84 protein-coding genes and 1 tRNA gene (1 of these 85 running past the window's edge) are annotated in these 115,343 nt (G+C 41.1%); 38 read left to right on the top strand and 47 right to left on the bottom strand.

What is annotated here, in order from left to right; genetic code table 11:
- Positions 1-521 precede the first annotated feature (521 nt).
- A complete protein-coding gene (queD, locus tag K7X70_RS00005) occupies positions 522-875 on the top strand; it encodes a 6-carboxytetrahydropterin synthase QueD (protein WP_222535168.1) in 354 nt (117 codons plus the stop codon).
- The gene (locus K7X70_RS00010; protein ID WP_222535169.1) at positions 865-1,899 is read left to right on the top strand and encodes a COX15/CtaA family protein; all 1,035 of its coding nucleotides are present in this window, start codon (positions 865-867) and stop codon (positions 1,897-1,899) included. Before queD ends, K7X70_RS00010 begins: the two co-directional genes overlap by 11 nt.
- A 270-nt stretch (positions 1,900-2,169) precedes the next feature.
- Here the strand turns inward: K7X70_RS00010 and tsf are convergent, their stop codons facing one another.
- The 5 genes from tsf to K7X70_RS00035 form a co-directional block, all read right to left on the bottom strand.
- Complete coding sequence (tsf, locus tag K7X70_RS00015; protein WP_062550775.1) at positions 2,170-3,009, bottom strand: translation elongation factor Ts; 840 nt, start codon at positions 3,007-3,009, stop codon at positions 2,170-2,172.
- 101 nt (positions 3,010-3,110) lie between these two features.
- Positions 3,111-3,938 (bottom strand): 30S ribosomal protein S2, encoded by an 828-nt coding sequence (gene rpsB / locus K7X70_RS00020; RefSeq protein WP_062550776.1) that lies wholly within the window; start codon positions 3,936-3,938, stop codon positions 3,111-3,113.
- Between the two features lie 19 nt (positions 3,939-3,957).
- Positions 3,958-4,344, bottom strand: a complete 387-nt coding sequence (gene rpsI / locus K7X70_RS00025; protein WP_062550777.1) for a 30S ribosomal protein S9 — start codon at positions 4,342-4,344, stop codon at positions 3,958-3,960.
- A gap of 16 nt (positions 4,345-4,360) precedes the next feature.
- Complete coding sequence (gene rplM, locus K7X70_RS00030) at positions 4,361-4,804, bottom strand: 50S ribosomal protein L13 (protein WP_062550778.1); 444 nt, start codon at positions 4,802-4,804, stop codon at positions 4,361-4,363.
- A 460-nt stretch (positions 4,805-5,264) separates the two neighbouring features.
- The gene (locus K7X70_RS00035; RefSeq protein WP_222535170.1) at positions 5,265-5,636 is read right to left on the bottom strand and encodes a hypothetical protein; all 372 of its coding nucleotides are present in this window, start codon (positions 5,634-5,636) and stop codon (positions 5,265-5,267) included.
- A 188-nt stretch (positions 5,637-5,824) separates the two neighbouring features.
- Here K7X70_RS00035 and K7X70_RS00040 point away from each other — a divergent pair, with 188 nt between their 5' ends.
- From K7X70_RS00040 to K7X70_RS00050, 3 genes are read left to right on the top strand one after another with little or no spacing between them, the layout of a single operon-like run.
- Positions 5,825-6,031 carry a YtxH domain-containing protein gene (locus K7X70_RS00040; RefSeq protein ID WP_062550780.1) on the top strand — a complete coding sequence of 69 codons (207 nt, stop codon included), beginning with the start codon at positions 5,825-5,827 and terminating at the stop codon, positions 6,029-6,031.
- Positions 6,032-6,039: 8 nt separating this feature from the next.
- The gene (locus K7X70_RS00045; RefSeq protein WP_222535171.1) at positions 6,040-7,437 is read left to right on the top strand and encodes an MBL fold metallo-hydrolase RNA specificity domain-containing protein; all 1,398 of its coding nucleotides are present in this window, start codon (positions 6,040-6,042) and stop codon (positions 7,435-7,437) included.
- A 27-nt stretch (positions 7,438-7,464) separates the two neighbouring features.
- A complete protein-coding gene (locus tag K7X70_RS00050) occupies positions 7,465-8,154 on the top strand; it encodes a class I SAM-dependent methyltransferase (RefSeq protein ID WP_222535172.1) in 690 nt (229 codons plus the stop codon).
- A 160-nt stretch (positions 8,155-8,314) separates the two neighbouring features.
- Here K7X70_RS00050 and pepT read toward each other — a convergent pair whose 3' ends face one another.
- A complete protein-coding gene (gene pepT / locus K7X70_RS00055; protein WP_222535173.1) occupies positions 8,315-9,568 on the bottom strand; it encodes a peptidase T in 1,254 nt (417 codons plus the stop codon).
- 28 nt (positions 9,569-9,596) lie between these two features.
- Between pepT and K7X70_RS00060 the strand changes: the two genes are divergently transcribed.
- Positions 9,597-10,301 carry a hypothetical protein gene (locus K7X70_RS00060; protein ID WP_255606838.1) on the top strand — a complete coding sequence of 235 codons (705 nt, stop codon included), beginning with the start codon at positions 9,597-9,599 and terminating at the stop codon, positions 10,299-10,301.
- A 38-nt stretch (positions 10,302-10,339) separates the two neighbouring features.
- Positions 10,340-10,948 (top strand): rhomboid family intramembrane serine protease, encoded by a 609-nt coding sequence (locus tag K7X70_RS00065; protein WP_222535174.1) that lies wholly within the window; start codon positions 10,340-10,342, stop codon positions 10,946-10,948.
- Here K7X70_RS00065 and K7X70_RS00070 read toward each other — a convergent pair.
- On the bottom strand, positions 10,938-11,906 hold the full coding sequence (locus K7X70_RS00070; protein ID WP_222535175.1) for a hypothetical protein: 969 nt from the start codon (positions 11,904-11,906) through the stop codon (positions 10,938-10,940). The two genes, K7X70_RS00065 and K7X70_RS00070, sit on opposite strands and share 11 nt — an antisense overlap.
- A gap of 83 nt (positions 11,907-11,989) precedes the next feature.
- On the opposite strand from K7X70_RS00070, the gene K7X70_RS00075 reads away from it, so the two are divergent.
- Positions 11,990-13,036: a dipeptide epimerase gene (locus K7X70_RS00075; RefSeq protein WP_368387934.1), complete on the top strand. Its 1,047-nt coding sequence runs from the start codon at positions 11,990-11,992 to the stop codon at positions 13,034-13,036.
- Here the strand turns inward: K7X70_RS00075 and K7X70_RS00080 are convergent.
- Both K7X70_RS00080 and K7X70_RS00085 read right to left on the bottom strand, forming a co-directional pair.
- The gene (locus K7X70_RS00080; protein ID WP_222535176.1) at positions 13,005-13,211 is read right to left on the bottom strand and encodes a DUF6358 family protein; all 207 of its coding nucleotides are present in this window, start codon (positions 13,209-13,211) and stop codon (positions 13,005-13,007) included. The genes K7X70_RS00075 and K7X70_RS00080 overlap by 32 nt on opposite strands.
- A 2-nt stretch (positions 13,212-13,213) precedes the next feature.
- Positions 13,214-13,531 carry a rhodanese-like domain-containing protein gene (locus K7X70_RS00085; RefSeq protein ID WP_062551225.1) on the bottom strand — a complete coding sequence of 106 codons (318 nt, stop codon included), beginning with the start codon at positions 13,529-13,531 and terminating at the stop codon, positions 13,214-13,216.
- A 170-nt stretch (positions 13,532-13,701) separates the two neighbouring features.
- Between K7X70_RS00085 and K7X70_RS00090 the strand changes: the two genes are divergently transcribed.
- The 3 genes from K7X70_RS00090 to K7X70_RS00100 all read left to right on the top strand — a co-directional run bounded on the left by K7X70_RS00090 (position 13,702) and on the right by K7X70_RS00100 (position 19,616).
- Positions 13,702-14,799 (top strand): DUF4407 domain-containing protein, encoded by a 1,098-nt coding sequence (locus tag K7X70_RS00090; RefSeq protein WP_222535177.1) that lies wholly within the window; start codon positions 13,702-13,704, stop codon positions 14,797-14,799.
- 175 nt (positions 14,800-14,974) lie between these two features.
- A complete protein-coding gene (locus K7X70_RS00095; protein WP_222535178.1) occupies positions 14,975-16,276 on the top strand; it encodes a M20/M25/M40 family metallo-hydrolase in 1,302 nt (433 codons plus the stop codon).
- A 16-nt stretch (positions 16,277-16,292) separates the two neighbouring features.
- Positions 16,293-19,616 (top strand): S41 family peptidase, encoded by a 3,324-nt coding sequence (locus K7X70_RS00100; RefSeq protein ID WP_222535179.1) that lies wholly within the window; start codon positions 16,293-16,295, stop codon positions 19,614-19,616.
- A gap of 26 nt (positions 19,617-19,642) precedes the next feature.
- Here K7X70_RS00100 and K7X70_RS00105 read toward each other — a convergent pair whose 3' ends face one another.
- Positions 19,643-20,137 carry a GNAT family N-acetyltransferase gene (locus K7X70_RS00105; RefSeq protein WP_222535180.1) on the bottom strand — a complete coding sequence of 165 codons (495 nt, stop codon included), beginning with the start codon at positions 20,135-20,137 and terminating at the stop codon, positions 19,643-19,645.
- Complete coding sequence (locus K7X70_RS00110) at positions 20,134-20,697, bottom strand: thiamine pyrophosphokinase (RefSeq protein WP_222535181.1); 564 nt, start codon at positions 20,695-20,697, stop codon at positions 20,134-20,136. The genes K7X70_RS00105 and K7X70_RS00110 overlap by 4 nt, the downstream gene beginning before the upstream one ends.
- 79 nt (positions 20,698-20,776) lie before the next feature.
- Here K7X70_RS00110 and K7X70_RS00115 point away from each other — a divergent pair, with 79 nt between their 5' ends.
- Positions 20,777-21,373 carry an RNA polymerase sigma factor gene (locus K7X70_RS00115; protein ID WP_222535182.1) on the top strand — a complete coding sequence of 199 codons (597 nt, stop codon included), beginning with the start codon at positions 20,777-20,779 and terminating at the stop codon, positions 21,371-21,373.
- Between the two features lie 154 nt (positions 21,374-21,527).
- Here the strand turns inward: K7X70_RS00115 and K7X70_RS00120 are convergent, their stop codons facing one another.
- The 12 genes from K7X70_RS00120 to K7X70_RS00175 all read right to left on the bottom strand — a co-directional run bounded on the left by K7X70_RS00120 (position 21,528) and on the right by K7X70_RS00175 (position 39,511).
- Positions 21,528-22,850 carry a glycosyl hydrolase family 18 protein gene (locus tag K7X70_RS00120; RefSeq protein WP_222535183.1) on the bottom strand — a complete coding sequence of 441 codons (1,323 nt, stop codon included), beginning with the start codon at positions 22,848-22,850 and terminating at the stop codon, positions 21,528-21,530.
- Between the two features lie 24 nt (positions 22,851-22,874).
- Positions 22,875-24,461, bottom strand: a complete 1,587-nt coding sequence (locus tag K7X70_RS00125) for a SusD/RagB family nutrient-binding outer membrane lipoprotein (RefSeq protein WP_222535184.1) — start codon at positions 24,459-24,461, stop codon at positions 22,875-22,877.
- Between the two features lie 16 nt (positions 24,462-24,477).
- On the bottom strand, positions 24,478-27,972 hold the full coding sequence (locus K7X70_RS00130) for a SusC/RagA family TonB-linked outer membrane protein (protein ID WP_222535185.1): 3,495 nt from the start codon (positions 27,970-27,972) through the stop codon (positions 24,478-24,480).
- A 39-nt stretch (positions 27,973-28,011) separates the two neighbouring features.
- The gene (locus tag K7X70_RS00135) at positions 28,012-29,097 is read right to left on the bottom strand and encodes a FecR family protein (protein WP_222535186.1); all 1,086 of its coding nucleotides are present in this window, start codon (positions 29,095-29,097) and stop codon (positions 28,012-28,014) included.
- Between the two features lie 207 nt (positions 29,098-29,304).
- Positions 29,305-30,621 (bottom strand): sensor histidine kinase, encoded by a 1,317-nt coding sequence (locus K7X70_RS00140; protein WP_255606839.1) that lies wholly within the window; start codon positions 30,619-30,621, stop codon positions 29,305-29,307.
- On the bottom strand, positions 30,587-31,993 hold the full coding sequence (locus K7X70_RS00145; RefSeq protein ID WP_222535187.1) for a sigma-54-dependent transcriptional regulator: 1,407 nt from the start codon (positions 31,991-31,993) through the stop codon (positions 30,587-30,589). Before K7X70_RS00145 ends, K7X70_RS00140 begins: the two co-directional genes overlap by 35 nt.
- 41 nt (positions 31,994-32,034) lie before the next feature.
- Complete coding sequence (locus K7X70_RS00150; protein ID WP_222535188.1) at positions 32,035-33,210, bottom strand: ABC transporter permease; 1,176 nt, start codon at positions 33,208-33,210, stop codon at positions 32,035-32,037.
- Between the two features lie 12 nt (positions 33,211-33,222).
- Positions 33,223-34,464: an ABC transporter permease gene (locus K7X70_RS00155; protein ID WP_222535189.1), complete on the bottom strand. Its 1,242-nt coding sequence runs from the start codon at positions 34,462-34,464 to the stop codon at positions 33,223-33,225.
- Between the two features lie 11 nt (positions 34,465-34,475).
- Positions 34,476-35,141, bottom strand: a complete 666-nt coding sequence (locus K7X70_RS00160; protein ID WP_222535190.1) for an ABC transporter ATP-binding protein — start codon at positions 35,139-35,141, stop codon at positions 34,476-34,478.
- Between the two features lie 12 nt (positions 35,142-35,153).
- Complete coding sequence (locus K7X70_RS00165; protein ID WP_222535191.1) at positions 35,154-36,629, bottom strand: TolC family protein; 1,476 nt, start codon at positions 36,627-36,629, stop codon at positions 35,154-35,156.
- 5 nt (positions 36,630-36,634) lie between these two features.
- Positions 36,635-37,882 carry an efflux RND transporter periplasmic adaptor subunit gene (locus K7X70_RS00170; protein WP_222535192.1) on the bottom strand — a complete coding sequence of 416 codons (1,248 nt, stop codon included), beginning with the start codon at positions 37,880-37,882 and terminating at the stop codon, positions 36,635-36,637.
- 150 nt (positions 37,883-38,032) lie between these two features.
- On the bottom strand, positions 38,033-39,511 hold the full coding sequence (locus K7X70_RS00175; RefSeq protein ID WP_222535193.1) for a gluconokinase: 1,479 nt from the start codon (positions 39,509-39,511) through the stop codon (positions 38,033-38,035).
- Between the two features lie 117 nt (positions 39,512-39,628).
- Here K7X70_RS00175 and K7X70_RS00180 point away from each other — a divergent pair, with 117 nt between their 5' ends.
- The 11 genes from K7X70_RS00180 to K7X70_RS00230 all read left to right on the top strand — a co-directional run bounded on the left by K7X70_RS00180 (position 39,629) and on the right by K7X70_RS00230 (position 54,096).
- Positions 39,629-40,180: an RNA polymerase sigma-70 factor gene (locus K7X70_RS00180; protein ID WP_255606841.1), complete on the top strand. Its 552-nt coding sequence runs from the start codon at positions 39,629-39,631 to the stop codon at positions 40,178-40,180.
- Between the two features lie 50 nt (positions 40,181-40,230).
- Positions 40,231-40,878 carry a hypothetical protein gene (locus tag K7X70_RS00185; protein WP_222535195.1) on the top strand — a complete coding sequence of 216 codons (648 nt, stop codon included), beginning with the start codon at positions 40,231-40,233 and terminating at the stop codon, positions 40,876-40,878.
- A 32-nt stretch (positions 40,879-40,910) separates the two neighbouring features.
- The gene (locus K7X70_RS00190; protein WP_222535196.1) at positions 40,911-42,185 is read left to right on the top strand and encodes a DUF4374 domain-containing protein; all 1,275 of its coding nucleotides are present in this window, start codon (positions 40,911-40,913) and stop codon (positions 42,183-42,185) included.
- Between the two features lie 149 nt (positions 42,186-42,334).
- Entirely contained in the window at positions 42,335-44,743 is a 2,409-nt protein-coding gene (locus tag K7X70_RS00195; RefSeq protein WP_255606842.1) for a TonB-dependent receptor, read from the top strand.
- 20 nt (positions 44,744-44,763) lie between these two features.
- The gene (locus K7X70_RS00200; RefSeq protein ID WP_222535197.1) at positions 44,764-45,987 is read left to right on the top strand and encodes a DUF4374 domain-containing protein; all 1,224 of its coding nucleotides are present in this window, start codon (positions 44,764-44,766) and stop codon (positions 45,985-45,987) included.
- An 87-nt stretch (positions 45,988-46,074) separates the two neighbouring features.
- Entirely contained in the window at positions 46,075-47,217 is a 1,143-nt protein-coding gene (locus K7X70_RS00205) for a PepSY-associated TM helix domain-containing protein (protein WP_222535198.1), read from the top strand.
- 1 nt (position 47,218) lies between these two features.
- Positions 47,219-49,648 (top strand): TonB-dependent receptor domain-containing protein, encoded by a 2,430-nt coding sequence (locus tag K7X70_RS00210; RefSeq protein WP_222535199.1) that lies wholly within the window; start codon positions 47,219-47,221, stop codon positions 49,646-49,648.
- A gap of 5 nt (positions 49,649-49,653) precedes the next feature.
- The gene (locus K7X70_RS00215; protein WP_062550813.1) at positions 49,654-49,881 is read left to right on the top strand and encodes a transcriptional repressor; all 228 of its coding nucleotides are present in this window, start codon (positions 49,654-49,656) and stop codon (positions 49,879-49,881) included.
- A 182-nt stretch (positions 49,882-50,063) separates the two neighbouring features.
- Entirely contained in the window at positions 50,064-51,806 is a 1,743-nt protein-coding gene (locus tag K7X70_RS00220; protein WP_222535200.1) for a sensor histidine kinase, read from the top strand.
- Positions 51,803-52,561: a LytR/AlgR family response regulator transcription factor gene (locus tag K7X70_RS00225; RefSeq protein WP_255606843.1), complete on the top strand. Its 759-nt coding sequence runs from the start codon at positions 51,803-51,805 to the stop codon at positions 52,559-52,561. The genes K7X70_RS00220 and K7X70_RS00225 overlap by 4 nt, the downstream gene beginning before the upstream one ends.
- An 11-nt stretch (positions 52,562-52,572) precedes the next feature.
- On the top strand, positions 52,573-54,096 hold the full coding sequence (locus tag K7X70_RS00230; RefSeq protein WP_222535201.1) for a TlpA family protein disulfide reductase: 1,524 nt from the start codon (positions 52,573-52,575) through the stop codon (positions 54,094-54,096).
- A 122-nt stretch (positions 54,097-54,218) separates the two neighbouring features.
- Here the strand turns inward: K7X70_RS00230 and K7X70_RS00235 are convergent, their stop codons facing one another.
- Positions 54,219-54,770 carry a hypothetical protein gene (locus tag K7X70_RS00235; protein ID WP_222535202.1) on the bottom strand — a complete coding sequence of 184 codons (552 nt, stop codon included), beginning with the start codon at positions 54,768-54,770 and terminating at the stop codon, positions 54,219-54,221.
- 211 nt (positions 54,771-54,981) lie between these two features.
- Here K7X70_RS00235 and K7X70_RS00240 point away from each other — a divergent pair, with 211 nt between their 5' ends.
- Positions 54,982-55,944, top strand: a complete 963-nt coding sequence (locus K7X70_RS00240; protein WP_222535203.1) for a cytochrome P450 — start codon at positions 54,982-54,984, stop codon at positions 55,942-55,944.
- On the opposite strand, the gene K7X70_RS00245 is transcribed toward K7X70_RS00240, so the two are convergent.
- On the bottom strand, positions 55,945-56,337 hold the full coding sequence (locus K7X70_RS00245; RefSeq protein ID WP_222535204.1) for a helix-turn-helix domain-containing protein: 393 nt from the start codon (positions 56,335-56,337) through the stop codon (positions 55,945-55,947).
- A 154-nt stretch (positions 56,338-56,491) separates the two neighbouring features.
- Here K7X70_RS00245 and K7X70_RS00250 point away from each other — a divergent pair, with 154 nt between their 5' ends.
- Positions 56,492-56,680, top strand: a complete 189-nt coding sequence (locus tag K7X70_RS00250) for an NAD(P)H-dependent oxidoreductase (RefSeq protein WP_222535205.1) — start codon at positions 56,492-56,494, stop codon at positions 56,678-56,680.
- 193 nt (positions 56,681-56,873) lie between these two features.
- On the opposite strand, the gene K7X70_RS00255 is transcribed toward K7X70_RS00250, so the two are convergent.
- A tRNA-Arg gene (locus tag K7X70_RS00255) sits at positions 56,874-56,945 on the bottom strand.
- Positions 56,946-56,950: 5 nt separating this feature from the next.
- Positions 56,951-59,059, bottom strand: a complete 2,109-nt coding sequence (metG, locus tag K7X70_RS00260; protein WP_222535206.1) for a methionine--tRNA ligase — start codon at positions 59,057-59,059, stop codon at positions 56,951-56,953.
- Between the two features lie 40 nt (positions 59,060-59,099).
- Between metG and K7X70_RS00265 the strand changes: the two genes are divergently transcribed.
- Positions 59,100-60,011: a S66 peptidase family protein gene (locus tag K7X70_RS00265; RefSeq protein ID WP_222535207.1), complete on the top strand. Its 912-nt coding sequence runs from the start codon at positions 59,100-59,102 to the stop codon at positions 60,009-60,011.
- Positions 60,012-60,135: 124 nt separating this feature from the next.
- Here K7X70_RS00265 and K7X70_RS00270 read toward each other — a convergent pair whose 3' ends face one another.
- The 9 genes from K7X70_RS00270 to K7X70_RS00310 all read right to left on the bottom strand — a co-directional run bounded on the left by K7X70_RS00270 (position 60,136) and on the right by K7X70_RS00310 (position 83,086).
- Complete coding sequence (locus K7X70_RS00270; protein WP_222535208.1) at positions 60,136-61,599, bottom strand: RagB/SusD family nutrient uptake outer membrane protein; 1,464 nt, start codon at positions 61,597-61,599, stop codon at positions 60,136-60,138.
- 19 nt (positions 61,600-61,618) lie between these two features.
- On the bottom strand, positions 61,619-64,801 hold the full coding sequence (locus K7X70_RS00275; RefSeq protein WP_222535209.1) for a SusC/RagA family TonB-linked outer membrane protein: 3,183 nt from the start codon (positions 64,799-64,801) through the stop codon (positions 61,619-61,621).
- A gap of 337 nt (positions 64,802-65,138) precedes the next feature.
- Positions 65,139-66,593, bottom strand: coding sequence for a RagB/SusD family nutrient uptake outer membrane protein (locus K7X70_RS00280; protein WP_222535210.1), 1,455 nt, complete (start codon positions 66,591-66,593; stop codon positions 65,139-65,141).
- 10 nt (positions 66,594-66,603) lie between these two features.
- The gene (locus K7X70_RS00285) at positions 66,604-69,651 is read right to left on the bottom strand and encodes a SusC/RagA family TonB-linked outer membrane protein (protein WP_222535211.1); all 3,048 of its coding nucleotides are present in this window, start codon (positions 69,649-69,651) and stop codon (positions 66,604-66,606) included.
- Between the two features lie 319 nt (positions 69,652-69,970).
- Positions 69,971-71,431: a SusD/RagB family nutrient-binding outer membrane lipoprotein gene (locus K7X70_RS00290; protein WP_222535212.1), complete on the bottom strand. Its 1,461-nt coding sequence runs from the start codon at positions 71,429-71,431 to the stop codon at positions 69,971-69,973.
- 17 nt (positions 71,432-71,448) lie between these two features.
- A complete protein-coding gene (locus K7X70_RS00295) occupies positions 71,449-74,604 on the bottom strand; it encodes a SusC/RagA family TonB-linked outer membrane protein (protein ID WP_222535213.1) in 3,156 nt (1,051 codons plus the stop codon).
- Positions 74,605-75,508: 904 nt separating this feature from the next.
- Positions 75,509-76,957 (bottom strand): SusD/RagB family nutrient-binding outer membrane lipoprotein, encoded by a 1,449-nt coding sequence (locus K7X70_RS00300; RefSeq protein ID WP_222535214.1) that lies wholly within the window; start codon positions 76,955-76,957, stop codon positions 75,509-75,511.
- 13 nt (positions 76,958-76,970) lie between these two features.
- On the bottom strand, positions 76,971-80,165 hold the full coding sequence (locus tag K7X70_RS00305; RefSeq protein ID WP_222535215.1) for a SusC/RagA family TonB-linked outer membrane protein: 3,195 nt from the start codon (positions 80,163-80,165) through the stop codon (positions 76,971-76,973).
- A gap of 419 nt (positions 80,166-80,584) precedes the next feature.
- On the bottom strand, positions 80,585-83,086 hold the full coding sequence (locus tag K7X70_RS00310; RefSeq protein WP_222535216.1) for a M14 metallopeptidase family protein: 2,502 nt from the start codon (positions 83,084-83,086) through the stop codon (positions 80,585-80,587).
- 89 nt (positions 83,087-83,175) lie between these two features.
- On the opposite strand from K7X70_RS00310, the gene K7X70_RS00315 reads away from it, so the two are divergent.
- Positions 83,176-84,477, top strand: coding sequence for a UDP-N-acetylmuramoyl-tripeptide--D-alanyl-D-alanine ligase (locus tag K7X70_RS00315; RefSeq protein ID WP_222535217.1), 1,302 nt, complete (start codon positions 83,176-83,178; stop codon positions 84,475-84,477).
- A gap of 296 nt (positions 84,478-84,773) precedes the next feature.
- Positions 84,774-85,424, top strand: coding sequence for a DUF6266 family protein (locus K7X70_RS00320; protein ID WP_222535218.1), 651 nt, complete (start codon positions 84,774-84,776; stop codon positions 85,422-85,424).
- On the opposite strand, the gene K7X70_RS00325 is transcribed toward K7X70_RS00320, so the two are convergent.
- The 3 genes from K7X70_RS00325 to K7X70_RS00335 are packed head-to-tail and all read right to left on the bottom strand — an operon-like array spanning position 85,411 to position 88,725.
- Complete coding sequence (locus K7X70_RS00325; protein ID WP_222535219.1) at positions 85,411-85,890, bottom strand: gliding motility lipoprotein GldH; 480 nt, start codon at positions 85,888-85,890, stop codon at positions 85,411-85,413. The two genes, K7X70_RS00320 and K7X70_RS00325, sit on opposite strands and share 14 nt — an antisense overlap.
- A complete protein-coding gene (locus tag K7X70_RS00330) occupies positions 85,883-87,574 on the bottom strand; it encodes a PSP1 domain-containing protein (RefSeq protein WP_432443864.1) in 1,692 nt (563 codons plus the stop codon). Before K7X70_RS00330 ends, K7X70_RS00325 begins: the two co-directional genes overlap by 8 nt.
- A gap of 2 nt (positions 87,575-87,576) precedes the next feature.
- Positions 87,577-88,725 carry a DNA polymerase III subunit gene (locus tag K7X70_RS00335; protein ID WP_222535220.1) on the bottom strand — a complete coding sequence of 383 codons (1,149 nt, stop codon included), beginning with the start codon at positions 88,723-88,725 and terminating at the stop codon, positions 87,577-87,579.
- 50 nt (positions 88,726-88,775) lie between these two features.
- Between K7X70_RS00335 and ruvX the strand changes: the two genes are divergently transcribed.
- The 9 genes from ruvX to K7X70_RS00380 all read left to right on the top strand — a co-directional run bounded on the left by ruvX (position 88,776) and on the right by K7X70_RS00380 (position 96,924).
- Complete coding sequence (ruvX, locus tag K7X70_RS00340) at positions 88,776-89,189, top strand: Holliday junction resolvase RuvX (protein WP_222535221.1); 414 nt, start codon at positions 88,776-88,778, stop codon at positions 89,187-89,189.
- 130 nt (positions 89,190-89,319) lie between these two features.
- Positions 89,320-89,955 carry an O-methyltransferase gene (locus K7X70_RS00345; protein WP_222535222.1) on the top strand — a complete coding sequence of 212 codons (636 nt, stop codon included), beginning with the start codon at positions 89,320-89,322 and terminating at the stop codon, positions 89,953-89,955.
- 3 nt (positions 89,956-89,958) lie between these two features.
- Positions 89,959-90,642 (top strand): glucosaminidase domain-containing protein, encoded by a 684-nt coding sequence (locus tag K7X70_RS00350; RefSeq protein WP_222535223.1) that lies wholly within the window; start codon positions 89,959-89,961, stop codon positions 90,640-90,642.
- Between the two features lie 17 nt (positions 90,643-90,659).
- Positions 90,660-91,553 carry a glucosaminidase domain-containing protein gene (locus tag K7X70_RS00355; protein WP_222535224.1) on the top strand — a complete coding sequence of 298 codons (894 nt, stop codon included), beginning with the start codon at positions 90,660-90,662 and terminating at the stop codon, positions 91,551-91,553.
- A gap of 67 nt (positions 91,554-91,620) precedes the next feature.
- Complete coding sequence (locus K7X70_RS00360) at positions 91,621-92,373, top strand: hypothetical protein (RefSeq protein WP_222535225.1); 753 nt, start codon at positions 91,621-91,623, stop codon at positions 92,371-92,373.
- Positions 92,374-92,399: 26 nt separating this feature from the next.
- Entirely contained in the window at positions 92,400-92,705 is a 306-nt protein-coding gene (locus tag K7X70_RS00365; RefSeq protein WP_255606845.1) for a hypothetical protein, read from the top strand.
- A 71-nt stretch (positions 92,706-92,776) separates the two neighbouring features.
- Positions 92,777-93,799, top strand: coding sequence for a DUF3078 domain-containing protein (locus tag K7X70_RS00370; RefSeq protein ID WP_222535226.1), 1,023 nt, complete (start codon positions 92,777-92,779; stop codon positions 93,797-93,799).
- 84 nt (positions 93,800-93,883) lie between these two features.
- Positions 93,884-95,224, top strand: coding sequence for a signal recognition particle protein (gene ffh / locus K7X70_RS00375; protein WP_062546296.1), 1,341 nt, complete (start codon positions 93,884-93,886; stop codon positions 95,222-95,224).
- 158 nt (positions 95,225-95,382) lie between these two features.
- On the top strand, positions 95,383-96,924 hold the full coding sequence (locus K7X70_RS00380) for a YifB family Mg chelatase-like AAA ATPase (protein WP_222535227.1): 1,542 nt from the start codon (positions 95,383-95,385) through the stop codon (positions 96,922-96,924).
- Between the two features lie 63 nt (positions 96,925-96,987).
- Here K7X70_RS00380 and K7X70_RS00385 read toward each other — a convergent pair whose 3' ends face one another.
- From K7X70_RS00385 to K7X70_RS00405, 5 genes are all read right to left on the bottom strand, one after another.
- Positions 96,988-97,266, bottom strand: coding sequence for a hypothetical protein (locus K7X70_RS00385; protein WP_222535228.1), 279 nt, complete (start codon positions 97,264-97,266; stop codon positions 96,988-96,990).
- Positions 97,267-97,304: 38 nt separating this feature from the next.
- Entirely contained in the window at positions 97,305-98,735 is a 1,431-nt protein-coding gene (locus K7X70_RS00390) for a COG3014 family protein (RefSeq protein WP_222535229.1), read from the bottom strand.
- 25 nt (positions 98,736-98,760) lie between these two features.
- Positions 98,761-99,354, bottom strand: a complete 594-nt coding sequence (locus tag K7X70_RS00395; protein ID WP_062546300.1) for a penicillin-binding protein activator LpoB — start codon at positions 99,352-99,354, stop codon at positions 98,761-98,763.
- Positions 99,355-99,391: 37 nt separating this feature from the next.
- Positions 99,392-99,802: a hypothetical protein gene (locus K7X70_RS00400; protein ID WP_222535230.1), complete on the bottom strand. Its 411-nt coding sequence runs from the start codon at positions 99,800-99,802 to the stop codon at positions 99,392-99,394.
- Between the two features lie 195 nt (positions 99,803-99,997).
- The gene (locus tag K7X70_RS00405; protein ID WP_222535231.1) at positions 99,998-100,591 is read right to left on the bottom strand and encodes a TlpA family protein disulfide reductase; all 594 of its coding nucleotides are present in this window, start codon (positions 100,589-100,591) and stop codon (positions 99,998-100,000) included.
- A gap of 84 nt (positions 100,592-100,675) precedes the next feature.
- Between K7X70_RS00405 and K7X70_RS00410 the strand changes: the two genes are divergently transcribed.
- Positions 100,676-102,826, top strand: coding sequence for a S9 family peptidase (locus tag K7X70_RS00410; protein WP_222535232.1), 2,151 nt, complete (start codon positions 100,676-100,678; stop codon positions 102,824-102,826).
- Between the two features lie 107 nt (positions 102,827-102,933).
- Here K7X70_RS00410 and K7X70_RS00415 read toward each other — a convergent pair whose 3' ends face one another.
- The 3 genes in view from K7X70_RS00415 to K7X70_RS00425 are tightly spaced (at most 26 nt apart) and all read right to left on the bottom strand, a layout consistent with a single transcriptional unit that may run on beyond the window.
- Positions 102,934-103,932: a tail fiber domain-containing protein gene (locus K7X70_RS00415; RefSeq protein ID WP_222535233.1), complete on the bottom strand. Its 999-nt coding sequence runs from the start codon at positions 103,930-103,932 to the stop codon at positions 102,934-102,936.
- 26 nt (positions 103,933-103,958) lie between these two features.
- The gene (locus K7X70_RS00420; protein ID WP_222535234.1) at positions 103,959-105,371 is read right to left on the bottom strand and encodes a hypothetical protein; all 1,413 of its coding nucleotides are present in this window, start codon (positions 105,369-105,371) and stop codon (positions 103,959-103,961) included.
- Positions 105,372-105,376: 5 nt separating this feature from the next.
- Positions 105,377-115,343: the 3' end of a choice-of-anchor Q domain-containing protein gene (locus tag K7X70_RS00425; protein WP_222535235.1), read on the bottom strand. Its footprint extends 15,290 nt past the window's final position; 9,967 of the gene's 25,257 nt are visible here — the last part of the coding sequence; the start codon falls outside the window, past its right edge; its stop codon occupies positions 105,377-105,379.

Genomic DNA, 115,343 nt, shown 5'->3' on the forward strand with positions numbered 1-115,343 from the left:
TGTTGGGACTGCAAAGGTAGAAATCTTTTTGTTATTGTCAAGCTTTATTTGAAAATAAATCTTTTTGTTTTTCTGGTAGTTAAACCGGTAAAACCTACTTTAAACAACTCCTACTGCAATCTTTCAAATCCTTCTCTCTGTATCTTTCGCACAAACCCTTCCTCCGAAGCGGGATGCAAAAGTAAGAAAATTTAACGGCTCTGCAAACAATATCAACCTTATAATTGTATCCCACCTCTAACTACATGACCCATAGCCTTAAAATCGACAAAACAACACGAAGAAAAATGTTTCAAAAGGGATCATTAATATATGGTACTATAAATAACCGCGCAAACACCCCAATTGCCAGCTGCAATTGACAGCTTAACCAGAAAAGTAATGATGCTATTCAGCCCCAATTATTGTTTTCAGTGATAAGTAATATAAACTACTGATGAATCCCAAATTTCCATCAAATATGATCGCCATCATTTCTTAACCGAACAGCAAAGTAGAAATTTGGACATTATTCATTTGACATGATCATATACAAGACCTTCAGTTTTGACTCAGCGCATTACTTGCCTAATGTGCCTGCAGGCCATAAATGCGGTGGTATGCATGGCCACACCTATACACTTAAAGTATTTCTTTCTGGAGAGCCAGGTCCAGAAACTGGCTGGATCCTCGATTATACCGACCTAAAAAATGGCATTCGTCCAATTGTCAGTTTACTCGATCATAAACTTCTGAATGAAATCCCCGGATTGGAAAATCCCACCGCCGAAAGTCTCAGCATCTGGCTGTGGCATAAGATCAAACTTATATTTCCAGAGTTGTGCAGAATAGAGCTGAATGAAACACCAGGAACAGGAGTGATTTATGAGGGCTAAGCACAACCGGGCCATTGCCATCTGGTTATATTTTGGTGCTTTTTGTATTGTGGTTCAGATATTACTAGGAGGAATCACCAGACTGAGCGGATCCGGCCTCTCTATTACAGAATGGAAACCATTAATGGGTTTTCTTCCTCCATTAAATGAGCTGGAATGGCAGCACAGCTTTGATCAATACAAAAAGATTGCGCAATTTCAGCTGCTGAACGCCCACTTTTCACTGGAGGATTATAAATCTATATTTTTCTGGGAGTGGTTTCACCGAAATTGGGCACGATTTATTGGTATTGCCTACCTGTTGCCCTTTATCTATTTTATCATCAAAGGCAAAATAGAGCGCAAACTCATTTTACCTATTTTCGTTCTCTTTTTACTGGGCTTACTTCAGGCGGTGATTGGCTGGCTGATGGTGAAAAGTGGATTAAACGATACCGATATTAGTGTCAGCCATATCAGGTTGGCCATCCACTTCATTTCTGCAATCATTTTATTGGGCTATACCTTATGGCTGGCTTTTAAATTAAGTCTCGATCATTTGAAAATGCGGCATCGTTTACAGTTTTCAAGATTAAACAGTCTGATTCTGGCCTTACTTTTCATTCAGCTAATTTACGGAGCACTAATGGCGGGAAGTCATGCGGCACTTGCAGCGCCTACCTGGCCTGACATAAATGGAGCTATTGTTCCGGAAAATATATTATCGCAAATTTTTTCTATACATCAGCTGGCAGAAAACTTATTGATCATTCAGTTTGTACATCGTTTTCTGGCTTATACGATCTTTTTATTGATTATTCTGCTTTATGTTCGCAGCTCTTCCTGGAAAATCAATAAGCATTTATCCTATATCAGGACCATTCCAATGCTATTGGTAGCGATACAAGTCATCTCAGGAATTACAGCATTACTTCATAGCGTTAATGGGGATTACAAAACCTACGCACTTTTTCATCAGTTCATAGGAATACTTTTAACGATTTCGCTATTGCTGCTGCTTTTCCTGAATCAAAAGAAAACATAATTTATCACAAAACAACAGACCTTACAAAACAAGCACCGTAGAAACAGGAACTATCTCATATAAAAGATAAATCTAAAAAAGGTTCAGAAAAAAACGACCGTAAATGGAGGAGAGAAAAGATCAGGGACAAAAGATAGCAGACCTTACCGGCTTTGCGAACAAAACAACCTGAATAGAAAGCTGCATTTAAAAACGCAAACCATTTAAAAAACCGCATAAAAAAATAGGGTGCCTTTTGGACACCCTATTTTTTTTATGATTAAAGAAGGATTAAGCTCCTAATTGTACACGTTTGAATGCGATAACGGTTAGACCGGCAGCAGTATCATTTAAGAATTTACGAACGTCTTTAGAAGAATCTTTAACGAATTCCTGGTTTAACAAAGTACTGTCTTTGTAGAATTTATTCAATTTACCAGCAGCAATTTTTTCTACCATTTCTTCAGGTTTACCTTCAGCACGGATTTGTTCTTTAGCGATTTCAGTTTCACGCTCGATAGTAGTCGCGTCAACATCAGCTTTATCTAAAGCAACTGGGTTCATTGCAGCGATTTGCATAGCTACATCTTTACCAGCTTCATCAGCGCCGTCAAATGCTTGGTTTAAAGCAACCAATACACCTAAACGGTAGTTACCGTGGATGTAAGGAATCACTTTTTCACCTGAAACAGTTTCGAATTTAGAGATACCGATTTTTTCACCGATTTTACCAGTGTTTTCGATAATGATCTCAGAAACTTTCTGACCATCAATTTCTAAAGATAAAAGTTCTTCTAAAGAAGCAGGGTTTTTCTCGATAGCAAGGTCAGTGAATTTGTTAGCTAAAGCTACGAAATCAGCATTTTTAGCAACGAAGTCAGTTTCGCAGTTTAATTCAACAACAACACCACGTTTACCGTCTGCTGTAGCTTTTGCGATAACCACACCTTCATTAGAATCACGGTCCTGACGAGAAGCTGCTACTTTAGCACCTTTTTTACGTAAGTAATCAACCGCTGCTTCGAAATCACCGTTAGTTTCGATCAATGCTTTTTTGCAATCCATCATACCAGAACCGGTTTGTTGGCGTAATTTATTTACGTCTGCTGCAGAAATTTGTACTGTAGACATCTTATTTCTTTTTAAGTTTTTATTTAAAAAATTATGGGTTGTACGATGTATGTTGTAAGGAAAAACCCGCAACGTACAACATACAACCCATATTATATTATTTAAGCTTCTTCGCTAGTACCTTCTTCTTCAGTATCAGCATTTACTTTTTTTCTTCTTGCGCCAGGAGCAGCAGCTTCTGGAGCATCAGCAGCAGCTTTAGCAGCTACAGCTTCTTTTTCAGTTTCTTCGTCTTTTTCGCGTTTGCGCTCGTCTAAACCTTCTTCAATTGCTTTGATGATTACATCAGTAATTAAAGAGATAGATTTAGTAGCATCATCATTCGCTGGGATTGGGAAATCGATGTTAGAAGGATCAGAGTTAGTATCTACCATTGCGAAAGTTGGAATGTTTAATTTCAACGCTTCGCTAACTGCGATATGCTCTTTTTTAACGTCAATTAAGAAGATAGCAGCTGGTAAACGGTTTAGATCCGCGATACCACCTAATAAGCTTTCCAATTTAATACGCTCACGTTGGATCATTAAACGCTCTTTCTTAGAAAGGATCGAGTAAGTTCCGTCTTTAGTCATCTTGTCGATGTTAGACATCTTTTTGATCGACTTGCGAACAGTAGCAAAGTTGGTTAACATACCACCTAACCAACGCTCAGTCACGAAAGGCATGTTTACTTTTTTTGCTTGATCAGCAACGATTTCTTTAGCCTGTTTCTTAGTAGCTACGAAAAGAATCTTACGACCAGATTTAACGATCTGTTTGATTGCTGAAGCAGCTTCTTCAGTTTTGGTTAAAGTTTTATTTAAATCTATAATGTGGATTCCATTGCGCTCCATGAAAATGTAAGGCGCCATTTTTGGGTTCCATTTACGGGTAAGGTGACCGAAGTGTACACCTGCATCCAATAAGTCTTGATATGTAGTTCTTGCCATTGTGTTTGTCTCCTTAAGATTAACGTTTACTGAATTGGAATTTCTTACGTGCTTTCTTACGTCCTGGTTTCTTACGTTCAACCATACGCATATCACGGGTCATTAACCCTTTAGCGCGTAATGCTGGTTTTTTCTCAGCATCCAATTCCACAATAGCTTTAGCGATAGCTAAACGAACTGCTTCTGCCTGACCTTTGATACCACCACCTGCTACATTCACTTTAACATCATATTGACCAGTCAATTCAGAAACTTCGAATGATTGGTTAACAATGTATTGTAAAGGTAATGTTGGGAAATATTCTTTATGGTCTTTACCGTTTACGGTAATTGTGCCGTTGCCTTCTTTTAAATAGATGCGCGCAACAGCAGTTTTTCTTCTTCCTGAAGTGTTAGTAACTGACATTTCTTTCTTCCTTTAATTAAAGTGTAATGGTTTTTGGTGATTGTGCTGCATGAGGATGTTCTGTACCTGCATAAACAAAAAGGTTGGTGTATAATTTAGCACCAAGTTTTGTTTTAGGTAACATACCACGTACCGCTTTCTCGATAACACGCTTAGGGTGTTTCGCCATTAACTCTTTTGGAGAAATGAAACGCTGACCACCTGGGTAACCAGTGTAAGAAATATAGCGTTTGTCGCTGAATTTATTTCCTGTCAATTTAACCTTATCCGCATTGATAACGATAACGTTATCTCCGCAGTCTACGTGTGGGGTATACTCAGGCTTGTTTTTACCACGGATGATCATAGCGATCTTCGATGACAAGCGCCCCAAAATCTCGCCTTGTGCGTCAACAACAACCCACTGTTTGTTAACAGTTTTTGCATTGGCAGAGACAGTTTTGTAACTTAACGTATTCACTTGCTTGTATTTAATTTGTTAAACAATTATTTATTCACCCTAAGATTTAGGGACTGCAAAGATAGACAGAATTATTTAAATACCAAACAGTTGGAGAAAGATAGTTTGTTAATATTATTAAAGCCGGAAAAAAGCGGCCGCAGCAGTAGGAAAAAATAAGTCAAGATAACCTAAAAAATGAGGGAGTAAATGACTAGATACTGGTCGGGAAGTGTTCGGACACTGGTCGGCCTTGGTATAGTGTCCCCGTAGGGTCCGATAGGAGTTGCCGTAGGGTTGCCATAGTGTTAACTAGCCCAACCCTACGGCAACCCCATCCAAACGCTATAGGAACGCAGAACTCTTCCCAACCAGTGCCAATGCGCTTGTTGCTTCTTTTTTTATTTAAAAATTCAGCCTATTTTATTCCTCAGACCGCGCAATTGCTAAAAATTATATGACGAGATAGAGGTCAGCTTCCTCAGTTTTCAGAGGTCTGATAATTTTTAAAATACTGCAGACTGCACAACAGCTGCAGCAAAATACTGAGCAGAAAGAAAGCAGTAGGCAGTAAATAGCTCCAGATATTATCAAAATAATGATGTTCGATTGCAGATTGTACAATATATGTACAGCCCATAGCCAAATATGCCCAAAAACAAAGACAGCAAATTCCTAAAATCCCCTGAACCAAGCCCAGATTTTTTTCCTCTTGTATCTTTTTAATCACAAGCGCATTAAAAGCCACCATGATAAAAACCCCTGCAATGATCAGCAGATTATCGCCTGTCACGAACAGCAGCAGGTAAGCCATGGCCAGGAAGACATTCAGATAAGACAGACGTTTCAACATTTTCACTAATTTACAACATCACCTCGGATAATTTATGAATTCTGCCTTGATTTAGAACTCTGAGCAAATTATTCGGCACCGTCTTTGTTAACTATTTGACGAAAATTAACAATTATTAGCACAGCTCAGTTTTGCTTTGTTTAACCGCAGCAATGCTGAGAATGGATTACAAATTAAAAACTACATTTATGAAAAAGGAAACTAAAATAATTGCAGGAATACTAGCTGGAGCAGCACTTGGTGCAGCAATTGCATTAATTATTTCATCAGATAAGGATGGAGAAATGAAAGACAAAGTATCAGATTGGTTTTGTGATCTATTAGATTCATCAAAAGAAAAACTGGTGGATGCTGCAAGTCAGGTAAAAGACACCATTGCTAAAGTTAGAGCCTAAGTAGATTAATGAAAATTGCATTTCATGGGGCGGCACGTACCGTTACTGGTAGTAAACATCTGGTTACTTTAAAAAATAATACTCAAATTTTATTAGACTGCGGGCTATTTCAGGGCCTGGGTAATCTGACAGAGGGACTCAATGAGTCTTTTGGTTTTAACCCGGCCCAAGTCAGCTATCTCGTTTTGTCACATGCACACATAGACCATTGCGGTTTATTGCCAAGATTTGTTGCAGAAGGATTTCGAGGAAAAATTTACTGTACCCCTGCTACCAAAGACCTCTGTCGGATTCTATTGCTGGATTCTGCAAAGATTCAGACCCAGGATGCCGAATACGCAAATAAGAAATTGCGACAGGGTGAACCTGAGGAAATGCCATTATATACGGAGAAAGACGTCATGCAAACCCTGGAACAGTTTAAAGTAGTTCCCTACAACCAGGATTTTCAAATTAATACTGATGTGACCTTAAGCTTTACGGATGCTGGTCATATCGTGGGCAGTGCCGCGGTACATTTGAAAATTAAGGAAGAGGGGAAAACGACCAACCTGACTTTCAGTGGTGATGTTGGCAGGTATGGAGATTTGCTTTTGAAAAGTCCTCAATCCTTCCCTCAGGCAGATTATGTGATCATAGAATCTACTTACGGCGACTCGCTTCATCAGGATACTGATCCCATAGAAGATACTTTAAGAGAAATTATTGAGCAAACCTGTATCGTTAAAAAAGGAAAAGTTATTATTCCGGCATTTAGCGTCGGCCGTACTCAGGAATTACTTTACGCTTTGAATGCGATGGAGCTGAAAGGTCAATTGCCGGATGTACAATATTACGTAGACAGTCCATTGTCTTTACAGGCTACGGAAGTACTCAGAAATCACCCGGAAGTATACAACAACGGTGTAAAAGAAGTGATGAATGTAGACCATGACATCTTCGGATTTAAGGGTTTAAAATTTATTGAAAGTGTAGAGGAATCTAAGGCTTTAAATGGTGATTCACGACCATGTGTGATCATTTCTTCTTCCGGCATGGCCGAAGGTGGCAGGGTAAAACACCATATCCGCAACAATATCAGTGATCAGAAAAACACCATCCTCATGGTGGGTTATGCAGAACCGAGATCTTTGGCCGGCAAATTATTAGCGGGACAGAAACAGGTTTGGCTTTTCGGTCAGGATTACGAGGTAGTTGCCGACATACGTTCGATTAAATCGATGAGTGCGCATGGCGATTACGAAGATCTGCTGCAATTCTTATCCGGACAAAACCCTGCACTTGTAAAACAGGTGTTTTTAGTTCATGGAGAATATAAAGTTCAACAGGTGTTTGCACAGCATTTACAGGATAAGGGCTTCCAGCATATACTCATTCCAGAACAACATCAGGAATTTGAGGTCTAACAACAAAGGTTTTTTTATCTTTGCGGGATGGACGTTTTTGGTGAAGCCTTAAAAGATCAATTTAGAAAACCACCTGCAGAAACCCTGTGGGTACACAATTCTTATGATGAACCGGAAGAGATGCCGGTCGACATTTATTTTAGGGATGAAGCAGAAATGCCTGAGCTTGAACTCAGAGCTATGGAACTTTGCAAAGGAAAAGTGCTGGATGTGGGTGCAGGTGTAGGCAGTCATGCCCTGGTGCTTCAAAATCGCGGATTTGATGTAACTGGCATGGATATTTCCGTTCCTGCCGTAGAGATCATGAAGGAACGTGGATTAAAGCAAGCCATCGCAGGAAATATCCTGACTTATAAAGATGAAAAATACGACACGCTTCTTTTTATGATGAATGGAATCGGTCTTACAGGCTCTATTTCCGGACTAAAATCATTTTTGAAACAAGTTAAAAACTTATTGCATCCAGGTGGTCAATTGATATTCGACAGTTCAGACCTCTCCTACCTTTACCAGGAAATTCCTTTCCCTAGTCATGGTTACTTTGGAGAAGTTAGTTTCAGGTACGAATATAAAGGGCTCAAAGGAGATTGGTTCAAATGGGTATATGTAGACCAAAACACATTGATTGAAATTGCGAAGGCTAATGGCTGGGAGCCAGAAATCATTTTTGAAGACGGGCAGGATCAGTACCTGGCCAGACTAAGCATTAAAGCTTAACTCCTACCAATACCAAAATGGTTCTACCTGATTAAGGTATAGAAAAATAAAATTGATTGAAAATATAAAAAGCGCCGTACCATGTTGATCATGATACGGCGCTTTCATTTTCTATAGTGCTGTAATTCCACAAATGTCAATTAGCAGCACTAAAATATAACTAGGCTTTTTCTTCCCAGATTGCTGCAATGTTAATGATGGTTTCCACTGCTTTTTCCATATCCTGAACCGAAGCCCATTCTTGTTTACCATGGAAAGCGTGTTCGCCAGCAAAAATATTAGGACAAGGCAAGCCCATAAAAGAAAGACGTGAACCGTCGGTTCCTCCTCTGATACTTTGTCTTTTTGGTGTGATACCCGCTCTTTCTATCGCTTCGATACCATAAGCAATCACTTGTGGGTACTCATCCAACACCTTTTTCATATTGCGGTATTGTTCTGTGATTTTCAGCTCGTAGGTAGAGTTTGGAAAATCTTCAATGATGTTTCTTACGGTTGCGTCCAGCATTTCGCCATTGGCTTCCAGCTGTTCATCATCAAAAGCGCGCAAGATAAAACGTGCTTCTGCCTGTTCTACGCTTCCACTAATCGTAACCGGGTGGATAAACCCTTCTTTTCCTTCAGTAGATTCCGGAGAAAGACAGTCTGAAGGCAAAGAGCTAATCACATCTGATAAGATTTTGATCGCACTTTCCATTTTATCTTTTGCAAATCCAGGGTGGGTACTTACACCTTTAATAGTCAATACTGCGCCATCTGCAGAAAAAGTTTCATCTTCGATAGAACCTAAAGTCTCTCCGTCTACGGTATACGCAAAATCAGCACCTAATTTTTTCAGGTCTGCTTTATCTACACCTCTGCCAATTTCTTCATCCGGAGTAAATAAAATCTTTATTGTTCCATGTTTGTAGGTTGGATTTTGCATTAAGAAAGCTGCTGCTTCCATAATTTCCGCCAAACCGGCTTTATTATCAGCACCAAGCAATGTTGTTCCGCTGGCGGTGAAGATGTCATTACCAATCTGGTGTTTTAGATCCGGGTGTTCCGACATTTTCAGCACGATGCTATGGTCGTCAGGAAGGATAAGGTCTTCTCCCTGGTAGTTGGCATGAATAATTGGTTTCACATTTGTGCCGCTGCAGTCTGGAGAAGTATCCATGTGTGAGCAGAAACAAATTACAGGCACCTTTTTTTCTGTATTAGAAGGAATGGTTGCATATACATACCCGAAATCATCAAGATGGGCATCAGTGATTCCCAATTCTAATAATTCCTCCACAAGAACCTTCCCTAAGTTCTTTTGCTTCTCTGTAGAAGGCACGGTGGTTGACATTGGGTCTGACTGCGTATCAATCTGCACGTATTTAGCAAATCGGTTTTGAAGGGAATTGTTTTTATTTTGATAATTTAGCATAGTCTTAAAAAAAACAAAGCTAAATAATTTGAAAGCAATTATCACTGGATGCCTGTTACTTCTATCTTTTATTCCTGTTAAAGCTCAAACCAATTTCTATAAAATCAGTGCTGGTGGTGGTTTTGGAGTTACTCAATCTTTTACTGACCTAAAAAAACATGACTTTGGTCTGGCAGGCTATGGCGTCATCGATTATTATTTCAGTCCTTTTATCAGTGCTGGCTTGGAGGGACAAATGGGCGAAATCAATAGTGGAGATGTAGAAACTGACGCTGACGGCCGTCAATCTATCAATACCTACAAAGCGATTAACTTCAATACCAAATTTGGATTGGGCACCTTGATCGACTATCGCCGTGGTGGTTTTGCGAATACAATTAAGGGACTTTACCTGGGCACCGGGCTTGGAATGGTGATGAACTCGGTTAACAATGTGCGCAAAGTAAGTTATGAACAAGAAATCCCCTATCCCGGTAAAAGTAAATCAACAGACCTACTGGTTCCGATCAATCTAGGCATTAACTTTTATTTCCCTGATCGATCCGGCTATTGCCGCTATATTTTAAACTTCAATTACCAGGGCACATTTACTTTAGGAGAGGGCTTAGATGGTTACGACAATTCTTCTGTTAATTTTAAAGCTGGCAGGTCCGATATTTATACCTACTTCTCCGTGGGAATGAGGTACCAGTTTGGCAGTATCGGCCTTGCCGATAAAACATTATTTTATTAATCTATAAAAAATCCGTTTCTTACGGAAAACACCTTATCATGGACTACCTTACCCAGACTCCCGTTGCCTCGATCATCTTTCTTTTCACGATAGTGACTAGTATTTATGCCTTTAATGATCATGGGTTATTTGGGAAATTTATGTTACACCCTTATAGTGTATCGAGAAAACACAAGTTATACACGTTAATTACCAGTGGCCTGATCCATGCGGATTGGATGCACCTGATTTTTAACATGATGACCTTTTACTTCTTTGCTTTCCGACTGGAAGCCATGATTGGTTCCTGGCAGTTCGGTCTATTGTACGTTTTAGCTTTGATTTTGAGTGACATCCCTTCGGTGATTAAACACAAAGACGACATGTGGTACAATAGCCTTGGTGCTTCTGGTGCGATTAGTGCGGTGCTGTTTAGCTTTATCTTATTTGATCCGATGTCTAAAATGATCATCTTCCCACTGCCAATCCCAATCTGGGCCTGGTTATTTGGATTATTATATTTAGCATATTGCTGGCAGATGGCAAAAAGGGCGCAGGATAATATCAATCATGACGCCCATTTCTTCGGTGCATTAACAGGGTTGATCTTCACCGTAATTTTTGTTCCGGGAATCATTCCTCATTTTATTAGCCGCCTTATTGGGTAGCAGGCAAACAAGCCGGTTCAAAATAACTGATCGGGTTTGTTGGGTCTTTAATAATCTCAAACAACGTATGTCCCCAAGGTTTCCAGAAATCCTGTAATACCTGGGCATACGTTTTATGCTGCCAATGGTCGAACAGGGCTTTATTCATCGTCCCTCTCAATGGCATGGCATCTATATAAACCGTTCCCTCTACTGTCATTACCGTATATTCCGGCAATCTGTTGAACAGGTAAGCAGAATAATAGAAACGTGCACAAAGTTCTTCAAATTGCTGTGCGGAAAGCGGTTTGGTACCGATTTGCTCCAGGAGTTCTCTATGAAAGAGCTTATTCGTTCCATTGTCTTGTAAACAGGCAATGATTCCGAAATCTTTCAGTTTCAAAGAGAAGGTCAGGGTATTGATCTCATCTCTAAAGCTAAAACTCGTGTTTTGCTCTTCCAGAGGTACTACGACAATAGACCATGGGGTAAAATCTTCATACACTACATCTCTGTAAATGCTTTGAATCATGGTATTCAGGTTTCCGAATTTGTGCATTAAACCTTGCGACATATTGACGCCGTCGGCAGAAATCTGCTGTAAACGTACTGCAGCATTCATTTCAATATAAATCAGGCTGTACATAAACTTACCGATCCATTTGAACAGGTCTTCTTCCGGTAATGCGGAAACCGCAGCATAACCTTCAGAGAAAGCCGCAGCAATCTTAGCTTCTAATGGCTGGATAAAATTCTCCGATACTTCCGTACTGCAAGGCACTTTTAAAGTATTGTAGGCACGAACACTCTCATCCAATAACTTAATTTGCTCTTCCCCGGAAAAGTTGGCTACTTTCAACAGCCAGTCTGGCAATACGTTGATTTCCTCCACTGGAGCATCGAAGGTTTCTCCACTCAGGAAGCAGTTTTTATATTTAAAATCGAAGTTTTTAAATGGCTGATATATTGTGCTATTCATACTGGGTACAATATTAAGTATATTATTTTTACATTCGCTGCAGCGCTGATTTTTTAACTTTGATATTACTAAATACCCAATTTATGTCCATGCAAGTCGCCTATACATCATACAATCTGGAACTAAAACACCCTTTTACTATTGCTAAGTTTTCTAGAACAAGCACGCCGCTGATGCTGCTGAAATTGGGCTATGAAAATGAAACAGGATATGGGGAGGCTTCTATGGTTCCTTACCTGGGGGAGGGTGTGGAAACAGCGACTGCATTCTTAAAAAAGGTAGATTGGAATCGCTTTACATTTCCTTTCAATTTTGGGGAAATCATCGCTTATCTGGATTCCTTAGGTCCTGGAAATACTGCTATAAAAGCAGGTATAGACATCGCTTTAAATGATTTAAACGGAAAACTCCTGCAGCAAGCTTGTTATGAAATCTATGGAGCCGATCCTTCCAAAATGCCACTTGCTTCTTACACCATTGGTATCGACGAGCCCGAGGTGATCAGGGAAAAAGTATTGGACGCTAAAAATTTTAGCATTCTGAAAGTAAAGCTGGGCAGAGAAAACGACAAAGAGCTGATTCAAACCATTCGGAGCATGACCGATGTTCCATTGTATATTGATGCGAATCAGGGCTGGAACAATAAAAAACAAGCTATTGATATGATTTACTGGCTGCATGATCAGGGTGCCGTACTGATTGAACAGCCGATGGACAAATCAGATCTGGATGGCAATGCCTGGTTAACCGGGCGGAGTCCGATTCCAATTCTGGCGGATGAAGCGGTGCAGCGCCTGGCTGATATTGATGGACTAAGGGGGGCTTACCATGGCATCAATATCAAACTCATGAAAAGTGCTGGTATGTATGAAGCCTCACTAATGATTAAAAAAGCGCGTTCTTTTGGCATGAAAGTACTGATTGGCTGTATGAGTGAAACCTCCTGTGCTACGCAGGCTGGGATGGCGCTTGCTCCACTCTGTGACTGGGCTGATTTGGATGGTCCCTGGCTAACCAGGAACAATCCTTTTGATGCCCCGCAAATCATTGCGGGGAGATATCAGTTGAAAAACTTACCTGGATTAGGCTTAGAAGGGATTAACCCTTCAATTCTGCTTCCTTTTTCTTAAGTGTAGCACGCATCTCTTTTACCAGCTGCAGCTTTACATATAGGAAGAAGATACCAGTAGCCGCAAAAAGGGCCATGGCCAGGTATTGTTTATTGTTGAAACCCCATGTTCCACCGAAGATGGAAATGATTAATCCTAAATTATAAAAAACGTTTAATGCGATTTTCTTTCCCATGATTAGTAAACAGGCATATTAGGGTCGAAAGCCTCTTTCCAGGCCACGATACCACCTTTAAGGTTATATAAATTGGTTAATCCAAGCATTTGCTCTAATTGCATTACTGCTGCTGCGCTTCTTTTACCACTTCTGCATTGAATAATTACGGGTTTATCCTGAGCAATCTGATCTGCTTCAATTAGGATACCACCTAAAGGGATGTTCAAACCATCAAGATTCGAAGTTTCATATTCGAAAGTTTCCCTTACATCAATCAGCTGGAAGTCTTCTTTATTGTCGATCTTTTCTTTTAGTTCCTGAACGGTTATTTCCTTTATCATATTTTTAGCTTTTTTCAAAGATAAGCAATGCCGAAAATATTAAGGTTAAAAAAACCACAAAATCACATTCAGATGAAGATAATGGGATCATTTCGAGCAAATTACTGTAACAACTAGGTGAGCTGCGCGTTTAATACTCAGTCTTTAGTAACTTTGAAATTTACATCATGAATTCTATATCTCGTTTCTTCTGGTTTTGTTCGGGGGCACACATTTCCACACTAGAGAAACATCCTACCGAACATAATAAATACCTGGGAATAGGTGCCACCATTTTCTTCACAGGTTTATTTGCTGCATTATCTGGTGGCTATGCCATGTATTTCGTTTTTAAAGGAGATACCGCAGCTGTACTTTTTGCCCTGTTTTTTGGCTTGATCTGGGGCTTGGCTATTTTTAATATGGACCGCTATATTGTGGCCAGTATCAACAAAAGTGCAAGTACAAATCAGCAGATCTTACAAGCCACACCAAGGATTTTACTGGCCATTATGATTGGATTGGTGATCTCCCGTCCATTGGAATTGAAAATATTTGATAAAGAGATTAAGGAAAGACTGAAAGTCAGCTACCTGAACAACCAGCGTTCCAAAATTGACACCTTAAATGCTTCCTTTGGGAATAAGTATAAGATTGAACTCGGAAAGCTGAACGAGGTGAAAGCAGAACGTGATTCATTGGCCAGTGCCATCAAGGCGGACAGACAGAAATTAAACTTTGAGATCTTCGGTAATAAAACCCTGGAGACTTCCGGTGTGATGGGTTATGGCCCTTATGCGAAAAGGAAAGAAGCAGAGTTGAAACAGCGAGAACAGAATCTGGATACGCTAACAGCGGATGTCAGGGCATTGGAAAAATTTGTAGACGGAAGAAAACAATTTGATGGGCTGATGACGGAGAAACTCTTTACCAGTAAACAACTGGACAGCCTGAGTAACATTGCGGGCTTTGCCGACAGAAACTGGGCATTAGGGCAGCTGAGCTTTAATACCGATGGGACCAGAGATGTGAACACTTCACTTGCGGTCACTTTCATTGGCCTGCTGTTTATTTTCTTTGAGTGCCTACCCGTATTTGTAAAACTGATGAGTGGCCGTGGGCCCTATGACCATTCTATACAGAATCTGGAAGAAACACAGATTTATGCTTCCGACAAAGATAAGGAGTATGAGATAGCGGTGATTGACGGAGTTCAGGGCACCCGCATTGAAACCGAAATCGAACGCAGAAAACGAGAACTGACACATCCTTCTACAGAAGAATAATCTTTTTATACAAAAAAGAAGTTGCTATGTACTTCACATCAATTTTTGTACTCAAAAGAGTGCTAAAAACTGCAGAAGGCCGTAACATTTTACTTTATAAATCAACTAATCATCAGTTGCTGTCTTAAAGTACTAATGTTAAACAATTGAACCATAAAAAAACAATTATATTCTGATGAAAAAAACCATTTACACCTTATTTATAGTGTTCCTGGCACAGCAATCATTTGCTCAGGACATTGATAAGATCATTACCAGACCTTATGTAGAGCGTTTGATCAAGACGCTGAGCAGTGATGAAATGGAAGGCCGTGCTACCTTCTCTCCAGGAATTGAGAAAGCCGCAGATTTTATCTCCGCTGAATTTAAAAGTATTGGCTTGAAACCTTTGGAAGGAAATAGCTTCCGACAATCGTTTACGAAGAAAAAGTTAAAACCAGTCAGCATCAAAGTGAGTATTGACGGGAAAGAGATTCCTGCTTCGGATGTTCTGGTTTACGGAAACACCTCGGAAACACAGCTTTTTGATCAATCTAATAGTGATGGCTGGGTTAAAATGGATCCTGAAAAACCATTCATGGCACAATTGAGATCTTTGACCAAAGAGAAGAAAAAACAAGTAGTGCTGGTGGATGCCAAGTTTGCAGATGCTTTTAAAAGAATCCGTGATTACTTAGCTCAGGGAGCTGATGTGGATGAGAAACACATCAATAACGCCGCTTATGTATTTGTATTAGGTGTGGATACCGTAGCTCAGGGCTTTCAAGTAGATTTAAAGAATAAACTGGAAGTACTTCCTTTGTTTAATGTGGCAGGAATGATTCCTGGAAAGTCAAAAGCAAAAGAACTGGTAGTTTTCTCTGGGCACTATGACCATTTGGGAATCATCAAGGCGGAAGGTACAGACAGCATTGCCAATGGTGCCGATGATGATGCTTCCGGCACTACTGCCATGATCGCCCTTGCGAAATACTACAAAAAACTGAACAACAACGCACGCACATTGATCTTTGTGGCCTTTACAGCAGAAGAAATCGGTGGATATGGTGCGAGACATTTCTCAGAAAAACTAAACCCTGATGAGGTGGTGGCGATGTTCAATATTGAAATGATTGGTAAAGACAGCAAGTTTGGCAAGAATACTGCGTTTATCACTGGATTCGACAAGTCGGACTTTGGAAAGATCTTACAGAAAAACCTGGAAGGCACAGAATTTACTTTTCACCCGGATCCATATCCACAGCAAAATCTATTCTACAGAAGTGACAATGCTACTTTAGCTGCACTGGGTGTTCCTGCCCATACCATCAGTACAGATCAGATCGACAGCGATAAATTTTACCATACGGTAAAAGATGAGTTTGAAACGCTGGATGTAGATAACATCTTATCGACGATTAAGGGCATTGCAAAAAGTGCCATCACAATTGTACAAGGTAAAGACACCCCAACCAGAATCCCGAAATTAAGTAATTAACTATAGCACTATTTTTATGACCTTTCTTAAACCTAACCAATTATCCTTTTTAGCCGCTGCCGCATTATCGGTCACCATGACCCTGGGCTTTTCGCTTTCAGCGAATGCGCAAAAGCAAGAAACTCTTTTAATCCGCAGTCCTGCAGTTAGTGCCAATCATTTGGCATTTGTGTATGGCGGCGACATTTGGATCTCCGACAAAGACGGGAGTAATCCAAGACGACTGACGGTAAATCCAGCAGTAGAGCAGAACCCAATCTTCTCTCCTGATGGAAAACAAATTGCCTTTACTGGAAACTATGATGGCAATACCGATGTCTATGTGATTCCTATTGAAGGTGGTGCTCCTAAAAGAGTGACTTACCACCCTGCTGCCGATGTGATGCGCGGATGGCTAGACAATAACCAGTTGTATTTTACTTCTACAAGAGACTATCAATTTGCATTGAGTCCGAGGTTACACCAGATCAATATCGATGGAACTGCTGAAAAGGCTTTACCAATGCCGGAAGCCGTTCAAGGTACCCCTTCTGCGGACAAAAGGTACTGGGCTTACATCAAAAACACCGATCCAACGGAACGTAGCAACGTTGCTTTTAAGCGCTATCGTGGTGGTGGTATGCCACAGATCTGGATCTTTGACACACAAACGAAAGACATCGAAATCATTCCTGGCGTAGGTTCTAATAATGTGAAGCCACAATGGGTAGGCAATAAAGTTTATTTCTTATCCGACAGAGATCTGACCATGAACTTGTTCAGTTATGATGTGAAAAGCAAAAAAACAGAGAAGTTAACAGATTTCAAGGATTACGATATTAAAACCTTGACTGCTGGTCCTGGAGTAATTGCTTTTGAGCAGGCTGGTAAAGCACATTTACTAGAGACGGCTAATCATAAGGTACGCGATATTTCGATCAACATTCAGGCAGATGCGCCTTATAAAAGGCCACACTACATTGATATGGCCAGTAATATCCGCAACTCAGAGATCTCTCCTACTGGAGTAAGGGCTCTTTTTGAAAGTCGCGGGGAAATCTATTCTGTGCCTAAAGAAAAAGGAGATGCGAGAAACTTGTCGAACTCTCCTGGCAGTTATGATAAATTCCCAGCCTGGTCGCCAGATGGGAAGTACATTTCTTACTTGTCTGATAAAGACGGCAACTATCAATTGGTACTGTTAAATCAGGCCACTAAAGAAGCACCAATCTATATCCCGTTAGGGAAGACGGCATTTTATTACCAGCCAGTATGGTCGCCGGATAGCAAAAAATTGTTTTATGGCGATGCCCATTTGAACTTGTTCTATATTGATATCAATGCCCGTAAGCCGATTTTGGTGAAAGCGGATAAGGATGGTTCTTCTCCTAACAGGTCATTTAGTGCATTACAACCTGCCTGGTCGCCAGATTCTAAATGGATTTCTTATGTCGCTACCTTACCCAATTCGGTAAGTGCAGTCTATTTATATAACCTCGACAAGGAAAGCCATACTCAGGTTACTGATGGGATGAGCGAGGTATCTTCTCCGAATTTCAGTAGAGATGGTAAATATTTATTCTTCCTGGCGAGTACAGATGTGGGGCTAACCAATAGCGGGTTGCACATGTCGGCTTATCAGCGACCGGTAAATTACAACGCTTATGCATTGATTCTTTCCAAGAAAACGCCCTCACTATACAAAACTGAAAGTGATGAAGAGGTCATAAAATCTGAGGACAGCCCTGCGAAGAAAAAAGAAGAGCCTAAAAAAGACGCTTCGAAAAAAGATAAAAAAGGAAAAGAAGCAGAGAAACCTACTCCTCCTCCGGTAAAAGCTCCGATTGAAATAGATCTTGCTGATTTGAGGAGCCGGATTATTCCGCTTCCTATATCTGGCAGCATTAATGGGCTAGATGGTGGAGTAGATGGGATGTTGCTTTACTATAAAAATGATGAGCTGGGTGCATTAGACTTGAAAAAGATGGAAAGCAGCACCTTGGTTTCCGGAATTTCCAGCCTGAGTGTAAGTGCAGATGGGAAATCTATGCTTTACGGATCCAGAGGAAACTATTACATCGTTGATGCGGGTAAAAAACCAGGTAGTTCAGAGGCTGGAAAGCTAAAACTGGATGGCATAAAAGTATTGGTAGACCCTACTGCAGAGTGGAAGCAAATGTTTGATGAGGTTTGGAGCATGGAAAAGGACTTTTTCTATGTAGAAAACATGCACGGTACTGATTGGCCTGCCATGAAGGTAAAGTATGAGAAATTCCTTCCTTATGTCAACCACCGCTCTGACCTTTCTTATGTTTTCAATGAGATGATGGGTGAGATGGTAGTTGGTCACAATTACATTTCTCCAGGTGATGAGCCTGGTGCTCCTTCCGTATCTGTAGGATTATTGGGTGCAGATTACGAGATAGACAATGGTTTCTATAAGATCAAAAAGATCTTTACCCGTCTGGATTGGAATCCAACCTTTAAAGCGCCATTGGCAGAACCAGGATTGAACATCAAAGAAGGTGATTATATCGTAGCGGTTGAAGGCGTACCCCTGACTTCAAAAACTTCTATATATAGTCTTTTTGATTTCAAAGCAGGCAAACAGGTCGCGATCAAAGTGAACAGCAAGCCGAGTTTAGATGGTGCAAGAGAAGTAGTCGTGGTACCGGTAGCAGCGCCTCAGGAATTCGAATTGAGAAAGATGGACTGGGTAGAGAATAACCGCAAAAAAGTAGATAAGATTAGTGATGGCAAAATCGCTTATGTCTATATGCCGAATACAGGACCTGATGGTTACACTTATTTCAACAGGTATTATTTCTCCCAAATGGATAAAAAAGCCTTGTTAATGGATGAGCGTAACAACGGTGGCGGATGGGTTGCTGATTATGTGATCGATTTGCTGAGCCGTGAATTGATGAGCTATTGGGGAATCAGGGATGGAAAAAGTTTCACTACTCCAGGAAATGGGATCTTCGGTCCGAAAGCCATGATGATCAATGAGAACGCAGGTTCCGGAGGCGATATGATGCCTTATATGTTTAAGAAAAAAGGTTTGGGTAAATTAGTTGGCCGTACTACGATGGGTATTCTGGTAGGGATCAGCGGTTATCCTCTTTTACTGGATGGAGGAAGCATCACCTCTCCTAACTTCGGTGTATATGATACTGATGGAAAATGGATCATAGAGAACGAAGGTGTAGCGCCGGATATTTTCGTTGAACAAACCCCTAAAGATTTACTGGAAGGCAGAGACCCTCAATTGGAACGCACCATTAAGGTGTTACAGGATGAGATGAAAACTTACAAATATCCGAATGTAACTAAGCCTAAAGACCCGATCAGAGGTCATTAAGCCAGAAAAGACCATCTTTTATTTTATCAGATGGTCTTTTCTAACACATAATCATTCATGAAGAAACCGTTGCCAACATCAAGGTCGACGGTTTCTTTTATGATAAAGCCGGCCTTTTTATAAAACTCAGTAGATTTATTGGCACGATGTACATTTAATTCCAGGCTTTTCCCTCCTGCTGCTTTTACCTGCTGAAAAACTTCGTTGATCAGGAATTTACCGACGCCCATGCCATGAACTTCTGGCAGCACATACAGTTTATGCAGCTTATAGGCCTCCTGACTATCGCCCAGTTTGGAATAGGAAGCAAAACCTACATCTTTCGAATCAATTTCTGCAATCAGAAAAGTGTAGCCTTCCAGCAGCTGATCTAGCAAAACACCTCTGTTGTACATCATTTCTAACATATAGTCGATTTGCTCCTTACTGAGGATTCCATTATAGGTAGGCCCCCACGTGGTTTTTGCAATCTCCTGTATGGAAGGCAGGTCTTTTTCTTTTCCTTTTCTGAGCAGGATCATAACTTCTCGCTGATGAATAAATAGCTGTTATTGAAATCGAAGGTTACAAAGCCATCATTGATCACCACGAAATCTCCATTTTCATCTTGTTTCAGGTTACTGGTTTCAAAATAAGAAAGGACTTCAATATGGAATACACTGCCTTTGGGTTTCCATACGGAAAATCCAGACTTAATCGCGTACGCTTTTTCAGTTTCGGTGAATATTACAATATTGATTTCATCGATATAACTTCCCAGTTCTCTCAGCTTGGCCTTGGTATCAATCACATTGACTGCCGAATACTTTTCTTTGATCAGGTAGTCCAATACCGCGTCGAGTGCTTCTGCTTTTGCAGGAATGACTTTCGTATTTTCCTGAACAAATTCCTGGTCGGCAGGGTTCACTACGATATCTACTTTTAGTCCGAGGCTAACTATTTTCTCATACAGTGTGGCATTGACAATTAATGTCGGGCTCCACTCCAATAGCTGGCCCAGATATTCCTCATTGAACTCACCCAGATCATGGATATATAATGCTGGTTCTTGTTTTTCTCTAACGATGTGATGTGATGACATAAAGCAAATATATTGTATTTTTTTTCTTATTTTCGTTTAACTTACAAGACGCCTCTTCACACATAGTCAGCCGTAACCAATGGACGATCAGCAGCAGCAAATTATAAAAAATTGGAAGTTATTAGCGGAAGGCGAAAAACAAGGCCTTTATGCTTGTTTCAGCTATTTTTATGATGACCTCTATCGATTCGGGCTGTCCTTATACAGAAACCCGGAATTGATTAAAGAAAGCATACAAAATCTGTTTATTGAGCTTTGGCAAATTCGCGAAAAATTAAAGGAAGTGAATAATATACAGCAATATGTGTTCACCATTTATAAGCGGATTATTTTCAAAACCCATCAAACATTTGTGAGCAGTACCATTGGAGATGAGGTTTCTTTAGACGATATAGAAGAGCGGTTTATTTCAGAAAGCTCATATGAAAGTATTTTGATTGCCAGTCAGGAAGATGAGCATTTAAAAAAGAGACTGTTATATGCACTAAGCTGTTTAACGCCCCGGCAAAAGGAGATCATTCAGCTCAGGTATTTCGACTGCCTATCTTTTAAAGAGATTGCAGAGCGTACTTCATTGACAGAGCGGACGGTTTATAACACACTTCACAATGCGGTGAATGTGCTGCGGGAATTGTTGCTGTTCTTGTGTTTAGTAATGAGCGGGGAGCAGTGGTAGCATAACTGGACGCTTTGTAAAAGCATGGTAAAAGAAAAAGAGGGTTTCCCCTCCTTTTCTATACGAGCATTAATTTTCATTGTTTAATCCCATCTAAAATTCAAACCTGCTGGAGTTGCACCTACCTTCAGATTGTTCTCATTTCAGATCATTTTTATTTCAGATCTTTAGCGATCGTTCCCATTAGCGAGTTCGCTCCCAATACATCGTAATCTGCAGCCCATAAATAAGCACCTTTAAATCCGGCAGACTTAATATATTTTGCTTTTTTCTCTATTAGTGGGATGCCGTTATAGAATACGCCGAAAGCCATATTTGTGGTTTCTTTACTGAATGCCTGTGGATCATGTTTTAAAATATCGAAGTATTTCACATAATTATAAGAGCTCCATCCAAAGTTATTGCCATTGGCATCAATTTCGATATAGCGTAAACCAAAGGCAGGCATCCCTAATACAATCTTATCTTTCGGCAGCAAGCTGGTCCAGTTTGCCGCGCAGCTAACCATATAATCATAGCTGGAAGATTGCGCTCTTGGCGAACCAGGGCTAACCGCACCATCTTCAAAGGCATGCACATTTACCCAATCCGCAGCAGCAAGATTACCGTATTGACCACGCAGCCAGTTGGTGGCAACCGTGGCTGTTACAATTGATTTTGCTGGCAATGCGGCTTTCAACTCCCTGATCAGTGGCCCTACGGCGGCAATGTTTTTATCGCCATTGATGCTGAGGTCGGTCATCATGATGTCTACACCGTCCATTTTCCTTGCAGTTACATAGGCTACGACCTGCTGAACCAGGCTCGCTCTTTTTGCAGGATCAATAATCACCGCACCAAAGTCGTTGCTTTCATACCTCGACCATCCATCGATTCCGCTCAGAAATCCAGAAATCCCCATGATGACGGGAGTTTTATTGATGTGCCCTCTGGCTACCAATTCATCAGCAGCGCGGTTGGTTTGTCCAACGGTCACATCCAGCCCATCAGAATTTACCCATCCGCATTTGAAAGCCACGTGTGTTACCTTTTCCCAATCTACATCTTTTGCCAATCCTTCTGCCGACAAATACGCCAGCGCCACATTAGTATAAGGTTTAAACGTATACGTATTTGGGTTTACCAGAATACTGGAAGTCCTTGAAGTCGTTTTTCCATCGAAAGAAGCTTCCACACTGATTTTATATTCTCCACCAGCAGTAGGCGTAAAGGTAAATGCAGTGTCCGAAGACACTACTTTATCGTTCACCTTCCATACTACACTGGCCCGATCAGATGGGGAAAACTGCAATCCGGTAAAGACCGCCGACTGTCCTTCTGCAATGATGCTGCTTGCGAGGCGAAAAGCCCCATTTTTATCAAAAATCCTTGGGTAGAATTCTCCTTCATTTCCCGCATCGGTATCGTCTTTCTTGCACCCTGAAAGGATGGAAACACATAGGAAAGCAGATAACAGGATATATTTTATGTTGTTCATCTTTTATAAGTTTGGATTAAGAAATTACTGTTTATCCCACCATACACGTTTGGTCCAGTCGTCAAGACCACCGAGTGCCTGCACAGCTTTCGCTACGTTTGCCGCATTCTGTTCGGTCTCTTCTAAAGGATATTCCAATCTTCTCGGGATTTCTTTACTATTGGATTCGGCCATTACTCCAGGAATCAATTTTGGAAAATCTGTTCTTCTCCAATTGGCATAGGCTTCCTGTCCGTTAAATATTAAGGCCAGCCAAAGCTGCTCGTTGATCATTTCTATTTCTTTTCCTGGGATCAGTTTATTGCTATTGATGAAATTCGTCACTTGTGTCTCCGTAATTGGCGGAGCTCCCTGGAACAGGCTCAGCTGTTTCATGGCTGCAGCAATTCCCTTTTCATAATGGCTTTTTGCATCGCCTCCCATATTTAATCCAAAACGAATGTTCGCTTCGGCAAGTAGAAATTCTACTTCTGCATGGGTAAAGTGTAAAAATGGTGCATCGCTTTTAATCAGGTAATTTGCAAATTCTGCTTTCTGCTCTGCATTCGTGATGCGCTTCTCTCCGAAACCTGGAATTTGTACCGTTAAAGAGTTTAGCCAATCATTATAAGTGTAGCTCGCTGGCTTTACCCCTACATAACCTATTTCTGCGACCACAAGATCGGTCACATCCATGCGATCAAAGGGTTTCGAATTGACCTCTGTATAACAGCGGATCATATTTTTCAGCCTTGGATCGTTAGTTTTCACAAACTGAGCGATTAAAGTGGTGGTTACTTTTGGAGGCAGCTCGGCACTATTGATCGTTACGGCAACAGAATTTCCTCTGGCATCATCATCTTTTGACTGCACATTTTCATGCATTAATTTACAGATGTCTTCATGACTGGAGATCAGCCCTGCTGCAAAAGCTGCCTGTGCTTCAGCTTTTGCTTTTTCCGGATTGCGTTTGACCAGACGCATGGCATACCTCAAACGTAGAGAATTGGCAAACTTTTTCCAGGCTGCAATATTTCCATTGTAAAATAAATCGCCTTTGAGCTGATCTTTTGAGGGATCAAGCTGTGCAGAAGCTTCCGTCAGTTCTTTGAAAAAGTCGTTATAAATAGATTCCTGAGTATCAAATTCCGGTCTGATGATCCCATCTTTGTAGCCTTTCCCTGCTTGTTTGTAAGGAATATCACCATATAGGTCTGTCATTCTTGCGAAAAGCAGCACTTTCATAATCCTGCAAGCTGCATTGATATTGGTTTTTGAAGGATCTCCCTGACTTCTGTCTACGGCATCCACGATATTTAGGATATCATTCCCATAATTTACATTCCAAAGTGCAGAGGTATATCCTCTGTTTTTGATGTAAAACTGTCCGGTTTTCACCAGATAGATCCCTGCGGTATGTTGTATAAAGGGCATCGTTAGAATGGTGCTTACCTTTTCATTGACCTCAAAATTCCCGGAATAGCGCAGCTGTACATTTGCCAGCTGCAGGGCAGGATCCAGTCCGCTGGATTTGTGTGGATCTATATTGACATCCCCAAATTTCTTACAGGAGCTAAAAATCAGCATCGAGATCAGGACTGCGGGAATCATTTGATTAAAATATTTCTTCATGTTCGTATGATTTGAATTAAAATCTGAAGTTTAGGTTAAAGCCCCAGCTTCTTCTTGTTGGCAGGGATCCATATTCGAGCCCCTGGCCATTTCCATTGCTGTAATTAGAATCCGGGTCTACATTGGGTACGTTTTTATAAATGATGAATGGATTTCTGCTCACTACGGCTACCTGAATATCTTTTAGTCCGAGTCTGGAAGAAAAGGACGCAGGCACTCTATAGCTCAGGGTAATCTCTCTCATCTTTACATACGTCGCATCGTATACGTAAGGCTTTCCAACACCGCTATCGCTAGGATAAACATATCCCCAGTACAGGGCAGGGTCTACGGCCTGTGTATTCTCTACATATATTGGGTTTTCGTCTGTCCCTGTTTTTACAACTCCTTTCGGCACATATCCCCTTACCTTACCATCTGCGGTCCATTGGGCAAAGGTTTTTCCGGCCGTTAGTCTTTCCTCTTCCGACTTAATCCATTCTTCTCTACCTTCAAGCGTGGTATTGAGGCTGCCCCTAACCGCAGCAAACAGATTGGTCATAGAGAAAAGATCGGCCCCTTGTTTTACATCGACTACGAAGTTTAAGCCGAAGTTTTTATAATTCATCACACTGGACATCCCGCCGGTCCAGCTGTAAGTTCCCTTTCCAATTACTTCACGGTAGGTATTTCTTTTTGGCGTCAAGGATTTTTCAGGATCTAAAATCACATTGCCATTTGGATCTCTTTGTTCTTTATAGGCGAGGATGGAGCCATAAGCTGCACCAGGCATCGCTACAATAGATACACCTAACCATCTGGCATCCGAAAGACTGAGGTAAGGAATTCCATCTGCCAATGATTCTACCTGATTCACATTTCTGGCAAAATTGACACTCAAGTCCCAGTTAAAATCTCTACCAACGATTGGTTTGGTATTCAGCATCACCTCGATCCCTTTATTGGAGATCACCCCTGCATTGACAATCTGGTAGGCAAAGCCGGAAGAGATTGGTGCAGGTACTTTATTGATCTGATCCCTTGATTTTTGAGTATATACAGTCACATCCAATCCGATTCTATTGCCTAAAAAACGGAGTTCTGTACCCATCTCGTAAGAGCGGGTGCGGGTAGGTTTAAGGTTTTTATTGGGCAGAATATCCCCGGAGATTCCACCTTGTGACCCGCCATTGAAAGACAATGGATTCAATCCATAATAAAGGTCCAGCTGATAAGGATCGGTATCATTACCTACTTCTGCGGCGGATAGTCTTAATTTACCGAAAGAAAGAATGCTGTTGTCGATTTTAAACGCATCAGAAAACACGAAACTGGTGGCTACTGATGGATAAGTATAGCTGTTGTTCTGTACTGGCAAGGTTGAAGAAGCATCCTGGCGCACACTTGCATCCAGGTACAGGTAGCTTTTATAGCCTGCGCTCAATAATCCGTACACCGAATTCAGGTGTTTTCTGTAATGAGTAGGGATGATGGATTTATCGGCAAAACTATTTGGCGTCACCACATCTCTCACGGTCATATTAGTGAAAGTCATGGCCTCCCCCTTATTGCTGACTCTGGAAATACTTCCACCTAATCTGGCAGACAGGTGTAAATCTTTGGTCACCTGTTTTTGGGCCGTCAATAAAACATCGGCTTCAGTGGTGGTAAAGTTACGGTCTAGCAAGTCCAGCTGACCGGTGATACTTCTTGGTGTGCTTGGTGGAGCAAACTTTTGATAGTCCATGTCCATTTGATCCGTGGCCACCCTTCCTTGTAAATTTAACCAATCCAGGATATTATAGTTCAACTGGATGGAACCCATGAACCTGTTTTTACTGGTGGTATTTTTCATTTCGTTGATGATCCAGTAAGGATTGATGTTGTATACACCACCTCCCCATTCCAGGTAATCACCGGTTGCCGTTTTATAGGCATTTTTAAACATGCTTTGGTCAAGTGTATTTGCCAATCCGATAAAGCTGTTTCCAATATTGGAAGCATCATCTGCCAATGCTGGTCTATTGTTCACATTCTCATTCATATAGAATGCCCTGGCTTCCATCGTCAGTTTAGCTCCGAATTTTGAAGTTCCATTAAAGGTGAAGGAGTTCCTTCTCATTTTAGACTCCGGCACAATATCATTATTTCTCAAATCGGAGGCCGATAAGCGGAAAGAGGAAATGTCATTGGAGTTCGAAAAGGAAATGGTATTGGTAAAGGTTGATCCTGTTCTGAAGAAATTACTGATGTTATCTTTTACCAGTGCATAAGGTCTGTCGATGCCATCAAAAGAGGCGGTCATCAATCCCGGATCAATTTTAGGTCCGAAGTTCTGGCGTAAACTCGTTCTCGCCTGGTCAGGTGTCAGATTCAGTAATTGGTTATTCCCCTGTCCGTACTGCGTTTGATACCCATCAAAAGTAGTCAGCTGATTTTCCAATGTGGAAGTGCTGTTAAATTCTATCCCCAGTCCTTTGTCTCCTTTTCCCTTTTTCATAGTGATCAGGACAACGCCATTTGCGGCTCTGGAACCATATAATGCGGAAGCGGAAGGGCCTTTCAGGATACTGATCTTATCTACATCATCCGGGTTGATCGCCGAGATGGCATCGCCAAAATCTACACCTCCTGGATTGTCTTTTCCACCTGCTTGTCCGTAGTTGGAATTGTCCATCGGGATTCCGTCTACGACATATAAAGGCTGGTTATTTCCGGTGATGCTGGTATTTCCCCTGATGATGACACGGGAGGAACCTGCAGGTCCACCAGCGGTACTATTGATGATCAGACCGGGTACTTTACCTGCCAATGAATTGATCACATTGGTTTCACGGGCTTTTTTAAGTTCTTCACCATCCACCTGTGATACCGCATAACCCAGAGAACGCTCTTCTCTTTTGATCCCCAATGCCGTGACTACTGCTTCCCGAAGTTCAGTCACTTCTTCTTTCAGCACCACATTGATGTTTTTATCGAGGTCGTTTGCTGTGATGCTAACCAATTGGAAGCCGATCATTTTAAAATGAATAACATCTCCCTTACTTGCGGTAATAGTAAATAAGCCATCACCATTGGTCATCGTATTTTTTCCGGTCGCTTTATTGGAGACAGCTACACCCGGCATTGGGCTATTTCCCGCATCAGTTACTTTTCCGCTCAGGTTAAATTCTCTTCTTGACACTGGTTTGTCTTTATTAGACCGTACCATAATGGTTTCCCCATTGATCTGATAGCGAATATCGATCTGCTGAGAAATCGCATCAAGTACCTGATTGATCTTCCATTTATCGGCGGTCAGGTTAATTTTAGCCGTTTCATCCAGATCTAATGGGTTGTAAGAAAAATGCACATTTGCTTCTTTCTCAATCTGTTTAAAAGCAGTTAATAAGGTGGCTTGTTTCCATTTAAAAGAATAGACTTTATCTTTCGATTGTGCAAATCCTGATAAGGAAACAATGCATATAAAACACAGGCATACTTTAAATAAAAGGCCATAGAAATAGTAATAACATGGTAAGTTTTTGTTCATGCTGGTTAAAGGTTAGTTTATTTGGTTATTGTTGGTTGCTTATTCTACGAAGCTGAGTTCTACACGATCTCCGTTAATGACATAGGTAAAATGGTTAGAGAAACCGATGGCACTCAGCACTTCGGTGAGGCCTTTTCCATAGAATTTCCCGGTAAAGGCGATCGGCTTTTTAGGTTCATTTTTAGCCGTAATTTCTATTCCGTAAGTTTCTCTTAACAAGGATTTGATCTCTTGAAGAGAAGCTTTGGAGAAGACGAGATTGCGGTTGTTCCAGTCGTCGATTTTCTGGCGGTTAAATGTTGTTTTCACTAATTTACCGGCATCAGCGCTGATGTCTACCTGTTCACCCGGCGACAAGACCAATTCTTCTTTTACCTGCTGATTGACGATCGTACCCACACTTACTTTTCCGGTGTTCAGCATTACAGAAGTTTCATTTCTTCTACTGTAGTTATTGATTTTAAAAGAGGTACCGAGTGCAGTGGTCGCGGTTTTTCCTGTGATTACGATGAAAGGTTTTTCTTTGTCTTTGGCGACTTCAAAAAAGGCTTCTCCGCTTAACCAGAGAATCCTGTTGTCCTCATTATAATTCGGATCCAGTTTTAATTCCGTCAGTCCGTTGATGGTTACTTTACTGCCATCGGTTAGGGTGATGGTTTTACGTTCGTTATAGGCGGTTTTAATGGTGATGCGCTGGCTGCTTGCCGCAAGTGCAGGAATAGTGGTTCCATATTCCTTTTTATCCAGCAGGGCATAAGTACCGATAGCAATGACAATTGCTGCGGCCACAGTTATCCATGAAGTTTTGGTTTGGAACCAGAGTTTTCTTATGATCGGCTCCGGGCTTTCTATTTCGTGTATTGGAACTGCTGCTGGGCTGTTTTCTTCCAGGCGATCGATCGCCATTTTCAGCTTATTCAATTCCTGTTGTTTTTCTAAAGGATCTACTTTTACAGCCAGTAAGAAAAACAGCGTTCTTGCTTTTAGGATTCGGTCTTCTAATTCCGGGTACGTGTTTCTAATATGCTCCCAATATAACACCGCCTTCTGGTCATTTCCTAAACAATAGTTCAGGAAAGTATCTTCGGTTAAAAAGTCTTCTACAGCGTAAGCGGCGTATTTCATTCTGGTTTGTCTTTGGTTATAGCTACAAGTGCAGAGCGCAAGAGATTTTTACCAAAGAATTTTAAAATATATTTTCAGGAGGTTTTTTACACTGGAAGAAAACCCCTTTAAAACAAGGATAGGTCGGTTTTTACCGGCCTATCTAATGCTAATTATTAATTTATGTTTTATGGATTTCTAGGAATAAAATCAGTCACACATGGCAAATTATGAAAAGTTTATAGAAAATTCCGCCCCTGCTTGCTCATGATCAGACAGATGAAAAGGGAAATTATGTTTGAGGAGTACATCCTTGATTAGGGTGAGTCCGATACCTTGCCCATCTGCTTTAGTACTAAAAAACGGGCTAAATAAATAAGCTGATGTTTCCGTAGAAATTCCTTTCCCATTGTCGATGATGCGCAATCTTTTTGGTTCGTTCTCGGTGATAAAAGTAATGACACCCTGAGGCTTAGTTCCAATTGCTTCTATTGCATTTTTAACGATATTGATCAGTACCTGCTCGAGTTGCAGCTGGTCTGCCAAGATGATTAAAGGCACCTGATGCAGGTTAAATTCAAAGCTGATGTTTTGCACTCTGGCTCTTTCCGTCCATAAGGTGGCCACTGAATAAATCAATTCATGGAGATCCATGTACTCTTTATCAGGTTCTGGTAAACGAACCAGATCGGCAAGGTTCCGCATAAAGATATTCAGGTTCTGATTGCGGTCTATCGCAACCTGCAGCGCATTGCCGAGGCTGCTGCTACCGATTCGTTCCGTTTCCATCCCCAATGCAGAGTCAAGAATAGAGTTTACCGGCCCGATCGTATTGTTTACTTCATGTGCCATCATACGGATCACCTTCCCATAACCTTGCTTCTCCGCAATGAGGAGTTCATTGGTCAGTTCCTGGATGATCACAAAATGTCGGGGGAAACCCTGATCTACAAATTCGGAAACCTGGATTTTATAGGACTCTGCTCCTCCTTTCAGGATTGCCGATCGTTTCTTTTCCTTTAACAGCACGCTGACTTCGTCAATAATGGGATGGATAATGTCTTTTAGGAACCAACCTTCGATTGGAATGGCATGCAGTATTTTTTTAGCCACTGGATTTACCATCTGGATTCGATTGTCGTGGTTCAGGATAATGATTCCCACTGGAGAATGGTCAATGAGCTTATCTAAGAAGAAGTGCTGCTGCTGCTGCAATGTTCTTTCTTTTCTCAACTGATCAATCATCTGATTATAGACTTCGATCAATTGATCCATTTCAAGTGTTCCGGTTTTCACAAATTTAACGTTGAAATCGCGGTCAACAATTGCATCTGCTCCCTGAACCAATAAGTTTAAAGGTCGGATCATCTGGTTGTATAGCTGCCAGGAAATCAAGATAGAAATCAGGATCAGTACTTCTGACAACAAGAAATACACTTTGTTCTTCTCGAAAACAAAATAGCTTAAAAACAAGGCGATCGCATGTATAATGCACACGAATAATAGGTATTTAGTCCGAAGTCTCATCGTTGGGATTGCGCTCATCGTAAGGAATGTTAAATTTCTCCAGTCTGCGGTATAAGGCGCTTCTGGTAATTCCTAAAGCTAGTGCTGCTTTAGAAATGCGGTTCTGGTGGAATTCTAAAGCGCGTTTGATCATCAGAATTTCAGTTTCTTCCAATGTCATTGCGCCTACATCCGGGAGCTTTGATACTTGTAATACAGGTTGTTTTTCCAGCTGACTACTGAAATCTGCAATCTCTAAAAGATTTGTTCTACTCACCAATACCGATCTTTCCACCATATTTTTCAGCTGTCGGATATTTCCTGGTAATGGCAATTTCTGCAGCCATTTTACCGCTGCCGGACTTACCTGAAGATCTGGTCTATGGTAAAGCTGTCTCATATTGTCCATCATGAAGTTCAGCAGCAATGGAATATCTTTCGCTCTGTCTCTTAAAGGTGGAAGTTTTAAAGTGATCAGGTTGATACGGTACAGCAGGTCTTCTCTAAAAGTCCCTTTTTCTACCATTTCTGCCAGGTTCTTATTGGTGGCACAGATTACACGTACATCTACCATTTTTGTACGGCTGCTCCCTAAAACTTCATAGCTGCGGTCTTGTAATACCCGCAGCAGTTTCACCTGACTGCTGGCATCGAGATCTCCGATTTCATCTAAAAATATAGTGCCCTTATTGGCCATTTCAAACCTGCCAATCCTGTCGTTTCTCGCATCGGTAAAAGCACCTCTTACGTGTCCGAACATCTCACTTTCAAACAAAGAGGTAGAAATCCCACCCAGATTCACTTTAATAAACGGCCTGTTTCTACGCAGGCTATTTTGATGAACGGCTTCTGCGATCAGCTCTTTACCGGTACCACTTTCGCCCGTAATCAATACGGAGGCATCGGTTTCTGCTACCCTACCTGCAATTTCCAATAGCTCCAGCATCTGCTGATCTGCGGCAACAATCGACTGAAAATCATAAGCACTATCTAGTTGTTTCCTGCTCGCTGGATGGCTATGCTCCTGATGTTTTGCCTCCTGATCCTTTAAACTGATCAGCGTTTTTATCGATTGCAGCAGGTGTTCATTATTCCAGGGTTTATTGATGAAATCATTTGCCCCGAGTTTCATGCCCTGAACAGCCAGATCTATGCTTGCCCAGCCCGTGATCAAAACTACTGGCAAAAGCGGCTTCATGGTTCTGATCTCTTTGAGCAAGGCCATTCCTTCTTTACCGGAAGTATCAATTGAAAAATTGAGGTCCAGAATCACTAAGGAGATGGCTTCATTTTTGAGCAGCGCGATCCCCTCCGCAGCATTTACTGCGGACCTGACTGGATAGGATTTTTGCTCCAGCAAAAGCATCAGTGAAGTACGAACGCCTATATCATCATCAATTATCAGGATCATCGGCTAAGTATTGTATAGGTAAGGCTAAATCAAAAATATCTTTATTCTTCATGTAAAGCAACAGCAGGATAAATTGACGCCGCCTGTTTGCCCGGATATAAAGCACAAATGATCACCAGCAGGTAAATAAATAGAATGGCAAAAAGCTGTGCCAGCAAATATACGGAAGCGGGTAGGTCGAAAACATCCAGTAGTGGAAATTGTACGGCAAAGAAAGATCCGATGATTAATGAAAAGGTGGCGATCACCAATGCTTCACCTACCAATTGCCCGGAGACTGAACCTGCAGTCGCGCCTATTGCCCTTCTCAATCCAATTTCGGCCCTTCTCTTATTGATGTTGTACCAAAGCACACCGAAAATACCCAGCGCAACATTGATGATTAAAAAGCCAGCTACTATGAAAAATATCACAATTGGAACGGTAATTTCTTTATTTTTCTCCACCTTCATATCCGATAGGTCTTTGATCTCCAGATTGGTGCTTTTTATCTGTGAGGCGATTGCTTTATAAATTTTACCTTCAAAAGCAGCCCCCATTCCTGGTGCTACCCGGATCAGCATTTTATTCATCCAATTGATATTTCCAGTATCAATACGGGTATAAATTGCCGGCTCCGTGGCCTTAAAATCGCTTTTATCTTTCAGGTTCTGAACTACACCGATTACTTTTAGCTGCTGGTTATCTTTATCAATTACTTTCCCAATGGCGACAGTATTGCCAAACAATTTGAGTTTTGCCGCTTCATTCAGCACTACTGGCACTATAGCAGTAGCATTGTCCTGAGCATCAAACCACCTTCCATTGATCATACTGACACGAAGAACTTCCTTATAAGAATCCTCCACATTAAAAATTTCAGTAACCTGCTCTTTATCTTTATACCTAACTGTAGTGTTGATATAGGTGTCTGAAAAAGGAACATTGCCGCTGGTAAAAGTCATTGATTTTATGCCAGATTCCCCTTTGAGCATCGTTCTTAAATCTTCCTGAAGCATCCCTACAGAATCTTTATGTTTACTTACTTTGAGGCCTCCCAAATCCACAGACCAAACTGATTCATCATCTAAACCACTTGGGATCTTATAGATTTGGTAATTGTAAACCAATAACGTGAAAACAGCGAAGATGACCATAAAGGAAATCAGGATCTCTGAGATGAGCAGAAAGTTCTCTTTCTTTTTATTCCAGATCAGTTTGAATAGGTGCTTTAACATATCTTTTATTTTTTAATTATTGGCTTTTAAAGCAGTAACAACATTTAGTTTAGACATTCTCCAGGCGGGGTAAACACCAGACATCAGGCCGAATACCAGGCAGGCGAGTAGGCTGTAACACAATACGCGGAAGTTAATTTGCATGTTCATATTGGCGATAATGCCACTGGAGTTTAGCATATGGATCATTACCACCGATAGCAGCAAGCCAATAATGGCTCCCAAAACCGTCAGGATCATGTTCTCTATAAGAAACTGCCCGATCAATGTTCTGCTGGAGGCACCGAAAGCTTTTCTTACACCAATTTCTGAAGAACGCTCCATAATTCTGCTCACATTGATATTCATCAGGTTGATCGTAGGCAGTAATAAAAACAGAAAGACAACAGCTCCAATTAAAAGGTAAAACCGATCTGTCGCTGATCCTTCAGTAACTCCGAAATAATATTTTGTAAAGCTGTCCAGATAATTATCAGCAAGACCGGTCAATATATCCTGTCCCTTTTCATTATGCGGCACCTTTTTTAATAGCTGCTGATATTCTGCTTGAATTGCAGGCAGGTCAGCGGCTGATTTGGCCAATAAAGTCACCAGGTAGCTCCCCATTAAATTTGTCCCTTTTAAGCCAGACCTAGCCAGGGTATAAGGAAGGTACACATCAGAATGTACGTAAGTAACCGTAGAAGGAACGGTTTTAACGATTCCAATCACCTTATATTTCTCATTGTTGACTTCCAGGTATTTTCCGATTGCAGGCGCATCTTCCCCAAAGTATTGGTTACTGAAATGCTTAGAAATCACAGCCACCTGCGCCGCATTTTTCAATTCCTCCTCATTAAAAGGCTTACCTTCCAGAAATTTGAATTGATAAACCTCCCAAAAATTCACATCAGTATGCATGATGTCTAATTCTAATTTCCTATTGTTCGGATAAGCATTAGTGGTACTCCGGTAGGAGTGTAGAGCCATCTTTTCCGGCGTTTTCATCTTAGTTACAAAATCGTTGATAAAATAGAAACTCACTGAGCCCGACATGGAGTAATCGCCTTTCAGAGATTCCAATTTCAAAGATTTGATAAACAATTCCCTGGATCGGTTTACATCCGGGTAGTTTGGGCTGATCATTGCCTCCATAAAAGCACTCAGCACAATCAGGGTGGTCAGGGTAAGGCTGATACCAAACAAACTGATGAAGGTGAAAAACTTCCTTCTTTTCAACACCGCAATGGCGATTTTAAAGTAATTTTTAAACATAGCTATCCCCCTTATTGTACTTGTGAACCATCAAACAAACGCAATAAGCGATGTGTACGCTGCGCCATATTCGGATCATGGGTCACCATCACGATGGTGGTTCCATCTACCCGATTCAATTCCAAAAGAATGTTCATGATTTCATTCCCCATGGCACTGTCCAGATTTCCTGTGGGCTCATCGGCAAGGATAATTTCGGGCCTGCCCACAATTGCTCTGGCAATGGCTACCCGCTGTTTTTGTCCGCCAGACAATTGCGTTGGAAAATGGTGAATCCGGTTACTTAACCCTACCTTTTCTAATGCTGCAATGGCCAGCATTCTTCTTTCTTTAGCACTTGAATTGCGGTATAATAAAGGTAATTCCACATTATCGACTACCTGCAAGTCATTGATCAAATGATAACTCTGGAAAATAAAACCAATCTTGCTGTTCCTGAAGTTCGCCAGTTTACGGTCGTTTAAGGATAAGGTTTGCTGATTACCGATCAGTATATCTCCTTTTGAAGGGGCATCTAATAAGCCCATCAGGTTAAGTAATGTACTTTTGCCACAGCCTGAAGGGCCCATAATGGACAAGAACTCCCCTTTATCCACCTTAAGGTTGATGTTGTTTAAAGCCTGCGTTTCTACAGTATCCGTACGGTATACTTTTTCAATATTTTTTAATTGTATCATAGCTATATAAGGTTATAGTTTTATTTTCTCATTCTTCTCAAAATCGAAAAGTGACAAGAAACGCAACTGGTAATAGGCGCCCCAAAAATCACGTAAAGAATTGATATAATCGCGTTTTGCCTGATCGTTTTCCTGAAAAGCGATGCTCAGGTCTGTGATGCTCAAATCACCAAGCACATAGCGTTCTTTGGCGATCTGATATTTTTCAGCAGCAATCTGCTCTGCACGAGCATTGAGTACTAACTGCCCCTTCATCATCTCAAACAGGTTTACTTCTGTGATGATTTTTTGTATAAAATTCTGCTTATCCTGAGCCACGGCATATTGTGTGAATTGCTGATTGGCCATGGCTGTCTTCTTCCTTGATTTTTGTCGGCCCCAATCCAGAATGGGGATTTCTATAGCCAGTTCCAGCAGCTGCTGGTCTTTAGGATTTTGATAGACACTGCCGATACTTCTGCCGCTTTTTGCAAAACCCAGGTTCGCATTTACCGTGGCATTGATCCCGTTATCACCTTTTGCTTTCGCTACATCGCGCTTGGCTTCTTCCAGCTTACGGCCGAAAGCAATGGCATCTGATCGGTTTTGAAAAGCTTCCGATAATGCTTTCTCCGTGACCACAGTCATCGCCACCGTAGATTTTGGCAAAGAAAGTCTGATCTTATCTGTGTTTTGCAAACCCGTATAAGCTTTAAGATTATAGGTTGCCATTTCCATATCGCGTTTAGCAATTCCTACTGCTTTTTCTGCTTTTAGGGCTTCCAATTGCAGTTGGAGTATCTCATTTTTGGAGACTTTTCCCATTTCAAATTTGGTGTCTGCAATTTTCTGGATAGCGTTGGTATTGCTCAAATTTGTTTCTGCGATTTGCAGATCTACCTGAGCGAGCAGCAGGTCAAAGAAATACGTGCTGGCATTGATAGAAATCTGCTCCATACTTTCAATATAAGCCTGCTGACTTTCATTGTATTTTAAGGGTTCAATTCTGCGGTCCCATTTTAAAGAATTAAATTGGAATAGTGGCTGTACCAAACCAACACCATAAGGGACGCCGTTATACAGCGTATTGTTCCGGTCAAAATCATCAAAGCGCTGCAATGACGTAGTGCCATAAATGGTTCCGCCAGTTTGTGAGATCCGCTGACTAAATGATAAATCAAGGGAAGAATTGTTGTTGTGTACCGACCGGAAATCTATCGTTCCATCCGGCTGCTGCACGGAAACAGAGGATTTACTATAGCCCGGCAATATCCCTTTTAAAGAGAGCTGCGGCTGGTAATTGGATTTGTAAGTCATAAATTCCCAATACCGGGTTTCTTTTAAAGTTGCCGCCTGCTTTGAAGCAATAGATTGCTCCTTTGCCATGGCCACTACTTCTGTTAATGCCAATCTCAGTGTATCAGCAGCTTGTGCCGAAGCCATTTTTGAAGAAAATACGATCGCTGTGCAAAGCGATACGATAAGGAAAAAGTGGGCTCTAGTCTTCATTTTCCTTATTTCTTTATGGTGATTTGACTGCTATTTTTAAAAGAACTCATGTCGGAAATGATCACCATATCGCCTTCTTTCACCTGGTCTTTCAGCTCCACGAAATCGAAATTGCTCAGGCCAATCTGCGCGATTTTTCTGGTCGCCACTCCGTCTTTTAACACATAAATATATTGCGAAGGTGTACCGCGGAAAGCAGGGCCATTACTCACCCGTAACACCTGCTGGTGTTCGTCGGTTACCAGAAAAACATCTGCTTTTAAATTTGGTCGGAAGAGCTTATGGTGACTGCTATCCGGTTTGATGTCAAATGAGACTGTTGCATTCTGTACGGCAGGGTAGATATTTACGACTTTCCCACGTACTTGCTGATCTCCGATACGGATAATGGCGGTCATCCCATTTTTTAAAAGATTCAGGTGCTGATCAGAAATTGTGCCCTTTACCTTAAAGCTGGAAAGGTCTGCGATTCTGGCGAGCACCTCCCCCGGCTGTACTGCTGCACCAATATTTTTATTGACCCAGGTCACTACTCCATTTCTGCTGGCCGTAATATCTGCTTGCTGCAGTTTCTTCTGCAATACTTCCAGGTCATTTTGCTGAATATTTGCTGCCAGCTCCACTTCTTTAATTTGCAGGCGCATACTTTGCTGCTTGCTATTGATTTCGTTTTCCAGCTGCTGTTTCTCCAGCTGGGCGACTTTTAAATTCAGCTCTGCTTGTTCTACATCTTCGCGCGTTCCCCCTCCTGCTTTTAATAAACGCTTGGCATTGTCTACAGAAGCTTTCAGGCTGTTGATGCGCAATTGTTTGATGTCGTTGTTCGACTTGATGTCGTAGAAACTCTTATCCAGATTCAGCTTAATTTTGCGAATGTCATTCTTTCTGGACTCCAGCTGGAACTTCAATTTTTCAAAATCCATTTGCGCCGCAGATTTATCTAAGGTCAGAATAGACTGCCCGGCTTTAATCTGACTTCCTCCATCTAGCAATACTTTCTGAATCGAGGCTGCCAATGGGCTGCTAATTACTTCTTCAAACTCTGGCAACACTTCTCCCGCAGCATTAATCGTGTTTTCGATATTTCCACGATCTACCAGGGAAGTTGTAATTTCCGAAGCATAAACGGTGGTATTCATGATCGCGCGCAGCACAAAAATCCCACCGGCCACCAGCACAATCCCTATCAATACATACAGCAGACGCTGCTTTCTTTTACCTGATAAAACCGCCTGTTCGATATTTTTGTCCATTTAATCTATTTTCTTGGTCATTCCAAAGGACATGCCACAGTTAAATAACTAAACTTCAATTAATTACAGATTTTCAGGAAATAAAAAGCGTTCGGTATCGGACAAGTTGCGCGATATCAAACAAATAGGTGAGTTTTGCAAGCTCCTGTTTTATATAACTTTATTTTCTGGCAGGTGGTTAAAATTTGCCAATTGATGCATGCTCTGTTTTAGTGAGGGATACAATTGCTGGTAAATACCAAACAGCTGCTGATAAACTTTGTGATTTTCTAAATTTGGTGTAATGCGTTCTTTTGCGCCTTTAGATGCTGGATAATCCTGAGATAAACCAATCGATTTAACCGCCAGATAGGCTGCTCCGATTGCCGAAGCATCTTCTGTTTGAACCAGTACGATCTCTTTCCCGCAGATGTCTGCCAGGACTTCCATCCATATCCGCGCATTTACAAAACCTCCGCTGACATGAAGTTCCTTAACCATTTCCGGGTTTGGTGCAATAGCCTGCATGACTTCATTTAGCGCATAACAAATTCCCTCCAGGACTGCCCGGGATAAATGCCCCTGGTTATGGGAAAGCTGAAGGCCGAAAAATGTTCCACAGCTCTCGGAATCCCATATTGGAGCCCGCTCCCCGCTAAGGTATGGTAGAAAAAGTAGCCCCTTACTGCCTGCTTCGGCAGTTTTTATCTTTTCGAATAAAGCCTTATAATCCGCCGCTAACAATTCAGTTTTGCCGAGTACATTCTTTAACAGCCATTGCAAGGCGATCCCCCCATTATTTACAGGACCACCACAAATATAGGTCTGTTCGTCTAATATATAACTGAAAGTCATCGCCTGTGTATTGAAAATTGGCTTCGGACTAGAGATCCGCACAGCGCCACTCGTTCCAATCGTTAATGCCGCCAGACCTTTTCCATTAGCATCACTCCCCAGGTTTGCTAAGCATCCGTCGCTGGCACCCACCACAAAAGTAATCCCTTCCTGGTTTTTCTTTTGATACCCAGTACTTACTGGTGCTGATAAATGTGCTGGAGTAATTCCAGCCAGCAGCAACGCTTCTTTACTCCAATCCAGTATTTCCCAATCAAACAAACCCGTGCAAGAAGCAATAGAATGATCTATCTTAAATTCTTTAAACAACTGATACCAGATGTATTCTTTGATGGAGATAAATTTATAGCTGCGTTTGAATAATTCCGGCTCATTTTCCCGCCACCAGATGATTTTACAAAGTGGCGACATCGCATGGATTGGGGTTCCGGTTTGCTGATACAGCGCCATTCCTGATTCGGATTCCAAGATGCGCTTGGCGATGTCCGAGCTTCTGGCATCTGCCCAGGTCATCATTGGCGCCAATGGATTTCCATTTTCGTCCACACTGATCATGCTGTGCATCGCGCTGCTTAAACCAATTGCTTCTGGCTGCCCGCCCATACGTTTTTTCATTTCTGAAATACATTGCTGGAAAGCTTCCCAAATCAATACCGGATCCTGCTCAGCATATCCGGCTAACGTTGAAAATGAAGGGTAATGCTTTTGAACTGAATCGATAGGTTCGTAATTCAGATTTAAGGCCACTGCTTTAGTACTTCCCGTTCCAATGTCGATCCCAAGAATATATTTCATGTCACAAAATAGAAAGAAAAATCTACAAGCGGATTCTCTTTTCTGAAATCGGCATTACCGCAAACTATTTGGATCGGTTATAAATAACTCTATATTTGCAGGCATTCGCCTATTAATTTGTCAGAATCAGCCACATATCATTCTACCGAAACGATTATAATTGATGAAAATTCTTTTTTTCAGTTGTATGAATACTATTGGAAAAAGTTATATCAGATTGCCTTAAAATATCTTGGAGATCAGTTTGAAGCAGAAGAAGTGGTTCAGGAGTTATTTACCTCGTTATGGCAGCGCAAAGATACCTTAGTATTAAAACGGGAAACGGTAGAGCACTACCTGGTGAGATCGGTACGCTTTAAAATTGCGAGAATCTATAAAGATGAGCTCAGAAAGGCCGGTAAGATTAACGAGCTGAAAGCAGATCAGGTTTCTTTTCATCATGGGACAGAAAAACAGGTTTTGTATCATTTCTTGAAACAGGATATTGAGAAACTGGTGGTCTTATTACCTGAACGCTGCAAAGACATTTATAATTTAAGCCGCGAAAGAGGATTGAACAATAAGGAAATCGCTTTAGGGCTTTCCATATCCGAGAAAACAGTAGAAAATCAATTGACTAAAGCATTATCATTTCTGCGCAATGGTCTTAAAAAATACCCGAGAACATAAGATGAATAGGGGAAAGCCAGCGCAATTGATAATATATATAAAACTAAGCCATGAATCCTGACTTATTAAAAAAGTGTTTATCTGGCAAAGCATCTGATGCGGAGTGGGAATTATATCAGCACTGGATCAATGGCGATGCCGCAGAAACTGACCTGGAAGAACTGGATCAGGATATTGAGCCGGTTAGGGATCGGATCATGGGCAATATATTGAAGAAAAACGAGCAGCATCGTCTTCAGGTCGATAGGAAAAGAACATGGGCTGTTGGTATTGGTATTGCGGCCAGTTTATTTTGTGTCCTTTACCTTTCTTTTTTATTTCATAGTGGCCCAGAATTGCAGCAGTCGCAGGTATACCGCTATGAGGATCAGTCTGCTCATTCGGAAAACAACTTTAATGGCATCGTGGTACAGCTGGCAAAAAATAGTGAGGCGAGTTTCAACCAGCAGAGCAGTGCCAACATCAACCTTCATTTTCTAGGATCGGTAATGCTGAGCAATCGTTCTTCTGAAGACCAGCACATTACAGTTCAAAACCATAAAGACGAAGTAAAAAAGATGTGCCTTCGTAAAGGACATTCCTATTTTTTAAGTTACTTAAACTTTAAGTTTGAGGAGATTATCATGGTGGATCGGCAGAGTATGAACGACATACCTCCTGCCATGGCTATGAACATGCAACAACAATTCGATCTTTAATTTTTACTTTGAACTCCTCCCCATCAAAACGTATGAATCTCCCTGGCTCAAAATACCTGCGTTTCCTTAAGTTCAGGCAAGCCCTTGTCCCAGACTTCAGACCATTGAGTTTTCCTGGGTTAAAACCACTTTTTTTTAGTGTTTTATTCGGATTTGCTGTGCTTTTATCTTTGTCTGCTTGTCAGCACAGCACTAAAGATCTGGGTTATAATTATGGCCTGCTCAGCTATGACAGCCTGGAAAACAAGGCTTACCTGACTACGGTTAACTCTTTAATGGATACTCAGGAGATCGGGCCAAGAACAGCAGTTAATTTCAACGGATTTATTCTGGCTCAAAAAGACTCCAGGTATTTTGTAATGGACCAAGAGCAAAAGGCTTTTGTTGCCTATCAAATAGGTGAAAAAGGAATCAGAGCGGTGGCAAAGATTTCCATGAAAGACATTCCCTGGGAGCCCTACATGTCTTGGGTAAACTGGGTAAATCCACATACCATTCTGATTGGTACCGTGAATCACCATAAATTCAATTACCTGGAGATTGATCTGGATGCCATGAAAATTAATCGGCAAGGCCGCTTAAATGTCCCGGAGACTGCTTTGGAAAATAATTATGTAGGGGTATCCGGACAATTGGTCAATCATAAGCTTTTTGTGAGTTATACTTTTCAAAAGGGTATGATGAGAGAACATATTGTACCCTGTGAGGACACAATGTACATGGCACAATTCAGTTACCCGGAATTGGAATTGCAAAACACTGCAAAGGATGATCGAACTACCTGGCCCGGTTCTTACGCAATATTAGCGCCCAATTCCATGGTTTTTCAAGATCAGGTTTATGTTTTAGGACAACCTGGAGGTAGAACAGGGAACCGAAAAGGCACGCCTTCTTCTATCTTGAAAATAGACACCAAAAAAAATATATTTGATCCTGCTTATAATTTTCAAATCGCCGATGGCAGCCAGGAAGAAGCTTATACGCTGCAGAATCTTGGGGATGGACTAGCCCTAACGAGTGTAGTTTCTTTAAATAAGGTGCATAGTTTCGAAAATTACATGATCAACCGGGTGGCAAATTATGTGCTGTTAGACCTGAAAAACCAAAAGAGAACAAAACTCGATCTTCCTGACGTTCAGTTAGAGTGGATCTTTAATACGATATGGGATGATGATTTCGCCTATATCTCCGTTTACCAGCAAGACGGAAACAGCCAGATCTGGCAGTACAACCGCAAAGATGCGACGCTTAAAAAAGGACTCCTGATTAAAGGCGCCATTTTTCGCATCAACAGGTTAAAAAACTAAACAAAAAAAGCTTATTTAAAAATATTCTAAATAGCGTAGGGGAAAAGTGCGACTTGTGCTAATTAGTATATAGAGGGCCATACAGTTCGTACCTGTATGACCCAAAACCCTAAGATAGGGTTACTCCTAAATCGAAACATCTAAAAGTAATGCAAATTAAGAAAATCTTGCTAATGGGCATATTATGCGCTAGCGTATTTTGTGTGCAAGGACAGAAATTAAACAAGAGCAGCATCAAAGGACAGGTGTCTGACGATCAAAAAGAGGGCATATCCACCGCCACAGTCAGGCTATTCCCCATCAACAGAACCCAGGCTACCGATCAGAAAGGCAAGTATGACCTGACTGGCTTAGCCGCCGGAAACTATACTATACAGATTAGCGCTATCGGTTTTAAAAAGATAGAGCAAAAGGTCAGCATCAAAGAAAATCAGGATCTGCTCTTGAATTTCTCCATGAAAGAAGCCCAAAATAATTTAAATGACGTTTCGATTTCTGGAAAAACAGAATCACGCAAGGCTAAAGAAGCTGGTTTCGCTGTGAATTCAATCGACTTAAAACAATATGCGAACACCACCAACGACCTGAATCAGATCCTGAACCGTTCTGCCGGTGTGAAGGTGAGAGAACAAGGCGGTTTGGGTTCGGACTTCGAATTCTCCATTAACGGTTTATCAGGAGGACACATTAAGTTCTTTATTGATGGGATCCCTATGGAATCTTATGGAAGCGGTATGACGCTCAATAACTTCCCTGTAAATCTTGCAGAACGTGTAGAAGTGTATAAAGGAGTGGTTCCTGCTTACCTGGGCTCAGATGCTTTGGGTGGTGCAGTAAATATCATCACCAAAAAGAATAAAGGGAAATCTCTTGACCTCAGTTACAGTGCGGGTTCCTTTAATACCCATCGTGCAGGCTTAACAGGAAGTTTTACCGATGATAAAACTGGGATTACGACCAATGTAAGCTCGTATTACAACTATTCCGACAATAATTATTACATGTATAACAATCCATCAGCCAATGCGCTGATCGAAATTCCAAAAAATGGTGGTTATGAGCAGGTAGAGAAACTCCGCCGTTTCCATGACAATTATGAATCTTTTATGGGACAGGTGGAAGCCGGTATTTCTAATAAAAAATGGGCAGATGTATTTGTAGCTGGAGTGACTTATACTTCCAATTATAAACAAAGACAAACTGGTGCAACTCAGGAAAAAGTGATTGGTAAGGTAACAAGTGATGGTTATAACATCATTCCATCTATTCGTTACCGCAAAGAAAACCTGTTGATCAAAGGATTATCGGCAAGTGTATTTGCCAACTATTCTGCCAATAAAAATATCCTGACCGACACCAGCGGGAATGAATTCTTTTGGGACGGCAGCTCAAAGCCTAGAGGTACAAATGGAAGTCTGGGAAGTGAGCTGTCTGGAGAAAAAAAATCTATTGCCCATTTTACCGGTAATAACATTCTGGCACAACTGAACCTGGGCTATATGATTTCCCAAAATCACATGATCAATCTGAACAACAACTACAACAGTTCTTATAGAGAAAGTTACAATGAGATCGACCCTTACAACCACTCTTACGATAAGTCTAACCGCTTAAATAAAAACATTACAGGACTTAGCTATCAGCAACAGGTATTTAATGGCAAGCTGACGAACAATTTCTTCGGGAAAATGTACGGTCTAAGTGGAAAAACTTATGATAAAGATGGCAATGGCACCAGCAATAATAAGCAGTATTATGGCTATGGAATAGCTTCCAGCTTTAGATTCAGCCCTGTGATCGGGATGAAAGCCTCTTATGAACATGCTTACAGATTACCTGGCCTGGTAGAATTATACGGTGATCGGGAAGTGGTGAGAGGGAATCCGAATTTAAAACCAGAGAGCAGTAATAACTATAACCTCGGGCTGTTTTTCGACAAAAGAATAGGAAAAGGAAAGATCTGGGCTGAAGCATCCGGCTATTATCGCGATGCAAATGATTACATCTCAACAGGGAAATCTGCAGCCAGTAACGACGGCAGTTATGCAGAGTATAGTAATACTGACGGAATTATCATTAGGGGATTTGAAACAGAGGTTCGCTATGATTACAACAACCTATTCTCTGTACTGGTCAACATGACTTATCAAAGTGCAGTGAACAGACAGCAATATGAAAAAGGAGCTGTGCGCGAAAACATACTTTACCTCAGTAGGGTACCTAATGAGCCTTGGTTATATGGAAATGCAGATTTCAGCATTGGAAAAGACAATCTTGTTGGTAAAGACACCAGAGTTCAATTTAACTGGTTTACCCAATTTATCAATGACTACTCTGTGACCTGGTCTAAACTAGGTGATAAAACCACCAAAGCATATATCCCTCGTCAGTTTGTACACAATGCTACCCTGACTTATTCTATGCACAAAGGCCGATACAATGTATCGCTGGAAAGCAGAAACTTAACAAATGTGATCGCTTACGATAAGTTTAAACTGCAAAAACCAGGCACTTCATTCTTCATCAAATTACGCTACGCCATTTCGCAATTCAATTAAAATAAATATAATCTATGAACATGTTTACTACAATTAAAACAAGACTATTGGTTCTGGCCACAGCATTGGTCTTTATCTCTGGCCTCTCTGCCTGCAAAAAAGACAATAAAGGTGGCACTACTGACGAAAAAGTAAACGGCGAATATGCCGTGATCTATTCTGTTGGTGACGACAGCTACCTGTTAAATATCAACTCATTAACGGAAGGAAAAGTAAGCCCGAAAGGAAGCGGGATTGATGTTTCACAGATCTTCACCTGGGGAGAAAACATCATTCAAAAGGGAAGATATTTCTATTTCCTAAACCCAACAGGAAGATTCAGCAAGCATTTATACCAGGATGGTAAGTTAACGAAAGAAGGCGAAATTCCTTTTACTGCCTTCCCCAGTCCGTATGTAGGCTGGTCTTTATGGCTGGATAATAATCAGGTGATGTTTGGCCCAAGAGGAAGTAACCTATATGCAATTATCAATGTGAGCAGCATGACGATCGTAAAAAGTGGTGAATTTGACCTCCCAAGTGTTCCTGCAGGACATAGCAGAAGAGTTTATTCGGCATTTACCAGTGGAAATAAAGTGATGATCGGTTATGGATTATACAATGAAGTGACCCAATTGACCACTGACGAGTCTTACCTGGCATCGATGGACCTTCCATCTTTAGCTAATTTTAAAGTAACCAGCAAAGACGGTCGTTCTGCTCCTGCAGGTCCGCTAAGAAATGGTTACTTCGGTCAGTTTGTGGACAATGGTAATGACTACCTATTGACACATCCTATGCCGATGTTAGGTGGTAATAAGCCAAATATGCCTACTGGTTTCTTTAGAATTAAAGCTGGAACTGATACTTTTGACCCGAATTATTTCTTCAATATTTCTGCCCTGACAAATGGTGATAACCAATTGGGCGTATGTTATGTTGGAAACGGAAAAGCCATTCTTGCGAATGCAAAAGATGCTAAAAACAGAGTAAAAGAAAAAGACGACTGGTGGTATGCTGACATGTGGGAATACCTTGTCGTAGATGTAAACGCACAAAAAGTGATCAAAAGATTAGACTTTCCGCCTTTATTGAACTCCCGCTCTGCGATTGTTCTGGATGGGAAAGCTTACATCGCAGTAAATGATCCTAAAGCAGATGCAATTTATGTATATGAATACGATCCAATTGCAGATACGCTTAAAAAAGGTTTAAGAATAGACGGTGGATCTGACAATACCCCAATCCTTTATAAATTAAATTAACAGCGTTTCTCCGCTAATGTTGATAGAAAACCCTCGGCTTTCGACGGAGTACCGGGGGTTTATCTCCTCCTATTACCTATAAACTTTATGTTCAACAAAATAAACGCATGGCTACACCTTTGGCTGGGACTGGCCTCAGGAATTGTAGTGGTTATCCTCAGCATCACTGGTTGTGTGCTGGTATTTGAACAGGAAATCAAAAGCCTCAGCCGCCCATGGCTGCATGCTGAACAACCTGCAAATGCAAAAGTATTGGCTCCTTCTATATTACACCGTGCTGTGGAGCAGGCATTACCTGGAAAACATATCGAATCAGTATGGTATCATGGTCCTGGTAGAACGGCACATTTTAACGTCCATGAGTCGGATTCTCTGGTTTATGTGAACCCGTATACTGCCGAAGTAATTGCGATGGTGGATGATGAAGATTTCTTTCACTTTATGGATGAAGGACACCGACACCTTTGGATGCCACGTGCCATTGGCCGCCAGGTGGTAGGCTGGTCTACCTTTATTTTCTTTCTGCTGACACTCAGCGGCCTCATTTTATGGTGGCCAAAGAAATGGAATAAAAGAAGTCGTGACCAGAGTTTCAAGATCAAATGGAAAGCTCGTTTTAAACGGCTAAACTACGATTTACACAATGTACTGGGTTTTTATTCTTTATTAATCGCCTTGCTAATGGCAATTACCGGTTTAGTGATGAGCTTTTCCTGGTTCGGACAAGGGGTCTACTGGTTAACAGGCGGTGAAAACAAACCCAGACAAAAAAGACAAAAGATGGAGGTTTCAGGACCATCCGTAAATACTGCGCTGCAAAATGCAGACATCATCTGGCATAAAGTAGTGAATGATATTGCCAGATATAACAAAGATCAGATCATCATCCATTTTGCTGAAAAACCTGATGAAGCAATTTATGCCTGTACAGACATGACATTAGGTTTTTGGAGAGACCTGAATTTTGATCCTTTAACCTTGGAGCTGCTGCCAAATTCGACCAAGCGTCTGGAAGACATGAAGTTTCCAGATCAGGTACGCAAGCTCAATTATGCCATTCACGTAGGTGCCATTGGCGGTTTAACCACAAAAATATTGTACTTCCTGGCCAGTTTAATTTGTGCCAGTTTACCCATTACTGGTTTCTATATCTGGTGGGGTAAAAAGAAAAAAACTAAAAAGTCTACAGCTGCAGTAAAACAGCCGAAGCAAGTTCTAAGCACTTCCTAACATGATGAAAACATATATTCTTGCCCTTCTTTGTACACTTTCTATTTCCTTCTCTATGACGGTAAAGGCCCAGAAAAATATCTATGGTAAATTACTGGACGAAAAAGCACAGCACATTCCTTTCGCTTCTGTAACCGTATTGCGGTCTGCGGATTCTGTAAAGGCTTATGCCGTGATGACAGATACGGCCGGGAACTTTGTCCTTTCCGGGGTTAAAAACGGTAAATACCTGGTAAAAGTCAGCTATATAGGCTATGAAGATTATTACTCTCCGGTAATTGAGCTGACTGCCTTGAAGAGTTTACACCACCTGGGTTCGATTCGTTTGAATGCCGACTCCAGGTTGCTAAACACAGTAAATATCAGTGGCCAGCGTCAATTAATTGAGCAAACGCTCGATAAAACGATCATGAATGTGGAGAAAAGCATCTTCGCAGAAGGCAATACGGCGCTGGAATTGCTGAACAAAGCCCCGGGTGTCACCGTCTCGGAAAATGGAGAAGTATCGCTGAAAGGAAGGTCAGGAACAACAGTGATGATCAACGGAAAACCTACTTATCTGTCCGGTGATCAGCTAGCTAATTTGCTGAGGGGAACAAATTCGTCTTCCATTTCCAGAATCGAAATCATGTCTAACCCTACTGCGCAATTTGATGCTTCAGGTAGCGGCGGGATTGTGAATATCATCATTAAAAAGAATATGCTGATCGGTTTTAATGGTAATATTTCCGGAAATATTGGTGCCGGTAAAGACATTAGAAACGGCCAAGGCATTGCACTAAGTTACCATACGACCCTGCTGAATACCTATGGAAGCTATAATGCCAACAATCAGAATCTCGAAAGTAAGCGCAATGACGAACGCCTGTTTTATAGTGACAATGGCAGTTTATTACAGCGCATCCAACAGGAAACGATGGAAAAATCAAAGCTGCGTTCCCATAATTTTAGATTCGGTATAGACCTGAACTTAAATGAGAAAAATACACTGGGCTTTTTAGTGAATGGAGCCATCGGCAAATACCCAACAGCACAGCCCAGCAGCAGTATTTTAAAAAATGCCAATGCAGAAACTTCCTGGACTGCGCTCACACAGACAAATAATAAAGAAAACTGGAGGGACCTGCTTTACAATGCAAATTATGTACATAAGTTTAATACTGATGGTCATGAACTGAAAGCCGATGTAGATTATGTTTATCATTTTTCCAAAATGCAGCAGCAGCTGGATACGCGGTATGTATTGCCTGATGGAACTGCAAACAGACTGCCTTCCGGCAGAAGGGGAAATATCCCATCCAATGATGATGTGTATGCAGCAAAAATAGATTATATCCTCCCCCTGAGTAAAAAATCAAAGCTGGAAGCAGGCTGGAAAGGTAGTTATGTGCGCACCGAAAATAACCTGCAATACGATACTTTGCAAAACCAGACTTACCTGCCTGATGGCAGTACCAGCAACCATTTTATTTATAAAGAAAATATCCAGGCCGCATATATTAACCTGAACACCGCATGGTCAAAATATCAGCTGCAGGCGGGTTTACGAACCGAATACACAAATACTAAAGGGGAACAGCTCACTTCGAATATGGTCTTTAAAAAAGATTACCTGGGTCTTTTCCCAAGTTTATTCCTGACCAGGGATTTTAATGAAAATCATCAGCTAAAGACGGGTTACAGCCGAAGGATTAAGCGCCCGGGTTATTGGGACCTGAATCCTTTCCGCGTCTACGACGATCCTTTCTCCTTTTATGAGGGAAATCCATACTTAAAACCGGCAATCGTAAATGCAGTGGAACTGGGTTATAGTTTTAAATCGCGCTATTTCGCGACCTTAAGTTATAACCATACCGGAAATGTGATTGCCGAACAGGTAGGCAGACTGGGTGATGGAACTGTCACTTTCCAACGTCCGGAAAACATTGGCTCTTTTGACAATTTCGGATGGAGTATGACGACATCTACGCAGATTTTCAAATGGTGGACTGGCAGTCAGTTTTTGAATATTTACCACAACAGGTATAAGATCAATAGCAACACCGGAACTATGATCAACAGCGGCAATACGGTTAGCCTGAATTCTCAAAATACTTTCAATCTGGGTAAAGGCTGGAAAACAGAACTGAGTGCCTTTTATATTTCAAAAGAAGTATCAGGAATCACGACAACCAAGCCATACAGCATCATTTCTTCGGGCATTCAGAAAGAAGTACTCCAAGGAAAAGGAAGCTTGAAATTTATGGTGAACGATATTTTTGAAGGCTACAGGATCAAAAGAAAGATGGCTTATGAAAATGTATTGTTCTTGAGTCGTAGTGCTTCCGACAGCAGATATGGCCTCTTATCTTTTAGCTACCGCTTTGGGGCAAAAGGGACACCATCAAATGAAAGAAGTACCAGCAGTGAAGATTTAAAAGGAAGGATGTAAAAGGAATGGAGGCAAAACATGGGATTTCCAGGATTAGCAGGGTTATTCTTCAATATATGGAGGAAAATGGAGATGGCTTAGACGCAGAAACGCTATGGCTGGAATTGCGAAAACATGGACATCGCATGTGTGTTTGCTCGGTTTACATCAATCTGAAGAAGTTAGAAAAGATGAAAAGATTGCAGAAAACACAAACCGCAGATCGGAAATATGTGTTTGCTTTAAATAAATGATAAAATGAATCAATATGACATCCAGGGGTTCTCTCTATTTGTCAGCGAAGAAATGTGATATACTTACAAAGGATCCAAATAAATCGTCAGATTCAAAATAACACCTACAAGATTCAAATCGTGATATACAAGAAGGGCGAGAAAGCCTTTACTTTGGTGTAACCTAAATATCAAAACAGCAGATGCGAACGCTCATCATCACCATATTTTTCCTTTTCTTTCAAATCTATTGCCATGCGCAAAAGCTGGAGATGAATCTGGATAGCATTAGTCCAATCCTTAAAAAGGATAAGAATGGTGATTCTATCCGCAAGTATTTCTCCAACGCATTTTATAGTCGTGAAGCCACATTTATAAAGCAGAATAACCTATTGATCTCTGCTTTCTTTTCTAATAAACTGGCGGTCAACTACCAGCATGCCCCAATGAAAATACCTCAACTGAAAACCTATTCCAATATTAGCTCGAGAGTGTATATGCAAGCATTTGATAGTTATTCAGGAAAGTATGCGGTCCCCATATTTGATTCTACCGGAATTATCGTCACTGTTAACGGGATTAATCCCGAAAATGCACAGCTATATGATTTCCGGGTATTGGAGAACAATAAAAAAGTAGTGCTACCCTGGACAAAGGTGAAATTATTTGTTGACAGCTATTGGATGACTAAGATTGCCGATTCCAGCAAAATAGACAAAGTGACAGCCTACCTTGGACAATTCAAAGCGGATTATGGGAAAGCCCTCACCTTTCAGGTACGTCAAACCAACCTCCCAGATAGCATAAACACGTCCTTATCGGCTTATTGGGTAAAATGGAAACCGAGAGTAGTTGGCGTATTTACCTTTTCCCAGCTCCCCGATTTCCTCCTCACTTTTAAGAAACAATGGGGAGATCCAAGAGAAACCAAAGACAACACCGATTGGAGTAAAGACTCGACTTTACTAAAATTGAAAAAGGAATTCCATTACAATGAAAATAACCTGATCTTCTATTTAGACGACATCATTAAGTCCAAAAATATCATTGAGTACAATCTGGTAAAAGGAAAGGATAGCACAGGCTGGACCGTAAATGACTTTGATTTTAACCTGGTATGGCTCAAGAATCTTTCGCCTGGTAAATATGACCTCAAAATACGCTATAGTGTACAAAGAATGAATGTTTGCAGTTACCCTTTTACCATACAGGCAGCCTGGTATCAAACTCTGTGGGCAAAAATAGGCTTAAGCATTCTTGCTTTACTGGCCATTGGCTTTATCTTATTGTTGTGGCGTTCAAAAAAACAGGCAGAACAGCTGAAAGCACAGGGAACCTTAAAACAGATGGTACAAACCGAGCTCAAGTCTATTCGTTCCCAATTCAATCCGCATTTTGTATTCAATGCGCTCAGTTCTATACAAGGGTTGATTACTAAAAATGATTCCGAAAATGCCTCAAAATATTTAATTGAATTCAGTAGCCTGATGCGCGATTCCTTAAAAGCAAGTACCAACGAATTTGTCAGTATCTCCACTGAAATAAAGATCCTGGAAAACTACTTAAACCTTGAAAAACTACGCTTTGGATTTAATTATCAAATAGAAAGCACTGCGCAGATCGATACACACGCAATTGAAATTCCAAGTCTGTTTTTACAGCCCCTGGTAGAAAACGCCGTTAAACACGGTATTTCTTCCCTGCAGGAAAATGGAAAACTCAGCGTATCATTTGAAAAAGCAGATAACGATATGCTGGTCCTGGTTACTGATAATGGCAAAGGCTTTAATGAGCAGGATGTATTTAACGGATTTGGATTGCAACTCACCAAAGAAAGAATCAAGCTGTTGAATCAAACCCTCAACGATCAGCATATTGAATTTTCGATGAAAAGAATTAATAACAACACACAAATAATGATAACCTTCAAAAATTGGTTAATATGATCAGAGCAATAATTATTGACGACGAAAAAAATAATATTGAGCATATCATACAACTGCTGCAAAAACACGACTTGCCAGTTGAGATTATAGGTTCGGCAACAAACGCCGACGATGGCGTTGCAGCGATCATTGCTACCAAGCCCGATTTATTATTTTTGGATATACAAATGCCAGATAAGGATGGCTTTGATGTACTCAGAGCATTACCGCACCATCAGTTTGAAGTTATTTTTGTAACGGCTTTTGACCAATACGGCATACAGGCCGTCAAGTTTTCTGCAATAGATTATCTACTCAAACCAATCAATCCTGAGGAACTAAAAGCAGCCATTACTAAAGTAGCCGCAAAACTGAACCGGAAAAAAGAAAATCTTCAACTGGAAAACTTGATGGAGCTGATCAGAGATAAGGATGCTAAAAAGGATCATAAATTAGCATTGGCCTCCACGAAAGAAATTAGGTTTGTGAATACAGAGGAAATTATCCGCTGTGAATCCTCCAATGCTTACACTGAATTCTATTTGACTGATGGAAAAAACATCTTGGTTTCCAAGCCCATTTTTGAGTACGAAGAGCTCCTGGCCAATTATGATTTTATACGATGCCATCAATCCCATTTAGTCAATAAAAAATACATTAAAAGTCTGGTCAAAGAAGACAGCGGATACCTTTTACTCAATGATGCCACCCGCATTCCGATCTCCAGAGCCAAAAAAGAGAACGTCATAAAAGCCTTACACACCCTAAAGAAATAACCCCTAACGCTATGAAACAACTCCTATTCTTCCTCGCATTTTTCTATTGCAGTACCCTAGCTGCCCAAAACAGTTCTCCAATCTCGATAGAGGACAAAAAGATGGATGCTTATCTTCTCCATCGAAAACCCGCAGTATTGACTATCCAGGTAAAGAACCTTCCTGATAGTATTAAAAAAGTACATGTAAAATATACACTTGTACAGCTAGGCGCAGGATTCCAAGTGAATAAATTTACAGAGACCGATGCAAAAGGTTTATCAAAAATTACCCTTGATCAAAATTTACCTTACCAACAAATCTGGTTAACTGTAGGCAATTATTTGTATACCGGGATTTATGTCAATACAGGATTGACGGTTACAATTGATCTCAATAAGACATTAAAAAAAGACGTATTTATGATTGCTGATGGGGTAGAATATTCAGGAGATGACGGAAAACTGAATACAGCAATGAATAAAAATGTATTGTTCAAAAGAAAGGAAAAAGAACTTTTGCAAAACACTTTCCGTACCCTCCGCGATTCCAGAAGAAAATCTACTGAGGCGACTTTCCTCTCTAAAATCGACTCTGTCCAACAACAGCTGACCCAAATAGACCAGGAGTTCCTGACCGAATTTCCAGATTACAGCTGGGCAGTCAAAAATGAAACTTTGTCGGAATTTTACGGGAATCTTTGTGTCTCCTATTGGAATGATGATATGCCGGAGAAACTCTTTAAAGAAGTGACTGCCCACCAACCATATTTTACAAGTAATGATGGCGCTTTGTATTATAGATACCTTAAGACCTATACAGCATCCAGAAAAGCTGATAAAAGAGTCCTACAAAATACCCTGGCTTTGTTCGACAGTTTGTACACGGCACAGAAATCTGATCTATTAAAATTAAATCTTTTAGAATCAGAGAAAGATAAATTTACAACATCTTACCCCTTAATTATCAATAGCATCAAAACTGCATGGGGCAAAAACATAGCCACAAAAGAATTGGCAAAGGCCAATGCCGGTCAAAAGAAGATAGACAGCTTATTTGCCTTATCTACAAAACCAGCAACATCCAATATTGGGATTCCATTAATGAAGTTACCTTTTGAAGCAAACCTATACCAATTAGATACAGTAACAGACATTAATGATTTCATCATTAGCCTAAAATCAAAATTCGCTAAAAAAGCCATCATCATAGACTTCTGGGCCACTTGGTGCGGTCCATGTATTGCCGATTTACCTAGCAGTAAAAGCCTGCATGAGGGCAACAAAGATTTACCTATTGAATACGTTTACCTATGCACTACGGGAGGTTCTGATCTGGAACTCTGGAAAAAAAGAATCGCAACGATGGAAATCCCAGGGACGCATATCTTCGTCAACGAAAAAATCGTCGCCCAGTTAAAAACGGCTTTTAATGCAGAAGGTGGATTCCCAACTTATGTGGCTATTGACATCAATGGTCAGGTAAAGCCAAAAGCAATCACCTACATGGGCGCTTTAAATAGAGAATCTTTAAAAAAAGCGGTCGGAATTAACTAATTTAAATCCTATCATTTCCGTTAAGACCTCATCTTTCTAGATCTAAACTAACAAAAACCTCCAGGTTCGTAATCTGGAGGTTTTTTTAGACTCGTTCAAAACTAACTTATATGATTAGTTAATTAAAACATCGCTAGTGTTAGTCCGACAGAAGCTCCACCAAAGCTTCTGATGGCATTAATATCTCCATGTACAGAACAATTTAAGGCAATACCCCGACTCACATGAAAAATATACCTGGCTTCTAAAGGAAGTCCAACCGTAACCTTTTCTATATAACGCTGCCTCTGATCTGGGTGGATGATGGGTACCCGCTCATCTTTTTTTACGTCAGTAACCAACGCGAGACCTGTACCAAATTGAATTTCCTGCTGCTTAAAAAATCGCAACCTTTTTCCCATCATCAAACAGATATCAGACATTCCAAGATTTGACTTGTCCTCTTCTCTATTCGCAAATTCGTCTTTCTCCGGAAGCATCGTTACCTTGATCTGATAATAATTCTTATTCATCATCACTGTTAAGAGGCCCTGGATAAAAGACTTATTTTTAAAATCCCGTCCAAATTCTGCACCTAGATAGAAATTGTTGTATTCATCATCTTCAACATCCTGAGCAAAAGAGATAAGTGGTAGACATAAGCTACAAACGATACCGATTAATATTCTTTTCATCATACATTGGTTTTAGATTCTTAAACCAAATGTAAATGCCTGAAAACAATTAGATTATTATTAAAAGATATGATAAAATAGAAAAATAATCTTTTAAATTAGTTTGATGATCCTTATCATTATGAATTAATTTATTAAATGAATTACAACACCAAAAAGGAACTATAAAATAAAAAAACAGGGATAAAATAACGTTAGATAATAATCTTTTATGACAGACATTCAGGCAAATTTTATTGAAAGGCTTAAATCGGCGCTGCCCGCTTATCAAAATCCAGCGCAAAGTATATCGGAGTGTTTAAACATCAGCTTGAATGAGTCGTACAAAAAGATCAGGAATAAAAGCGCACTTACCTTGCAGCAACTAATTAAGCTTGCTGATCAGTTCAAAGTGCCCCTAATTTATCACCCAGAAGAAGTACCCACGGTAACTTTTAGCTATTCAAAAATAGCAGAAGAAGGCAGTAATATGGTCGTTTATCTCCAAGATCTATTACAGAACCTGAGGCAGATCCATGCAGCAAAACAAAAACAGCTGACTATCGTTACAGATGATATTCCCCTATTCCACCTCTTCAAATACCCAGAACTAGCAGCATTTAAATTATTTTTCTGGTTCGAAAGCATCAGCAGTCAGCCTCAGAAATTCAGCAGAGAATTAATTACAGAAGAGATCTTATCCATTACACAACAGCTGCAGCAAATTTACCTGGAGATCCCTAGTATAGAGATATGGTCAAAGAATGCCATTCATGGGAGTCTGGAGCAGATTCGCTATGCTTTTGAAGCTGGTTATATCAGTGATAAAGCCCTGGCGGAAGAGCTTGTCGTGCAATTGCGTTATTGCCTGACCGATATCAATATGTACGCCACAAGCAGTAAAAAGACCATTGATGCTGCTCATACTTTTAATTGGTACAGCTGCGACGTATTGGGTACTATTGCTTATTTAGCCGAAGCCGATGGAACTACCGCCTGTTTCAATCGCTTTAATACTTTTAATTTTCTGAAGACAGAAGACCATAATTATTGCAGTCAGACCAAAATATGGATGCAAAGTCTGATGCGAAAATCTGTTTCTTTTAGCGGGCAGGGCGAAAAACACCGGAACAAGTATCTCTATCAAGCCTTTCAGGAATGCGATGCTTTGATCAGGGAAATTGCTGAAGATTAATTAAGCAATATTTATTTTCCAGCCAAACCCAAATTCTTCTGCGATTTCATGGACACGTCTGTCGCTAAATCGAAGCCGGTGTTCAATCAGTCGAATTCGATAGGAAGAAATGTAATGCTGAATACTTTCTGCACATTGGTCACGAAAATAACTCCCGAGGTAGGTTGGTGATATGGAAAATTTTTCAGCGATTGCGGCAATTTTCAATCTACCCGGCTGTCGGATGTTCTCTTGAATATAATCTAGAATCTGCAGGATGCGTGCATCGGCATTGGGCAAAATATGTTCCGGTCTGACCACAGAAATACTTCTTGCAGCGATAACGATAATTGCATTCACTAAATGGCGCTTCAGGTCTTCATTATATAGATTATCATGCGCTATGGCATGCATTGTATGCCAGCAAATTACAGGAGGCAGCTATTTCCGTAGATCTACTCGAGATAAAAGGAGCGGTACATGCCTTCGATTTTTTTCCCTGCACATTGAGCAACAATTTTTATACGCAGCAAGTTGAATTGCTAAAACAAATTTTAGATCAGAAATAATGAAAAACATCTTAGTCATCAATGGACATCCAGATAAAGAAAGTTTCAATGAAGCCATCGCACAATCTTACCTCAAATCGGCTATCACAGCAGGTGCAGAAGTGAGATACATCGCCATCAGAGAATTAAAATTCAATCCAAATTTACAATTTGGTTATCGCATGGTTCAAGCGGTCTTGTTCAATTGAAGAAAGGCATATTGGAATACTGTGGTATAGCTTATATACAAACCGATTTTATAGGCCCTCTGTATGAACTATCTGAATCTGACAGAAAAAATTGGTTAGAAAAGATAGGACACATTGCCAAGAATGATAGTTTGCTATAAAACATAAAAGGCTGCAATCATTGAGTTTGCAGCCTTTTACTAATTTTAACAAGTGGTCCCGACGAGAATCGAACTCATATCTAAAGTTTAGGAAACTTCTATTCTATCCGTTGAACTACGGGACCAGAACCTACCTGATTACGCTGCCATTACCATGGTTTGCTACAGGAGCCACAAAAGTAAGTTTTCCTTCTGAATTTTCAGACATTAAAATCATTCCTTGTGACAAAATTCCTTTTATTTCTCTTGGTGCAAGATTTACGACCAAACTTACCTGCTGACCAACAATATCTTCCGGCTTAAAAAACTCTGCGATACCGGATACTACAGTACGCTGATCGATGCCAGTATCTACTGTTAATTTCAGCAGCTTTTTAGTTTTTTCTACTTTCTCTGCAGCGATGATGGTTGCAACGCGGATATCAATCGCACCAAACTGCTCAAACTGAATGTTTTCCTTTGCAGGAGCAACTTCAGCGGTAGTCAATAAGTTATCAGATTTACTTTTATTTAATTTGTCAATCTGTGCCTGAACCTCTTCATCTTCGATTTTCTCAAACAACAATACCGGCTCATTCAACTGGTGACCGCGGTGCAGTAAATTCACTTTACCTGCATCTTCCCACTGGTGACCGCCATAATTCAGCATCTTCATCAGCTTATCTGCCGTGAAAGGCAAGAATGGCTCAATCAGGATCTCAATATTAGCCGCTATCTGTAAACTGATATTTAAGATTGTACGCACCCTATCTTCGTCCGTTTTGATCACTTTCCAAGGCTCTGTTTCCGCCAGGTACTTGTTACCTAAACGCGCCACATTCATCACCTCCGTTAAAGCCTCTCTAAAGCGATAATTTTCAATTGATGCACTGATCTTAGCAGGATAAGCAGCAAGCTCATCCATTACCGCCACATCAACCGGCGTGATCTCCATGCACATGGGCACCTTACCTGCAAAATATTTATGCGTCAATACAGTTACCCTGTTGATGAAATTCCCAAGAATTGCCACCAGCTCATTGTTATTTCTTGCCTGAAAATCTTTCCAGGTAAAATCATTATCCTTTGTTTCAGGAGCGGTAGCCGTCAATACATAACGCAGCACATCCTGTTTACCTTTAAACTCTTCCAGGTATTCGTTCAGCCAAACTGCCCAATTTTTAGAGGTAGAAATCTTCTGGCCTTCTAAATTCAGGAACTCATTTGCCGGCACATTATCCGCTAAAATGTAATCTCCATGTGCCATTAACATCGCAGGGAAAATAACACAATGGAACACTATATTGTCTTTACCAATGAAGTGAACCAATTTCGTCTCTTCATCTTTCCAATAATCTTCCCAGTTGCCTTTATTTAAGCCTGTTTTATTGATATAATATTCTTCTGCTTTAGGATTCCATACATCCAGACGGGCATATTCGAACAGCTCCTTAGTGGCCGAAATATAGCCGATAGGCGCATCAAACCATACATAAAGCACTTTTCCTTCTGCATCTTTAACCGGAACTTTTACACCCCAGTCTAAATCTCTGGTCATTGCACGAGGCTGTAAACCTGCATTCAACCAGGACTGACATTGTCCGTAAACATTTGGTTTCCACTCTTTATGACTTTCAATATAAGTTCTCAATTGATCCTCATATTTATCCAGTGGTAAGAACCAGTTCTTAGTCTCTTTCCTTACTGGTTTTTCGCCAGAAAGTGTCGATTTAGGATTGATCAGGTCTGTTGCATTTAATGTACTGCCACAGCTCTCACATTGATCACCATAAGCATTCTCATTTCCGCATTTCGGACAAGTTCCTGTGATATATCTATCTGCCAGGAAAGTCTGCGCCTTCTCATCATAATATTGCTCTGTCACCTCTTCGGTAAAAACCCCTTTTTCATAAAGGTTTTCAAAGAATTCTGAAGCGGTCTGATGGTGCATCAAAGAAGAAGTACGGTGATAAATGTCAAAAGAAACACCGAAATCCCTAAAGGAGTCGCCAATGATTTTATGGTATTTATCAACGATCACCTGAGGACTAACCCCTTCCCTTTTAGCTTTAAGGGTAATAGGCACGCCATTCTCATCCGATCCACAAATAAACTTCACATCTCTCTTATTCGAACGCAAATACCTCACATAGGTATCCGCAGGCAAATAAACACCAGCAAGGTGTCCAATATGCACTGGCCCATTTGTATAAGGCAAAGCGGCCGTAACCGTATATCTCTTTATTTTACTATTATCCAAAACTATTTTTATTATTTTGTCAAATATAAGTGTTTTACCTATGATTAAGCAGCCGCCATATTTAAAAAAAGGAGACAAAATTGGAATCAGCTCTCCTGCCAAGAAATTAACAGCAGACCTGAGCAAAGCGATCGCCATTTTAGAAGGCTGGGGGCTGCAGGTAGTCCTTGGCGAAAATGTTTATGCTGCGCATGATCAATTCGCAGGTACAGATGAGCAAAGGCGAAAAGACCTGCAAACCTTTTTAGACGATCCGGAAATCAAAGCCATCTTCGCTTCCAGAGGCGGTTATGGCACCATCAGAATTGTTGATGAGCTTGATTTTAGTCCATTCAAATCAGCAGTACCAGATGATCAATCCAAATGGATCATTGGTTTCAGTGACATTACCATCCTGCTTTCTCATACTTTCGCCCAAGCCTACACCCAAAGCATCCATGGTCAAATGCCTAAAACATTTGAAACCGGCACAGCTGAATCATTGGAATCGCTAAGAAAAGCATTATTTGGAGAACCACAAACTTACAGCTATAGCAGTGATTTCGAAAACAAACCCGGTAATACAGAAGGAATCCTGATTGGTGGAAACTTAACTTTATTAATCGCTTCGGAAGGTTCCAGTTCTGCATTCGACTATACGGATAAAATCCTTTTCCTGGAAGATGTAGGGGAACATGAATATGCAATCGATAGGATGATAAGAGCGCTGAAAAGAAGTGGTAAACTGGCCAAATTAAAAGGATTAATTATTGGTGCATTTAATGGGTATGAGGTAGAAGAACTTCCATTCGGACAAAGTCCGGAACAAATCATACAAGAAATCGTAAAGGATTATGATTATCCTGTTTGTTATAACTTCCCTGTAGGCCATATTGATGATAATCGAGCCATGGTGATCGGAAAACCTGCGCAGCTTTCTGTGGAAGTTCATCAGGTTAAATTCAGCTTTTAAAGAACATCATATCTGACACCTCAGTAGCATTTGGTTCCAACCAGTTTTCAGGAGATATCCTATAAAAACAGGGGCAGTTCTTTCGAAATGCCCCTGTTTTATTTACTTTCTATCGACACAAGTATTAGTTGTCTGTCATCAATTTATTCAACGACAATTCATCAGAAGAAATTGGCCAGATATAGCCAGGTTCAGTAGGTCCTTTTCCAGGAGCACCACCTTTACCAGGAATAGGCAGCAACAAACGAGTTAAATCAGGAGCTCTTAATCCTTCCCCTAAAAACTCTATTCTTCTTTCATTCAACAAAGCGGTAGTAAAATCAGCCACATTTGCCGGCGCCAAAACTGTAGTTGCATCTGAACGCTGACGTACCGCATTCAACAGCAGCAAAGCTTGTGCATCCACAGTATTTGTGCTTCTCACACGCGCTTCCGCAAGATTCAGCAATACCTCTGGCCAACGAATCACCGGAGCCCAGTCTGTGTATGGATTAGGAGCCGTAAATTTTGAAACAAACTGTTTTCCACTTGTCGCTTTAAAAACCAGACTTCTTCTCTTATCGGTCGCTTTCCAATTTGCATCAGCCACTATACCAGTCGCATTGAGTGAAAACTCCGTAACTCCTGGTGTAGCATTCGTAAAATAGAAATAACTCGCTAATGAATTCTGTGTACCTGGATAATCCAATGGTGATGCGCTCGTGCTCATCGGCAATGAAAACACAGATTCTGTAGTTGTGTAAGGACTTTTAAATACAGTCGTGATATCCGCTTGCATCTCATTAGCCACTCCTGAAGTGGCTTTGAATGGTGCAACAGCAGGAACAATCTTGTTGGCTTCAAGAATCACTTCAGGATATTTACCCATTGATAAATATACCCTTGTTTTTAAGGCAATTGCTGTATTTTTATGAGCTCTTGTCGTATTTAAAAGCGCATTCCCATTAGTAGACTTCAGATTTGTTTCTGCAAAATCTAAATCCGCAAGTACCTGCTTATAAATATCCGCAACTGAACTTCTGGCGAGATCAGAAAAACCTGGACCGGTAATCCCGGTTAATCTCAATGGCAAACCTGGTTTAGTTCCATTACCATCTGCATACGGACGAGCGTACAACTGCAATAAACTATAATAAGTAAGCGCCCTAACCAGTCTTGCTTCGGCAATATAACCAGCAGCAGCAGCTTCACCTACCACACTGATACCTTTTGAGGCCATTCCTTCAATAAACACATTACACCTGTTGATGGTCAAATAACCTTGCAACCATAATGTTTTTACAGATGTAGCACTATTGGCTACGTTCATGTTCCATACATCGGAGGCTGTCACCAGATTTGAGGTTTCATTGATAAAATCCTCTCCTCTAACATTTCCATATACCAAATAACGTCCTCCATATAGATTCCCATTTTTAAGTGAACCATATAAAGAAACCGCCTGGCTCTCGATACGGAATGGTGTATCAAAAGCAAACTCAATTGAAACAGTCGTTTCAGGAACAGGATTTAACAACTCCCTTTTGCAGGAGCCAGACAAGACCGCTATCGTAGTCAGTGTCGCTATATATAAATTTCTTTTCTTCATGATTGATAATTTTTGAGCCTTAAAAACCTAGACTTAGCCCCATTGTGTACGTTCTTGCGTTAGGTCCTGAATTTCTGTCAGAACCCTGTCCTGCAGCATTCACGCCATTCGAAGCCACCTCAGGATCTGGTCCTGGGTATTTGGTAATGATGGCCAAATTCTGTCCTGACACATAAAACCTTAAATTACTAAGTTTGTATTTGCTTAAAAGCGCACTTGGAATCGTGTAACCTAGAGATACATTTCTAAGCTTTACAAAATCACCTTTGAACACATTGATGTCTAAAGGAATCGTATTTCCGTAAGAAACATTATCACCATATACTGCCCTTGGGAAATCCGTTTCCTGACCTGCCTGCTGCCATCTACCCAATACATCAACCGCATTGTTCCAGAAACGTTGGTCATGCAAACCTGCATTTGTTCCATAAGACACATAGAATCCCAATTGATAAGTGAACATCACGTTCAGGTCAAACCCTTTATAACGAAAAGTATTGTCAAATCCACCATAAACTTTTGGAGCAGTATTTTTATACATTACCGCATCTGCAGATTGTGTAATCGCAGGAGCGGAACTATTATCGTCCAAATATCTCCAATTAGGTTGATTCAGCGGATTGATGTGCTGATAAGTTACTTTTCTTCCTGCAGCATTAATAAAGATTCTTCTTCCGGTTGCTGGATCTACACCACCTGTTCTCACCACATAAAGATAACCCAGAGAATAGCCAGGAGCAGTTCTGTTTACGTTCTCTCCGGTAGCGGTACTACCTGTTGCATAGATGATCTCATTTAAACCGGGAGCCAATGCAGTCACCTCATTTTTATTAAAGGAGATGTTAAAATTACTGGTCCAGCTAAAATCATTGGTCATGACTGGCTTTCCAGAAATGGCAAGCTCAAAACCTCTATTATACATGCTACCTGCGTTCATTAAAATACTGCTTGGAACACCCGTTGAAGGTGACTGAGGAACATTTATAATCAAGCCATCAATGTTATTTTTATAATAAGCAACCTCTGCAGTCAGGCGGTCATTTAACACGCCGAAATTGAAACCTATGTCTGTTTTCTTACTGGTTTCCCATTTCAGATCCTTGTTACCTGCAGCATTATAAACTGAAGTAGGCGTACCTCCATATAATCCAGGAGAGAGGGTCGTAAAAGTTGCATAATTAGGGATACCAGCAACATTTCCTACTTTACCATAACTTCCTCTTAGCTTGAAACTGCTAAAGATATCGGACATGTCTGAATTCTGCCAGAAATTTTCTTTAGTAATTTCCCATCCTGCAGATGCTCCCCAGAATGTTCCTTTTTTCTGACCAAGTGCAGAATATTCATCCTGTCTTAAGTTTGCACTTAAGAAATACTTTCCGTCATAGTTATAATTTAGACGACCAAAATACGAAAGCAAATAATTTTCCTCTCTAATCATTAAAGTAGAATTGTTCAGCGTAAATCCTGCTTGAACATTGTCATAAAGAGGATCTGTTAAACCTTGACGGTCAATTCCAAAGCCACGAACCGTGTTTCTTTGCTGCTCCTGACCGACTAATAAATTGAAATTATGTTTATCTACACTATAAACCGCATTAGCAGTGTTTGTCCAGGTCCAGTTCTTTCTTTTTCTAAAACCAGCAATTCCTTCTCCGCCAGGGCCTTGTCCTGAACCATGAATCGGGTTATAAAAAATATCATTGTCACTGCCGATATAGTCAATCCCATAAACCGAGCGTAAGTTTAACCATTTGAATGGATTAACCTGAATATAGGCATTGGACTGTACATGATCCGTCTCGTTATTTTCTCTGTTTTTCTCGAGAATCTGTACGAAATTATAGAAGCCCACCTGATTACTAGCCACCACATTGTTCATCGGACCCACAAAAGTTCCACCCAGATTATAAGATCCATCATTGTTATAAGGAGAAACATTGGGTGCATTAACCACTGCTGTTCTTGCGATCCCTGCTGTGCCATAGGCCTCACCAGATAATGATCCGCTGCTAATTGCAGCTAAATTCTGCTCATTGGAGTAAGAAAGTTTTCCACCGATCCATAAATAATCGTTGATCTTACTGTCAATATTAAACAGGGCATTCATTCTTTTGAAATCATTCTTTTCATAGATACCCTGTTGTTTCGTGTATCCTGCCCCCAAGTAATACTTGGTTGCTTCCGTACCACCGGATACATTGACGTTGTGGCTCTGAGAAAAACCTGTGCGATAGGCATAATCCAACCAATTTGTATTGATCGGTGAGCCATCAGGTCCATTCGTTAATGCAAATTTTGGAAGGGTAGACACCGTACCTAGCTGAAAATTAACACTTCCTGGTCTGATGCTGTTTGCATTGGCAACCGCTTCATTTTTATAGTCGGTATATTGAAAAGCATCCAATAATTTCGGAAGGCGGTAAGGGCTTGACCAGCCTACCCAGGCATCATAACCTACTCTTGGTGCACCTGTTTTTCCTTTTTTAGTCGTCACAAAAACTACCCCATTGGCCGCACGACTACCATAAATAGCCGTAGAAGCGGCATCTTTTGCAATGTCAATACTTTCAATGTCATTCGGATTGATACTAGATAATGGATTGGAGGCCGTAGCAGTCAGAGACTGATCTCCTGTAGTCGCTACAATCCCATCAATCACAAACAATGGCTGAGAGCTTAGTGATACTGAGTTCGTACCCCGAATCCTAAATACCGGAGGTGCATTTAATACCCCTGTAGGAACCGTGATCTGTACACCAGAAGCTCGTCCGGCCAAACCTGATTCAAAACTTTGAACTGGTTTCTCTGCAATTGCTGCACCGCTCACAGAAGCGGTACTTCCGGTAATCTCTCCTCTTTTCTGGGTACCGTAACCAACAACCACCAATTCATTCAAATCCTGTGAATCACTTTGCATGCCGGCATTGACCACATTGGCACTTCCTAAGGGCCTTGTAAGCGTTACATAGCCAAGATAAGAGAATTCCAAGGCGGTTATTCCTGAAGGTACTTTAATGGAATAACGTCCATCTGAGGCCGATTGAGTACCACCTTTGCCGCCTTTTGGCCGAATGGTTACCCCTGGTAGTGGCTTTCCGTCGCCGCTATCCGTAACTGTTCCTGTGATTGTTCGCTCCTGTGCCATCGCGGATCCCGCAACAAACAACAGAATGAACAAACTCTGTAGAAGTTTCTTCATAAAATATAATTTAGGTTAGTTAATAGTTCTCTTAAGATATGTAACATTCGCGATATTTTTCAATGTTTTATCATTTTATTGTCTTTTTTACACAAAAACACAATAAAAGTCAAAAACCTGAACAGATGGCGTTTACAAAAAACCCTTCCAGCGCTATTAAAACCCAATTATTTCATGAAATCCTAGTTTTCAGACCCTTATAATTATTTTCAATAATTCATTGCCGGTTTTGTTAAAAACATCATCAAAATAAAACGGCTGATCCTCCCAGAATGAAAGATCAGCCGTTTTGTTTAAAGCAATACTCCGGAAATTTCCGAAAATTCAGGATAAGGTACTAGTTTGGGTTCTGAATCAACACTCCATTTGAGGCATTAATGGAAACCTGATCAATAGGTAATTGGAATTTATCAGATCCGGCAGGAAGCAGTACTTTTCTGTACGGGCGACCGGTTCCATCTGCTCTGTCACCATAAACTGCATTTCTAACTACGGGTAAGTTTTTACGTTTCAGGTCTACAAAGCGATCGCCTTCAAAAGCGAGCTCTAACCTTCTTTGTAAAGCTATGGCTGCCTGCAAAGCTGTTCCCCGCTCCCCACCTGCTATAAAATCAGTATAACGTTTTGACCTCAGGTTATCTAAATCGGCAAGCGCCAGTCCATCATCACCTGGGATATTGCTATAGGCTTCTGCCCTATTTAATAATACTTCAGCAACACGCATGAGTTTTATATCTACTACGTTCAGATTTCCAGAAGCCCTGCCTTCGTATTTACTTACATAATTGAGCAGAATATCTTCATTTGTTTTCTGAGTAAAGTAAGCTACTTTTCTAACATCCGTTGTCTTGTACAAGTTGTAAAAGTCGAAAGCCGGCACTTGCTCCGCTCTGGCATTTTGGCCTAAAACGATACCTGGAGTAAGCCTATTCACATCAAGAACAGCTAACTTGAACAATACACCTGCATCAGTAGCATCTTTCCAAATCCCTGGGAATTCGCTCAATGAGCCTGCATCTCCGTTAATTGCTAAGGCATTGCTACTTGCAGTCACACATTTATCCCATTCCCCGCGGTATAAATACACCCTCGATAAATAGCCATAAACTGCCGCCTTAGACAAACGTCCTTTTGCTTTAACGCCGGACAGGTTATCAATTAAGCCCGCTGCTTTTTCTAAATCATCTCTGATTTGATCATAATTACTTTTTACCGTTGCTCTGGCCGGATTATCCGTCACCAATTGAACCGTTTTGATATAAGGAATACCTAAATCCACAGCTGAAGCATTGGTATAAGTTTTACCGAATAACCTCAGCATATCAAAATGTACAATCGCTCTGACTGCTAACGCCTGCCCTTCAACATCAGCCCTTGAACCATCTTTAAGGTGCTCAATTTTTGCTAAAATTGCATTTGCAGCTCTGATGATGCTGTAACCGTCCTGGTAGAAATTAGTAGTCGCTAAGCCATTGTAATCCCAATTCTGATAAACCAAACCTGTTTGTCGGCCACCGCTGTAGCTGATCGCATTATCCGCAAGGATGTCATTTGAAGCAATGAAATTAAAATTATCAGTACCACCATAGTAATCATTGGGGACATAAGCCGCCTGATTTCCTTTAGACAGCATTCTTAAATACATTCCTCTCGCTGCCGCCGCAAAATCGCTTGGGCTGATCAAGGCTTGTTCATCAGTTACGGCATTGAATGGCTTTAAGTCTAATTGTTTTTTACAGGAAGTAAAAGCGATTACAGCCATCAATCCCGTTAATATATAAATACGTTTCATCTTTCTTAATTTAGAAGGTCATGTTTAAACCAACAGTCCATGATTTATAGTTAGGATAAGAATACAAGCTATAAATACCATTTACATAAGGAGTGCCGTTCACTGGGTTTGTCGGATCAGTCTCTGTAGAACCAATCCCGACCTCAGGATCACCCTTGTAATGCGGACGATAAGTCAGCAAATTATGCCCCGTTACATACACATTTACGGCCTGAATAAACCCAGTTTTCTGCAAGATCACTTTAGGAATGCTATAAGCTATAGTCACATCTCTCAAACGGACATAATCCCCCTTTTGAAGAAATCTATCCGTATCCTGGAAATCCGTGTTCCCCTTAACTGGCTTTGGATTTTTACTGAGCTGGCCTGGAGTTTTCCAATAATCCAAAGCATCCTGAGCCAGTCTTAAACCAACGCTTGAACCATCGGAGATTTGAGTGGCATAAATGGCGTTATAAATATAGTTCCCACCACTAAAAGCAGCGATTGCCGACAGCGTAAAATCTTTATAAGCTAATTGAACATTTGCACCCCCATAATAGGTAGGCGTAGCCGATTTGCCATCTAAAGCAACTGCATAGCTGCCAAATTTATTCGTCACATTCCCTGCTAAATCATAATAAAGCGCATCTCCATTTGAAGGATCAACTCCTGCAGATCTGGTTAGGAAAAAGTTTGCATAGGGCCGGCCTACCGCTAAAGTAGTATAGCCATCTGGCTGCGGGATGCTTTCATTGGGCTTACCAGTTAACCTTGTGATTCTATTTTTATTAAAAGAGAGGTTCCCTCCAGCACTAAGCCTCCAATCATGAGTCCTGATAAACTTGTAGTCTAATGAGAATTCATAACCTGAATTTTTCATAGTACCCATATTTTTAAGTTCTGAAGTAAAGCCTACAGTACTTGGAACAGGCACCAATTGCAGCAAGTTTTCTCTAACTTGAGTATAGTAGTCGATCGAACCCATTAATCTGGCCTCAAACATGGCGAAATCTAAGCCAATTGAACGCGCTTTTTGTTTTTCCCAAGCCAAATTATTATTGCCCAATTGTGTTGGTCTCAAGGCTGATCCGCCACCATAACTCCCATAACCATATAAAGGTAAAGAGTTGTAGTTGCCGATGTTAAAATTCCCGGAAGTACCGATACTTGCTCTGAATTTTAAGTTGTTGATCACATCAACATCAGCCATGAAGTTTTCTTTGGTTACATTCCATGCCACACCAGCAGAGTAGAAAGTACCATATTGATGGTCCTGACCGAATCTTGAAGAACCATCTCTTCTTACAGAAAAGTCAGCAAAATATTTCTCCTGGTAATTATAGCTGGGTTTAAAGAATACAGAGAATAAGCTCCATTGCTCTCTGCCTGTACTTGTAGTTAAAGGTACTGAAGAGTTATTTTGAGTCGTTAAATCACCATTTGCGAAACCTTTACTGGACAGAAAGTAATTTTTTGCATCATTCTTCGTAAACTCAGAACCCAATAAGAAATCTAAGTGATGGTCTTCATTGACCCTTTTTTCATAATGAGCGGTATTCGTCCAGGCATAATTAAACAACCTGGTACCATTGTCCGTTTTCGTTCCTGGAGCTGCTTTATCTCCGCTAATCTGATCCAGGTAAGAACCTGGTTTTATATAAAACTCTCTGCTGTAGTCATAAAAATTCAAACCCATTTGAGACTTTAGTTTTAATCCTTTAATCGGATTTGCTTCTATATACAGGGACCCAAAAGCAGCGTTTGTATTGTTAAATTCCGGATTATTTTTGATTGCCTCTAATACCGGAAAACCACTATAAGTAAGGTTATAACTGCCATCCTTATTAAATACTGGCTCATAAGGATTGGTTCTCATGGCCACGTAATATGCATTCTGTGGGCTATATCTATCTCTTTGCGCATCGATGCGGAAAGATGACAAGTTAGTATTCGCACCAACGTTTAACCATTCTTTGGCTTTATAGGTGATGTTTAAACGACCGCCAGTACGTTTAAACTTAGACCCAATCACAATTCCATCCTGGTCAAGATGTTCTAAACTCAAGTAATAATTAAATTTATCGTCTGCTCCAGATAGGGAAACCTGATGTCTGACCTGTGGCGCAGTACGCAGGATTTCTTTTTGCCAATCTGCACCATTTGCATTTAAGCTGTTCCATTGCTCGGTCAATTTATCCGCAGGGATAGCCTGAAGATTAGCATAACCATTATTTCGCATGAAAGCAGTCATGAACCTATTACTGAATCCTAAATCATACTCATACTGTAAAGTCTGATCAGGGGTCATCAATTTATAGTTATCATTGATGCGCGATTGCTCCGTATATGCTACCGAATAAGTGAATTTTGGCTCATTTAATTTTCCTTTTTTTGTACTGATTAAGACCACTCCATTCGCCCCTCTGGCACCATAAATAGCCGAAGAAGAGGCATCTTTAAGGATAGAGATCTGCTCTATATCATCTGCATTGATCGCATTGTATACTTTAGCATCTACAACCGTCCCATCGACTACGAATAAAGGATCAGAACCTGCGGCCAGGGATCCCAGGCCTCTTAACCTGACAAAGGCGCCCTGTCCTGGAGCTCCATTCATCGCGGTTACCTGCACGCCTGCAGCCTGGCCTTGTAAAAGGTTACCTAAGTTAGGCACAGGTAAATTATGAATTGATTTACCGCTAATGGAAGATACCGCACCGGTAATCGTTGATTTTTTCTGATCTGAATAACCAGTTACAACCACTTCTCCCAGTTGTTCCGCATCAGTGCTCAATATCATATTGATGACCATAGCCGAACCGATAAGTTTGGTGATTTTTGTATAACCTACCGAATAGAATTCAATAGTAGTAGCTGAGGAAGGGACTGAAATGGAATATTTCCCCCTTTCATCGGTGGAAGTACCCATCTGAGTACCAATAATTTTGACAGAAACACCAGGAATCGGTAAACCGTCATCCTTTCCTGTCACTGTACCAATAATTGTCCGATTTTGAGCCAGTGCAGTCCCTGCGATGAACATCAAAATGAACAAACTTTGTAAAAGTTTTTTCATAGAAATAATAAATTAAGGAATTAATGAGGCCAAATACAGACGGCCATGATAGATATACATCATAAAAGGCCCACAATATAGCCCTAAATGGCGATTTTTCTAATAAGAAGATCAATAAAAGGAAAGAAATATAGCATGAAATACACCCATATGTTATATTTCACATTTTTCTATCACAAACTTATAGATTTTGATTCAAAAAAACACAACTGCTAAATCTTATTGGAACAACAAGTTGGCCTGACTGGAATTATTAAAAACAAAAGGCCCGCTGAATTTGAAATTCAGCGGGCCTTTTACTTAAGTATTTAAACGAAAACTATGGTCTTGTATCCCAGAATACTCTCACATCCATGCCTGTTTTTTGTTTGGCATTTGGATTTAAATCAATTTCTGATTGTGCGTAGAATAATGATCTTGGAATATAAGTCGTAACTGCCTGAGCAGCGATTGCGATTGCAGGATAACCTGTTCTTCTCCAATCTGTCCACGATTCTCCAATTACACCGAAACTAGCAATATATTTTTCATTGATGATTTGTTGAAGTTGTTGAGCAGGAGTACCTGTCAAAGTTCCATGAGCTAAGATATAGTTATTGCGATCTACAGCTGCAACACCTGCGTCATTCATAGAAGCAGTAATACCTGCTTTAAAGAAAGCATCCGCACTACCTGCAGAATTGAATCTCAATGCCGCCTCAGCTCTGATGAAGTTATATTCGGCAAAGGTCAACATTCTAACAGGGGCTGTACCATTGAATGTATTTCCTGTACCCCCTCTTAAATATAGACCTATTTTAGAATAAGCTTGAGAAGGAGCGGCCCCACTTACACTTCCTTTATATAAACCAGATCCAGCAGGAAACTGAGTAAAATAAAATGGACGTCTCGGGTCAACATTTGTATTCATCAAGGTAACCATGAAATTGTTAGCTACTAAATAACCAGTACGAGCAATTTCATAAGCATCAATAGGGTTTCTTCGACCAGCACCACCTACAAAGAACATTTGGAAACTATCATCATTACTAGCAAACAACGGAGCGCCTGAAGCAATCAGTTGATCAATCTGAGCTTTCGCAAAAGCAGGATCTTTCTCACTGTAATGTAAATACATTCTTAATTTTAAGGTATTGGCAAATTTAATCCAGTTGGCTTTTGTAGTTCCAAAATCGCCAGGAAAAATAGTACTGTTAATGTCTGGTGATTTATTAGACGTAGCAGCATTCACTTCTGCAATACCCTGATCCAATAAGGTAATCAAGTTTTTATAGATCTGCTCAGATGGATCATATTTTGGTTGAAGATTTTCTGTTAATTTCTGTGTTTCAGAAAATGGAATATCTCCCCAGATGTCTACAGAAATCTGATAAGCATATGCTTTCATAATTTTTGCAACACCTGAATAATGAGGACTTCCTTCCGCTGTAGCTTTAGTAATGATGTTTTCTGCATCATTCAAAATTGTAGCATACATACTTGACCATGCATTATTTTCATCAGAGCCCTGAATCAAATAGCGCTCATAAAGCTGAGTAGCATTCTGAGTTCCACTACTTTGTCCAGAAAACTGCTGCATAATCAGCGAAGTATTTCTATTCATATCACTTCCGGCATAAAACGAAAGGTTTACCGTAAGAGAGGTCAATTGCTGATCAATCGGTGCTTCAAGCAACGAATCCGGATCCGTATTAATGTCGTAAAACTTTTTGCAAGAGCTTATAGACAGTATTCCTACTGTAAGAAAAGCAGCAACGACTATATGTTTTATATTTTTCATAAACATTCCTAATTAAATTATAATACCAATTTCAAACTCACACCCACTGTTCTTGTATTTGGTAAGGAGTTAAACTCAAGACCTTGTGCATTACTAACACCAAATGCATTTTGTTCTGGATCAAAGTGGGGGTAATTTTTCGCTTTCAATAAAAGGTTACGACCAAATACGCCAAGCTCCACACTTCTAAATGGCGATTTGCCAAGCAGTGTTTGCGGCAATCTGTAGTTTAAAGCAGCTTCACGAAGTCTAATCCATGAAGTATCATAGATGTAACCTTCAGCAGCAACATACTTACCTAAGTTTCCATAATAATCCTGTGCACGCACCATTGTAGTATTTGGCTGACCTGCATTTGGACCAGAAGCATAAACTCCCTCGAATTTATAAGGTCTAGTTTGGGTAAGACCATCTGCTTCAAAACGTGGGAACTCAGCTGTTTCTTTAGCCGCACCATTACGTTGAACGTCAGCAATATTCCTTGAATACTGATCTCCACCTTTACGGATGTCAATTAAGAACGATAAAGAGAAGTCTTTGTATTTGAAAGTATTGAAGATACCAGCAGTATAATCAGGGTTTGGGTTACCGATTTTTTTAACATCCGAAGACGCAATTGGCAATCCATTTGAATTAATCAACAATTGACCTGCCTCATTACGTTGGTAAGCAGAACCATAAATTTGACCATACTCATCGCCCGCTACTAGTCTGATATTTGGTGTAGTAAAACCGGCTAAGAAAATATTTTGTACACCTGGAGCTAATGATTCAACAGTAGATTTGAACTTCGTGAAGTTTAAACTGATGTTCCATGAAAAATCAATTGTTTTTAATGGCGTACCAGATATCATAAACTCAAAACCTTTAGTTGATAGCTTTCCAGCATTCTGAACTACTGAAGTGATTCCTGATGCAGCAGAATAAGGAACTGACAAAATTACGCTCCTAGTATTTCTGGTGTAATAAGTCGCATCTAATGTCAACCTGTTTTTAAAGAAAGACATCTCTGTACCAAATGCAACCTCTCTCGTAAATTCAGGAGTAATATTAGGATTACCCGCTGCGTCGTTCAACGTAAAAGCAGCTAAGCCATCATAAGGAAAAATAATCTCTGCACCAGTACCATCTCCTGCAGAAGATTTATCATAATAAGTTAAGGTCTGGTAAGGATCTGCACCTTTTCCTACCTCACCAGCACTCGCTCTGAACTTAATTTGATTTACATACTTGTCATCTTTCAATTCAGGGAAAGCATCGGTAAGCACAAAACTCAAAGCAGCTGCAGGATAGAAGATAGATCTGTTTTTCGGTGTCAATGTAGAAGACCAATCGTTACGCGCCTTTAAGTTTAAAGACAAATAACCTTTGTAGTCCACCACAAAATCCGCAAATACACCTAATAATCTTGTTTTGCTAGATCCGAAAAATGGATCGTAAGATAAAGCATTTTTTTGATTGTCAAAATGAGGAACAACCAACTCCAAGCCAGTTACTGTAGAATTACCAATGTAATTTTGAATAATCTCGTTACCAAGAGTAGCTAGCAAATTAAAGTCACCGAACTTTTTATTAGCATTAACAGTAAAGTAAGACGTAAAGTTTCTCACATTGTTATTTTGATCAACAATACCACCTACACCTGTTGAACTAGCGCCAGCAAAACCGCCACCTCTGTTCCCCATCTCATCAAATCCTTTGCTTTTCAAATTAAAGAAATCTGTTCCAACTTTAAAATCTGCGTTTAACCAGTCTGTAAACTGGTACTTTGCATTTGCATTTCCAAGAACACGGTTTACCTCATCATTATATTTATTGTATTTAATTGTCCAGTAAGGATTATCTTCTCCAAAAGGAGAAAGCTGATTACCATTTGCATCTTCAAAAGGATAGCTGCTCAAATCATAGGATCTTGGTGTAAAATAAGCCCTGAATAATGGATTCGATAATTGGTTTCCTTGTAAAGTTCTGTTGGAATTGGTATTGGTATAAGTAACAGAAGCCCCAACGGTTAACTTAGAAGTAACTTCAGTTGTTCCGTTAAAAGTCAGGTTATTTCTTCTTAGCTTATTGTTGTCAATTACATACGTTTCAGTAGAGTTACCATAAGCCACTCTGAAAGTTGACTTTTCTGTACCTCCAGAAAAACTCACGTTGTTCTGCAAATTATAAGCCTGCTTGAAAATATCTTTTACGTTATCCGGATAAGCCTGCAAGGTTGCTGGCTGACCAAATGCATTAGTATATGCCTGACCAGCAATTTTTGGGCCCCATGAAGTATTAACAGCTGAGCTCTGAACAGTAGCATTACCAATGTTAGCTGGTGTTAATAAACCATTATTACCCTGAGCATACTCATTTTGATACTCTGGAAGACGGTTTACATTTCCAACATTGTAACTTGATGAAACTGTAATTGTTCCTTTCTCATTCTTTTTACCCTTTTTCGTGGTAATTAAAATTACCCCAGAAGCACCCCTTGAACCATAAGTTGAAGTTGCAGCAGCATCTTTCAGCACCACAATGTTCTCAATATCGTCTGGATTTATATCAATTGCCCTATTAGACAAAGAAGGCCCCCTCTGCAAAGGTGTATTACCACCGCTATTGTCAATTGGCACACCATCTACAACATATAAAGGCTGGTTACTCCCTGTAAATGTAGTCATACCCCTGATAATCACGCCAGAACCAGTAAATGCACCACCTGAACCTGAAGCACGAACACCTGGTACTTTCGCTACCAGCTCATTCGTTACGTTTGTAGATTTAGAAGTAGTTAACTCCTCCGCATTAATCTTAGTAGTAGAATATCCCAGAGATTTTTTATCCCTTTGGATACCGAAAGAAGTTACAACAACTTCATTCAACGCTTTTGAATCAGACGCTAAAGAAACATTCACTACATTTCCTGCGCCAAGCGTTACAGATTTTGCTACATAACCCAGATAAGAGAATTCTAAAGTAGCAGCAGATGAATTCACTTTTACAGCATATTTACCATCCGCTCCAGTTTGAGTCCCGGTTTGGGTTCCTTTAATTTTTACAGTTACCCCTGGTAATGGCTTACCATCTTCAGTGTCCGTAACTGTACCAGTAATTGTCCGATCCTGTGCCATAGCGGTACTCGCTATAAACAGCAAAATGAACAAACTTTGTAAAAGTTTTTTCATAAAAAATAAATTTAGGTTAGTTAATAATTATATGAATATAGGCAGTTTGATTACCATAATGTTACTCTAATTATTCTGCAATAAATAAATGACAATTTAATGACCATAACTTTTTGTAACAAAATCCACAAAAAACAGACTAAAACCTCTATTAATTTGCTAGAAAAGCACTTTTACAATATTAAATACCAAAAAGAATAAATGAATTTATTGTCTTGAATTTTTATGACAAAAAATGACATTTATATCGAATGGAGATCCATTTTAAAGGTTTTCTGTGAAAAGTCAAAAGGAAAGCTAAAGAAAAACAGAGGGGTTCTTGATGAAGAAAATGACTTAAGCCAACAACTTAAAGGAGTGATTTAAGACTTAATTCTTTTAAAAATGAAACAGTTAGTGGAACTTTGGGATTAAAGAATGAAGGCTTTATCTTCTTTAAAACTTAATCCTATAAATGCCGCGGCAGCATGAAATATGAGATTTAATGGCGTATAATTGCCATGAAAACCATTTTATTGACAAACAATCCAAAACGCTGAGGACTTATTAAAATAAAAGAAAAGATAGCACCAATAATGAAAATTATGTTAATAATTACTTTTTTAAAGCCCCTCAATTAACAATAAGTTAATCCCTAAAACTCAATTGAGGGAGAATGTAAAAACGGGGCATTCGTCCCTGAAAGCCCAAATAATACATCGAACTAATACAATAGATCATAACGCTTTCAGCCCTTAGATGCAGTTGAATCACACAGTAACGTTGATCAAGGACAACAATAAGACCTAACTTTCTTTACATTAAAGACCCTTCGCTCAAGGGCAGGTCACCCAACGCAAAAAACACCAACAAAAAAGGCGCCCATTTTCATGGACGCCTTTTCAGAATTATTTAAGAGAATTAACTATCGTGTACCACCGGCCCACCATACATTCTCAGTTTTTACATATTGACCGTTGCCGTAAGCATTTTTAACGTTATTGTTAGTGGTCACATCACTGCTGCCATAAGTAAAACGTAATGGGAATTCAGACGGTTTTGGATTAGTCAAAACAATAAAGTTATCACCCATCGCTTTCAACCTACGGTAATCATTATAAGATTCGATTGCTTCGTCATCATAGAAAGCAAGGTATTTCTGAACCATGATCTCCTTTGTAGGATTCTGATCGAATAAAGCTTTCACATGATCCGTATAATAGGCATCTGCAGCAGCTGAGGTCAAACCAACCTTAACAAAAGCAGCGCTAATACCGGCCTTTAAAGCTGTTTCAGCATTACCACGATCACCTAATCTGGCATAAGCTTCTGCTTTAAGGAATTGCAGCTCATGGAAACTCAATAGGTTAACAGCAGCAGTAGGATCAAGCAACCCTGAAATGCCATAACGCTCCTGTACCTGACTTGGCGCACCATTTGGTGCAAATTCCAAAGGAATTGGGTTTTTCTTAGGGTAAGCCTTGAAGAACACATCATCACGTGGATCTGTTCTATCTACTAATTTTTCATGTAAGCTCTGACTTGCACCGAAATAATCACGATCGCTGTAGAAGCTATACAAAGGATTAACGGTAGAACCGCCGTTGAATTTGAATGCAGCTTGTTCAGATGCTGAAGCAAAAGATTTATTGGCATCATCAATTACTTCCTGATATTTAGCAGATCTGAAAGAAAGACGCATTTTATAACGCGCTTTTAATCCTTGAGCCATTTTAACCCATAATTCGTTCTTTCCAGCGTACAATAAATCCTGGCCAGCCATTGAAGGGAAGACACTTGTTTTTTGAAGATTTACGATTGCCTCATCCAAAAATTTCATAATGTCTCCGTAAATCGCTTCTTGTTTATCCAGTTTTGGCTGAAAAATCACAGCTGGCTGAAGTGCTTCAGACCATGGAATATCTCCCATTAAATCTGTCTGAATCGCAAGGTTATAAGCAGACAAAATCTGGGCAACACCCAATGCCTGGTAATTTCCTGCCTCAGATCCACCTGGAGAACATTTTTCAATCACCGCCTTTAGATTCAAAAGATTGGTGTAAGTAGAACTCCATGCATTATCATAAGTAGAAGAAGAAAAAGGTTCTGCTATTCTGATCTCTGCATTAAACATCTGACCATAAATACCAACCTGCTGCTCCATATAAATTGCAGAGTAGAAGGCATAATCACTTCCTGTTACCTTAAATGCACTTGATACAATCGCATCAGTTAACACAAAGCGAGCAGGTGCTGTAATTGGGTTATTTCTATCCTCGTTGATTCTGTCCATCACATCTTCTGAACAAGAGGAAAACACAACGGTCGTTAAAAGTAACGCCAGTCCTGTTTTTTTTATATTTTCTAATATCATGATTTACTAATTATTAAAATGTAAGGTTTAAACCCATACCGAAAGTAGACGTTTGAGGAACCGAGAAACGCTCGAATGCTCCACCCATATTTGTATTACCTTGAGAAGACTCAGGATCGAAATTTGGCAATTTAGACCAGATTAAGATGTTACGTGCAAAAGCAGAAACGCTTAAGTTCATTTTGTTGAACTTAGGAACTTTGTAGCTAAACACCAATTCTCTCATTTTCACAAATGAAGCATCATAGATGAAAGCTTCATCAATGTTACCCAATACATTTGAATACAACATTTCGTAAGCATAAGAATCCGATGCACCACCTCTAACAATATCATTCGCAGATCCATCAGCTTTTACACCTGGATAGATAAATGGCGTTGTACGATCTTCTGTATCTTTACCCATACCATAAGTATTCATCAAGCCATTGCTACCTGAATACATTGAACCACCGTTTTTCCACTCAAAAGTAGTACTTACAGAGAAGCGTTTGTAGCGGAATGCAGCATTACCACCTAAAAGGAATTTAGGAGAAACACTACCGATCACACCTGGCTCACCTGCCAAAGGCATACCATAATCATCTGCGTTTTTATCTTCCTGAACAAGAATGTTTCCATTTCCATCTCTCAGGTAAGTACCACCATAGATTACCGGGAATTTATCTCCTACACCTGCACGTACTTGTGGGGTAGTGAAACCACCTAAGAAAATGCTTTCTACACCTGGCGCTAACTCATCTACAAAGTTGTCAATTTTCGTGAAATTGAAACCGATGTTAAGGTCCATATTCTCCCTTTTAATTGGGTTGATATTTAAGGCAATCTCATGTGCATTGGTATGGATTTTTCCACCATTCATAATGATTTCACTTGCACCAGATGAACCTCCAAGAGGAACAGGGAAAATCTGATTCTTTACATCTTGTCTCGAGAAAGTATAGTCAATGGTGAATAAGTTATTTAGCACTCTTGCTTCAAAACCAACCTCTTTAGAAATGGTATTCTGAGGTTTAAGCGTTTTGCTGTATAACGTTCCATTAGGCGTATAAGCAGTATTTCCATCAATAGGATAATTAATAGGATCATTAAGCCAGAAACCACCACCATAACTAGGTGTGCTGTAGTAATTCTGTAAATAAGTACCAGCCTGACCAACTTCTGCATAAGAAGCTCTTAATTTTAAGAAGTTAAGTACCTCATTCTGTTTCAAGCCTTCCAGCTCAGTTACAATAAAGCCTAAAGATGCTGAAGGGTATACAAATGAACGGTTACCTCTTGGCATGCTTGAAACGATATCATTTCTTCCTGTTAAATCCAGGTATAACATGCCTTTATAAGCTAAGTTTACGCTAGAGAAGAAACCTACTGTTCTGTATCTGTTTTTAGATTCAGTCGCATTTCTAGTCGTCGTATTGTCTATATGTTTCCAGCCACCGAAGTTGAAGTTCAAACCAGTTTCATCATATCTTTTCAAATTCTGATCATTAATCTCATTACCCAATAAGGCAGTTAAGCTGAAATCATCGGAAAGTTTAACCGCATAATTAGCAGTTAACAAAGAGTTATAAGTTGCAACTGTAGCACCGTAGTTGTTGATAGAGCCAGCTTTGCCGCTGCTTCCGTACTCAAAAATATCCTGGTAGTTTGAAGCATAAGAATCTACACCTAACTGATATTTAACGAAGAACTTAGAATCTCTTCCCCAGTTTACTACTGGATTAAAGTTCACATAACCATTTCCAAAGAAGCGGTTGGTACGCTCATTAAACACGTTATTTTCCATACCCCAATAAGGGTTATTAAAGGTTAATGAACGGTAATTGATCTGTGTGTATGGATCACTAGGAATATGACTTGGAATTCCTTTCAGGTTATAGTTAACCGGAGCAGAATAAACAGTTCCTAACAAGGCATCATTACCTCCAGAAGCTTTGTCAATATCCGACTGCACATAGTTTCCAGAGAAACCTACTTTCCATGCTTTGTTCAAATTAGTTTCAGCAGAAACTTTAGCATTATACCTTTCCATTGAAGTAGAAGAAATAATACCTGTTTGGCTGGAGTTACCTAAACCAATAGAAAAGTTTCCTGTTTCAGTCGCCTGAGCTACGTTTACTGAGTTGTTGAAGGTTCTTCCAATTTCGAAGAAATCTTTAACATTGTTGTATTTTGTAGGTGTAGCCCATGGGTCCAAACCTGCTTGTGCTAGTTGCGGAACATAATATTGACCTGGGTGCAACTCCTTCACCGTGTATTTATTGTCTTTGCTTTGGTTATTTCCACCATATAAAGGACTATTTGGAAGGTCCTCTACTTTTGGTCCCCATGACATAGAGGTACTCGGTGCAAATTCACCGTCGCTACCCTGAGCGTAAGTACTCTGCAATTCTGGTTTACGTGAAATCCTGTCTAATGCAAAACTAGAATTGAAAGTAACCACTGGTTTCCCTTTGGCTAATCCTTTACCACTTTTAGTGGTGATCACAATCACACCATTCGAAGCACGGATACCATATAAAGCTGAAGCTGCCTGGCCTTTTAATACACTCATGCTTTCGATATCGTTTGGATCAAGATCCACTGAACGATTCGCGATATCAGATCCTGTTACTCCATTTCCTGTAGAAAAATCAGAAGTAGAAGCGATTGGCATACCGTCGATTACATATAAAGGGCTATTGTTTCCTGTAAATGATCTTGCTCCACGTACCACTACGTTTGCAGAAGCACCTGGCATACCACTTGAAGGCTTGATCTCTACACCTGACAATTTACCTTGAAGCGATCCAACCAAACTTGGGTTAGATGCTTTTGTTAAATCTTCACTTTTTAAAGTCTGAACATTGTAAGCCAACGCTTTTTTCTCGCGTGAAATACCCATTCCTGTAACCACAACCTCAGAAAGTAATTTTGAATCAGCTACTAAAGCAACATTAATCACATTAGAAGATAACGGACGCAATTGCGTTAAATAACCTAAATAAGAGAACTCTAATTCTGTTGCGGATGAATTTACCTTTACGGTATATTTACCATCTCCGCTTGTTTGTGTACCCCCTTGGGTACCCTTAATCCTAACTGTTACTCCTGGAAGTGGCAAGCCATCTCCTTTGTCAGTAACCGTCCCACTGATTGTTCTGTCTTGTGCTATCGCTGATCCCGCGATAAACATCAAAATGAACAAACTTTGTAAAAGTTTTTTCATAAAAATAATAAAATTAGGTTAGTTAATAGGGGCTGAATATAGACATAACATGCTATGCGAGCATCATAAAAAACCCTCAAATTAGCCTTAAATGACGGTTTTTTGACAAAAAACCCAAACAGTTTAAAAAAAACAGAAGACAAAAAACGATATTTAATTTTGCCACATTGTATTTTTCAGAATTTTATTTTCTTAGTGATAGCTTAGAGGCGCTAAATCCTTTTTTTTTAATTGAAATAACAGTTTTTAATTAAATTTCAATTTTTATGTAACAAAAACACATAATTGTAGTCGCAAAATCACAAAATTGCCAAATCTCCCATATTATTGAGTAAATGTGTCCGTTGACAAATCGATAAAATTTGACTTTGATACCTTAATTCGAAGAAAAATCGGGAGATAGAGTAGCACTTCGTCAGTTAATCCACTAAAAACAATGCATTTAGGAACAGTTGCTTTCCATTTTCCCAAAAAGAGCGGAACAAGACATCGGTTCCGATATAAATAATCGCTCCTTTGCCCAGCGATTGGACCCCTAGTGTCATTCCGGAATTCAGTGTTTTCATCACCGTTTTTCCAGCCACACCCGCTACATAGCTGTCTGGCTTAAATAAGCCCACATTCCAACCTTTATTTAAAGGGGAGTAAATATGATCGTCGGTTTTAAGCGCATAATAATAAGCCCCTAAACCGATTGCCAGCGGATGGCTATGGTCTAAATGTACTTTAAATATGGCACCCGGGATTGCATCAGACAAGTCCATTGTATTCCGGTTTGCATACAATGCAGGATTTACCAGCACTTCTTCCTCCTTAAAGACTTCCTTCTTTCTGACTTCAAAAAGCTTGGAATCAGTGACACTTTGAATGGCGTCCTCCATCAGGATCAACCTCCCCCCAATTTTTATCCAATCTTCTAATTTGTCCATCATTTCAACTGGATAAGCGCCATCAGGGAGAATCAAAACGTTGATTTTATTCAAATTAAGGTTATCAATATTTCTCAGGGCAATCATGCTTACCGGGTAATTTAACTCCTGTTCCATAAAATGCCAAAGCTGTCCTACGCTTTGAGAAGAACTTTCTGGTCCGGAAACTATTGCTACTTTGGGCTTGGTCAATACGCGGTAGGCAGAGGATCCAAAATCCTTTCCCCGATCCACAAAGCCACTTGCTGCCGGATAAAAAGCCTGTTTCCACTTTTTCTCAATTGCAGCCATTTTTGCCGCCAGCGCTGGAACCAGCTTCTCATTTTCTGTCCGGTAAACCAACAATGAGCCGATCTCGAATTTACGCTCTGCAATAGTAAATGGCTCCTCGGCAATCCGGACCTTGATGTTTTCATTCTGAAGGGAAATCAGTACTTGCGCATCGTTCATACTCCGCCAGGGAAAAATCCAGGCATAAGGCCTGTCGACCACAGGAAAGAGTTCAATTTTTTCTTCCGGCGCAGGAAAAAGACCTTTAACGGCTTCCTGGGTAGCGAAAGCAGGCAATCCATAGGCATAAGGCAGTGCCCAGGCAGTAATATCGTAAGTGTTAGAATCGCTCACTGCAGTCTGAGGTTCCATCAGCACATTTGCCAATATGGCCCTGGGCTGGTTTAAATTGATCACCAGGTCATTCCGCTCCCCTTTAAAACGTTGAATTTTTTTATTTTCATAACTATAACCAGTATATTCTTTATCCAGACCATAGGCAAACTGTATGCGGTTCTTTTTCAAAAGATTTGCCATTTTCTGCTGTCTGTATTTGTTTTGTGCCTTGATCACATAACTCTTATAAACGCCAGGTGGGGCGGTCACTCCTTTTTCAAAATACTTTCCAAACTCCTCAACTAATTGATCGGCATAGGTGGATACGGTTTCCAATGTGGCCATTCCTGTAGTAAAATGATGCGCAATCCGGTCTTTTAAGGTCAGCGTGTCCCCATCAATGGTCGTCACCGCTAGTCCCGCACCAATTCCACCTTGTTCATAAGTCATTCCAATCGCCCCATTATATAAAGGATAAGTATCCCCATAAGATGGGTACAACAGGTCAAACTGTTCTTTTGTGAAATATTGCCATCCATTCTTGTCAAAATACTTGGCATTATTTTTCCCAACAGTGATCTGAAAATTCCTTTGCCAGGGAGTAATGTCCTGATGAATCGGTTCAGCAGCAGGCGCGAAATAGTAAGGCTCATTATAGCTTTGCTCATGAAAATCAACATGAACTTCCGGCATCCAATCCTGGTATAAATCCAGTCGCTGCTGCGTTTCTATTTGTGATTGCCAAGCCCAATCCCTGTTCAGATCAAAATAATAATGATTAGATCGACCTCCAGGCCAAGGTTCAATATGTTCTCTGGACAACGGATCTGGATTGGGCTGTATTCCTATTGTTGAGCCGAAAAAGTTCAAGTACCGCTCCCTCCCATCTGGATTCAGACAAGGATCAATGATCACCACCGTATTCTTTAACCAGTTTTGAATGTTTACGGTCTTTGCCTCTGCAAGTGTAAACAGCATTTTCAACGCAGTTTCCGTAGAACTCGCCTCATTGCCATGGACATTGTAACTCAGCCATAAAATAGCGGGCTGTTTAGCTTTAATAGCCAACTTATTAGCCGAAGAAAGCCCTTCAGCATTACTTAAACTCAGATTTTGCTTCCTGACACCCTCCAGATTATCCATATTCTCTTTTGCAGAGACAATGGCCACTAATAGTTCCCGACCTTCATAAGTCTTGCCGTATTTCTGGATTTTGATATTCTTATGGGCAGATCCCAAATATTTAAAATATTCCAGCACCTTATAATGAGGTGTAAATTTACTGCCCAAAGGATAGCCTAAAAACTCTTCCGGCGACCTTAGCTGTGCTTCCGCAGGCTTTAGTCCAGTCAGCAACAACAAAAATGAGAGCAAATAATACTTCATAATCAGGAATTAAGACTCCAAAATACTAAAGAATATTTTTTGTTTCTCTTTCATAGTGTAATTTTACCATATCATTTAGATTTAAGCACATGTCAACTCCACATTCCCTGTATCAATATTTTTTAAAATACCCTATGATATGCACCGATACAAGGAGCATTACTAAAGACTGTCTTTTCTTTGCCCTTAAAGGCGAAAATTTTGATGCCAACTCCTTTGCGGAACAGGCATTAGCCAATGGTGCTGCACATGCGATCATTGACAATCCCGCTTATTTGATTGATGAGCGCTGTATTCTAGTACCTGATGTATTAACTGCACTACAGGAACTGGCTAAATACCACCGCGAACAATTACATATTCCTGTGATCGGTTTAACCGGCAGTAACGGAAAAACAACGACCAAAGAACTGATCAATGCCGTTCTTTCTGAGAAATACCAAACATTTGCCACTAAAGGCAACCTGAATAACCACATTGGTGTCCCGCTTTCCCTGCTTTCCTTAACGAGTGAAACAGAAATAGCAGTGATAGAAATGGGTGCAAATCACCAAAAAGAGATCGAATTTTTATGTGAACTCGCACAGCCAACACATGGCCTGATTACCAATATTGGCATGGCACATCTGGATGGCTTTGGAGGATTTGAAGGCGTTAAGAAAGGAAAGGCCGAGCTTTACACCTACCTAAAAAAACACGATGGAACTGCTTTCATCAACCGAGATAACCCGTATTTATTAGAAATGACCGCTGTTGCTGAGTTGACAAAAACAGTATATTATGGCAGGGAGGTCAACAATGCTATTTCGGGTAAACTGTTGAAAACCGACCCTTTTCTGGAGCTTTCCTGGACAGACCAGGTGAGAAGCCAGCAGGTACAAACGCAGCTTACCGGGGCTTATAATTTTGAAAACATACTGGCTGCGATCTGTATCAGTCATTTCTTTGGCCTGACTGCCGAACAAATCAATGCTGGATTATCGGGATATCAACCTAAAAACAACCGTTCTCAATTGAGTAAAACGGATAAAAACACCGTGATCTGTGATTTTTATAATGCCAATCCAAGCAGTATGACTGCGGCTCTAGCCAATATCGAGTCCCTTTCTGCCGACAAGAAGGTAGTCATCATTGGAGATATGTTTGAGCTGGGCAATGAATCTGCTGCACAGCACCAACTGATCATTTCCGAAGCAGAAAACACCAATGTAGCAACCCTAATTTTCATTGGAAAATATTTTTATGAGCAAAAAGGGGATCACAGAGGTCATTTTTTCCAAAATCCAGCCGAAGCAAAAGCCTTCCTGGAACAAGCTTCAATTGAAGATAGCCTGGTGCTGCTGAAAGGTTCAAGAGGAATGGCTTTGGAACAATTACTTCCTTCTTTGTAAAAAAAATTAAAAAAATAGAGCAATTTTAGTAGAGGAATTTTCTTTTCCTCAATCAAAGCGCTAACAGGCTTTTACCAGAGGGCTGGTAGGGCCTTGCAGGGCCACAAGCCCTGCTAGAACCTCATCAATAACTACTTATAGCGCTCATAGCACTCAGAAGTGTACAGACAGTTTCCCCTGAAATCTATAGACAGCTTCCCAAGCCTTGCAAACTGCGATCTATCCTAATCTTTAATGGTACCTTTAATTATGATGACTAGAATTCATCAGAGAATTGAAACCATAAACCAATTATCATGGCAATCATGAACAACAGTGCCTTGGGTACCCCCAATGGAAAAATCGGAAATTTAGTCTTCTATCTTTTAAATGACAAACTGATCTGCAAGGGAATCGGCAAACCCGGTCCGGCAACGCCATTACAGCTGGTGAATCGTCAAAAGATGACGGTCACCATGAAGCTGCTCAGTCCAATGGTCAAATACCTCGATCTGGGATTCGCAATAGCGGTAAAAGGAACCGATAAGAATGCCCATAATCTGGCCACAGCTTATCACAAAAAACACGCTTTGAAAGGGGAATACCCCAACATAGAAGTGGATTATGAAAAGGTGATCATCAGTCAGGGAACACTCGCTGTAATTCAAGGTGTACAGTTCAACAAGGCAGCGACAGGTCTAAATTTTACCTGGGATGCCCGTCAGAAAACTGAAAATGGGGAATACGATGATCTGGTGATGATCATGGTATGCTATACCGCTACTCAAAAAGCAGATGCTCACCTAAATGCGGCAAAGAGAAGTGATGGTATTCACTTTCTAAAAATGCGGCCTAAGGACCTTAAACAACCAATGGCCCTATTTATGAGCCTTAGGAGTGCAGATGGCAAGCGCATTTCGGATAGCAGCTACCTTGGCGCCTTAAATGTCAAACTTAGGGCTGAATAGCAGAGACCTTTATGCCCGCGTCACTGATCCCTTTTAATGGATTATCGCGCATATTTTGCTCCAATTCCAACTCATATTTTCCCGGAGAAGGGAACTTATAATTGGTCAATAAAGGCAAAGTGTAGGTATAAAGATTGCCGGAACCTGAACCATTCCATTGACCATCGGGCTGTGCCAAGCGGTATTCGTAACGTCGGGTTACTTTTTTATCTCCTGTTTTGCGCAGGTGCATCAAAACAAAGATGTTAGAATAGCCATAATCAGCAGTATGGCGAAGCTTAAAATAGATATTATAAGGCTTGCTGCTATCGGTAATATCGATTACGGCTTTTACCCTATGGTCATAACTCCAGTTTCTGGAGGGCATAGAAACATTGTTATCAATTACATTATGGGTATCACAGCCGCTCAAAAGAGTGGCCATGATACCCGTAATTAGCAAAAAAACTGCTTTAAAATTATTCATTTGCAGGCTTATCCGTTGGTTTTTTTCTACGGTTATTATTTCTGTTTCTATTGTTGCGGCTCTTTGCAGGAGGCGTAGTCCCCTCAGCTGCAGGTGTTCCATCCACTGCCGGACCTGATTCTCCAGCGGCATTTGGCGCTGGTCTTGGTGCTTTTGGCTGTGCATTTGGATTACCTCCCTGTGCTTTTGCATTTGCATTTCCTCCAGGACCTTTATTTTGACCTTTCTGCTGCCCTGCATTACCGCCTGGCTGCTGTGCTTTTACTGTCGGACCTGATTCTCCAGCGGCATTTTGAGCTGGTCTTGGCGCTTTTGGCTGTGCATTTGGGTTAGCTCCCTGTGCTTTTGCATTTCCAACAGGAACTTGCCCTTTTGGCTGTGCATTTTGCCCGCCAGCCGCAGGTACATTTTTATTCCCTTCAGGACGTTCCGGACGTGGTCTGGCTGGTTGTCCAGGTCTGTTTTGCTTCTCTGGTCTGGCCGTTTTATCGTTTCTATTAGGGTTATTATTCGCTTTTTGCTCCCCGGTACGAGGTGCATTATTTCTATTGTTGTTATTGTTGCGGTTGTTTTTATTCCTAGGCTTATCGTCCAGACGTGTTAAACTATCCTGTCCAACTACATTTTCATAATCAGGGATCTTCTCAATCACTGTGTTTGAAACCAATTCGACAGCTTCTTCTTTCAGGTTATTCGGCTTCAGCCCTTTCTTATTCATGGCCATGATCTCTTTCACACGGTCCACTTTCAGCGGAATCCAGTCTTCCATATTAGGATAGCTGAACCACATCAATTTCTTGAAAATATCGGTTTTTTGGTGACGTGCAACGCCAACTTCTGTCTGCAGGTTCTCAATACGGTCAGGAATGTCTTTCAACGCATCCAGATACGTATCCAGTTCATAGTTTAAGCAGCATTTCAACTTTCCGCATTGTCCGGCAAGTTTCAAAGTGTTTAACGACAAATTCTGATACCTTGCAGCAGCGGTAGATACCGTTTTAAAGTTCGTCAACCAGGTAGAACAGCACAATTCACGACCACATGAGCCGATTCCGCCCAGTCTGCCGGCTTCCTGTCTCATTCCAATCTGGCGCATTTCGATCCTGATTCTGAACGTTTCCGCCATTTTCTTGATCAATTCTCTAAAATCTACCCGCCCTTCAGCAGTATAAAAGAAAGTAGCCTTGGTTTTATCACCCTGGTAATCTACATCGCTGATTTTCATCGACAAACGTAAATCTAAAGCCAGCGTACGTGCCTTATGCATGGTTTCCCATTCTAAGCCTTTTGCCAACTTCCATTTCTCTACATCTGCTTCCGTTGCTTTCCTGTAAATCTTTCTGGTCACCTGATCAAGCGGGGTCTTACGACGTTTCATCTGCATGCGCACCAATTCTCCGGTTAGAGAAATGTGACCTACGTCGTAACCTCCTGTAGGGCCTTCTACGGCCACTAATTCACCAATTTCAAGATAGATGTTCTCCGTATTCAGGAAAAATTCTTTCCTGGCACCTTTAAATTTAACTTCTACTACTTGAAAAGGTATATAATTTGAGGGCATGTCTAAATTCGACAGCCAATCGTAAACTTCTAATTTCTGACAGCCGCCAGTAAGGCATGAGCCATTACTTTTGCAGCCCGAGGGGGCGCAACCGCCACCTGTAGAACAACTTCCACATCCCATAGTTAATTGTATATATATTGAGTCCCTTTCGGGAGCGTTTTAAACTTAATTATTTTTACCAATTGTAAAGATACATCTAAAAACAGGATTTTAGGGTTAGCGTTCCTTTCGATATGGTAATGAGCGCGTTCCAGTTCCTGAATAATGGCCTCCGCCATCGGTAAATCCAATACCTTTTCGCTCAGCTTTTTTGCGGTATCTAATGTTCTTGCGGGCAGTTTCACCAGTACTTCTGCATCACTGAGCAGCAGGCTACATTCCCTCAGAAAATTAATTCCATATTTTAAAAAATTCTTTTGATTTTCTCTTCCCCAACCGGCAGCCTGATCCACAAAAGCAGTCAGCTCCAACACGCGGTTGCCATAACCCATCCTCAGCCATTCGGCAAATTTATCAGCATTGCCATTTTGAGTATTCGCCAGTAACAGCTTCGCTTCAATCAGATTTCCATCTGCAAGAAAGCTATACTCTGTAGCCTGTTCTTCCGGCATGCCGTGTTTTTCGGTCAGGTAGTTTTCAATTGTTTCATGTGATAACTTCGGAATCTTCACAATTTGCGTACGAGACAGCAACGTTGATAAGATCTGATCCTGATTATTCGCCACCAACAGGAATAAAGTGTTTGCAGGTGGTTCTTCAATGATTTTCAACAGAGAATTCCCCTCACGATCCAAGTATTCTGGTAGCCACATGATCAATACCTTGGTCTCTCCTTCAAAAGCTTTATAACTCAGCTTTTTTATAATGTCATGACATTCGGCAATGTTAATATTGGCCTGTTTATTCTCCGCATTCAATTTTGAGCGCCAGATGTCCATGTCAAAATAAGGATCTTCGAGCAGCATACTGCGCCATTCGTCGATCACATCAACGGCAATTCTGGCATCTTTAGAAGCGAAAAAAGGATAGGAAAAATGCAGGTCTGGGTGGATATATCGCTCGTACTTCCGACAGGATGAACAGGCCCCACAGCTATCATTATCCTGCTTATCCAGGCAATTGATGTATTGTGCATAGGCGATAGCCAGAGGTAGAGCACCACTCCCTTCAGTAGACAGAAATAACTGGGCATGACTCACCCTGTTTTCGACAACGGTTTGTACCAACTGTGCCTTAATCTCTTCCTGTCCGATGATGTCTTTAAACTGCATTTGGTGCAAAATAACAATTTTTTAGATTATTGATTTGCATATTTGCATTTATGCCGAGAATTGTAGCTTTTGATTACGGAACTAAACGGATCGGAATTGCCGTTACAGACCCCCTGCAAATTATTGCCACCGGGCTGGATACCATACATCCGAAAGACATCATCGATTACCTGAAAAAATATATGCTTACAGAAGCTGTGGAAGCCTTTGTACTCGGAGATCCCATACAAATGGACGGCACGCCTTCAGCATCCAAACAGCATGTAAAAGGTTTTGCGAAGCTATTAAAGAGAACCTTTCCAGACATCCCGCAGTTCTGGATCGATGAACGTTTTACCTCTAAGCTTGCCCATCAAACCATCATGCAGAGTGGATTTAAAAAGCAAGACCGAAGGGATAAAGAGCGGGTAGATACGATTGCAGCGACGATCATCCTGCAATATTTTATGGAACAGCCCCGTTAATAGTACAATTTTGACTTGCAAGGCCGATCCAGATAAAGCATACGCTTGCTATATTTAAAGCCATAAACCTGGTTTATTAAAGAAATAAACCAGATCCAATTAAAGAATACGAATGCCGAATAATTAAATTATGAGCCTGATTAATGACGATATGCAGCAATTGCTGCTCAATTACTGCGAACCGGAATCAGCGTTACTTAAAAAAATAGACCGCGAAACCAACCTTAAAGTACTGATGCCGAGAATGATTTCCGGTCATTATCAAGGCCGTGTATTGAGCTTTTTAAGCAAAATGATCACTCCGCGAAGAATTTTAGAAATTGGTACGTTTACCGGATACGCCACAATTTGTCTGGCAGAGGGTTTAACCGAAGACGGAATCATTTATACGCTGGACAAAAATGAAGAGCTGGAAGAAATGGTGATCCGCAACCTTGCAGCTGCCCCAAGTCCAGAAAAAATCCGTTACATTTTAGGGGATGCTACGGAAACCATCAATGATCTGGAGGAGACTTTTGACCTGGTATTTATCGATGCTGATAAAAAAAACAACGGTACTTATTATGACCTGATTTTCGACCGTGTACGTCCTGGAGGACTGATTATCGTAGATAATGTGCTTTGGAGTGGTAAGGTATTAAAGCCCGCACAAGATAAAGAAACTAAAAATATAAGTACATTTAATGATAAAATAGCGGCCGACAACCGTGTAGAAAAACTGATTCTCCCCATTAGGGACGGACTGTTTATCATCAGAAAAAAATAAAATATGGTTAAAAAACTATGGTCGATTTTGCTCATCATCACACTTTTTAGTGTTGCTGCGCAGGCCCAAAGTACAGAAGATTATATTACAGAACGCGTTGATCACGCCCAGGAGCTCATGCGGGAAAACGGAATCCCGGCCAGTATCATTATCGCCGTTGCGATTCACGAATCGGCTTCCGGACAAAGTAAAATTGCCCGATATATGAACAACCATTTCGGCATTAAAGGACCCAATAACAATACGGAAATCCGTTCCGCTTACCGTGATTACGACTCTGTAGAGGCCTCTTATGATCATTTTATTGAGTTTTTGAAAAGCAGGGCAACTTTCAGCCCCTTATTTGAAAAATATAATCAATATGATTACCGGGCCTGGGCCAGGGGCATACAGCGCGGTGGTTATGCACACAGCAGATCATGGTCCTCGCAAATCGTTGGTCTCATCAAAAAATACGAGCTTTACCAGTATGATGAACGACCTGAAGATTATGTAGAACCTGCAGTTGTGGTTAGCAGTCATGTCAAGAAAAGGGCTTCTGCTGCTACAGGAAGAAGATATACCGTAAAAAGTGGGGATAATTTAAGTACGATCGCCAAGCGTTACCATACCAGCACTAAAGCAATTATGAAAAAGAACGGACTGAAGAGCATACGCCTGAAACCCGGACAAAAAATAAGAATCTAATGAACAATAATTTTCTAATGAAAAGTAGAGTAGTCTTGCTTGCCCTGATTTTTCCGCTATTATTTGCCTGTAAAACCAAACAATACAGTCGCAATAACAAGCAAATTGAAAAGGCAGCCAATAAAGCAAATCCAAATATGCCTTCTTATACCACTTTGAACTACATTGAGTCGTTTAAAGCAGTCGCAATTGAAGAGATGAATGCTTTTGGAATTCCAGCAAGTATTACCCTGGCACAAGGAATTATTGAATCCGGTAGCGGAAACAGCAGTCTGGCGAAGTTTGCCAATAACCATTTTGGGATTAAATGCACATCTGAATGGAAAGGAAAGGCGTATTACAAAGACGATGATAAAAGTGACGATTGCTTTCGCGTGTATAAAGATGCGAGAGAATCTTATAAAGACCATTCACAGTTTCTCAAAAGAAAGCGTTACAGCTTTCTTTTTGAGCTAGACAAGAACGACTATAAAAACTGGGCTTATGGCCTGAAACAAGCAGGATATGCCACAAACCCAAAGTATCCGACCATGCTGATTAACATCATTGAGAGGTACCAATTGTATCAATATGATCAATCGGAAACAGAAAAAGAAAAATTGAAAAGAGAGGATAAAGTATTCACTGAGATCAATGCAGGCATCACTGAGGAAAAGAAAAAATTCACGCCGGTAGCGACGCCGCCATCTAAACAAGTCATTAAAACACCTGCAGATACCAGCGGTACAGTGCCATCAGGTCCTGGATCTGTAGACCCTCCGAGCCCTGATAAAAGCTATACTGTTCAAAAAGGAGACACCTTGTATAACCTATCTAAAAGATTCAACATTAGTATTGAAGACATCAAAACCTTGAATTCGCTATCAGAAGAAGGCATTAAGATCGGCCAGAAACTGATCCTGGTTAAATAAATCCGGGCTTAGTTAAATAATGTTAATCTTTAATTCGAAGTATAGATATCTCGTAATTTTGTAGGCAATGAAGCGGTTAGGTTTATTCTTGTTACTTTCTTTTCTAAGTTTTAAAATTTTTGCACAGCAACCAGTGGTGCAGGGATTTGTCATTGACAAAGAATCCAAATTGCGATTGGCAAAGGTATATGTATACAATTCCAGTAAGGACGAAGGTATTTACAACAATCCAAAAGGAGAATTTAGCATCAAAGCTTCGGTTGGGGACACGTTATTTGCCGTATTACAAGGTTATGCCCTGGATACCTTGGTTTATAAAGGCCAGAAAGCCGTCTATTTTCAATTGAAATCATTAGGTATTAATTTAAGAGAGGTGGCCATTATTGGTGAAAAATACACTCCTCAGCAACGTCATGAACTTAGCTTAAAAGAGTACAAATACGCCTTGGATAAAGGCAAAGCCAAAGACTTGCTCAATTTAGGGACAGGTGGTGTCGGACTGGGGATTGATGCGATTTACAACCTGTTGAGCCGCGATGGCAAGAATGCCAGACACCTGCAGCAGATCCTTGAAAAAGACTATAAAGAAGCAATTATTGACTACCGTTTTAAGCCCGAATATGTGAAAAGGGTACTCCATATCGGTGACTATGAAGCCGCAGATTTTATGCAGCAATACCGTCCTACGTATCAGTTTGCACTGACGGCATCTGATTATGCCTTCATCGTATTCCTGAAAAACAGTTATGCGAGCTATAAGCGAAATCCGGCCGCATTCCGGCTTAAGCCACTCCCAAAATTAACGGTTGATGAGTTTTGAGGTATTTCTTTTTGATATGGCCCCGGATGTCTGCCAATGCAATGGCCATCTTTCCCTTTATCATTTTACAGCATAAAGCGCAAAAAACCAATTCAACCTTAATCAATCATGAGCGCATTCACCTGCGCCAGCAGCTGGAACTCCTGATCCTTCCTTTCTATATTTTATATGGCCTGAACTATTTGCTGAACCTTTACCGCTTCAAAAATCACTATCTCGCCTATTTTAACATCCGTTTTGAGCGGGAAGCCTATGCAAATGAATCAGATTTAGGCTATTTGAAAAGACGTAAATGGTGTGCATGGTGGCCTTACCGTGCTGAAAAGCCGTAAATCCCTCAGCATCTGCAATTAGTTTGCTATTAAACTTTTAATAAGCAACATTTTTGTTTTTCTTTGTAGGAATGAAGATTTTTTACGCCAGCTTCTTATTGATCTTAGTCGTGTCCCTCAATTCAGCATCTGCTCAAGAAGTAGACAGCATTCCAATTGATACTAAAGGTTTAGACATTAAACTTAAACGCAGCCCCCTGCCTTCGAGAACGGGAAACCTGAATTTTAAAGCGGTGCCCCTGGCGCCAATTGTTGTGAATGCAAAAGTAAATTACTGGAAGACCAGAACTTCTGTGGGCATTAATTTCTCCCAGGCTGCATTTTCCAATAACTGGACTGGTGGTGGAGTAAACTCTGTGGCTTTAGGTGGCGTAGTCAATTACAAGGCAGAATACAGCAAAGAAAACTACAGTTATGTAAGTGAGCTGATCCTGGAATATGGAAAGGTGAGAAATAAAGGACAACTTCAGAAAAAAACAAGAGATCGTATCTTTTGGGATAACAAAGCGGCAATCCAGCTTTCTAAAAACTGGTACTTCTTCGGTTCCATCAACTTTGAATCTCAATTCGATAAAGGATTTAAATATTATAATGATGCGGCAGGTGTAGAAAGAGAAATTCTGACCTCCAAATTTATGTCGCCAGGTTATTTAACAGAATCCATGGGTTTTGAGTATAAGCCGAATAAGTACTTCTCTACCCGAATTGGTACAGGTACTGCGAAACAAACTTTCGTGCTTGCACCAAATGAACTGTTCATCACCCCACCGGATTCAGTCAACCGCAGTGAATCTAATTACGGGGTGCCTAAAGGAAAAAAATTCAGAAATGAGCTGGCTTTCCAGGTGGTGAGTAATTTTGAGAAAGAAATTTTCACAAATACAGTGCTGAAGGCTAGATATCAGATGTTTATTCCTTACGACAGGGCTTTGTCGAACATCGATCACCGTTTGGACATCACCCTAACTTCTAAGCTTAACAGGCTGATGAATGTCAGTTTAAATGGTGTTGGTTTGTTAGATAAAGATACAGATCCTAAGATTCAGGCGAATCAGACACTTGCTATTGGCGTGATGTTTGTTTTCCCGAGGTAATACTTTATAAATATTGCCATTTCATTCGGCCAAAATTAATAACTTTGGCTTTCACAAAAAATTGAACACTAAGCATTAAAGAAAATGTTTGAAAATTTACAGGATAAACTAGACCGTGCATTTAAAGTTTTAAAAGGACAAGGCAGTATTACAGAAATCAACGTGGCCGAAACCATGAAAGAAATCCGTAAGGCTTTGTTGGATGCCGACGTAAATTACAAAACAGCCAAGAGCTTCACAGATGATGTGAAGGAAAAAGCACTTGGTTTAAATGTACTTACCGCTGTTTCTCCGGGTCAGTTGCTGACTAAAGTAATGAACGATGAGCTGACTGCCTTAATGGGTGGTGAAGTGACAGAGTTAGATTTAAAAACCAATCCAACCATCATATTGATCGCCGGACTGAATGGTGCGGGTAAAACTACCTTCACTGGAAAACTGGCCAACTACCTGAAAAGTAAGGGCAAGAAACCTTTATTGGTTGCAGGTGATATGTATCGCCCTGCGGCGGTAGACCAGCTTCAGATTCTTGCAGAGCAGATTGGCGTACCAGTATATGCGAACCTTGCATCGAAAGATCCGGTAGCCATTGCTATGGAAGGTATTGCGGAAGGTAAAAAGAACCACAACAATGTAATTATTATTGATACGGCAGGTCGTTTAGCAATAGACGAGGAGATGATGAATGAGATCGCTGCCGTAAAAGAACATACAAAACCCCACGAAATTCTATTCGTAGTGGATGCCATGACCGGTCAGGATGCGGTGAATACTGCAAAAGCCTTTAACGACAGGTTAGACTTTACAGGTGTGGTATTGACCAAATTAGATGGTGATACTCGTGGTGGTGCGGCATTATCGATTAAATCGGTAGTAAACAAGCCGATTAAATTTATTGGTACCGGTGAGAAAATGGAAGCCCTGGATGTGTTTTATCCAGAAAGGATGGCTTCACGTATCCTGGGTATGGGTGACGTGGTTTCCCTTGTTGAGCGTGCACAACAGCAGTTTGATGAGAAAGAAGCGGCAGAACTTCAAAAGAAAATCCGCAAGAACAAGTTTGACTTCAACGATTTCTACAGCCAGATTCAGCAGATCAAGAAAATGGGTAACATGAAAGACTTGATGGGCATGATTCCAGGTGTGAGCAAAATGATGAAGAATGTGGAGATCGAAGACGATGCTTTTAAAAATGTAGAAGCCATTATTCAATCGATGACCAAGTACGAGCGTGAAAATCCGGATAGCATTCAGCAAAGCAGACGCGCAAGGATTGCTAAAGGTTCTGGAAACAAAATTGAAGATGTAACGAAACTGATCAAACAGTTCGAAGATATGCGTAAAGTCATGAAGCAATTCTCTAATCCTGCAGCAGCAGCGAAAATGATGAAAAATATGCCTAAAATGCCAATGGGCAGAATGTAGGTTCAGCGCTTAAAAAAGAATAATTTTAGAAAATTTTAGAAAACCCGGTCCTTTAAGACCGGGTTTTTTATTTGCAGTTTATTTCGGTTTTATTGGCGGGAATCTAACCACTGTATCGTTGATTCACATAGATTAGACCAGAACCCGATCTGTTAACTATGCTGGTAAAAACTTATGGAAGCGCCGTTTTCGGCGTCGATGCACTGACCATTACGATTGAAGTCTGCATAGGCGGCGGCAACAAATACCATATCGTCGGCTTGCCAGACAATACGATCCGGGAAAGCCTGAGGAGGATAGAGAGTGCAATCCAGTCTGCTGGATTAAAAATGCCCAGACAGAAGATTGTGATCAATCTGTCTCCGGCTGGAATCCGGAAAGAAGGCGCCGCTTACGACCTTCCAATTGCCATTGCGATTCTCGCCGCTTCAGGGCAAATAGAAGCACTCCATGCCGATCAATACTTCATTATGGGAGAACTCTCTTTAGACGGCGGATTACAGCCAATCAGAGGAGCCTTACCGATTGCTATACAAGCACAGGCCGCTGGATTCAAAGGTTTCATTCTCCCTAAAGACAATTCCAGAGAAGCGGCCATCGTCAGTGAACTGCTGGTTTATGGAATGGATAACCTATTGGAAGTGGTTTCCTTTTTTAAGCTTCCCTTAGCGGAGAAGCCTCCTCATACTTTTGTGGCGACAAAAGATACCTTTTCTATTTCAGCTGATTTTGACTGTGATTTCGCTGATGTGAAAGGTCAGGAGAATATTAAGCGGGCCTTAGAAATTGCAGCTGCCGGAGGCCATAACCTCATTTTAATTGGCCCCCCTGGCGCCGGAAAAACAATGTTAGCAAAGCGATTGCCCAGCATTTTACCTCCATTAAGTATTCCTGAAGCCTTGGAAACCACTAAAATTCATTCCGTTGCGGGAAAACTAAATGGCCTGGATGCTTTATTGAGCAGTCGGCCATACCGTTGTCCGCACCACACCATTTCAGATGTGGCATTGGTGGGTGGTGGCGCAAACCCACAACCCGGAGAAATTTCCCTGGCCCATAACGGGGTACTGTTCCTGGACGAACTCCCGGAATTTAAAAGAAGCGTGTTAGAGGTGATGCGGCAACCTTTAGAAGAGCGTAACATCACAATTTCCAGAGCGAAATTAAGTGTCAGCTACCCGGCTAGCTTCATGCTGATTGCTTCTATGAATCCCTGTCCCTGTGGTTTCTATAACCATCCCACCAGAGAATGCAGCTGTGCCGGAGGTATGGTACAAAAATACCTGAGCAAGATTTCCGGACCACTGCTGGATCGGATAGACCTTCATGTGGAAGTCACACCAGTAAATTTTAAAGAGTTAACTTCTGAAGTCACTGCGGAAAAGAGCGAGCTGATTAGAGCAAGGGTGATTGCCGCAAGAGCCATTCAAGGGATTCGCTTCCAGGGAAGGCCTGATATGCATTGTAATGCACAAATGAATGCGAATATGGTACGTCAGGTCTGTCAGATCAATGCCAAAGGACAGGCACTGATTAAAAAAGCGATGGAAAGGTTGGGCTTATCGGCCAGGGCTTATGACCGGATTTTGAAGGTAGCGAGGACCATTGCAGATCTTGCCGGAACAGAAGACATCAGGTCGGAACATTTAGCAGAAGCCATCAATTACCGGAGCCTGGACCGGGAAAGCTGGACGCCATAAGATGAACATAAAAATGCTTAAGGAAGGCGCAACCCATAAGTTAAGCCTTCCTTATTTTATGGATTAAGCTTCGTCGTCCTCGTACTGATCCTCGCCCTCTTCATCTTCCTCTTCTACTTCCGGCACATACGCCATAATTTCTTTACCGATATTATTGATCTCTTCGTCGATCTCGAACAAAGGCAATGCGGTTTCTTCATCTAGTTTCAGCCATTGAAGGTCTGTATCTTTTTGAATGTGGGCATATTCTTTACCTTCTTTAAAAATTACATACGTATCATTTCCTTCTGGAAAGACCGCATAACTCACATCCCCTATTTCAATATCAAAAGGCTCTTGCATAATGTTTTATTTTTATTTTATTAATATGATCATCGCGACTAACGCAAGGTGGAGTAGTTGTAAAACTGCAGCCGTCCTGTGCCCATCACTTCTATTGTTTTTATTTCTTCTGTCCCATTCGATGCTTTCAAAGTCAGCGTAATGGTATTTTTCCCTTTTTGTAAAGGGATTCTTGCATAACTAATGCTGGCGGGTAAAGACTGCCAGTTTCTGGTATCGGATTTCTCCGACAATAAACTATACAATTGAACGCCAAAACCTAGTCCTTCCAGTAAAGAGTTGTCTTTTCCATTCTTTCCAGTTCCTTTTGAACTTTCCCGAAGCACATATTCCGCGCTTTTCTTCACTGCCAGGCGACTTAGCGTTTTACCCATTTCTTTTAGAAATCGCTGTTGCAAAGTTTTATAGGCCAGTTCATTGATGTCCTCTGCTTTTTCAAACCCCACTGTTGTTTTCCCATCCGTCAAAGTGGCGCTGCTAAAAAATGGCGGCCTGCTCACATATTTCGGAAAAGCAGCCCTTAAACTCTGAACGGAATTTACATTAAAATCGCTGCCGTAACCGTTGCTGAAAGGAATAATAATTGTTCCGCCCACATTGGTGAAAAACAAACTGCCATCCTCTCCTTTGACCAAAGAGAAGAAAAACTCTTCCTGTTCCTTTACCGGGGCCAGTCCATTCTCCCAGAAGAACACCAGTTCGCCGCCTTCCGGTGCTTGCACTGGCGTATATTTAAGCTTTAAAATTGCCTCGAAACGCTGTAATTCGGCGGTAAAGCCCATTGCCGCAGCCGTTCTTAAAAGGTCTTTTTTCAGTTCTTCCGGCATCGGCGTGCCATAATAGGTTTGATCTTTACTGTTCAGGTAAACCTCCGCAGCATTACGATAAGCAATGAATGCATTGTTCATATCGCCATCATATTCATAGATCAAGCCCTGCAGCATTAAAGAGAAGGCATCTTTCGAATAGCGGCTATCCTTATTATTGAACTTATCGCCTTGTTCCTGAGACTGTAATCCGATCCGTCTGGCTTCCACAATAGCGTCTTCCGGTTTACCGAGATACACATAATTTAAAGCCTTATAATAATGGATCATGAACTTCTCAAAATCTTCTCCTTTATAGACCTGATTCATTGGGTTTACTAAAGTCCCAACTACTGCGTCCATTGTACCGCCCAATCCATTTTCCAACAGCTGATCGGCTTCATTGAAGTAGCGGTTACTATTTTCATAATCACCCATCAAGTGAGCCGTTTTCCCCTTTTCCATCAGGAACAGCAGCTTATTACGAGGTTTTTGCAGGAGCTTATTCTTTTCCAGCTCCTTCATCGCCTCTGTATAATTACCACTAGCCATCTGCTTATAATATGGCGTAATCATATCATTATAGCTGGAACAGCTAAAAAGAAAGAGCATCAATCCTATAAAGATTGATGCTCTAAAAGTATGCTTAGTGTGATTCACCATGTGAGATTTAGCCTGTTAAGCCAGACTAATTTTTAACGTATTTCGTGATTTTTTTATCGCCAATCCAAACCACTTCATTGGTCTGAATATCGGTCAGTTCCAGATTTACCTGGTAGTAAACTACTTTTTGTCTTTTATGAGCGTCTACAATAGAGTTGATCGATCCCTGAAGGATGTAATCTGCACCATTCTCCAGTCCGAATTTCTTCATCGTAGATACCGAAGCATTTTCCTGCTGATCTGCTTTCTCTGCACGCAGTTCTTCTCTCTTTTTACCACCTTGAACCAGCCTTACCCGGCCACTTTGGATGAAAGCCTGTTCTACATCTTTTACGAAAGTCTCCGCATCAATGTGTTCATGACTTTTATTGGTCACCACACCCACGATTACAGTCGGTTTCTTGCCCGCTTTCGCTTCTAAATATTCCGGTAACCATTTGCTTCCCAAAATGCTCTGTGTCATTTCCTGGGCCACTAATCTTGAATCTGTATTGTTCCAATTACCGCTGATGTCGATCGTTTGATCAGGATTTACACGTGTAACTTGTCTGGAGCAAGAACTGATCATGATTCCAGAGGCTGCAATAGCCACTAAGGTGATTATCTTTTTGAACTGCATATATTTAAAAAATAAAATTTTCTATTGTTGTGGTGTCTTACCAACGTCCAAAATGTCTGTGGTAGCCAATATTAAAACCTCCATACCGACCATAATGTCCAAATCCCAGACCTAAAGTAGCGCCAAAATTAGGATAATAATTATAATTAAAGGAGGGGTAAAAATAACCATTGTTATAATCGTAAGGGCTGTACCAGTTGTTGTTTCTTTCCCTGCGCTGCTGACGGCGTTCTTCTCTGGCAGTATACCAGTCGTAAGCTTTATAGGTACTTTGGACAGTACTGCCTTGTGTCAGATTTAAAGAATCTGCCAGCCCCATGTATTTGGCGCGGCTTTCCTGATACCTCGGGTTTTGATCTTTAAACAGTGGAGGCGTTTGCGCAAAACCAATTGTAGCATATACAAAACTGATCATGCAACCTAAGCTAAATATCAAATTTCGTTTCATCTTTTTATGTTTTTATCTGACGCTTAAAATAGGACAACATTTATGCCAATGATTCACGATACAAAGTTAAACATGACCCTGATTTTTACTGCCATTTTAACGTTAAAAAATGTTAATTAACCAGCGTAACAAAACTTTGACATCCTGGCAATCAACGGACATTATCTACCTGGTATTCAGAACACTGACTACCAATCAATCTGCTTTCAACTGCTTAATGAAATCTACAAACTTCTTATTCCCATAATCCGCAGCACCAACTTCATGGTAAGAAAGGCGGCCATGCTTATCCAGGACTACGGTTGTAGGCAGGGAACCCGCAAATAACTGCTGAGGAATTCGACTTGCTACCGCATAAACCGGCATCTGGTATTTCTTTCTATCCATATATTTCTTCGCTTTTGCGAAATCACTATCGGCATCCACCATAATGAAAACGACTCCCTCATCACCCTTGAATTGTTCGTATAGTTTATTTACGGAAGGCATTTCCGCTAAACACGGAGGGCACCAGGTAGCCCAAAAATTAATGAAGATTACTTTGCCTTTTAAATCGCCCAGGTCTACCACTTTTCCTGACGCATCTTTAAACCTTACTCCAGCAAGACTTTCCGACTGTATATTTTCATTACCTTTTTTATAATCGATACTGGTATCAGGTGAAAACAGACCTACCTTCATCAGCCCCTGGATCATTAATGCCTTTGCCGATGGTACAAAAAGAACCACCAGGATCAGCACACCCAAAAGGCCGTTTATCACATTACTCTTATTGAAGATCTTTCTCATTTAGATAAAGTTTTAATTGGAATTATCCCAAATTAATGAAATTAATCTATTTTGTAGAGAATATGCCTCAACCTTTACTAACTTATGATAAAAAAAACTCTTCCAGGATTACTGTTACTCAGCGTAGCTTTGTCCTGTACAAACAAAGCACAAAAAATGGAACCCTATAAATGGCCAAATGCTACCCCACCGGTAGCGGAAGTGAAACCACATATCAGAACTATTCATGGTGATACGGTGGTAGATAATTATTACTGGATGATTGACTACTTTAAAAAAGGGAAAGACAGTACTGCTGTAGTGGAATACCTGACCGAAGAGAATAAATACCTGGATACGATGATGGCTGGGACGAAACAGCTTCAGGCTGATCTTTTTAAAGAGTTGAAAGGTCGTATCAAAGAAAAAGACGAATCAGTACCCGTATTGAAAAATGGTTATTTCTATTATACCAGAAGCGAAGAAGGACAGCAATATTATAAATACTGCAGAAAAAAAGGCAGTCTGGATGCCAAAGAAGAGATCTTATTAGATGTAGATGACCTGGCAAAAGGATTACCTTACTATTCCGCTACTGGTTTTGCCATCAGCCCGGACAATAAAATGCTGGCCTTTGGTGTAGATAAAGTATCGAGGCGCCAATATGTGATCCATGTTAAAAATCTGGAAACCGGCGAAGTTTTTAAAGATGCCATTCCAAATACCGAAGGTGATGCCACTTGGGCTGCCGACAATAAGACCATTTTTTACACGGCTAAAAATCCAGTCACTCTACTGAGTGAAAAGATAAAAAAACATGTATTAAATACCGACGCGAAACTGGATGAGACCGTCTATGAAGAAAAAGACAAGTCGAATTATATTGGTGTGGGTAAATCAAAATCAGGTAAATACCTTTTCATTTATTCGCAGGCCACGCAATCAAATGAGATGAGGATTCTGGATGCAGATAAACCTAATGAAGCCTTTAAAGTTTTCCAGCCAAGGGTAAAAGATGTGCTGTATGATGTGATTGCACTGGATGATAAGTTTCTGATCCTGACCAATTGGGAGGCCAAAAACTTCCGGCTGATGGAATGTCCACTGGACAAGCCAGAAAGGGCAAATTGGAAGGAAGTAATTCCGCATCGCAAAGATGTTTTACTGGAAAGTGTGGATGAATTTAAAAGTCATATCGTAGTAACTGAGCGTAAAAACGGATTGACACAACTGCTGGTTCGTCCATTCAATGGTGCTGAATATCACATTGCTTTTGAAGAGCCAACTTATATGGCGCAGGTCGGTTCAAACCCAGATTATCAAAGCAAAACTTTGCGTTATATCTATTCATCGCTCACCACGCCAACTGCTACTTATGATTATCATGTAGACACAAAAGCGCAGCAACTGATGAAACAGCAGGAAGTAGTGGGTGGCTATGATAAAGCAGCATATGTTTCGGAACGCCTATATGCGACTGCAAAAGACGGCACCAAAGTTCCCATCTCCCTCGTTTACAAAAAAGGATTGAAGAAGGATGGCAATGCGCCATTATTGTTATATGCCTATGGTTCTTACGGATCCAGTATGGATGCGACTTTTAGCAGCGGCAGGTTAAGCTTACTGGATAGAGGCTTTGTATTTGCCATCGCGCACATTCGTGGAGGCCAGGAGATGGGCCGACAATGGTATGAAGACGGTAAATTGATGAAGAAGAAGAATACTTTTACCGATTTCATTGATTGCGGACAATACCTGATTGATCAGAAACTGACCAGCAAAGGCCATTTATATGCGCAAGGCGGTAGTGCCGGCGGGTTGTTAATGGGTGCAGTCATCAATATGGCTCCAGACATGTGGAATGGCATCATTGCACAGGTTCCTTTTGTAGATGTGATCAACACGATGCTGGACGAAAGTATTCCTTTAACCACCAATGAATTTGATGAATGGGGAAATCCGAAGCAAAAAGCCGCTTATGATTATATGAAAAGTTATTCTCCGTATGAAAACATTGAGAAAAAAGCTTATCCGAATATGTTGGTCACGACTGGACTTCACGATAGTCAGGTGCAGTATTTTGAGCCCGCTAAATGGGTCGCCAAACTAAGGGCTACCAAGACCGATAAGAATGTATTGCTGCTCAAAACTGACATGGACTTTGGCCATGGCGGCGCATCTGGCAGGTTCGATTACCTGAAAGACGTTGCGCTAAATTATGCCTTCTTATTTGCATTGGAAGGGATCAATAAATAAAAAAAGTTTTTCTGGGGAGTAGAAAAGCCCCCGTAATTACCTAAATACAAAGCCCCCCTCAAAAACATTCAACTTTTTAAGGGGGGCTCGGTATTTTATAAAAGTGTTTATTTCTTTGCTTTCAGTAGTTCCTTCAATTCCGCAACTGCCTTTTTCAAATCCTCAATTTCTGATTTCATGCTTTTCAATTCTCTTTGCTGAACCGCGATTTCTTCATCATGTTCCTGCCATCCTTTCAATAAAGGGACGGTCATCGATTGATAATTCAGGGAAAGTGTCTTCTTTTGATCGCTGCCTGCTTTTACCAGAGAAGGGAAAAACTCCTGTACATTTTGCGCGATAAAACCGATCTGGTGTAAATCTACATCACGTCGGTCATAAGACACGGCATGCAGCCTCCTCAGCTGTTCAGAAACCGGAGGAAGCGTCTCAATGTTCTTCTTCAAGCGGATGTCGGAATTTGCCGTTACATCCCCTGAAGCTTTAATGTCTCCATTCACAATCACCTGCCCGGTTACTGTCAACTCTGAGTTCACATCCAGGGTGGTAAACTTTCCTTGTGCAGGTGTAGAACTACCAATCAGCGTATTGTCGATTGCCCCTTTGGTAATTTCCACGTTGTCTTTATTCTGAATGGCTAAGGTTCCTAAGCCCAGATTTTCTCTTGCGGCTTCGGCAGTAATTGCACCCGTTCCTCCTTTTTCAATAGCCAGGGTTTCTCCTGTACCACCTCCGGTACCGCCACCCATTTGGCTTTCTACCCAGTTAGTATTGGCAAGCCCGCCTTTTAGCTGGTAAAATTTCTCTTCCAGGATGGAGTAGACCAGCATCCCCACAGATCTCCTGGCCGGAGTAATCAGGTCTCTTTCCGCATTGCTGGCTACAGACCGGAAGCCTCCTTTCCCATAAATATCACTATGGGTTGCATACTTATCCGTCAGGTCGTTCGGCTCCAAAGCCCCGATTACCTTTACCTGCGCTACCGCGGAAAATGAGCTGATGCACAGGAATACACAAAATATATAGATCGCTTTCATTGGGATATAATTTTCATTACGCTTCATTGCTGTTTCAAAACTCATCATTAATGCTTTAAAATTCTTCATTGCTGTTTTAGATATGAAATGATGGCCTATTGAATGGTAAAAGTTACCGGTGCTGCTGTATTGTCTTTTTGCACATAAATCACATAATCGGTGACCCCGCCAGCAGTATTTCTAAAGGACCTGGTGGTCTTTTCAAAAGCACCGGTAGAATCCAGAATGCCGACGATGATTTTAGTTCCACCCCAGGCTGCAGGATAGGCAATTACCAGCTTTTGTCGGCCGGAAGGACTTGCTGCTTTATTGCTTACAGCCGCCGAACTCCCGAATTCACTAGTCAGGGCCAGGATTTGTGCATCAGTGGGTGCAAAATTTTCACCATCATCACCGCCAGTTGCAAAACCATAGTACCGTTTCCATTGGAAGCTCAGCGAGGCCGTTGCTTCTGTAGTTTTATTATCGGCTGTTTTTACGATTAATTTAAACACATTCGCCTCATTATTTTTTGCCATTACAGTGACCGTTCCAGTGACCGAAGCCCCTGGAGCTGGTGAAGTGCTAAAAACCTCCTGACCTGCTACATTGATACTGGTCAGCTCTCCGGTTTCCATTGCCCGCCCCGCGGTCCAGTTTAGAGAAACCGAAGTGGTACCTGATGGGCCCATCTCTCTATTTCCTGATGGATTACCGGTTAAACTCGCTGTGGGGCCTAAAGAAGGATAGAATACGGCTTCAATCCATTTAGCAAGGTCGTTGGTTCCAGGGTTTACATCTTTATAATAGGCTCCGGTAATCGGTCTGTTTCCATTGAAAGCACCAACATTTCCACCACCGCCACCGCCTAGAGTTGCTTTGTCTACCCAGGTCACAGATCCTTCTGCATTGCTGACCATCACCTGATCTTCCGCCTCAGACTTGATGTGCGCTGCGGTAATTACTTTTTCCGCTATCGAGGGATTCGGATAAGTTCCCTTTAAATCACCCCCTGCAGGTCCGCTAACTGCGCCCTGCAATAAAAGCGGAGGCCAGCTGGCATCTTCTTTCTTCGGGCCAAAAAGCGTCTGATCTGTTGTATTCACATAAAAATCTCCTGTTTTTCCTGTTCCTGCAACCGGGATTCCCACCCCATAAATCAGGTTATTTCCTGCTGCCGCAGCACCAGAGGAGAACAAGACCCAGTTGTTGTTGTTTTCCAGTTCTGCCGGTACATCTGCACAGATCAATTGATATGTTTTTGTTTTCCCGGTACCGTCGTCCATCACGGTACACAGCATTCCTGGCTGACGTCTTAGCGGGCTCAGGTTATTCCGATCTGCGAGCGTCTGCACCTGATGATGTCCACCCTTTGCATCATTCGTATAGATGATCACCTTTCCGGGTACCGGAATCAGTGGATTACCCACAAATTGTGCTGTTCCCTGCTTCGGGGCAAAAAACACAAATCCCATCGCCACCACCGCACATCTGATCCAATAATCTGTTCGTTTTTGTTTGATTTGCATATCCTTTATTTCTTTACAATTTCTATTTGTCCATCTTCTTTGATCAGGAAGGCCAACTCATTTCCATAGGCTACCCCCAATTTATTTATCGCATAAGCCTTCAGGTAATACGGAATTCCCGTACTTAAACCTTCCAGACTGATCACCGAAGCATCCGCTCCTGCGATGACTTTCGCATCTGCCAACGTTGGGTTTGGCACCGTACTCCAGCAAATTCCTGATTCAGTAATTGCCGATTCGCCATCGGTGATTAAAGTCAGCCCGCTGAGCACGGCAGTGGTACTTTTAGCAATGACCGGTACGGTTTTCAGCAATGGCTTTTTAACCGGTGCATAACCATACCATTCCGTCAGTTTAAACGGAGCCTCCTGATCTGCCAGGTGACTCTTGCTATTCAACCATGACAGGGAGAACGGTACTTTTCTTTCTGTCTCATTGATCTCTCCGATGGCGAGCATATAATCTGCCACTATCTTCATACTGATCCCTCCGGAAGCCGGCAATGGATTCAGCTTCCAATCGGCATAAAGCGTTACGCTTGCTGTAATTGGGAGGCCAAAATTAAAAACAGTTTCCATATTTTGATCACTATACCAGGCATAAAAAGTACTGCCCGTTTTAGTGCTGGCAGCAGCTGTGATCATAGATTGATCTTCTACTACCTGTGAAGCGACAGCACTGCCGCCATTACTTATCCAGGTGATTGTATGGTACAATCTGGAGATCTCCAGAGCACCATTCACAAAAGCAAAGTCATAATTGGCTGCTTTTAAATCCCCTGCCAGGAAGAGTACCGGATAAACTCCCGGCAGACTTGCAGTTGCAGCTGTTGTACTCGTTAGGGGTTCTCCCTCTAATTTTGCTGCGGCTCTCAAGCTCAATTCCGTTTCGCCATATTTGAAGCCTTTCATTTGATAAGTAAATGATGGATTCTCATGTCCGAAGAAACGTTTCAAGGTATCTCCATAAACCGTCAGTAAAGCTTTGCTGATGAGGAAGCTTTGCTCTGCCTCTACTTTTTCATAAAACGCATTTCCTGACTGAACCGCTTTGATTAAGACTGTACCGGCGCCTTCAATTGTCGCCAGATCCCCGTTGATATCCAGCTGACCTTCTAACAATTCAAAAGTAATCGGCAATCCGGAAGTCACTGTTGCTTGTAGCTGGAAAGGGTCATCGCCATATTGTTTGTTTGTAATTGCGGCAAAATTGAGGATCTGCGTCGCTTTCTGAATGCGGATCATCACTTGTGCCGTCTGTAAAGTTGTATTGAAGGTATTTGGAGACAGGGCTAAATCGCCAACCATCAGCAATTCGCCAATTGGAGCAGCAGCATAGTTTGCCGGATCCCAGGTCACGATCAGGTTTTCTTTTGAACCATCATTATAGGTCACTTCAACACGGCCAGGTAATCCTAATCCAGCGAATGGTGTGCCGTAAGCCACCGTAATTGGTGTGATTACCGCGACCGAATCAATGTCCTTTTGAAGGGTAATTTTGATTTTCGCTTTCAGGTCTAAAGTGTTTCTAACGTCATTTGTGAGCTGTACCTCCCCGCTAATTGTCTGCTGCTGCAGGAGGTTACTTTGGTAGGCGCTTTCCTCCCATAGCACTGGTAAATCTTCGGTACTCTGATCATCATAAGTTACTTTGACGCTTAATGGCAACTCCAATGCACTGAATAACTTGCCATACACATCCACTAATGCCTTCGATTCTTCTACCGAAATGATATTTTTCTGATCGATGATCACTTGTATTTTAGCCATGATATCGGTAGGATTTGATGCCCCATCTGCAGGATCTAGAATCCCTGTAAAGTTAAAGCTCCCGACTTCATCTTCGATGAAATCTGCCGATTCCCAGGTCACTCCTGCCAGCCCCGTCGCACCAGTTGTATAAGTTACCGGCAAGGAAGTACCGAGTTGCGTCATCACGGTTGCCTTGCTCGTTCCTAAAGGAAAATGAACTGGTGTCGTTACCGTCACCGAATTGATCATCAGCAATGGAACCTGTACGGTAATCTTTATGGATGCCGTTTTATTGTCCTTATTTTCTTCCGGGCTATCTGGCAATAATGTTCCGTTTAACAAGTAATCAGCAGCCGTATTCCCATCAAAATTTCCTGCATCCCATAACACCGACAGCGGTTCTACCTGCTGATTATTATAGGTCACATTGACCGTAGGCGGCAAGGCCAGGTTGGCAAATAATGTTCCGTAAGGAACGATCATATCTGGTACAGCTGCCACAGCAACCACAAAACGAGGCGCTACTTTTACTTCCATTAAGGCCATTACGTCATTCGGATTTTCAGTATTTACCGGCATCATGACCTTGGTCATGAACCTATAATAGCCCGTTTCAAATGGGTTATAATCCGAATTTTCCCAGCTGCTGATGCTCAGCATTTCCGTAGCACCATCATCAAATAATCCGGTTACTTTCGCTGGTAAACCCAAGGCAATTAAAGCTGTTCCGTTAGCCACCTGAATGGTATCCGTCGCTATAGAAACCAAGGTTCTGATCTTCTCCGCGACAGTTACACTGATCGTTGGCTGTAAAACATTAGGGTTGTCAATTTCCGTAGGAACCACCATTGTTCCTGGTAATATATAAGTGCTCGCTATTTTTTCGTCGTAATTTCCTTTGGCCCAATCCACCGATAATAAGTCTTCCGACTGGTCATTGTAAGTTACTTTTACCGATTCCGGTAAAGTTAAGGCGTCAAAAGCAGTACCATAAGGAACCGTTAAAGGAGCAACTGTGGCAATCTTCAGGATCGCTTTCCTGCCTACTTTAACCCATACCTGAGCAGGCAGATTGCCTGGATTCTGTACCCCTTGCGGCAATACCAATTCTCCTTCAAACAGGTAGGTTCCAGCAGTGGTTTCGTCATAATCCAGACTTTCAAATGAAAGGCTCATTACTGGAATATCCTGATTTGTGCCATCGTCTAATTTCGCATTGCGGGTTCCTGGGAATACCAATGTTTCGAGTTTTGTACCATAAGCCACTTCGATCGTATCTGCTATCAGCGAGACAATTTCTTTTGCCCTTGGCAACACTGTGATCTCTATTTTAGGAATAATCCCTTTAGAATTTTCTATATCATCCGGCAGGATAAACTCGCCAGTAACATTGTATTTTGCCGCCAGGTTTCCATTATACCCTGTTAAATTCCAGGTGACGCCAAGATCCTGTCTGCCTCCATCTACAAATTCGGCGATCAGCGCATCCGGTAAAATCAAGGTATTGGCATCCGTTCCAAAAAACACGGTTAAAGGATCTGGAGCAAGGTAAGATTTGATGATGCGTTTGCCGATATTGACTTTTAAACTGGCCTTTACACTATCCGGATTGATGAACCCTTCAGGTGTTTCCAGTTCCCCTACCAGCTGAAAAGCACCAGGCTCATCCGCCAGGTAATCACCCTCCATCCAGGTTACATTTAAGCTGCCGGAAGTTCCATTATCATAAGTGACCAATGCTTTTTTAGGAAACAATAATTTAGCGGCAGTAAATGTAGTTCCATAAGGAATATTCACTGAATCCGCTGCTGCGGTGAGTACTTTTAATGGTTTTGGCCCTACTTTAACCAACACTTCTGCGTAGCGTAAATTCGGATTTTCGATTTGGTCGTGGATCACGATCTCGCCTTTAAAAGTATATGTTCCTTCCTGGAAACGGTTATAAGTTGCAGAGCCCCAAAGCACGCCTTCTGTTCCGGTCGACTGATCATTATAAGTCACTGTTACTTCATCCGGCAAGCCGATTTCGTCGGTTTCTGTGCCATATTTTACATTGATTAAAGGAGGATTAATTACCGAAATCACTTCCTTTTTGCCCAGGATAATTGTAATTGAAGTGCTGCGCACATCTTTGTTCGCCACACCAGGAATCAGTATAGGGTCTCCATCAAAGGTATAGTTCCCGGGTTTCAGCGGGTCATAACCTTCCGTATCCCAGGTCATATTCAAGCTCCCGGTACTGTTGTCATCATAAGTTACCGGAATAGCCAGTTTTAAAGCTTCAATAGCATTTAGCTTTGTTCCGAAAGCTACATGAACAGAATCCGGACGGGCAATAGACACAATGTTTTTAGGCTTCGGAAGTACCGTTAAAACAATTTTTGCTTCCAGATTTCCGGTGTTGTCAATGCTCTCATTGTGCAGTAATTTCCCTGATAGGTTATAGTCGGCGGAAACCAGAGGATTATATTTTCCAGGTTTCCATTCTACGCCTACGGTGTCCGTAGTTCCATCATCAAACCTTGCTTTAATCGTTTGCGGCAATTCCACCACATCATCAAATGCGGTTGCATACTGCGTACTTACTCCTGCCACCGGAAGCACAGAAACGATGTTTTTACGGATGATGACTTGCTGATTTGCGAACAGGCGCTTACTGTTGGACGTCAATGGTTTCAGCTGCAAATCACCTTTTAAATCATATTCTCCACCTTTATTTGAGGTATAAGTAGATTTATCCCAGATCACGCTAAGGAAACCTGTAGTCTGATCATGGTAAGTTACCCGGATCGAAGACTGTAATGGCAAGTTTGCTGCCGGTGTATTCAGGGGTACTGTGATGTCTGCTAATGGTTCTATTTCAATGATGTTTTGCTGTGCATACACATCTACACTGGCCTCAAATTCTGCTGGATTGGCATGTTCTTCTTTCAATACCAAATCTGCATAAAGGCGGTACACACCCGATTTTAAATCGTAAGCACCCGGTCTCCAGATGAGCGTTAACATATCAGTCGTGACGCGGTCATCATAAGTTACCCTCACTTGTTTTGGCAATAATGGCAGGACTTCTGAGAATGGTGTCCCTGATAAAACATATACCGGCGGTAATTCTTCCAGGGCAATGATGTAAGGGAAAACCGGATCTATTACGGCTACTTTCGCAGTGGCGGTCAGGTTGTTCCTGTTCATCTCCGGTTTAGGGACCATAATGTTCCCGATCAAGGTATACAGCCCTTCCGCATTTCCATTATAATCACCAGCCAGCCAGGTTACAGGGAACTTCACCTTGCTCTGATCACTCATCACTACCTCAACTTGCGGTACCAGGTTTAACTGGTCGAAAGGTGTGCCGGTATCAATTTTAACAGGGATCGGATAAGGTTTCAGCACCTCAATAATATAAGGCTCCCTGGTGTTCACCTTCATTTTGATTTTCAGAGAACCACATACATTATCTCCGGCAACGGACAGGATAAACTCATACTCCCCAGCTTCGGTTGCTTCTCCGGAGATCAAACCTGCAGGGCTGAGCGTCATTCCATCCGGCAAAAGCCCTTGTGCTAAGGTAAACGTATAATTTCCTGCAGTAGCCAAAGCGATCTGGTGGCTGTATTGGCTCCATTGATCCGCTTCAGGAAGCTGCTGTTCTGCATTTTCCAGGTATAATCCCTGGAATTCATAAGCCCCGATATCTACAGTATTGTGCTGAATCCTTGGTGCACCGGCAAGATCCTGAGTGATCCCGTTGATTTTGCTGTTATCTCCCATATTAATGGAAGGTGAACATGGCGAAAGTGACAATTCATCCCCTTCAGGATTGTTAAACTGAGGGTCTTTACTTAAGATCAGTGTTCCTGTTTTATAACCATTTTCGATGGTACTGTTGGCCACAACAATACCTGTATTGAGCTGATCGGCTACTTTGTTGCCACGTTTATTACCCCATAAAATGGTGTTGTAAATGTTCAGTGTTCCGGTATATCGATACACCCCTCCACCATATTGATTGGCGGCAGAAGTATTCGCATAAGCGATGCTGTTGTTAGCAATCGAGGTGTTCACCAGGTTGGTGATTCCATTATAATGGTACAATGCACCCCCATAATATCCACCGGTACTGGTCACCCTGTTTCTGCTGAATACTGCGTTATTGATGTTCAGTGTTCCCGAAGTCTGATAGATTGCTCCACCGTGCTGTACCGCAGTATTTCCGATAAATTTCGCATTATTGATGGTGGGTTTTCCATTGCTGGCATTATATAAAGCACCTCCGTAAATCGCAGCGGCATTGTCTTTAAAGGACACTTTATCCATTGTAACTGCCGAACTGATATTATACAATCCCGCACCATAACTTCCTTTATTCCCGATAAATTTAACGTCTTTAAAGCTGATTACTGCCGAGTTGTACATCCCTCCGCCATAAGCATAGCCACCCGGACCTACCGTATTATTCTCCAGGGTGATGTTGCTGAATTCCGATGCACCGCTATTGAAAACACCACCGCCATAATTATAAGCGACGTTGTCTTTAATCCATAGGTTCCTAAAGATGATCTTTCCTAAGGCATTGTAAATACCCGCTCCATAATACGCTTCATTGCTGGAATTAGATCCTGTTGCGGTCTTTCCACCAACAATACTGAATCCATCTACAATCGTTGCATTTGTTAAAGCAACACGGTTATAAAGGACATGGTAACTTCTTTTTTCTCCGCTTAAAATCGTCTCATTTGTTGTCGAAATTGTTTCCGGATCTCGCTCTGAAAACTCATTTTCTGTGCCTGCAAAACCACCGAATAGTTTCACATTTTCTTTGAGGACATAGTAATCGGTGACTTTCAATCCAGGAATATATTTCCCTTTCGCCACCCATACCGTATCGCCGGCAAGGGCAGAGCTGAGTCCTTTTTGGAGGTCAAGGAAACCATTGGTCCAGTCGGCACCATTGTCCATTCCTGTGGCGGCCTGGTTCACATATATGCGTACCCCACCGATTCCTGGTCTGACGTCTACAGTGTATAGTCGGTTTCCACAAAGCATCCCATCGTTTGCGGTGACATTGAACGTATATGTTCCGCTATTGATCGGGCGGCCAGTAATCTGACCGGATTTGTTCATCAACAATCCATCTGGCAATTTACCGTAACTGATGGCGTAAGTGTAAGTACCGCTGCCACCGCTAGCGATGATCTGCTGTGTATACCGTTGTCCGCGGATCCCTTCCGGCAATGCCGCCGGGCCGACCATAATTCTACTTTGCTGGTTTTCATCAGCCCCCAGATCTACCGCATCTGCCATGATCCTGGTTTTACCATTGATGTCTTTTGTTAATCCAGCAGCAAATACATTGTCTCCCATATTGATTGCAGGCGAACAATCCGATAAAGAAAGGTCGTCGGGATCGGCAAGATTAAACATCGGATTTGCATCAATCACTGTTTTTCCGGCCAGGTAACCGCCCCTAATCAAGGCATTGCTCACTTTAACATTCAGGTTCAGCTCATCAGCTATATTGTTGCCGCGTGTATTGCCCCAGAGAATACTGTTCTGCAGGTTTAACGTTCCCGCATTGCGATAAATTCCTCCTCCATATTTGGTTACTGCAGCATTCACATAAGCGATGCTGTTATTGCTGAAAGTTACGTTATTCAGATTGGAAGTAGCGGTGTACTGATACAAACCACCGCCGAAATAAGCAGCGTTACCCGTCACTTTATTCCTGCTGAATGCTGCATTGTTTAAAGTTAAAACAGCTGAATACTGGTATAAACCGCCTCCATGCTGTACCGAAGTATTGCCCATAAATTTAGCGCGATCCAGGGTGATTTTACCATTGTAAGCATAAAACCCACCACCTGTTAATACTGCTTTATTCTCTTTAAATAACACATCATTCAACACCAATGCAGCCGTAGCATGGTACAATCCTCCACCGTTATTTGCAGTATTGCGGATGAACTCGATATGGTTCATGACAGCGGCTCCTGAGTTGTACAATCCACCGCCATAAGCGTAGGAACTAGAGCTGATCGTATTGTTTTCAAAAGTGATCTTATTGAATACTGCTGCACCAGTATTGTACATTCCCGCACCATAACTGCTGGAGTTGTTATTTTTAATCCAGAGGTCCTTAAAGATTATGGCTCCCTGAACATTATAAATACCTGCACCGATATAAGGTTCGCCGGTGCTTCCGCCAACTACGGTACGGCCACCAGTAATCGTGAAACCATCCAGCACCGTTGCCTTCGTTAGTGCTTTGTTGTTGAAGACCACATGTCTGTTGATGTTTTTCCCATCTAAAATCGTTTGGTTAAGTGTTCTTGTATTTAGGCTATCTCTTTCTGAAAGCAGGCTTTCCCTGGCAGCAAAACCACCGTATATTTTGACGCCTTCTTTCAACTGAAAGGTAGAAGTGATGAGCGGCCCTGGGCTATAAGTTCCTTTCGCTACCCATATTTCATCTCCGGCAATCGATACTTTCAGTGCATTTTGTAAGTCGAGGTAAGCATTGCTCCAGGTACTCCCATTGTCTTGTCCCCCAATTGCGGCCTGGTTCACCAGGATGCGAACGACTCCGCTTCCTGCTACAATTTCCATGTTGTACATCCGGTGTCCACATAAGTTGCCATCGGTAGCTTTGACTACAAAAGTATATTTACCGATCACGATTGGATTACCGCTGATCAAGCCCGCAGGTGTCATTGAAAGTCCATCGGGAAGTTTTCCGGAAATCACCTGATAGGTATAGTTTCCGGTACTTCCTGTATGACCAGATCCGGTTATTCCTTGTAACTGGACACTGATACTTTCTCCGCGATTTCCTTGTGGCATTGTCGCTGGCCTTACCTCAATTACTTCTTGCTGGTATTCTAAAGCCCCCATATCTACCCATTCAGACTTGATCCTTTCCGATCCCAGAAGGTCTTTTCCACCTGCAAGTACCAGTGTATTCTCTCCTGTATTTACTGCCGGCGAACATCCGGTAAGGCTTAAATCATCTGCTGCCGCGTTTACAAACATCGGTTCGGCATCAATGATGTTAGCACCTGCTGCATAACCTCCCTGAATCAGGGAATTGCTGACTTTAATATTCAAGTTGAGCTGATCTGGCGTTGCGGAGCCTCTCGTATTTCCCCAAAGCACACTATTATTCAAGGTTACCGTTCCTGCATTTCTAAAAATGGCCCCACCATAATTTACGGTTCCTGCCTTGAAATAATTGATGCTGTTGTTGCTAAAAGTGTTGTTAGTGAGCGTTGCTGTTCCGGAATAGATAAAAATGGCACCGCCATAATTTCCTGCGGTTGAGGTCACACTATTCCTGCTAAACGTGCTATTGTCAAGTTTAAATGTACTGTTAGACCAGATCGCTCCACCATGTAAGACCGCGGTATTATTGGTAAATAAAGTTCTGTTTAAGGTTAATGTTCCGCTGGCATAAATTGCACCACCACTTCCTGCGGCACTATTATTTTTAAAGGACACATTGGTAAATACCGGTGTGCCATTGGCGATAAAAACAGCGCCTCCGGTAGTGGATTTATTAGCGGTAAAACTGGCATTGGTGATGGTTAAAACTGCTCCGGAATTGCTGTAGATCGCGCCTCCCTGTCCGTTGGTGATCGTGTTATTGTCGAATCGGACATCGATCAACTCGCCCAGCCCTGCATTGAACAGGGCAGATCCGTAACCCGGATAACTGGCAGATTCAATGATCTTATTGTTTTCAAAAACACCTCCTTTGAGCTTAAATCCACCGGCATTATACACCGCCGAACCTCTGGCATATTGCCCGGTTGTCCGGTTATTGCTGAAAATGATATTGCTGTAAGTTGCATTTCCGCTATGGTAAAGTCCACCTCCATAACTGGCGATATTATTCTTTATCCAAAGGTGATTGAAGACTGCAGCTCCGGCTGAATTGTAAATCCCAGCGCCATAATAATTGCCATTGTAATAATAGCTGTTGTAACTGGTTCCGGCATTTCCACCCTGGATTGAAAAACCATCCAGTACCGTTGCGTTGCTTAAGGCGGCGACGTTATAAACCACATGGAAACTCGACTTCCCCTGACTGCCATCAAGGATGGTTTCGTTCAACCCACGAACAGCTGTACTGTCTCTATCTGCCAATAAAATTTCTGTTCCTGCGAAACCACCATAAATCTTCACTCCTTCTTTTAAAGTGAAGGAAGAAGTGTTCAGCAGTCCC

The organism is Pedobacter polysacchareus, assembly GCF_019802255.1.
In the GTDB taxonomy this organism is placed as follows: Bacteria; Bacteroidota; Bacteroidia; order Sphingobacteriales; family Sphingobacteriaceae; genus Pedobacter; species Pedobacter polysacchareus.

What these genes read in the sequence shown, in the direction of transcription:
- queD (WP_222535168.1), top strand. Translation starts at nt 522, where the DNA reads ATGATCATATACAAGACCTTCAGTTTTGACTCAGCGCATTACTTGCCT.
- K7X70_RS00010 (WP_222535169.1), top strand. Translation starts at nt 865, where the DNA reads ATGAGGGCTAAGCACAACCGGGCCATTGCCATCTGGTTATATTTTGGT.
- tsf (WP_062550775.1), bottom strand. Translation starts at nt 3,009, where the DNA reads ATGTCTACAGTACAAATTTCTGCAGCAGACGTAAATAAATTACGCCAA.
- rpsB (WP_062550776.1), bottom strand. Translation starts at nt 3,938, where the DNA reads ATGGCAAGAACTACATATCAAGACTTATTGGATGCAGGTGTACACTTC.
- rpsI (WP_062550777.1), bottom strand. Translation starts at nt 4,344, where the DNA reads ATGTCAGTTACTAACACTTCAGGAAGAAGAAAAACTGCTGTTGCGCGC.
- K7X70_RS00035 (WP_222535170.1), bottom strand. Translation starts at nt 5,636, where the DNA reads ATGTTGAAACGTCTGTCTTATCTGAATGTCTTCCTGGCCATGGCTTAC.
- K7X70_RS00040 (WP_062550780.1), top strand. Translation starts at nt 5,825, where the DNA reads ATGAAAAAGGAAACTAAAATAATTGCAGGAATACTAGCTGGAGCAGCA.
- K7X70_RS00045 (WP_222535171.1), top strand. Translation starts at nt 6,040, where the DNA reads ATGAAAATTGCATTTCATGGGGCGGCACGTACCGTTACTGGTAGTAAA.
- K7X70_RS00050 (WP_222535172.1), top strand. Translation starts at nt 7,465, where the DNA reads ATGGACGTTTTTGGTGAAGCCTTAAAAGATCAATTTAGAAAACCACCT.
- pepT (WP_222535173.1), bottom strand. Translation starts at nt 9,568, where the DNA reads ATGCTAAATTATCAAAATAAAAACAATTCCCTTCAAAACCGATTTGCT.
- K7X70_RS00065 (WP_222535174.1), top strand. Translation starts at nt 10,340, where the DNA reads ATGGACTACCTTACCCAGACTCCCGTTGCCTCGATCATCTTTCTTTTC.
- K7X70_RS00070 (WP_222535175.1), bottom strand. Translation starts at nt 11,906, where the DNA reads ATGAATAGCACAATATATCAGCCATTTAAAAACTTCGATTTTAAATAT.
- K7X70_RS00075 (WP_368387934.1), top strand. Translation starts at nt 11,990, where the DNA reads ATGTCCATGCAAGTCGCCTATACATCATACAATCTGGAACTAAAACAC.
- K7X70_RS00080 (WP_222535176.1), bottom strand. Translation starts at nt 13,211, where the DNA reads ATGGGAAAGAAAATCGCATTAAACGTTTTTTATAATTTAGGATTAATC.
- K7X70_RS00090 (WP_222535177.1), top strand. Translation starts at nt 13,702, where the DNA reads ATGAATTCTATATCTCGTTTCTTCTGGTTTTGTTCGGGGGCACACATT.
- K7X70_RS00095 (WP_222535178.1), top strand. Translation starts at nt 14,975, where the DNA reads ATGAAAAAAACCATTTACACCTTATTTATAGTGTTCCTGGCACAGCAA.
- K7X70_RS00100 (WP_222535179.1), top strand. Translation starts at nt 16,293, where the DNA reads ATGACCTTTCTTAAACCTAACCAATTATCCTTTTTAGCCGCTGCCGCA.
- K7X70_RS00105 (WP_222535180.1), bottom strand. Translation starts at nt 20,137, where the DNA reads ATGATCCTGCTCAGAAAAGGAAAAGAAAAAGACCTGCCTTCCATACAG.
- K7X70_RS00110 (WP_222535181.1), bottom strand. Translation starts at nt 20,697, where the DNA reads ATGTCATCACATCACATCGTTAGAGAAAAACAAGAACCAGCATTATAT.
- K7X70_RS00115 (WP_222535182.1), top strand. Translation starts at nt 20,777, where the DNA reads ATGGACGATCAGCAGCAGCAAATTATAAAAAATTGGAAGTTATTAGCG.
- K7X70_RS00120 (WP_222535183.1), bottom strand. Translation starts at nt 22,850, where the DNA reads ATGAACAACATAAAATATATCCTGTTATCTGCTTTCCTATGTGTTTCC.
- K7X70_RS00125 (WP_222535184.1), bottom strand. Translation starts at nt 24,461, where the DNA reads ATGAAGAAATATTTTAATCAAATGATTCCCGCAGTCCTGATCTCGATG.
- K7X70_RS00130 (WP_222535185.1), bottom strand. Translation starts at nt 27,972, where the DNA reads ATGAACAAAAACTTACCATGTTATTACTATTTCTATGGCCTTTTATTT.
- K7X70_RS00135 (WP_222535186.1), bottom strand. Translation starts at nt 29,097, where the DNA reads ATGAAATACGCCGCTTACGCTGTAGAAGACTTTTTAACCGAAGATACT.
- K7X70_RS00140 (WP_255606839.1), bottom strand. Translation starts at nt 30,621, where the DNA reads ATGAGCGCAATCCCAACGATGAGACTTCGGACTAAATACCTATTATTC.
- K7X70_RS00145 (WP_222535187.1), bottom strand. Translation starts at nt 31,993, where the DNA reads ATGATCCTGATAATTGATGATGATATAGGCGTTCGTACTTCACTGATG.
- K7X70_RS00150 (WP_222535188.1), bottom strand. Translation starts at nt 33,210, where the DNA reads ATGTTAAAGCACCTATTCAAACTGATCTGGAATAAAAAGAAAGAGAAC.
- K7X70_RS00155 (WP_222535189.1), bottom strand. Translation starts at nt 34,464, where the DNA reads ATGTTTAAAAATTACTTTAAAATCGCCATTGCGGTGTTGAAAAGAAGG.
- K7X70_RS00160 (WP_222535190.1), bottom strand. Translation starts at nt 35,141, where the DNA reads ATGATACAATTAAAAAATATTGAAAAAGTATACCGTACGGATACTGTA.
- K7X70_RS00165 (WP_222535191.1), bottom strand. Translation starts at nt 36,629, where the DNA reads ATGAAGACTAGAGCCCACTTTTTCCTTATCGTATCGCTTTGCACAGCG.
- K7X70_RS00170 (WP_222535192.1), bottom strand. Translation starts at nt 37,882, where the DNA reads ATGGACAAAAATATCGAACAGGCGGTTTTATCAGGTAAAAGAAAGCAG.
- K7X70_RS00175 (WP_222535193.1), bottom strand. Translation starts at nt 39,511, where the DNA reads ATGAAATATATTCTTGGGATCGACATTGGAACGGGAAGTACTAAAGCA.
- K7X70_RS00185 (WP_222535195.1), top strand. Translation starts at nt 40,231, where the DNA reads ATGAATCCTGACTTATTAAAAAAGTGTTTATCTGGCAAAGCATCTGAT.
- K7X70_RS00190 (WP_222535196.1), top strand. Translation starts at nt 40,911, where the DNA reads ATGAATCTCCCTGGCTCAAAATACCTGCGTTTCCTTAAGTTCAGGCAA.
- K7X70_RS00195 (WP_255606842.1), top strand. Translation starts at nt 42,335, where the DNA reads ATGCAAATTAAGAAAATCTTGCTAATGGGCATATTATGCGCTAGCGTA.
- K7X70_RS00200 (WP_222535197.1), top strand. Translation starts at nt 44,764, where the DNA reads ATGTTTACTACAATTAAAACAAGACTATTGGTTCTGGCCACAGCATTG.
- K7X70_RS00205 (WP_222535198.1), top strand. Translation starts at nt 46,075, where the DNA reads ATGTTCAACAAAATAAACGCATGGCTACACCTTTGGCTGGGACTGGCC.
- K7X70_RS00210 (WP_222535199.1), top strand. Translation starts at nt 47,219, where the DNA reads ATGATGAAAACATATATTCTTGCCCTTCTTTGTACACTTTCTATTTCC.
- K7X70_RS00215 (WP_062550813.1), top strand. Translation starts at nt 49,654, where the DNA reads ATGGAGGCAAAACATGGGATTTCCAGGATTAGCAGGGTTATTCTTCAA.
- K7X70_RS00220 (WP_222535200.1), top strand. Translation starts at nt 50,064, where the DNA reads ATGCGAACGCTCATCATCACCATATTTTTCCTTTTCTTTCAAATCTAT.
- K7X70_RS00225 (WP_255606843.1), top strand. Translation starts at nt 51,803, where the DNA reads ATGATCAGAGCAATAATTATTGACGACGAAAAAAATAATATTGAGCAT.
- K7X70_RS00230 (WP_222535201.1), top strand. Translation starts at nt 52,573, where the DNA reads ATGAAACAACTCCTATTCTTCCTCGCATTTTTCTATTGCAGTACCCTA.
- K7X70_RS00235 (WP_222535202.1), bottom strand. Translation starts at nt 54,770, where the DNA reads ATGAAAAGAATATTAATCGGTATCGTTTGTAGCTTATGTCTACCACTT.
- K7X70_RS00240 (WP_222535203.1), top strand. Translation starts at nt 54,982, where the DNA reads ATGACAGACATTCAGGCAAATTTTATTGAAAGGCTTAAATCGGCGCTG.
- K7X70_RS00245 (WP_222535204.1), bottom strand. Translation starts at nt 56,337, where the DNA reads ATGCATGCCATAGCGCATGATAATCTATATAATGAAGACCTGAAGCGC.
- K7X70_RS00250 (WP_222535205.1), top strand. Translation starts at nt 56,492, where the DNA reads ATGAAAAACATCTTAGTCATCAATGGACATCCAGATAAAGAAAGTTTC.
- K7X70_RS00265 (WP_222535207.1), top strand. Translation starts at nt 59,100, where the DNA reads ATGATTAAGCAGCCGCCATATTTAAAAAAAGGAGACAAAATTGGAATC.
- K7X70_RS00270 (WP_222535208.1), bottom strand. Translation starts at nt 61,599, where the DNA reads ATGAAGAAAAGAAATTTATATATAGCGACACTGACTACGATAGCGGTC.
- K7X70_RS00275 (WP_222535209.1), bottom strand. Translation starts at nt 64,801, where the DNA reads ATGAAGAAACTTCTACAGAGTTTGTTCATTCTGTTGTTTGTTGCGGGA.
- K7X70_RS00280 (WP_222535210.1), bottom strand. Translation starts at nt 66,593, where the DNA reads ATGAAACGTATTTATATATTAACGGGATTGATGGCTGTAATCGCTTTT.
- K7X70_RS00285 (WP_222535211.1), bottom strand. Translation starts at nt 69,651, where the DNA reads ATGAAAAAACTTTTACAAAGTTTGTTCATTTTGATGTTCATCGCAGGG.
- K7X70_RS00290 (WP_222535212.1), bottom strand. Translation starts at nt 71,431, where the DNA reads ATGAAAAATATAAAACATATAGTCGTTGCTGCTTTTCTTACAGTAGGA.
- K7X70_RS00295 (WP_222535213.1), bottom strand. Translation starts at nt 74,604, where the DNA reads ATGAAAAAACTTTTACAAAGTTTGTTCATTTTGCTGTTTATAGCGAGT.
- K7X70_RS00300 (WP_222535214.1), bottom strand. Translation starts at nt 76,957, where the DNA reads ATGATATTAGAAAATATAAAAAAAACAGGACTGGCGTTACTTTTAACG.
- K7X70_RS00305 (WP_222535215.1), bottom strand. Translation starts at nt 80,165, where the DNA reads ATGAAAAAACTTTTACAAAGTTTGTTCATTTTGATGTTTATCGCGGGA.
- K7X70_RS00310 (WP_222535216.1), bottom strand. Translation starts at nt 83,086, where the DNA reads ATGAAGTATTATTTGCTCTCATTTTTGTTGTTGCTGACTGGACTAAAG.
- K7X70_RS00315 (WP_222535217.1), top strand. Translation starts at nt 83,176, where the DNA reads ATGTCAACTCCACATTCCCTGTATCAATATTTTTTAAAATACCCTATG.
- K7X70_RS00320 (WP_222535218.1), top strand. Translation starts at nt 84,774, where the DNA reads ATGGCAATCATGAACAACAGTGCCTTGGGTACCCCCAATGGAAAAATC.
- K7X70_RS00325 (WP_222535219.1), bottom strand. Translation starts at nt 85,890, where the DNA reads ATGAATAATTTTAAAGCAGTTTTTTTGCTAATTACGGGTATCATGGCC.
- K7X70_RS00330 (WP_432443864.1), bottom strand. Translation starts at nt 87,574, where the DNA reads ATGGGATGTGGAAGTTGTTCTACAGGTGGCGGTTGCGCCCCCTCGGGC.
- K7X70_RS00335 (WP_222535220.1), bottom strand. Translation starts at nt 88,725, where the DNA reads ATGCAGTTTAAAGACATCATCGGACAGGAAGAGATTAAGGCACAGTTG.
- ruvX (WP_222535221.1), top strand. Translation starts at nt 88,776, where the DNA reads ATGCCGAGAATTGTAGCTTTTGATTACGGAACTAAACGGATCGGAATT.
- K7X70_RS00345 (WP_222535222.1), top strand. Translation starts at nt 89,320, where the DNA reads ATGAGCCTGATTAATGACGATATGCAGCAATTGCTGCTCAATTACTGC.
- K7X70_RS00350 (WP_222535223.1), top strand. Translation starts at nt 89,959, where the DNA reads ATGGTTAAAAAACTATGGTCGATTTTGCTCATCATCACACTTTTTAGT.
- K7X70_RS00355 (WP_222535224.1), top strand. Translation starts at nt 90,660, where the DNA reads ATGAAAAGTAGAGTAGTCTTGCTTGCCCTGATTTTTCCGCTATTATTT.
- K7X70_RS00360 (WP_222535225.1), top strand. Translation starts at nt 91,621, where the DNA reads ATGAAGCGGTTAGGTTTATTCTTGTTACTTTCTTTTCTAAGTTTTAAA.
- K7X70_RS00365 (WP_255606845.1), top strand. Translation starts at nt 92,400, where the DNA reads ATGTCTGCCAATGCAATGGCCATCTTTCCCTTTATCATTTTACAGCAT.
- K7X70_RS00370 (WP_222535226.1), top strand. Translation starts at nt 92,777, where the DNA reads ATGAAGATTTTTTACGCCAGCTTCTTATTGATCTTAGTCGTGTCCCTC.
- ffh (WP_062546296.1), top strand. Translation starts at nt 93,884, where the DNA reads ATGTTTGAAAATTTACAGGATAAACTAGACCGTGCATTTAAAGTTTTA.
- K7X70_RS00380 (WP_222535227.1), top strand. Translation starts at nt 95,383, where the DNA reads ATGCTGGTAAAAACTTATGGAAGCGCCGTTTTCGGCGTCGATGCACTG.
- K7X70_RS00385 (WP_222535228.1), bottom strand. Translation starts at nt 97,266, where the DNA reads ATGCAAGAGCCTTTTGATATTGAAATAGGGGATGTGAGTTATGCGGTC.
- K7X70_RS00390 (WP_222535229.1), bottom strand. Translation starts at nt 98,735, where the DNA reads ATGGTGAATCACACTAAGCATACTTTTAGAGCATCAATCTTTATAGGA.
- K7X70_RS00395 (WP_062546300.1), bottom strand. Translation starts at nt 99,354, where the DNA reads ATGCAGTTCAAAAAGATAATCACCTTAGTGGCTATTGCAGCCTCTGGA.
- K7X70_RS00400 (WP_222535230.1), bottom strand. Translation starts at nt 99,802, where the DNA reads ATGAAACGAAATTTGATATTTAGCTTAGGTTGCATGATCAGTTTTGTA.
- K7X70_RS00405 (WP_222535231.1), bottom strand. Translation starts at nt 100,591, where the DNA reads ATGAGAAAGATCTTCAATAAGAGTAATGTGATAAACGGCCTTTTGGGT.
- K7X70_RS00410 (WP_222535232.1), top strand. Translation starts at nt 100,676, where the DNA reads ATGATAAAAAAAACTCTTCCAGGATTACTGTTACTCAGCGTAGCTTTG.
- K7X70_RS00415 (WP_222535233.1), bottom strand. Translation starts at nt 103,932, where the DNA reads ATGAAGAATTTTAAAGCATTAATGATGAGTTTTGAAACAGCAATGAAG.
- K7X70_RS00420 (WP_222535234.1), bottom strand. Translation starts at nt 105,371, where the DNA reads ATGCAAATCAAACAAAAACGAACAGATTATTGGATCAGATGTGCGGTG.